General features: G+C 62.3%; 110 protein-coding genes and 1 tRNA gene (2 of these 111 running past the window's edge). 72 read left to right on the top strand and 39 right to left on the bottom strand.

What is annotated here, in order from left to right; translation table 11 throughout:
• A protein-coding gene (locus BMZ35_RS00835; RefSeq protein WP_093090058.1) for a TetR/AcrR family transcriptional regulator crosses the window boundary here: on the bottom strand, positions 1-242 show its 5' portion. 394 nt of this gene lie to the left of the window's left edge; only the first 242 of its 636 coding nucleotides appear in the window; the start codon lies at positions 240-242; its stop codon lies beyond the left edge, outside the window.
• A 134-nt stretch (positions 243-376) separates the two neighbouring features.
• Here BMZ35_RS00835 and BMZ35_RS00830 point away from each other — a divergent pair, with 134 nt between their 5' ends.
• The 9 genes from BMZ35_RS00830 to trxC all read left to right on the top strand — a co-directional run bounded on the left by BMZ35_RS00830 (position 377) and on the right by trxC (position 8,751).
• A complete protein-coding gene (locus BMZ35_RS00830; protein WP_093090057.1) occupies positions 377-1,627 on the top strand; it encodes a Zn-dependent hydrolase in 1,251 nt (416 codons plus the stop codon).
• A gap of 170 nt (positions 1,628-1,797) precedes the next feature.
• Positions 1,798-2,046 carry a hypothetical protein gene (locus tag BMZ35_RS00825; RefSeq protein WP_093090056.1) on the top strand — a complete coding sequence of 83 codons (249 nt, stop codon included), beginning with the start codon at positions 1,798-1,800 and terminating at the stop codon, positions 2,044-2,046.
• A gap of 21 nt (positions 2,047-2,067) precedes the next feature.
• Complete coding sequence (gene hydA, locus BMZ35_RS00820; protein ID WP_093090055.1) at positions 2,068-3,522, top strand: dihydropyrimidinase; 1,455 nt, start codon at positions 2,068-2,070, stop codon at positions 3,520-3,522.
• Between the two features lie 76 nt (positions 3,523-3,598).
• Positions 3,599-4,384, top strand: a complete 786-nt coding sequence (locus BMZ35_RS00815) for an ABC transporter ATP-binding protein (RefSeq protein WP_093090054.1) — start codon at positions 3,599-3,601, stop codon at positions 4,382-4,384.
• A complete protein-coding gene (locus tag BMZ35_RS00810) occupies positions 4,384-5,268 on the top strand; it encodes an ABC transporter permease (RefSeq protein WP_207502858.1) in 885 nt (294 codons plus the stop codon). Before BMZ35_RS00815 ends, BMZ35_RS00810 begins: the two co-directional genes overlap by 1 nt.
• Positions 5,268-6,107 carry an ABC transporter permease gene (locus BMZ35_RS00805; protein ID WP_093090053.1) on the top strand — a complete coding sequence of 280 codons (840 nt, stop codon included), beginning with the start codon at positions 5,268-5,270 and terminating at the stop codon, positions 6,105-6,107. The genes BMZ35_RS00810 and BMZ35_RS00805 overlap by 1 nt, the downstream gene beginning before the upstream one ends.
• Positions 6,108-6,147: 40 nt before the next feature.
• Positions 6,148-7,137, top strand: a complete 990-nt coding sequence (locus BMZ35_RS00800; RefSeq protein WP_093090052.1) for an ABC transporter substrate-binding protein — start codon at positions 6,148-6,150, stop codon at positions 7,135-7,137.
• A gap of 90 nt (positions 7,138-7,227) precedes the next feature.
• Positions 7,228-8,274: an AbrB family transcriptional regulator gene (locus tag BMZ35_RS00795; RefSeq protein WP_093090051.1), complete on the top strand. Its 1,047-nt coding sequence runs from the start codon at positions 7,228-7,230 to the stop codon at positions 8,272-8,274.
• A 45-nt stretch (positions 8,275-8,319) separates the two neighbouring features.
• Positions 8,320-8,751, top strand: a complete 432-nt coding sequence (trxC, locus tag BMZ35_RS00790) for a thioredoxin TrxC (protein WP_093090050.1) — start codon at positions 8,320-8,322, stop codon at positions 8,749-8,751.
• Positions 8,752-8,758: 7 nt separating this feature from the next.
• Here the strand turns inward: trxC and BMZ35_RS00785 are convergent, their stop codons facing one another.
• Complete coding sequence (locus BMZ35_RS00785; RefSeq protein WP_093090049.1) at positions 8,759-9,910, bottom strand: NAD(P)/FAD-dependent oxidoreductase; 1,152 nt, start codon at positions 9,908-9,910, stop codon at positions 8,759-8,761.
• Positions 9,911-9,999: 89 nt separating this feature from the next.
• Here BMZ35_RS00785 and BMZ35_RS00780 point away from each other — a divergent pair, with 89 nt between their 5' ends.
• Together BMZ35_RS00780 and BMZ35_RS00775 are read left to right on the top strand one after the other, a co-directional pair.
• Positions 10,000-10,407: an acyl-CoA thioesterase gene (locus BMZ35_RS00780; RefSeq protein ID WP_093090048.1), complete on the top strand. Its 408-nt coding sequence runs from the start codon at positions 10,000-10,002 to the stop codon at positions 10,405-10,407.
• Between the two features lie 130 nt (positions 10,408-10,537).
• Positions 10,538-10,882 carry a BrnA antitoxin family protein gene (locus BMZ35_RS00775; RefSeq protein WP_093090047.1) on the top strand — a complete coding sequence of 115 codons (345 nt, stop codon included), beginning with the start codon at positions 10,538-10,540 and terminating at the stop codon, positions 10,880-10,882.
• 26 nt (positions 10,883-10,908) lie between these two features.
• On the opposite strand, the gene BMZ35_RS00770 is transcribed toward BMZ35_RS00775, so the two are convergent.
• On the bottom strand, positions 10,909-11,124 hold the full coding sequence (locus tag BMZ35_RS00770) for a hypothetical protein (protein WP_093090046.1): 216 nt from the start codon (positions 11,122-11,124) through the stop codon (positions 10,909-10,911).
• Positions 11,125-11,371: 247 nt separating this feature from the next.
• Here BMZ35_RS00770 and BMZ35_RS00765 point away from each other — a divergent pair, with 247 nt between their 5' ends.
• From BMZ35_RS00765 to BMZ35_RS00715, 11 genes are all read left to right on the top strand, one after another.
• The gene (locus BMZ35_RS00765; protein WP_093090045.1) at positions 11,372-12,232 is read left to right on the top strand and encodes a fumarylacetoacetate hydrolase family protein; all 861 of its coding nucleotides are present in this window, start codon (positions 11,372-11,374) and stop codon (positions 12,230-12,232) included.
• A 147-nt stretch (positions 12,233-12,379) separates the two neighbouring features.
• Complete coding sequence (locus tag BMZ35_RS00760) at positions 12,380-13,144, top strand: SDR family NAD(P)-dependent oxidoreductase (RefSeq protein WP_093092433.1); 765 nt, start codon at positions 12,380-12,382, stop codon at positions 13,142-13,144.
• A 46-nt stretch (positions 13,145-13,190) separates the two neighbouring features.
• Positions 13,191-14,225 (top strand): dipeptidase, encoded by a 1,035-nt coding sequence (locus BMZ35_RS00755; protein WP_093090044.1) that lies wholly within the window; start codon positions 13,191-13,193, stop codon positions 14,223-14,225.
• A 172-nt stretch (positions 14,226-14,397) separates the two neighbouring features.
• A complete protein-coding gene (locus tag BMZ35_RS00750; protein ID WP_093090043.1) occupies positions 14,398-15,114 on the top strand; it encodes a GntR family transcriptional regulator in 717 nt (238 codons plus the stop codon).
• Positions 15,115-15,116: 2 nt separating this feature from the next.
• The gene (locus BMZ35_RS00745) at positions 15,117-16,034 is read left to right on the top strand and encodes a dihydrodipicolinate synthase family protein (protein WP_093092431.1); all 918 of its coding nucleotides are present in this window, start codon (positions 15,117-15,119) and stop codon (positions 16,032-16,034) included.
• Between the two features lie 3 nt (positions 16,035-16,037).
• Entirely contained in the window at positions 16,038-17,534 is a 1,497-nt protein-coding gene (locus tag BMZ35_RS00740; protein WP_093090042.1) for an aldehyde dehydrogenase, read from the top strand.
• Positions 17,531-18,871 (top strand): NAD(P)/FAD-dependent oxidoreductase, encoded by a 1,341-nt coding sequence (locus BMZ35_RS00735; RefSeq protein WP_093090041.1) that lies wholly within the window; start codon positions 17,531-17,533, stop codon positions 18,869-18,871. Before BMZ35_RS00740 ends, BMZ35_RS00735 begins: the two co-directional genes overlap by 4 nt.
• A 132-nt stretch (positions 18,872-19,003) precedes the next feature.
• Positions 19,004-20,128, top strand: coding sequence for an ABC transporter permease (locus BMZ35_RS00730; protein WP_093090040.1), 1,125 nt, complete (start codon positions 19,004-19,006; stop codon positions 20,126-20,128).
• Positions 20,128-20,946 carry an ABC transporter ATP-binding protein gene (locus tag BMZ35_RS00725; protein ID WP_093090039.1) on the top strand — a complete coding sequence of 273 codons (819 nt, stop codon included), beginning with the start codon at positions 20,128-20,130 and terminating at the stop codon, positions 20,944-20,946. The genes BMZ35_RS00730 and BMZ35_RS00725 overlap by 1 nt, the downstream gene beginning before the upstream one ends.
• A gap of 3 nt (positions 20,947-20,949) precedes the next feature.
• Positions 20,950-23,043, top strand: a complete 2,094-nt coding sequence (locus tag BMZ35_RS00720; protein WP_093090038.1) for an MCE family protein — start codon at positions 20,950-20,952, stop codon at positions 23,041-23,043.
• Positions 23,040-23,702: an ABC-type transport auxiliary lipoprotein family protein gene (locus tag BMZ35_RS00715; RefSeq protein ID WP_242654665.1), complete on the top strand. Its 663-nt coding sequence runs from the start codon at positions 23,040-23,042 to the stop codon at positions 23,700-23,702. Before BMZ35_RS00720 ends, BMZ35_RS00715 begins: the two co-directional genes overlap by 4 nt.
• A gap of 3 nt (positions 23,703-23,705) precedes the next feature.
• Here BMZ35_RS00715 and BMZ35_RS00710 read toward each other — a convergent pair whose 3' ends face one another.
• Positions 23,706-24,584, bottom strand: coding sequence for a LysR family transcriptional regulator (locus BMZ35_RS00710; protein WP_093090037.1), 879 nt, complete (start codon positions 24,582-24,584; stop codon positions 23,706-23,708).
• Between the two features lie 98 nt (positions 24,585-24,682).
• Here BMZ35_RS00710 and tmpA point away from each other — a divergent pair, with 98 nt between their 5' ends.
• Positions 24,683-25,828, top strand: coding sequence for a 2-trimethylaminoethylphosphonate dioxygenase (gene tmpA / locus BMZ35_RS00705; RefSeq protein ID WP_093090036.1), 1,146 nt, complete (start codon positions 24,683-24,685; stop codon positions 25,826-25,828).
• Positions 25,825-26,412 (top strand): (R)-1-hydroxy-2-trimethylaminoethylphosphonate oxygenase, encoded by a 588-nt coding sequence (gene tmpB, locus BMZ35_RS00700; RefSeq protein WP_093090035.1) that lies wholly within the window; start codon positions 25,825-25,827, stop codon positions 26,410-26,412. Before tmpA ends, tmpB begins: the two co-directional genes overlap by 4 nt.
• On the opposite strand, the gene BMZ35_RS00695 is transcribed toward tmpB, so the two are convergent.
• Genes BMZ35_RS00695 through BMZ35_RS00680 form a run of 4 tightly spaced genes read right to left on the bottom strand, consistent with a single transcriptional unit; the run spans position 26,409 to position 30,616 of the window.
• On the bottom strand, positions 26,409-27,761 hold the full coding sequence (locus tag BMZ35_RS00695; protein ID WP_093090034.1) for an NAD(P)/FAD-dependent oxidoreductase: 1,353 nt from the start codon (positions 27,759-27,761) through the stop codon (positions 26,409-26,411). The two genes, tmpB and BMZ35_RS00695, sit on opposite strands and share 4 nt — an antisense overlap.
• A complete protein-coding gene (locus BMZ35_RS00690) occupies positions 27,761-28,573 on the bottom strand; it encodes an ABC transporter permease (RefSeq protein WP_093090033.1) in 813 nt (270 codons plus the stop codon). The genes BMZ35_RS00695 and BMZ35_RS00690 overlap by 1 nt, the downstream gene beginning before the upstream one ends.
• A complete protein-coding gene (locus tag BMZ35_RS00685) occupies positions 28,570-29,466 on the bottom strand; it encodes an ABC transporter permease subunit (protein WP_093090032.1) in 897 nt (298 codons plus the stop codon). Before BMZ35_RS00685 ends, BMZ35_RS00690 begins: the two co-directional genes overlap by 4 nt.
• A gap of 10 nt (positions 29,467-29,476) precedes the next feature.
• A complete protein-coding gene (locus tag BMZ35_RS00680; RefSeq protein WP_093090031.1) occupies positions 29,477-30,616 on the bottom strand; it encodes an ABC transporter ATP-binding protein in 1,140 nt (379 codons plus the stop codon).
• Between the two features lie 614 nt (positions 30,617-31,230).
• Between BMZ35_RS00680 and BMZ35_RS00675 the strand changes: the two genes are divergently transcribed.
• Positions 31,231-31,307, top strand: a tRNA-Arg gene (locus BMZ35_RS00675).
• Between the two features lie 213 nt (positions 31,308-31,520).
• On the opposite strand, the gene BMZ35_RS00670 is transcribed toward BMZ35_RS00675, so the two are convergent.
• Both BMZ35_RS00670 and BMZ35_RS00665 read right to left on the bottom strand, forming a co-directional pair.
• Positions 31,521-32,186: a hypothetical protein gene (locus BMZ35_RS00670; protein WP_131814303.1), complete on the bottom strand. Its 666-nt coding sequence runs from the start codon at positions 32,184-32,186 to the stop codon at positions 31,521-31,523.
• A 259-nt stretch (positions 32,187-32,445) separates the two neighbouring features.
• Positions 32,446-33,228: a DeoR/GlpR family DNA-binding transcription regulator gene (locus tag BMZ35_RS00665; protein WP_093090029.1), complete on the bottom strand. Its 783-nt coding sequence runs from the start codon at positions 33,226-33,228 to the stop codon at positions 32,446-32,448.
• 143 nt (positions 33,229-33,371) lie between these two features.
• On the opposite strand from BMZ35_RS00665, the gene glpD reads away from it, so the two are divergent.
• From glpD to BMZ35_RS00630, 7 genes are all read left to right on the top strand, one after another.
• Positions 33,372-34,973: a glycerol-3-phosphate dehydrogenase gene (gene glpD / locus BMZ35_RS00660; protein ID WP_093090028.1), complete on the top strand. Its 1,602-nt coding sequence runs from the start codon at positions 33,372-33,374 to the stop codon at positions 34,971-34,973.
• A 153-nt stretch (positions 34,974-35,126) separates the two neighbouring features.
• Positions 35,127-37,343 carry an NADP-dependent isocitrate dehydrogenase gene (locus tag BMZ35_RS00655; RefSeq protein ID WP_093090027.1) on the top strand — a complete coding sequence of 739 codons (2,217 nt, stop codon included), beginning with the start codon at positions 35,127-35,129 and terminating at the stop codon, positions 37,341-37,343.
• Between the two features lie 140 nt (positions 37,344-37,483).
• Entirely contained in the window at positions 37,484-37,900 is a 417-nt protein-coding gene (locus BMZ35_RS00650) for an acyl-CoA thioesterase (RefSeq protein WP_093090026.1), read from the top strand.
• Positions 37,901-37,949: 49 nt separating this feature from the next.
• Positions 37,950-38,993: a pyridoxal-phosphate dependent enzyme gene (locus BMZ35_RS00645; RefSeq protein ID WP_093090025.1), complete on the top strand. Its 1,044-nt coding sequence runs from the start codon at positions 37,950-37,952 to the stop codon at positions 38,991-38,993.
• Positions 38,986-40,143 (top strand): M24 family metallopeptidase, encoded by a 1,158-nt coding sequence (locus tag BMZ35_RS00640; RefSeq protein ID WP_093090024.1) that lies wholly within the window; start codon positions 38,986-38,988, stop codon positions 40,141-40,143. Before BMZ35_RS00645 ends, BMZ35_RS00640 begins: the two co-directional genes overlap by 8 nt.
• Before the next feature lie 3 nt (positions 40,144-40,146).
• Positions 40,147-40,890 (top strand): maleate cis-trans isomerase family protein, encoded by a 744-nt coding sequence (locus tag BMZ35_RS00635; protein ID WP_093090023.1) that lies wholly within the window; start codon positions 40,147-40,149, stop codon positions 40,888-40,890.
• An 89-nt stretch (positions 40,891-40,979) separates the two neighbouring features.
• On the top strand, positions 40,980-41,930 hold the full coding sequence (locus tag BMZ35_RS00630; protein ID WP_093092427.1) for an NAD(P)-dependent oxidoreductase: 951 nt from the start codon (positions 40,980-40,982) through the stop codon (positions 41,928-41,930).
• Between the two features lie 38 nt (positions 41,931-41,968).
• On the opposite strand, the gene BMZ35_RS00625 is transcribed toward BMZ35_RS00630, so the two are convergent.
• The 3 genes from BMZ35_RS00625 to fsa form a co-directional block, all read right to left on the bottom strand.
• Positions 41,969-42,892, bottom strand: a complete 924-nt coding sequence (locus tag BMZ35_RS00625) for a tyrosine recombinase XerC (RefSeq protein ID WP_093090022.1) — start codon at positions 42,890-42,892, stop codon at positions 41,969-41,971.
• Positions 42,880-43,590, bottom strand: coding sequence for a DUF484 family protein (locus BMZ35_RS00620; protein WP_093092425.1), 711 nt, complete (start codon positions 43,588-43,590; stop codon positions 42,880-42,882). The genes BMZ35_RS00625 and BMZ35_RS00620 overlap by 13 nt, the downstream gene beginning before the upstream one ends.
• Before the next feature lie 238 nt (positions 43,591-43,828).
• Complete coding sequence (gene fsa / locus BMZ35_RS00615) at positions 43,829-44,482, bottom strand: fructose-6-phosphate aldolase (protein WP_093090021.1); 654 nt, start codon at positions 44,480-44,482, stop codon at positions 43,829-43,831.
• Positions 44,483-44,578: 96 nt separating this feature from the next.
• Between fsa and BMZ35_RS00610 the strand changes: the two genes are divergently transcribed.
• Entirely contained in the window at positions 44,579-46,813 is a 2,235-nt protein-coding gene (locus BMZ35_RS00610) for a primosomal protein N' (protein ID WP_093090020.1), read from the top strand.
• Positions 46,814-46,905: 92 nt separating this feature from the next.
• Here the strand turns inward: BMZ35_RS00610 and BMZ35_RS00605 are convergent, their stop codons facing one another.
• Positions 46,906-47,970, bottom strand: a complete 1,065-nt coding sequence (locus BMZ35_RS00605) for a YeeE/YedE family protein (protein ID WP_093090019.1) — start codon at positions 47,968-47,970, stop codon at positions 46,906-46,908.
• A gap of 128 nt (positions 47,971-48,098) precedes the next feature.
• Between BMZ35_RS00605 and BMZ35_RS00600 the strand changes: the two genes are divergently transcribed.
• From BMZ35_RS00600 to BMZ35_RS00585, 4 genes are all read left to right on the top strand, one after another.
• Positions 48,099-49,331, top strand: a complete 1,233-nt coding sequence (locus tag BMZ35_RS00600; protein ID WP_093090018.1) for an MFS transporter — start codon at positions 48,099-48,101, stop codon at positions 49,329-49,331.
• Positions 49,332-49,334: 3 nt separating this feature from the next.
• Entirely contained in the window at positions 49,335-50,666 is a 1,332-nt protein-coding gene (locus tag BMZ35_RS00595; protein WP_242654664.1) for an MATE family efflux transporter, read from the top strand.
• 58 nt (positions 50,667-50,724) lie between these two features.
• On the top strand, positions 50,725-51,594 hold the full coding sequence (locus BMZ35_RS00590; RefSeq protein ID WP_093090017.1) for a 50S ribosomal protein L11 methyltransferase: 870 nt from the start codon (positions 50,725-50,727) through the stop codon (positions 51,592-51,594).
• Between the two features lie 254 nt (positions 51,595-51,848).
• Complete coding sequence (locus tag BMZ35_RS00585; protein ID WP_093090016.1) at positions 51,849-52,193, top strand: hypothetical protein; 345 nt, start codon at positions 51,849-51,851, stop codon at positions 52,191-52,193.
• A 161-nt stretch (positions 52,194-52,354) separates the two neighbouring features.
• Here the strand turns inward: BMZ35_RS00585 and BMZ35_RS00580 are convergent, their stop codons facing one another.
• On the bottom strand, positions 52,355-52,543 hold the full coding sequence (locus BMZ35_RS00580) for a DUF1127 domain-containing protein (protein WP_093090015.1): 189 nt from the start codon (positions 52,541-52,543) through the stop codon (positions 52,355-52,357).
• A 333-nt stretch (positions 52,544-52,876) separates the two neighbouring features.
• On the opposite strand from BMZ35_RS00580, the gene ruvC reads away from it, so the two are divergent.
• From ruvC to folD, 22 genes are all read left to right on the top strand, one after another.
• Positions 52,877-53,383 carry a crossover junction endodeoxyribonuclease RuvC gene (ruvC, locus tag BMZ35_RS00575; protein WP_093090014.1) on the top strand — a complete coding sequence of 169 codons (507 nt, stop codon included), beginning with the start codon at positions 52,877-52,879 and terminating at the stop codon, positions 53,381-53,383.
• Positions 53,380-54,066: a Holliday junction branch migration protein RuvA gene (ruvA, locus tag BMZ35_RS00570; protein ID WP_093090013.1), complete on the top strand. Its 687-nt coding sequence runs from the start codon at positions 53,380-53,382 to the stop codon at positions 54,064-54,066. The genes ruvC and ruvA overlap by 4 nt, the downstream gene beginning before the upstream one ends.
• Before the next feature lie 3 nt (positions 54,067-54,069).
• Positions 54,070-55,095 carry a Holliday junction branch migration DNA helicase RuvB gene (gene ruvB / locus BMZ35_RS00565; RefSeq protein ID WP_093090012.1) on the top strand — a complete coding sequence of 342 codons (1,026 nt, stop codon included), beginning with the start codon at positions 54,070-54,072 and terminating at the stop codon, positions 55,093-55,095.
• 360 nt (positions 55,096-55,455) lie between these two features.
• Positions 55,456-56,094: a hypothetical protein gene (locus tag BMZ35_RS00560; protein ID WP_093090011.1), complete on the top strand. Its 639-nt coding sequence runs from the start codon at positions 55,456-55,458 to the stop codon at positions 56,092-56,094.
• A 100-nt stretch (positions 56,095-56,194) separates the two neighbouring features.
• On the top strand, positions 56,195-57,727 hold the full coding sequence (locus BMZ35_RS00555) for a glutamate synthase-related protein (RefSeq protein WP_093090010.1): 1,533 nt from the start codon (positions 56,195-56,197) through the stop codon (positions 57,725-57,727).
• Positions 57,728-57,789: 62 nt separating this feature from the next.
• The gene (gene ybgC / locus BMZ35_RS00550; protein ID WP_093090009.1) at positions 57,790-58,176 is read left to right on the top strand and encodes a tol-pal system-associated acyl-CoA thioesterase; all 387 of its coding nucleotides are present in this window, start codon (positions 57,790-57,792) and stop codon (positions 58,174-58,176) included.
• A gap of 228 nt (positions 58,177-58,404) precedes the next feature.
• Complete coding sequence (locus BMZ35_RS00545; protein ID WP_165609977.1) at positions 58,405-59,988, top strand: tannase/feruloyl esterase family alpha/beta hydrolase; 1,584 nt, start codon at positions 58,405-58,407, stop codon at positions 59,986-59,988.
• 244 nt (positions 59,989-60,232) lie between these two features.
• On the top strand, positions 60,233-61,951 hold the full coding sequence (locus BMZ35_RS00540; RefSeq protein WP_093090007.1) for an adenylate/guanylate cyclase domain-containing protein: 1,719 nt from the start codon (positions 60,233-60,235) through the stop codon (positions 61,949-61,951).
• 240 nt (positions 61,952-62,191) lie between these two features.
• The gene (tolQ, locus tag BMZ35_RS00535; RefSeq protein ID WP_093090006.1) at positions 62,192-62,866 is read left to right on the top strand and encodes a protein TolQ; all 675 of its coding nucleotides are present in this window, start codon (positions 62,192-62,194) and stop codon (positions 62,864-62,866) included.
• A gap of 3 nt (positions 62,867-62,869) precedes the next feature.
• Positions 62,870-63,346, top strand: coding sequence for a protein TolR (tolR, locus tag BMZ35_RS00530; RefSeq protein WP_093090005.1), 477 nt, complete (start codon positions 62,870-62,872; stop codon positions 63,344-63,346).
• Between the two features lie 10 nt (positions 63,347-63,356).
• Complete coding sequence (locus tag BMZ35_RS00525; RefSeq protein WP_093090004.1) at positions 63,357-64,430, top strand: hypothetical protein; 1,074 nt, start codon at positions 63,357-63,359, stop codon at positions 64,428-64,430.
• Positions 64,427-65,752 (top strand): Tol-Pal system beta propeller repeat protein TolB, encoded by a 1,326-nt coding sequence (gene tolB / locus BMZ35_RS00520; RefSeq protein WP_093090003.1) that lies wholly within the window; start codon positions 64,427-64,429, stop codon positions 65,750-65,752. The genes BMZ35_RS00525 and tolB overlap by 4 nt, the downstream gene beginning before the upstream one ends.
• A gap of 77 nt (positions 65,753-65,829) precedes the next feature.
• Positions 65,830-66,342 carry a peptidoglycan-associated lipoprotein Pal gene (pal, locus tag BMZ35_RS00515; protein ID WP_093090002.1) on the top strand — a complete coding sequence of 171 codons (513 nt, stop codon included), beginning with the start codon at positions 65,830-65,832 and terminating at the stop codon, positions 66,340-66,342.
• A gap of 6 nt (positions 66,343-66,348) precedes the next feature.
• Positions 66,349-67,191: a tol-pal system protein YbgF gene (gene ybgF / locus BMZ35_RS00510; RefSeq protein ID WP_093090001.1), complete on the top strand. Its 843-nt coding sequence runs from the start codon at positions 66,349-66,351 to the stop codon at positions 67,189-67,191.
• Complete coding sequence (tilS, locus tag BMZ35_RS00505; protein ID WP_242654663.1) at positions 67,182-68,396, top strand: tRNA lysidine(34) synthetase TilS; 1,215 nt, start codon at positions 67,182-67,184, stop codon at positions 68,394-68,396. Before ybgF ends, tilS begins: the two co-directional genes overlap by 10 nt.
• A 112-nt stretch (positions 68,397-68,508) precedes the next feature.
• Positions 68,509-70,425 (top strand): ATP-dependent zinc metalloprotease FtsH, encoded by a 1,917-nt coding sequence (gene ftsH, locus BMZ35_RS00500; RefSeq protein ID WP_093090000.1) that lies wholly within the window; start codon positions 68,509-68,511, stop codon positions 70,423-70,425.
• Between the two features lie 80 nt (positions 70,426-70,505).
• Complete coding sequence (locus BMZ35_RS00495; RefSeq protein ID WP_093089999.1) at positions 70,506-71,279, top strand: methyltransferase domain-containing protein; 774 nt, start codon at positions 70,506-70,508, stop codon at positions 71,277-71,279.
• 17 nt (positions 71,280-71,296) lie between these two features.
• Positions 71,297-71,896: an MOSC domain-containing protein gene (locus tag BMZ35_RS00490; protein ID WP_093089998.1), complete on the top strand. Its 600-nt coding sequence runs from the start codon at positions 71,297-71,299 to the stop codon at positions 71,894-71,896.
• Between the two features lie 162 nt (positions 71,897-72,058).
• Positions 72,059-73,735, top strand: coding sequence for a formate--tetrahydrofolate ligase (locus BMZ35_RS00485; protein ID WP_093089997.1), 1,677 nt, complete (start codon positions 72,059-72,061; stop codon positions 73,733-73,735).
• 63 nt (positions 73,736-73,798) lie between these two features.
• Positions 73,799-74,095: a chorismate mutase gene (locus BMZ35_RS00480; RefSeq protein ID WP_093089996.1), complete on the top strand. Its 297-nt coding sequence runs from the start codon at positions 73,799-73,801 to the stop codon at positions 74,093-74,095.
• A gap of 11 nt (positions 74,096-74,106) precedes the next feature.
• Complete coding sequence (locus BMZ35_RS00475) at positions 74,107-75,000, top strand: bifunctional 5,10-methylenetetrahydrofolate dehydrogenase/5,10-methenyltetrahydrofolate cyclohydrolase (protein ID WP_093089995.1); 894 nt, start codon at positions 74,107-74,109, stop codon at positions 74,998-75,000.
• 12 nt (positions 75,001-75,012) lie between these two features.
• Positions 75,013-75,915, top strand: coding sequence for a bifunctional methylenetetrahydrofolate dehydrogenase/methenyltetrahydrofolate cyclohydrolase FolD (gene folD / locus BMZ35_RS00470; RefSeq protein ID WP_093089994.1), 903 nt, complete (start codon positions 75,013-75,015; stop codon positions 75,913-75,915).
• 54 nt (positions 75,916-75,969) lie between these two features.
• Here folD and BMZ35_RS00465 read toward each other — a convergent pair whose 3' ends face one another.
• Complete coding sequence (locus BMZ35_RS00465; RefSeq protein WP_093092419.1) at positions 75,970-76,392, bottom strand: PaaI family thioesterase; 423 nt, start codon at positions 76,390-76,392, stop codon at positions 75,970-75,972.
• A 122-nt stretch (positions 76,393-76,514) separates the two neighbouring features.
• On the opposite strand from BMZ35_RS00465, the gene BMZ35_RS00460 reads away from it, so the two are divergent.
• Positions 76,515-77,279, top strand: coding sequence for a LytTR family DNA-binding domain-containing protein (locus tag BMZ35_RS00460; protein WP_093089993.1), 765 nt, complete (start codon positions 76,515-76,517; stop codon positions 77,277-77,279).
• Positions 77,280-77,303: 24 nt separating this feature from the next.
• Here the strand turns inward: BMZ35_RS00460 and pdeM are convergent, their stop codons facing one another.
• The 5 genes from pdeM to BMZ35_RS20715 form a co-directional block, all read right to left on the bottom strand.
• Positions 77,304-77,969 carry a ligase-associated DNA damage response endonuclease PdeM gene (gene pdeM / locus BMZ35_RS00455; RefSeq protein WP_093089992.1) on the bottom strand — a complete coding sequence of 222 codons (666 nt, stop codon included), beginning with the start codon at positions 77,967-77,969 and terminating at the stop codon, positions 77,304-77,306.
• Between the two features lie 116 nt (positions 77,970-78,085).
• Entirely contained in the window at positions 78,086-80,509 is a 2,424-nt protein-coding gene (locus tag BMZ35_RS00450; protein WP_242654662.1) for a ligase-associated DNA damage response DEXH box helicase, read from the bottom strand.
• A 6-nt stretch (positions 80,510-80,515) separates the two neighbouring features.
• Complete coding sequence (locus BMZ35_RS00445) at positions 80,516-80,806, bottom strand: ArsR/SmtB family transcription factor (protein ID WP_093092415.1); 291 nt, start codon at positions 80,804-80,806, stop codon at positions 80,516-80,518.
• Between the two features lie 110 nt (positions 80,807-80,916).
• Positions 80,917-81,339 carry an acyl-CoA thioesterase gene (locus tag BMZ35_RS00440; protein ID WP_093089991.1) on the bottom strand — a complete coding sequence of 141 codons (423 nt, stop codon included), beginning with the start codon at positions 81,337-81,339 and terminating at the stop codon, positions 80,917-80,919.
• Positions 81,340-81,450: 111 nt separating this feature from the next.
• Positions 81,451-81,675 (bottom strand): hypothetical protein, encoded by a 225-nt coding sequence (locus BMZ35_RS20715; protein ID WP_131814302.1) that lies wholly within the window; start codon positions 81,673-81,675, stop codon positions 81,451-81,453.
• 155 nt (positions 81,676-81,830) lie between these two features.
• On the opposite strand from BMZ35_RS20715, the gene BMZ35_RS00430 reads away from it, so the two are divergent.
• Entirely contained in the window at positions 81,831-82,547 is a 717-nt protein-coding gene (locus BMZ35_RS00430) for a winged helix-turn-helix transcriptional regulator (RefSeq protein ID WP_093089989.1), read from the top strand.
• A 13-nt stretch (positions 82,548-82,560) separates the two neighbouring features.
• Here the strand turns inward: BMZ35_RS00430 and BMZ35_RS00425 are convergent, their stop codons facing one another.
• Positions 82,561-83,793, bottom strand: coding sequence for a mandelate racemase/muconate lactonizing enzyme family protein (locus BMZ35_RS00425; RefSeq protein WP_093089988.1), 1,233 nt, complete (start codon positions 83,791-83,793; stop codon positions 82,561-82,563).
• A 150-nt stretch (positions 83,794-83,943) separates the two neighbouring features.
• On the opposite strand from BMZ35_RS00425, the gene BMZ35_RS00420 reads away from it, so the two are divergent.
• The 3 genes from BMZ35_RS00420 to BMZ35_RS00410 all read left to right on the top strand — a co-directional run bounded on the left by BMZ35_RS00420 (position 83,944) and on the right by BMZ35_RS00410 (position 87,905).
• Positions 83,944-85,389, top strand: coding sequence for a M20 family peptidase (locus BMZ35_RS00420; RefSeq protein WP_093089987.1), 1,446 nt, complete (start codon positions 83,944-83,946; stop codon positions 85,387-85,389).
• 141 nt (positions 85,390-85,530) lie between these two features.
• Complete coding sequence (locus tag BMZ35_RS00415) at positions 85,531-87,456, top strand: FAD-dependent monooxygenase (RefSeq protein ID WP_093089986.1); 1,926 nt, start codon at positions 85,531-85,533, stop codon at positions 87,454-87,456.
• A 56-nt stretch (positions 87,457-87,512) separates the two neighbouring features.
• Positions 87,513-87,905, top strand: coding sequence for a GFA family protein (locus tag BMZ35_RS00410; RefSeq protein WP_131814301.1), 393 nt, complete (start codon positions 87,513-87,515; stop codon positions 87,903-87,905).
• Positions 87,906-88,092: 187 nt separating this feature from the next.
• Here BMZ35_RS00410 and BMZ35_RS00405 read toward each other — a convergent pair whose 3' ends face one another.
• The 9 genes from BMZ35_RS00405 to BMZ35_RS00365 form a co-directional block, all read right to left on the bottom strand.
• Complete coding sequence (locus tag BMZ35_RS00405) at positions 88,093-89,175, bottom strand: Zn-dependent alcohol dehydrogenase (RefSeq protein WP_093089984.1); 1,083 nt, start codon at positions 89,173-89,175, stop codon at positions 88,093-88,095.
• 89 nt (positions 89,176-89,264) lie between these two features.
• The gene (locus tag BMZ35_RS00400) at positions 89,265-90,467 is read right to left on the bottom strand and encodes a TCR/Tet family MFS transporter (protein ID WP_093089983.1); all 1,203 of its coding nucleotides are present in this window, start codon (positions 90,465-90,467) and stop codon (positions 89,265-89,267) included.
• 186 nt (positions 90,468-90,653) lie between these two features.
• Positions 90,654-91,979: a lyase family protein gene (locus tag BMZ35_RS00395; protein WP_093089982.1), complete on the bottom strand. Its 1,326-nt coding sequence runs from the start codon at positions 91,977-91,979 to the stop codon at positions 90,654-90,656.
• Between the two features lie 3 nt (positions 91,980-91,982).
• Complete coding sequence (locus BMZ35_RS00390) at positions 91,983-92,693, bottom strand: alpha/beta fold hydrolase (protein ID WP_093089981.1); 711 nt, start codon at positions 92,691-92,693, stop codon at positions 91,983-91,985.
• Positions 92,686-93,474 (bottom strand): 3-oxoadipate enol-lactonase, encoded by a 789-nt coding sequence (pcaD, locus tag BMZ35_RS00385; RefSeq protein ID WP_093089980.1) that lies wholly within the window; start codon positions 93,472-93,474, stop codon positions 92,686-92,688. Before pcaD ends, BMZ35_RS00390 begins: the two co-directional genes overlap by 8 nt.
• Before the next feature lie 2 nt (positions 93,475-93,476).
• The gene (locus BMZ35_RS00380) at positions 93,477-94,670 is read right to left on the bottom strand and encodes an endonuclease/exonuclease/phosphatase family protein (protein WP_093089979.1); all 1,194 of its coding nucleotides are present in this window, start codon (positions 94,668-94,670) and stop codon (positions 93,477-93,479) included.
• Between the two features lie 178 nt (positions 94,671-94,848).
• Positions 94,849-95,823 carry a threonine ammonia-lyase gene (locus BMZ35_RS00375; protein ID WP_093089978.1) on the bottom strand — a complete coding sequence of 325 codons (975 nt, stop codon included), beginning with the start codon at positions 95,821-95,823 and terminating at the stop codon, positions 94,849-94,851.
• Positions 95,824-95,826: 3 nt separating this feature from the next.
• Positions 95,827-96,660, bottom strand: a complete 834-nt coding sequence (locus tag BMZ35_RS00370) for an alpha/beta fold hydrolase (protein WP_093089977.1) — start codon at positions 96,658-96,660, stop codon at positions 95,827-95,829.
• Complete coding sequence (locus tag BMZ35_RS00365; protein WP_093089976.1) at positions 96,660-97,346, bottom strand: haloacid dehalogenase type II; 687 nt, start codon at positions 97,344-97,346, stop codon at positions 96,660-96,662. The genes BMZ35_RS00370 and BMZ35_RS00365 overlap by 1 nt, the downstream gene beginning before the upstream one ends.
• A gap of 142 nt (positions 97,347-97,488) precedes the next feature.
• Between BMZ35_RS00365 and BMZ35_RS00360 the strand changes: the two genes are divergently transcribed.
• Both BMZ35_RS00360 and BMZ35_RS00355 read left to right on the top strand, forming a co-directional pair.
• Positions 97,489-97,917, top strand: a complete 429-nt coding sequence (locus BMZ35_RS00360; protein WP_093089975.1) for an FKBP-type peptidyl-prolyl cis-trans isomerase — start codon at positions 97,489-97,491, stop codon at positions 97,915-97,917.
• 98 nt (positions 97,918-98,015) lie between these two features.
• On the top strand, positions 98,016-99,071 hold the full coding sequence (locus tag BMZ35_RS00355; protein ID WP_093089974.1) for an NAD(P)H-dependent flavin oxidoreductase: 1,056 nt from the start codon (positions 98,016-98,018) through the stop codon (positions 99,069-99,071).
• 82 nt (positions 99,072-99,153) lie between these two features.
• Here the strand turns inward: BMZ35_RS00355 and BMZ35_RS00350 are convergent, their stop codons facing one another.
• The 4 genes from BMZ35_RS00350 to fabA all read right to left on the bottom strand — a co-directional run bounded on the left by BMZ35_RS00350 (position 99,154) and on the right by fabA (position 103,810).
• Positions 99,154-99,945 carry an enoyl-ACP reductase FabI gene (locus BMZ35_RS00350; protein ID WP_093089973.1) on the bottom strand — a complete coding sequence of 264 codons (792 nt, stop codon included), beginning with the start codon at positions 99,943-99,945 and terminating at the stop codon, positions 99,154-99,156.
• Positions 99,946-99,952: 7 nt separating this feature from the next.
• A complete protein-coding gene (fabB, locus tag BMZ35_RS00345) occupies positions 99,953-101,182 on the bottom strand; it encodes a beta-ketoacyl-ACP synthase I (RefSeq protein WP_093089972.1) in 1,230 nt (409 codons plus the stop codon).
• 292 nt (positions 101,183-101,474) lie between these two features.
• Complete coding sequence (locus BMZ35_RS00340; RefSeq protein WP_093089971.1) at positions 101,475-103,052, bottom strand: oleate hydratase; 1,578 nt, start codon at positions 103,050-103,052, stop codon at positions 101,475-101,477.
• 248 nt (positions 103,053-103,300) lie between these two features.
• Positions 103,301-103,810: a bifunctional 3-hydroxydecanoyl-ACP dehydratase/trans-2-decenoyl-ACP isomerase gene (gene fabA, locus BMZ35_RS00335; protein WP_093089970.1), complete on the bottom strand. Its 510-nt coding sequence runs from the start codon at positions 103,808-103,810 to the stop codon at positions 103,301-103,303.
• Between the two features lie 180 nt (positions 103,811-103,990).
• On the opposite strand from fabA, the gene irrA reads away from it, so the two are divergent.
• Positions 103,991-104,407 carry an iron response transcriptional regulator IrrA gene (gene irrA / locus BMZ35_RS00330; RefSeq protein WP_093089969.1) on the top strand — a complete coding sequence of 139 codons (417 nt, stop codon included), beginning with the start codon at positions 103,991-103,993 and terminating at the stop codon, positions 104,405-104,407.
• A gap of 84 nt (positions 104,408-104,491) precedes the next feature.
• On the top strand, positions 104,492-105,478 hold the full coding sequence (locus tag BMZ35_RS00325) for an NADPH:quinone reductase (RefSeq protein WP_093089968.1): 987 nt from the start codon (positions 104,492-104,494) through the stop codon (positions 105,476-105,478).
• A 26-nt stretch (positions 105,479-105,504) separates the two neighbouring features.
• On the opposite strand, the gene BMZ35_RS00320 is transcribed toward BMZ35_RS00325, so the two are convergent.
• Together BMZ35_RS00320 and BMZ35_RS00315 are read right to left on the bottom strand one after the other, a co-directional pair.
• Entirely contained in the window at positions 105,505-105,915 is a 411-nt protein-coding gene (locus BMZ35_RS00320; protein ID WP_093089967.1) for a GFA family protein, read from the bottom strand.
• A gap of 3 nt (positions 105,916-105,918) precedes the next feature.
• The gene (locus BMZ35_RS00315) at positions 105,919-106,788 is read right to left on the bottom strand and encodes a glycosyltransferase family 2 protein (protein ID WP_093089966.1); all 870 of its coding nucleotides are present in this window, start codon (positions 106,786-106,788) and stop codon (positions 105,919-105,921) included.
• Positions 106,789-106,898: 110 nt separating this feature from the next.
• Between BMZ35_RS00315 and miaB the strand changes: the two genes are divergently transcribed.
• From miaB to BMZ35_RS00295, 4 genes are all read left to right on the top strand, one after another.
• Entirely contained in the window at positions 106,899-108,224 is a 1,326-nt protein-coding gene (gene miaB, locus BMZ35_RS00310) for a tRNA (N6-isopentenyl adenosine(37)-C2)-methylthiotransferase MiaB (protein ID WP_093089965.1), read from the top strand.
• A gap of 291 nt (positions 108,225-108,515) precedes the next feature.
• Complete coding sequence (locus tag BMZ35_RS00305) at positions 108,516-109,031, top strand: OmpA family protein (RefSeq protein ID WP_093092413.1); 516 nt, start codon at positions 108,516-108,518, stop codon at positions 109,029-109,031.
• An 11-nt stretch (positions 109,032-109,042) separates the two neighbouring features.
• Entirely contained in the window at positions 109,043-109,339 is a 297-nt protein-coding gene (locus tag BMZ35_RS00300; RefSeq protein ID WP_093089964.1) for a hypothetical protein, read from the top strand.
• Positions 109,340-109,487: 148 nt separating this feature from the next.
• On the top strand, positions 109,488-110,510 hold the full coding sequence (locus tag BMZ35_RS00295) for a PhoH family protein (protein ID WP_165609976.1): 1,023 nt from the start codon (positions 109,488-109,490) through the stop codon (positions 110,508-110,510).
• A gap of 3 nt (positions 110,511-110,513) precedes the next feature.
• On the opposite strand, the gene BMZ35_RS00290 is transcribed toward BMZ35_RS00295, so the two are convergent.
• Both BMZ35_RS00290 and BMZ35_RS00285 read right to left on the bottom strand, forming a co-directional pair.
• Positions 110,514-111,158 carry a Fe2+-dependent dioxygenase gene (locus BMZ35_RS00290; RefSeq protein WP_093089962.1) on the bottom strand — a complete coding sequence of 215 codons (645 nt, stop codon included), beginning with the start codon at positions 111,156-111,158 and terminating at the stop codon, positions 110,514-110,516.
• Positions 111,158-111,281, bottom strand: partial view of a hypothetical protein gene (locus BMZ35_RS00285; protein ID WP_093089961.1) — the 3' portion only. Its footprint extends 704 nt past the window's final position; the window shows 124 of its 828 coding nt (coding positions 705-828); its start codon lies off the right edge, out of view; its stop codon occupies positions 111,158-111,160. Before BMZ35_RS00285 ends, BMZ35_RS00290 begins: the two co-directional genes overlap by 1 nt.

Raw genomic sequence — 111,281 nt, 5'->3', positions numbered from 1 at the left:
ATGTCCGCAGCCTGCAGCCAGATCTGGAAAATATTCTGCACCACCTGCCGATAAAGCGATTCCTTGGTGGGAAAATAGTAGTGCAAGTTGGCCTTTGGCAGGCCCGCCACATCGGCGATCAGCTGCATGGTGGCCCCGCCAAACCCCGCTTCGGCAAAGACTTTTTCGGCTGCTGACAAAATGAGCTTTTCGCTTTCCTGGCGGCGTTCTTTTTTGCTGCTGCTGCGTCGGGTGGGGGCCATGAAATATCCCTTGAGAATTTTCTTGACCGTTTGGTCAGGGTGTGGTGCTCTGAATTTGACCATACGGTCAGGAACCACGCGAACGCAAGAGGCCAGAAAAACCGGCCCGACGCGAGATAGCCAGGGAGACAGACATGGCGGCACCGGGAGAGAACCTGAAGGTAAACGCGGATCGGCTGTGGGACAGCCTGATGGAGATGGCCAAGATCGGCCCCGGTGTTGCGGGCGGCAACAATCGCCAGACCGTGACGGATGAAGATGGCGAGGGACGCGCGCTGTTCCAGAGCTGGTGCGAGGCGGTGGGCTGTACCATGGGGCTCGATACGATGGGCAACATGTTTGCCGAGTATCCGGGCACCGATCCCGACGCGCTTCCCGTTTACGTCGGCTCACATCTTGATACGCAGCCGACGGGTGGCAAGTATGACGGGGTGCTGGGGGTGCTGGGCGGTCTCGAAATCCTGCGCACGATGAAGGATCTGGGCATCAAGACCAAGCATCCGATTGTTGTCACCAACTGGACCAACGAGGAAGGCACACGGTTTGCGCCGGCGATGCTGGCCTCGGGTGTTTTTGCCGGGGTGCATACGGAAGAGTGGGCGTATGACCGCGAAGATGCGGAAGGCAAGAAATTCGGCGACGAGCTGAAGCGGATTGGCTGGCGTGGGGATGAGCCGGTGGGCGCACGTATGATGCATGCGATGTTCGAGTTGCATATCGAGCAGGGGCCCATTCTGGAAGCCGAGGAAAAGGATATTGGGGTTGTCACCCATGGTCAGGGGTTGAGCTGGACGCAGGTGACGATCGAGGGCAAGGACAGCCATACCGGATCGACGCCGATGCCGATGCGCAAGAACGCGGGTCTTGGCATGGCACGGGTGCTGGAGAAGGTGGATGAGATTGCGTGGAGCCATGCGCCGCATGCCGTGGGCGCGGCAGGGCATATCGATGTCTACCCGAACTCGCGCAACGTGATCCCCGGCAAGGTGGTGTTCACGGTGGATTTCCGTTCCCCCGAGCTTTCCGTGATCGAAGACATGGAAGCGCGGCTGCGGGTCGAGGGACAGAAGATTGCCGACGAGATGGGGCTTTCGATTTCCTTTGAGAAGGTGGGCGGGTTTGACCCGGTCAAATTCGATGAGGGCTGTGTGACGGCGGTGCGCTCGGCGGCAGAGCGTCTGGGCTATTCGCATATGGATATCATCTCGGGCGCGGGGCATGATGCCTGCTGGATCAATCAGGTCGCGCCAACGGCGATGGTGATGTGTCCGTGTGTGGATGGGTTGTCGCACAATGAGGCGGAAGAGATTTCCCGCGAATGGGCGGCCGCGGGCGCGGATGTGCTGATGCATGCGGTTCTGGAGACGGCCGAGATCGTGGAGTGAGGTGACGGACGGATTGGGGGCCAGCCCCCAAACCCCCGGAGTGTTTTTGGCAAAATGAAGGAAGGACCGCAGAAATCAGCCAGGCGAGCCACATAAAGGCGCTACTTGCGGCGGAGCTCAGGGATTACGATCCTGAATGCGCCGCGCGCGTTGTAGGCTGGGGGACACCGATGTCGCCCGAGTGGCATCGTGTGACCCTGGAAGATTTCCGTGCGGTGATGATCGAGCCCGAGGAAGTGGATGTGAAGTTTTCAGGGGGTGTGTCGATGATCTGCTGGGCGGTGACGCGCAGCAATGGCGATTACCGGGTGGTCTGGGTGCCGTCTGCCGAGACGTTTTCGCTGGTAACGGAAAGCAAATTCGGCCCCGTGGATATCGGGGTGCATGGCGACGCGATTGGTGTGTTCGGGTCGATCTAAAGAACAATAGGGAGTTAAGACATGTCGACGGTTATCAAGAATGGAACCATTGTGACGGCGGATCTGACCTACAAGGCGGATGTGCTGGTTGATGGGGGGGTGATCACCGAGATCGGGCCGGACCTCAAGGGGGACAAGGAGCTCGATGCGACCGGGTGTTACGTGATGCCGGGCGGGATTGATCCGCATGTGCATCTGGAGATGCCGTTCATGGGCACCTATTCCAGCGACGATTTCGAGAGCGGCACGCGCGCCGGGTTGGCCGGGGGGACAACGATGGTCGTCGATTTTTGTCTGCCGAACCAGGGTGAGAGCCTTTTGGATGCGATCAAGCGCTGGGACAACAAGTCGACCCGCGCGAATTGTGACTACTCGTTCCACATGGCGGTGACATGGTGGGGCGAGCAGGTGTTCAATGACATGAAGACCGTGATCGAGGATCGGGGCATCAACACGTTCAAGCATTTCCTTGCCTATAAGGGCGCGTTGATGGTCAACGATGACGAGCTCTTTGCCTCGTTCAATCGTCTGTCGGAACTGGGCGGCATCGCGATGGTGCATGCCGAGAATGGCGATGTGGTGGCGGAGATGACCGCCAAGCTCTTGGCCGAGGGCAATACCGGGCCGGAGGCGCATGCCTATTCGCGGCCCTCTCAGGTTGAGGGCGAAGCGACCAACCGGGCGATCATGATTGCCGACATGGCGGGCGTGCCTCTTTACGTGGTGCACACGTCCTGTGAAGAGGCGCATGAGGCGATCCGCCGGGCGCGGATGCAGGGCAAGCGGGTTTGGGGCGAGCCGCTGATCCAGCACCTGACGCTGGATGAGAGCGAGTATTTCCACCCCGATTGGGACCATGCCGCGCGGCGCGTGATGTCGCCGCCGTTCCGCAACAAGAAGCACCAGGACAGCCTGTGGGCCGGGTTGCAGTCAGGCTCGCTGTCGGTTGTGGCAACGGATCACTGCGCCTTTACCACCGAGCAGAAACGCTATGGCGTGGGCAATTTCTCGCAGATTCCGAACGGAACCGGTGGGCTTGAGGACCGGATGCCGATGCTGTGGACGCAGGGCGTGGCGACCGGGCGGCTGACGCCGAATGAGTTTGTGGCCGTGACCTCGACAAATATCGCGAAGATCCTGAATTGTTATCCCAAGAAGGGCGCGGTTCTGGTGGGGGCGGATGCGGACCTCGTGGTCTGGGATCCCGAGAAGGAAAAGACCATTTCGGCAGACAGCCAGCAGTCGGCGATCGACTACAACGTCTTTGAGGGTCACAAGGTCAAGGGGCTGCCGCGCTATACGCTGACCCGGGGACAGGTGGCTGTGAATGACGGGGCGATCCAGACGCAGGAAGGCCACGGCAAGTTCGTGGCGCGCGAAGCCAACACCACCGTGAACAAGGCGCTTTCGACTTGGAAAGAGCTGACTGCGCCGCGTCCTGTTGAGCGGACCGGCATTCCGGCGACCGGTGTTTGACGCAGAAGGCCGGGCACAGATGCGTGTCCGGCCAACCATCCGCCCCTGTGTGGCGGCGAGAAGAAACGAGACTTAAATGAGCGACACCACGGTAATCTCGGCAAAGAACCTGAGCCTGACATTTGAAACGAATGACGGGCCGGTTCACGCGCTCAAGGATGTGAATCTTGAGATCAACAAGGGCGATTTCGTCAGCTTTATCGGGCCGTCGGGCTGTGGGAAGACCACGTTCCTGCGGGTGATGGCGGATCTGGAACAGCCAACGGCGGGGGAGATCACCGTGAACGGGGTCAGTCCCGCCGAGGCGCGCAAGGCGCGGGCCTATGGGTATGTCTTCCAACATGCCGGGCTTTATCCGTGGCGCACGATTGGCGGTAATATCCGCCTGCCCTTGGAGATTATGGGCGTGAGCAAGGCCGAGCAGGAGCGGTCGGTAAAGGAAGTGCTTGACCTGGTGCACCTGGAGGGGTTCGAGAAGAAATTCCCATGGCAGTTGTCGGGCGGGATGCAGCAGCGGGCCAGTATCGCGCGGGCATTGGCGTTCCATGCCGATATCCTGTTGATGGACGAACCTTTCGGGGCGCTGGACGAGATCGTGCGGGATCACCTCAACGAGCAGGTGCTCGACCTTTGGGCGCGCACCAACAAGACCATCGGGTTCGTGACCCACTCGATCCCCGAGGCGGTGTATCTGTCGACCAAGATCGTGGTGATGAGCCCGCGTCCGGGACGGATCACGGATGTGATCGAAAGCACGCTGCCCAAGGAGCGGCCTTTGGATATCCGGGATTCCCCGGAATTCATCGAGATCGCGCACCGGGTGCGCGACGGGCTGCGGGCCGGACACGGGGATGATGTCTGATGGGCGCGCTGTGGTATCGCATCGGTCCGGTGATCACGGTAGTGATCGCGATTTTCGTGCTTTGGTATGCGGGATCGGTGGCGCTGAACTCTGCCTGGGCGTATGACAAGGCCAAGCGGGCCGGGGTCGAACTGACCACCTCGGAGTTGATTGCCGACACGCTCAGCCAGGAAAAACCCAAGCTGCCCGCGCCGCATCAGGTGGGGCGCGAAATCTGGAAGACCACCGGTGAAATGGTTGCCAAGGGGCGGGCGTTTTCCAAGCGGTCGCTGATCTATCATAGCTGGATCACGTTGAGTTCGACGCTTTTGGGGTTCGTGATGGGCACCGCGCTTGGCATCGCGCTGGCGGTGGGGATTGTCTATAACCGCACCATGGATATGAGCGTCATGCCGTGGGTGATTGCGAGCCAGACCATCCCGATCCTTGCGATTGCGCCGATGATCATCGTGGTGCTGAATGCGATTGGCATTTCGGGGCTTCTGCCCAAGGCGGTGATCTCGATGTATCTTTCGTTCTTCCCGGTCGTGGTGGGCATGGTGAAGGGGCTGCGCAGCCCCGGCAAGATGCAGCTTGACCAGATGAAGACGTGGAACGCGAGCGGCGGGCAGGAGTTCTGGAAACTGCGCCTGCCAAGTTCGATGCCGTTCCTCTTTACCTCGCTCAAGGTGGCGATGGCGGCCTCTCTGGTCGGGGCCATCGTGGGTGAATTGCCCACGGGCGCGGTGGCCGGTCTCGGCGCGCGCCTTCTGGCGGGGAGCTATTACGGGCAGACGATCCAGATCTGGAGCGCGCTGATCACGGCGGCTGCCCTGGCGGCCTGCCTCGTCGGGATCATCGGGATGATCCAGAAAGCGGTACTCAAGCGGATGGGGATGGCGTGATGGGCTGGTTGATTGCAGGGATCGGTATCTGGCTTGGCGGCTGGGCTTTGAATGTCTGGCTGGCCAATCGGCCGCGTACACGCGCAACGTCGCTGGCGGTTCCGATCATTTTTGGTGTCACGCTGATCCTGATCTGGGAATGCGTGGTGCGCGGGTTCGAGATCAACCCGGTTCTGTTGCCACCGCCTTCGGCGATCATCGCCCGCTTTGGCACGTCGCTGCCGACCCTTTGGGAGGACTTCGTGCAGACCGTGATCAAGGGGGCGATGTCGGGCTATATCATCGGTTGTGGCGGGGCGTTCCTGACCGCGATCGTGATCGACCGCTTCCCGTTTCTGCAGCGCGGGCTTTTGCCGGTGGGCAACTTTGTCGCCGCATTGCCGATCATTGGCATGGCGCCGATCCTCGTGATGTGGTTCGGTTTTGACTGGCAGTCCAAGGCCGCCGTGGTGGTTGTCATGGTGTTCTTCCCGATGCTGGTGAACACGGTGCAGGGGCTTCAGGCCACGGATGCAATGCAGCGCGACCTGATGCGGACCTATGCGTCGAGCTATTGGCAGACGCTGTTGAAGCTGCGCCTTCCGGCGGCGATGCCGTTCGTTTTCAACGGGCTTAAAATTTCGACAACGCTGGCGCTTATTGGTGCTATCGTGGCCGAGTTCTTTGGTTCGCCGATCAAGGGCATGGGGTTCCGCATTTCGACAGAGGTCGGGCGGCTGGCGCTTGATATGGTCTGGGCGGAGATTGTCGTTGCGGCGATTGTCGGGTCGGCATTTTATGGGGGCGTGGCGCTTTTGGAAAAGGCGGTGACGTTCTGGCATCCCTCACAACGGGGGTAAGAAAAACAAAAATGAAACGTTCAACAAGGAGAGAAAAACAATGAAGACACTGATGAAAACCATCAGCGCCGCAGCGCTTGGGCTTGCCGCCAGCATGGCGCAGGCGGCCGACGACGTGACCCTGCAGCTCAAATGGGTCACGCAGGCACAGTTCGCGGGCTACTACGTGGCGCTCGATAAGGGGTTCTACTCAGAAGAAGACCTCAACGTCACCATCAAGCCGGGTGGCCCGGATATCGCACCGGCGCAGGTGATCGCGGGCGGTGGTGCCGACGTGGTTCTGGACTGGATGCCGTCGGCGCTGGCCAGCCGTGAGAAGGGTCTGGCGCTGGTCAATATCGCGCAGCCGTTCAAGTCGTCGGGCATGATGCTGACCTGCCGCAAGGATGCGGGCGTGTCGTCGCCAGCCGATTTTGCAGGCAAGACGCTGGGCGTCTGGTTCTATGGCAACGAATATCCCTTCCTGAGCTGGATGAGCAAGCTGGGCCTCGCGACGGACGGTTCGGATGGCGGCGTGACCGTGCTCAAGCAGGGCTTCAACGTCGATCCGATCCTGCAGGGGCAGGCGGCTTGTGTGTCGACCATGACCTATAACGAATACTGGCAGATCATCGACGCGGGTCTGAGCCCGGATGACCTCGTGGTGTTCAAGTATGAGGATCAGGGCGTGGCGACGCTGGAAGACGGCATGTATGTGCTGGAGGACAACCTCAACGATCCGGCCTTTGTCGACAAGATGGTGCGGTTCGTGCGCGCTTCGATGAAGGGCTGGAAATACGCAGAGGCGAACCCGGATGAAGCTGCGATGATCGTTCTGGACAACGATGCATCGGGTGCGCAGACCGAGAAGCATCAGAAGCGCATGATGGGCGAAATCGCCAAGTTGACCGCCGGTTCGAATGGCGCGCTGGACCCGGCCGACTATGAGCGGACCGTGGACAGCCTGATGTCGGGCGGCTCGGACCCGGTCATCACCAAGAAACCGGAAGGCGCATGGACCCATGCGATCACGGACAAGGCGCTGAACTAAGGCGCTTTTGTTCAAGGTTTGAGCGGGCCGTGGGATTTATCCTTCGGCCCGTTTCTTTTGGATCAACGCGAAGTGTGATAGCGCGGAACCATGATACACTGGATCGAGTCCTCGCCTTTGGTACAGACCGCCGTAACCCTTGTAATCGGGGCGATGGGGGCTGTGCTGGCGCGCTGGCTGGGTCTGCCGCTTTACCAGATTACCGGGCCGGCGGTGATGGTTGGGCTGGTCGCGTTGAGCGGGGTACGGCTCCAGTTGGCGGTGCCGGTGCGGGACCTGGTGTTCCTGCTGGTGGGGGTCGGGATTGGCGCGGGGATGAACGCCGAAGCGCGCGAGGCCATGACGCGCTGGCCGCTGGCCATGCTGGCCCTTGGCGGGATGCTGGTGGCGATCATGGTGGTGTGTCAGCAGCTTCTGATGCGGGGGTTCGGGTTTGAGCGGCGCGCGGCGCTGTTGGCCTCGTCGCCGGGGCATCTGAGCTTCGTGATTGCGATGAGTGCCGAGATTGATGCAGACGTGATGCGGATTACGGTGATCCAGACGATCCGGGTGATGGCAATGACGCTGGCCGTTCCCTTTGCGCTGGCGCTGGCCGGGGCGGACTTGAACCGGAGCGTTCCGGTGCCGCAAGAGGTCATGGCGTGGGGTGCGCTGGCGATGTTGATGCTGGCGGGGGCCGGTTTGGGGCCAATCCTGAAACGGTTTCGTGTACCGGCGCATTACCTGATCGGGGGCATGGCGGTATCGGCACTGGCCCATCTGGTGGAGTGGACACCGGGGGCGGTGCATCCGACCCTGGCGTTGATCGGGTTTGGCGCGATTGGCACGCTGATCGGGACACGGTTCAGCGGGATCACGCTGAGAATGCTGGCAAAAACCGCTTTTGCCGGGTTGAGCGCGACGGTTGTGACCATGGGAATGGCGCTGGCGGTTTCGGTGCCGGTGGCATGGTATCTTGCGATGCCCGCAAGCCATGTGGTGGTAGCGTTTGCACCCGGCGGGTTGGAGACGATGATCGCTATGGGGGCCATCCTTGGGGCGGATGCCGGGTTCGTGGCGGCCTGCCATCTGGGGCGGTTGCTGATCCTGCCGATCCTCTTGCCTGTAATGTTGGGGCGGTCTTCACAATCGGTGTAAGGTCTCTATATATATTGAAATTGGAATGTAATTTGGAGAGTGGACATGAGTGGCAAGAAACTCACCTGTCTTGAATGCGGCCAGTTGAACCGTGTGCCGTTTGAAAAGCTGACGGCGGGGCCGAAATGCGGCACCTGTGGCGCGCAGCTTGTGGGGGGCAAGGTGGCCGAGGTGGACCTAGCGACGCTGGAGAAGGCGGCGCGCAATGATGATCTGCCCATTGTCGTGGATTTCTGGGCCCCGTGGTGCGGGCCGTGCCGCCAGATGGCGCCGCAATATCAGGCGGCGGCAGGTGAATTGGCCGGGCAGGTGCGTCTGGTCAAGCTGAACACCGAGGATCACCCGAATGCGGGCGCGAAGTACCGGATCAGGGGCATTCCTACCATGGCGGCCTTTGCGAATGGTAAAGAGCGGGCACGACAGTCGGGCGCGATGCCTTCACAGGCAATCGTGAATTGGGTGAAGGCGAATACCTGAGCGCTGGCTATCGCCGCAATGCGTTGAGCAGGTAGCGCGGCAGGCGCGTAACGACGCTGCGGGCGAGTTCGGGGTATTCGAGCTCGCCTGCGAGCAGCGCCATGTATTGCATGCGCACCGTGCCCGAGCGTCGGAAGGTGCTGACAAAGGCCTTTTGCCAGCGGGGCGCGAAGATGATGCGGCGCAGGCGACGGGCGATGCGCAGGTTGCGCAGCATGTCCCCGAGGGCTGTTTTGTAAAGGGTGAGTGCCGATTGTGGCGTTCCGGCAGAGAGCGCATCACAGGCGGCCTGCGCCGCCAGTTGGCCGCTTTTCATGGCAAAGGCGATGCCTTCGCCGGTGATCGGATCGACAAGCCCTGCGGCGTCTCCCGCCAAAAGAATATGGCCGCGGCCCGGATGTTCTCGGAAATCTCCGAACGGGAGGTAGTGGCCCTTGAACCGGGCTTGTTTCGGATCAATGCCAAGGGTTTCCAGATAGCCCGAGAAATGCGCCTTCATGTCCGGGTTCGGGGCGTGCAGACCTCCAACGCCAACGGTGGTTGAGCCTTGTTTCGGGAAGGACCAGCCATAACCCCATGTGGCAGCGGCAAAGTCGATGCGGAGCGGTTGGTCGGCGGGGTTTTGCGCGTCGGGCGGGACTTCGATTTCGAGGCCGAAGCCGATGGTATCCTTGTTGAAAGGGGTGCCGAAAAGGTGGCGGGCGACGATGGAATTGACCCCGTCGGCGCCGATCAGGACGGCGCCTGAAATCTGCGTGCCGTCGCGAAATGTCACTTTGTTGTCAGAGAGTTCTGCAATTGCGTGGCCGGAATAATCCGTGGCCCCTGCCGCGAGGGCGTGGGTGAAAAGCGTGTTGTCGAGATCCAGTCGCATGGTGAGATGCAGCGGCGGGATGTCATGCAGGACCGCCAGTTCGGTGCCGTCATGCCAAAAGGCGATGTCGCGGCGGGTGACGGCGCGCGATAGATCGAAATCCTGTCCGAAAATCTCATGGTAGTAGGCACGGCTGCGTTCGGTGAAAAGGCCGCCGCAGAGCTTGTTGCGGGGAAACCGGGCCTTGTCGACAAGCGCGACCGAGCGCCCCTGCCGGGCCGCCCATGTTGCCGCTGCGCTGCCCGCGGGGCCGGCGCCGATGACGATGATGTCGAATTTCTGCATGGCGTGCCTCATTGCCCCCCGTGCTTCTACCAGCTTTCGCCGGTCGTGCCAGAGGGTTAGGGTGGTGTGGCAGGAAAAAGGAACTGGACATGGCAGAAGAAATCCAACCCCAGAGCGAAGCGACGTTGCGCGTGGTGGCGATGCCCGCGGACGTGAACATCAACGGCGATATCTTCGGCGGCTGGGTGTTGAGCCAGATGGACATTGCCAGCGGCATCGTCGCGGCGCAGCGCGCGCGCGGGCGGGTGGCAACAATTGCCGTGGACGCGATGAAGTTCATTCGACCGGTCAAGGTGGGGGATGTGCTGTGCGTGTGGGCGTGGGTTGAGCGCGTCGGGCGCACCTCGATGGGAATCCGGATCGAAGCCTGGGCCAACAAGCCGCGCAAGGGCACGTCAGAAATGGTGACCGAGGCGGTTTTTACCTACGTGGCAATCGACGAGGATGGGCGTCCGCGCGAGGTTCCTGCCGAGGATGCGCCGTGGCCGAATGACTAGGTCGAGGGGCGAAAATTCGGGGGGGCAGTAACGCGTCGGTATCACGTCGGTATTGCGTCGGTGTCGCCGTTCGGTGGGCTAGGGGCGTGTTAAGCGCACGGTGGCAGGGTTTCGGCAAAGGAGACCTGCCATGCCCGAGACCCGCCGCCTGACCAAGACGCAACGCATCGCCCGGGACACGCTGACCCGTAATCTTGTGTATCTCAACTCGGAAATCTGGCTGTCGGCGTCGCTGCGCGAGGACATTCCCGATGCGTGGCACACGCTGGAACAGGATGTGGATGTTCAGGAGCCGAAGGAGAAGGTGACGCTCTATCTTGACAAGTCGGTGGCGCGGTTTTACCGGGCGATGGGCAAGGGATACCAGGAGCGGATCAATCGGTTGCTCGCCACATGGGCGCAGATGAAGATCGCTGATGAATTGCGGATCGATGAATTGATCCGGGCACGGTTCGACGACGACATGATCGGGTAATCAGGCCCCTTGGTCAGACCCTGTAATCAGGCCTTATGCCAGCCATATTCCTCGGCATCATGAGAGGGCGTGCGCAGGCCGGACAGCCCCCAGGTCAGTAGACCGGTCATCAGCGGGAAGCCAAGGGAGAAGGTCATGTAGGTCACCAAACCCTGCCAGAAGGTTGCGTCCTGGAACAGCATCTGGATCGTTGCGACAATGATGCCGATGAAGCTTCCAACAAAAATCAGGATCAGGGCCATACTGGTTTTCTCCCATTGAACAATGTGCAGCAGACCAGCCTATTGGGGCGGAAATGTGGCGCGGATGCGGCATTCGCACGAAGCGCCCCCTGCGCCGGTCGTTTGTTGGGCCTTTCACCTGCTGCGCGAGCGTGGTCATATGCGGTGAAGCCCATGTGTTCGTTGTGCGCCGGGATGGTGGTTTGCGCCAAAACCCGACGCCCCGCGGATCGTGCGAGGGCAGGGATCATGTCGAGGGGACACGCAGATGAAGTTGATGCGCTTTGGGGATCGTGACGGGGCCAAGACGCCTTGTTTGTTGGATGGGGAGGGGCGCGCGCGCGATGCGTCCGCGATCGTCGGGGATTTCGGGCCGCACCGCCTGACACCCGAAGTGATCGCGACGCTGAAGGCAACGGACCCTGAGAGCTTGCCGGTGGCGGATGTGGCGGGCAAGCGCATTGCGCCGCCGGTGGCGCAGCCGAAGAATATCTATTGCATCGGGCTGAACTATTCGGATCACGCGGCGGAAGCGGGGCTTCCTGTGCCGCAGGAGCCGATCCTGTTCAACAAATCCTCGGGCACTTATTGCGGGCCGAATGACGACATCCTTTACAGCCCGAAAATGAGCAAGCTCGACTGGGAGGTCGAACTGGGCATCGTGATCGGAAAAGAGGCGCTGAATATCCCGAAAGACGCAGCACTCGATCACATCCTGGGCTTTACCGTGGTCAATGACGTGTCCGAGCGCGCCTGGCAGCAGGAGCGGGGCGGGCAATGGGCCAAGGGCAAGAGTTTTCCGAATTTCTGCCCCACGGGGCCGGTTCTGGTCAGCGGGGACGAACTGGGCGATGGCGGGGCGCTGGACATGTGGCTGGAGGTGAACGGCAAGCGGATGCAGACCGGGAACACCGACAGGATGATTTTCGATTGCGCGACCATCGTCAGTTACCTGAGCGAGTTCATCCGGCTGGAGCCGGGCGACCTGATCTGCACGGGGACACCGCCGGGGGTGGGCATGGGGCAGAGCCCGCAGGTCTGGCTCAAGCCGGGGGATGTGCTGCGCCTTGGGGTCGAGGGGCTTGGGGAACAGTCGCAGCAGGTGGTCGCGCTTGGTGACGAGAGCTGAACGCCTGCCGCGAGGCCGGGGGCGCGGCCCCCGGACCCCCCGGAGTATTTCTGGCAAAATGAAGGATGGGGCGGTTTGCACTGCGGTTGCGCCGGGTTTGCAAGCGGCGCAACATGGGGCGGATTTGTTGCGGGACAGGAAGAGTTCATGACCGAGTTGCCAGAGACGCCTTCGTTTTCCCTTGCGGGTCAGAGCGCGTTTGTGACCGGTGCCTCGTCGGGGATCGGGCAGGGGTGTGCGGCCGCGCTGGCCGCTGCGGGGGCGCATGTGGTCTGCGTGGCGCGTGGGGCGAAGAAACTGGACGAAACGGTGGCCGCGATCCAGGCGCGGGGGCAGTCGGCAGAGGCGCTGGTGTTGGACATCTGCGACCTTGGCGCCTTGGCGCAGGTCTTTGAGGCCCGGGCCTTTGACGTGGTGGTCAATTCGGCGGGAACGGCGCGGCATTCCCCCGCGATCGAGACCGCGCCGGTGGATTTTGACGCGGTGATGGGGCTCAACCTGCGCGCGGCCTATTTCCTGTCGGCCGAAGCGGCGAAGGCGATGATGCGTGAAGGTACGCCGGGGTCGATCATCCATATCAGCAGCCAGATGGGACATGTCGGGGGCATCGATCGCGCGGTCTATTGCGCCAGCAAGCACGGGCTGGAAGGCATGGTGAAGGCCATGGCGATCGAATGGGGGCCGGAGTGCATCCGCATCAACACGATCTGTCCGACCTTCATCCGCACGCCGTTGGGGGCGCAGACGCTGGGAGACCCCGCGCGGCGCCGGTGGGTGGAAGACAAGATCAAGCTGGGGCGTGTGGGTGAGGTCGAGGATATCATGGGGGCGGTGGTCTATCTTGCATCGCAGGCTTCGGCGCTTGTCACGGGAACGTCGATGATGATCGACGGGGGATGGACGGCGGATTGACGGGGTGCCGGGTGGTCCGGCGGACGTAGGCAGGAAAGGGCAAGGGATGACGGTTCCGGTTTTTGACGGGCACAACGATGCAGTTCTGCGGCTTTGGAAAGGGGGGGCACAGGATCTGGCGGCGCGTTTTGCGCGGTCTGAGGCCGGGCATATCGACCTTGAAAAGGCGCGTCGGGGCGGGATGAAGGGCGGGTTCTTTGCGCTGTTTGCGCCGCCGGAGGGGGAATTCGTGATGCCCACGTTCGAGCCGCCCTATGATGAGCCGTTGCCCGGTCCGCTGGAGCAAAGCGCGGCGTTGAAGATGATCGTCGAGCAGGCGGCGGTGCTGGTGGTGCTGGAGCGCGCCGGGGCGCTGAAGATTTGCCGGAGCCGGGGCGAGATCGAGGCGGCCATGGCCGCCGGGCAGATGGCGGTGCTCATGCATCTTGAGGGGGCGGAACCGATTGATGCCGACCTGTTGGCGCTGGATGTGCTCTATGCGGCGGGGTTGCGATCCTTGGGGCCGGTCTGGTCGCGGCCCAACATCTTTGGGCACGGCGTGCCGTTCCGCTATCCGTCCGACCCCGATACGGGGCCGGGACTGAGTGAGGCGGGCAAGCGGCTGGTAGGGCGGTGCGCGGAACTGGGTATGATCGTGGACACAAGCCACCTGACGTTCAAGGGGTTCCTTGATGTCGGCGAGGCGGGGGTGCCGTTGGTGGCGACGCATTCCAATGCCCACACGGTCAGCCCCGGTGCGCGCAACCTGACCGATGATCAACTGCGCATGATCGGGCAAACCGGCGGCATGGCGGGGTTGAATTTCGGCACCATGTTTCTGCGCGCGGATGGGCGGATGCAGGCGGAAGGATGCATGGATGCGGCCTTGCGCCATCTCGATCACATGATTGCGCTGGCAGGTGAGGACCATGTTGGACTGGGGTCGGATTTCGACGGAGCGCCGATGCCGGCGGAGCTGGCCTCTGCCGGGGAATTGCCGGTGCTGGTCGGAGCGATGCGCGCACATGGGTATGGCGAGGCCCTGATCGCCGGGATCACGCATCAGAACTGGCTGAACTTTATCGGTCGCACGCTGGGCTAGAGGCGTTTCCAGACTGGTCAAATAGAGGCGTGTCGTTCTTGCGTGGATGGCATGACGCGAGTGGTTTTGCGTAAAAAAAAAATTGTGTACAAATTGTATGCGAATCGCGTACACAAATTGTACACATGGCGCGCAGAGGGTGCGCTGAGGCCACATAAAAAGGGGGGATGCCATGAAGGACGAGGCCAGACAGCGCCGGAATCGGCTTTACGACCATCTCAAGATGTCCATCCTCACATTGCGGATCGCGCCCGGCAGTGATCTTGACGAGGCGGAGTTGTCCGCGGCGTTTGGCCTGTCGCGCACGCCGCTGCGCGAGGTGTTCCGCGAGATGGCGGGCGAGGGATATCTTGACCTGCGCACCAATCGCGGCGCGCGGGTGAGCGAAATGTCCTATACCACCTTGCGGGATTTCTTCTTGGCGGCGCCGATGATCTATGGGGCAATCCTGAGGTTGGCGGCGCTTAACGCGACGGCGGCGCAGGTCGAGGCGCTCAAGGGCGCGCAAGACGATTTTCGGGCCGCGCTGCGCAGCGGCAGCGGTGCCGACCGGGCGCTGTCCAACAATCGGTTTCACGAGATCACGGGGGTGATGGCGGGGAACGTGTACCTGTTGCCGTCGTTCAACCGGCTGCTGATTGATCACGCGCGCATCTCGATGACCTTCTATCGGCCAGGGGACACCAAGATGGTTGAAAACGTGTCCGAGGCAAGCGCGCATCATGATGAGATCATTGCCGCGATCGAGGCACGGGACGCAGAGCGTGCGGCGGCGTTGGCCGAGGCACATTGGAACCTGTCGCGCGGCCATATCGAGATGTTCGTGATGCCGGACGCGTTGACCATGCCGCTGGGAACGCTTCCCGGACAGGCCGTAGCAGGGGGATGACCATGACACCGATCTTCAGATTTGACGGGATCTACACGCCCGTTGTGACACCCTATCTGCCGGATGGAAACGTGAACTGGGACGCCTTGGCCGAGGTGATTGCATTCCTGCTGGATCATGGGGTGCACGGAATGATCTCGGGCGGGTCGACCGGGGAAAACTATGCCCAGACCGTGTCGGAAAGGGTCGAGATTGCGCGTTTCACCAAGGCGCAGATCAAGGGCCGGGTGCCGCTTGTCGTGGGGACCGGGGCGATGTTGACCGATGACTCGATTGCGCTGGCGCAGGCGGCACGCGAGATGGAGGCGGAAGCGATCCTTTTGGCGAGCCCGCCCTATGCGGTGCCAACGGACCGGGAAAATGCGCTGAATGCACTGGCCATCGACAAGGCAGCCAATCTGCCGGTGATGCTTTACAACTATCCGCATCGCACTGGGACCATGATGGGTGAAGAGTTCCTTGACCGGGTCGGGCGCAGCCGGAATTTTTGTGGGATCAAGGAAAGTTCGGGCGATATCAACCGGGTGCACCTTTTGGCTCGGGACTATCCGCATATCCAGCTGGGCTGTGGCATGGACGATCAGGCGTTGGAGTTCTTTGCCTGGGGCGCGCCGTTCTGGGTTTGCGGCGGGTCGAACTTCCTGCCTGCCGAGCATGTGGCGCTGTACCGGGCCTGTGTGGTTGAAGGGGACTTTGCCAAGGGGCGGCGGATCATGTCGGCGATGATGCCGCTGATGCGGGTGCTCGAACAGGGGGGCAAGTTCATCCAGACGATCAAGCACGGGGTAACGATGAACGGCATCCCGGCGGGCGAGGTACGTGCTCCGCTCAAGGGGCTGAACAAGGATGACAAACGCGCGCTGGAACAGGTGGTGCGGGTGCTGAAACGCACGATTGCCGATATTCAGACGGAGGGCTGAGACATGGGATTGCTGACACGGGATGAATATGGCGCGATTGCCGCCAATCTGAATTTTCCGACCGGGGCCTTCATTGATGGGAGCTTTCGCCCCGCGCAGTCGGGGGCGGTGTTTGAAACGGTGAACCCGGCGACAGGTGATAAGCTTGCCGAAGTGGCTGCCTGTGGCGCGCAGGACGTTGATTTCGCGACTGAAAAGGCGCGGGACGCCTTTGAGGATGGGCGCTGGTCGCGGCTGCATCCGTCCGAGCGCAAGGAGGTGCTGATCCGGTTGGCCAAGCTGATCGCGCGCAATGCGCGCGAGCTGGCGGTAATGGAGAGTTTGGACAGTGGCAAGACGATCTTTGATTGCGAAACCGTTGATCTGCCCGAAACAATTCATTGTCTGAAATGGCATGCCGAGGCGATTGACAAGATCTATGATCAGGTGTCGCCCGCGTCCGACGATCACATCGCCATGATCCTGCGTGAGCCGATTGGCGTGGTGGGGCTGGTGCTGCCGTGGAACTTCCCCTTGCTTATGCTGGCGTGGAAGATTGGACCGGCGCTGGCGGCGGGGTGTTCGGTGGTGGTGAAACCGGCCGAGGAAACGTCGCTGACGGCGTTGCGGGTGGCGGAGCTGGCGATGGAGGCCGGAGTGCCGCGCGGGGTGTTGAACGTAGTGCCGGGAAGCGGCCCGGAAGTGGGGGAACCCATCGGACGGCACATGGATATCGACATGGTGTCCTTTACCGGGTCGACCGAAACCGGAAAGCGGTTCCTCTCTTATGCGGCGGAAAGCAACGCCAAGGAAGTGGTGCTTGAGATGGGCGGTAAGAACCCCGCCGTGGTGCTGGAAGATGCCGAGAACCTTGACCGGGTGGCGCAGCATGTCGTCAACGGGGCATTCTGGAACATGGGGGAGAATTGTTCGGCGTCGTCACGGCTGATCGTGCATCGGGACGCGAAAAGTGAGCTGCTGGCGCGGATCGAAAGCCATATGCGCCACTGGAACGTGGGTGATCCGCTGGACCCGGAAACGCGGGTCGGGGCCTTGGTGAGCCGCGCGCATTTTGACAAGGTGTCCGGGTATCTGGCCGATGCGAAGAACATTCTGATCGGGGGCAAGGCAGAGAACGGTTTCGTGGAAGCGACCGTCGTTGAGGTACCGGACAATGCGGCGCGGCTGGCGCGGGAAGAAATTTTCGGCCCGGTTCTGAGCGTGATCGAAGTGAGCGGGTTCGACGAGGCCATCGCGATGGCCAATGACACCGAATACGGGCTCTGCGCGTCGATCTTCACCGCGAATGTCAAACGGGCTATTCGCGGTGCGCGGGCGTTGCGGGCGGGAACGGTCACGGTGAACAGCTTTGGCGAGGGGGATATCAGCACACCCTTTGGCGGGTTCGGGCAATCCGGGTTCGGGGGGCGGGACAACGGGCTGCACGCCCATGATCAATACACCCGGCTCAAGACCCTTTGGATCGATCTTGCGGATGATGAAGACGAGGCCGTGTCGTGACAACAATCACCGCGCGCTGCCTGCCACGGCAGCGGGGGCAGGCGGCGTGGAATGCCATTCTGGGTGAGCAACCGCCGGGCAGGGTGCTGGAGGCAGATCGCACGGCGGATGTCGTGATCATCGGGGCCGGATTTGCCGGATTGTCGGCGGCGCGGCGTTTGCAGCAGTTGGAGCCGACAGCGCGGGTGGTGGTGCTGGAGGCCGGGCGGCTGGCCGAGGGGGCTGCAGGGCGCAACTCGGGGTTTATGATCGACCTGCCACATGATCTCAGCAGTGAGGACTATGCTGGGGCGGGGGATGACCGCGCGGTAATCGCGATGAATCGCAAGGCGCAGGCTTTCGCGCGCGAGGCCGTGCAAGACTATGAAATCAAGCCGGATTTCTTTGATCCGGTTGGCAAGGTCAATGGCGCCGCCGGAGCGGCGGCGCATGCGCATAATCAAAGCTATGCCCGCCACTTGGCGTCGCTTGGCGAGGCGCACGAGATGCTGGACGCCGCTCAGATGCGCGAGATGACAGGCAGTGCGCATTACTTGTCTGGGCTTTATACGCCGGGGACGGTGATGCTGCAGCCTGCCGGTTACATTCGGGGCATGGGCGCGGGGTTGGCGCGTGAGGGTGTTGATATTTATGAGGAAAGCCCGGCGCTCGGGTTTGACAGGGCAGGCGCGGGTTGGCGGGTGACAACGCCGGGAGGGACGGTGTCGGCTGGGCGGGTCATCCTGTCGGTGAACGGGCATCTGGAAAGTTTCGGATTTGCCCGCAACCGTTTGATGCAGCTCTTTCTTTTCGCGGTGATGACGCCGGAGCTGGACACGGAACAACTCGCCCGGCTTGGTGGGGCGCCGCGCTGGGGCATCACCCCGTCCGACCCGATGGGCACAACCATGCGCCGGATAGACACCGGGCAGGGCGGCAACCGGATCGTGACCCGGACATGCGCGGTGTTGCGCCCCGGAATGCAAAGTCGAGCTGGTGACATGCTCCGGGCGGCGCGTGTGATGCAGCGTAAATTTGACGAGCGATTTCCGCAGCTTGCGGGGATGAGCATGGAATATGCCTGGGCCGGGCACCTGTGCCTGAGCCTGAATGGCGTGGCGGTGATGCGCGAGGTTGACGACGGTCTGTTCGCGGCCTGCGTGCAGAACGGGCTGGGCACGGCGCGGGGAACGCTGACCGGGATCGCGGCGGCGGAGCTGGCCTGTGGGGTACGCTCTGAAATCACGGATCACTTCACCGCCGAAGCCGCGCCGAAAAAGCTGCCGCCGCAACCGTTTCGTCAGATCGGGGCCAACGCGGTGTTGCGCTGGCGGGAATGGAAGGCGCGCGCCGAATAGGGCGGTAGGGGCGTCGGTATCACGTCGGTATCGTGTCGGTATTTCGCGATGATGACAGGCTTTTTGGGCACGGCACGAAAAGAAGCTCAGTTTTTGATTGCAGTTCCCCCCCGGAATGACCTTGATTGAGGCATGTCTGCACCGACTCTTATTCTGGAAGGCTCCGATAACGGGTCCGTTTTGCGTTTGGCCGGGCGGTACCTGACGCATTCGTTGGGCACCGTTGAAAAGGCGTTTGCCGATGTGGATGCCGGTGGGCGGTTCCTTGAGATCGACATGTCCGGGGTGGAAGTGGTCGACACGGGCGGGGCGTGGTTGATTGTCGAGTTGATGGCGCGCCTTGAGGCCGACGGGCTGAAGGTGACGTTGATCAATGCCGCGCCGTCCCATCTTGCGCTGATCGAGACCGTCCGGGAGGCCATTCCCGAAGAGCCCGGCGAAGAGGAACCCGAGCGCGGTCTTTTGGCATGGCTGGAACGTGTCGGTCGAGAGGTCGAGCGGGGCAAGAAGGGGACATTGTCGATCCTGAGTTTCTTCGGCGAGACGCTGGCCGCGCTGGCGCGGGCGGTGGTGATGCCATGGAAGATGCGCTGGGCACCTCTGGTGAGCCAGATGGATGATGTCGGGTTCAAGGCGGTGCCTATCGTGGCGCTGATGGGGTTCCTGATCGGGATTGTTCTGGCCTTTCAGGGTGCGACGCAGCTTCAGCAATTTGGTGCCGAAGTGTTCGTGGTCGAGCTGATTTCCATCTCGATCCTGCGGGAGCTGGGAATCCTGCTGACCGCGATCATCGTGGCGGGCCGTTCTGGGTCGGCCTTTACTGCCTCGGTCGGGTCGATGAAGGTGCAGGAAGAGATCGACGCGATGCGGACGTTGGGGCTCAACCCGATTGACGTGCTGGTCTTGCCGCGGGTTCTGGCGCTGCTGATCATGCTGCCGATCCTTGGCTTTGTGGCCAATATGTCTGGGCTGTTTGGCGGGGCGTTGATGAGCTGGCTGAACCTTAATGTCAGCCCCGGCATGTTCGTCACGCGCCTGCAGGAGACCACGAGTATCTGGCATCTGGGCGTGGGCATGATCAAGGCGCCGTTCTTTGCGCTGGTGATCGGGGTGATTGCCTGTTGGCAGGCGTTCCAGGTGCGCGGATCGTCCACCAGTGTGGGCCAGCGCACCACCGCTTCGGTGGTGCAGTCGATTTTCATGGTGATCGCGCTGGACGCGCTGTTTTCCGTGTTCTTTGCGAAAATGGGGGTGTGATGGACGGGCAACCCCACCCCGCCGCCACGGACGCGGCCAGTGATCGGGAAGCGGTCATCAAGGTACGCGGTCTGCGTAACCAGTTCGGTCGGCAGGTGGTGCATGACGGGTTGGACCTTGATGTGTGGCGTGGTGAGGTGCTGGGCGTGGTTGGCGGATCGGGAACCGGGAAATCCGTGCTGCTGCGCACCATCGTCGGGCTGAACAAACCCGCCGCCGGGAGCATCGAGGTGCTGGGGGTCGATGTGCTCAATGCATCCGAGGCGGAACGCCAGAGCGTCGAACAACGCTGGGGCGTGGCGTTTCAGGACGGGGCGCTGTTTTCCTCGCTGACCGTGTTGCAGAACGTCATGGCGCCGATGCGCGAACATCTCAGGATGAGCCGTGGGTTGATGAAGGCATTGGGCGAGTTGAAGATCAGCCTTGCCGGGTTGCCCCCTCTGGCTTGCGGCAAGTTTCCTTCGGAGCTTTCTGGCGGGATGCGCAAGCGGGCGGCGCTTGCGCGGGCGCTGGCGCTGGATCCCGAGATCGTTTTTCTCGATGAGCCCACGGCAGGACTCGACCCGATTGGCGCGGCAGCGTATGACGAATTGATTGGAGAATTGCAGCGGTCGCTGGGCTTGACCGTGTTCATGGTGACCCATGACCTTGATAGCCTTTATGCGATTTGTGACCGGATCGCGGTGCTAGCCGAGAAACGGGTTCTTGTCGAAGGGCCGATTGAGACGATGACCTCGGTGGATAACGCCTGGGTTCAGGAATATTTCACCGGCCCGCGCGCCCGCGCGGCGCAGGAAAAGGGCTTGAGGGGAAAGTAGGCGATGGAAACACGCGCGAATTATATCCTGATCGGGCTTTTTACCGTAGTGGGAATCGTGGGAGCTTTCGGCTTTCTTCTGTGGTTGGCCAAGATCGACGTGGAACGCCAGATCACCCATTACAACGTGCTTTTCGAGAATGTGGCGGGCCTGAGCTCGGCAGGGGATGTGCGTTACAATGGTTTGCCCGTGGGGCAGGTGGTGCATCTTGAACTTGACGATGTGGACCCCAGCAAGGTGCGGGTGCGGATCGAGATCGACGCGCAGACCCCGGTGCGCACGGACACGGTGGCGCAATTGCAGTCGCAGGGTGTTACGGGTGTCAGCTATGTGGCCTTGTCGGGGGGGTCTCCCGATGCGGAGCGGCTGGCGCGCAACGGGGTGATTGTGGCAAAGCCAAGCCCGCTGCAATCTGTGCTGGAGGGCGCGCCGGAGCTGTTGGAAAAGGCGATTGCGCTTTTGGAGGACGTGCAGTCGGTGGTTAGTGCGGACAACCGGCAGGCGGTGACGGATACGCTGAGCAACCTGTCTTCGGCCTCGGCAAGGTTGGACAAGGCGTTGCAGGATTTCGAGGTTTTGTCCGGCGATCTGGGCGGTGCGGCCAAGGCAATCGCGGGCTTTACCGACCGCTTGGATACGTTGTCGGATACGGCCGAAGTCACGCTTAAAGAAGCGACCGAGACGCTGGTCGAGGTGCGCGGTGCGGTGGACAATGCCGGGTCAGCCTTCGGGACGGCAGATGCGTTGATGCAGGGCGAATTGAAGGAATTCATCGAACGTGGGGCCGAGGCAGCCCGGTCGCTCGATACGATCGTGACGACGCTTGAGCCTTCGGTGGTTTCGGCTGTGCAGGCGGCGCAGGGGCTTATCGAAGAGCGATTGCCCGAGCTGATGGGCCAGTTGCAGGACACGGCGGCGGTTCTGGAAGAGCAGGTCGCAACGGTGGGGGACGATGCCAGCCGTCTGATGGCCCGCTATGAAGAGGTGGGGGCAGAGGTGCAGGCGCGCGTGGCGCAGGCGGAAACAGCGATCACGGCGTTCGAAGCAGCTTCTACCGAGGCGGCGTCGACGCTTGAGTCGGTGCGCAAGACGTCTGACACGGCCGGGGCGGTGATCGAGGGCGATCTGAAACCGTTGGCCAATGAAGCGACCGAAACGCTCGCTTCGGCGCGGGTTCTGACCGAAGAGAAGCTACCCGGCCTGATAGATCAGACGCAATTGACGCTGAGCACCGTGGAGCGCGAAGCGGTGGCCCTGTCGCAGGATGGGCAGGCGATGTTGGAGCAGGCAACGGCGCGTCTTGCTGAGACGCGGGAGACCCTGGTCGTGTTCAAGGAGGCCTTGCTGGAATCCGAGGGCATGATGGTCTCGGTCAGGGAAACCTCGGACAGTGTTGGCGAACTGGTGCGCGGGGATGGCGCGGCGCTGGTGGCGGATGCGCGGGCGGTGGCCCAAGAGGCGCGTTCGGCGATCGAGGGGATCAATGCTGCCGTGCAGGACGACCTGCCGGGCATCTTGGCGGATGTGCGCACGGCGACGGAAACAGCGACCCGCGTGATCGGTACGGTGGAGACCAGCGTCGGAGAACTGACCGGCAAGCTTGACGGTTTGAGCGATGAAGCCAGCGCAGCACTTGAGGTGGCCACGGAGGCGTTCACCAATGCCAATGACACGCTGGCCTCGATCACGACGGCGATGGACACGGCGACGGGCACGTTGGACACCGCCGAGCAGACCTTTGCATCGGTGAATACCCTGATCGATGAGGATGTTGACGTGATCATTGCCGATATCCGCCGGGCGGTGGACGCGTTCACGACAACCGTCACCGGGGTGTCGAGCGATTTCGACAAGGTGTCGGATGAAATTCTTGCGGCCTCGGAATCGGCGTCTGGCCTGATGGCCACGGTCGAGGGAATCGTGGAAGAAAACCGGCGGCCCGTGTCCGACTTCCTGCGGGTTGGCATGCCGCAGTTCGTAAGGTTCATCGAGGAATCCCGGCTTCTTGTCGCGAACCTTGATCGGCTCGCAAATCGGGTCGAACGCGATCCCGCACGCTTCTTGTTGGGTACACAGAATTCGGAGTTCCGCCGATGACACGGGCAATTCTTATCATGGCAGTGACAGGCGCGCTGGGTCTTTCGGGCTGTGCCGGGATCGGCACGCTCAACCGCGCGGCGACGCCATCGGACCTTTATGCGCTGACGCCAAAAAGCACTTTTGATTCCAACCTGCCGCGCCTGCGTCAGCAGATCATTGTCGAAGAGCCCACGGCCACTGCGGCGGTGGACACAGACCAAGTGGCGGTGATGCCCAATCCTCTGCAGGTCCAGTACCTGCCCAGGGTGCGCTGGGTCGATCGCGCTCCATTGATCGTGCAGGCGTTGTTGATCGAGAGTTTCGAGAATAGCGGCAAGGTGGCGGCGGTTGGCCGTTCGACCGTGGGGCTGCGACCGGACTATTCGATCGTGACCGATATTCGCGAGTTCCAGGCGACCCTGCCAGATGAGACGGTTGAAGACAGTCGGTTGGTGGTGGACGTGCGGCTCAATATCAAGATCGTGGACAGCTACAGCGATCACATCATCGCGTCGAGCTCGTTTGGCAAGCAACGGGTCGCGGCGAGTGACGAGATGATCGACATTGCCACGGCCTTTGACGGGGCGTTGGGGTCGGCGATGCGGGAAGCGGTGGAATGGAGCATTCGCAAGATTCACACCCATGCCGCGAACAATCCGCGACCGGCCTTGCCATGAGTGTCAGGTCCCGCTGCGCAGCAGGTCGATGAAAGCATCGAGCCGGGCGCGGGCGCGGGTGCTGCGAAAGGCGGTGTCGGGCCAGCTGAGCCAATAGCCGAAGTCCGTATCGAGCGCGGGGGTGTCCCGGGCGACAAGCTGACCTGTGTCCAGCAACGGACGCGCCAAGGGGCGGGAGCCCAGCAGCAGCCCTGCGCCGTGGGCGGCGGCAGTCAGCCCGTGTTCCATACTGTCAACGCTGAGCCGGGCCACGGGGGGCAGGGGGATGTTGACCCGCCTTGCCCAGTCGCGCCAACCGGGGCGTTCACCACGGGTTTCGATCAGCGGCAGTTCCGTCAGGGCGGTGGCGGTGTGCGCGGGGGCGCAGACCGGCACGAGGGTTTCGGCGCAGATCAGCGCGGCGTCGCGCCCCGGCCAGAGACCGCGCCCGAAGCGCAGGTGCAACGGGGTTTTCTCGCGTGCGAAATCCGAGCGTTGGGGCACCGAGGTCGTGCTCAGGTGGATGTCTGAATGGGCGCTCAGGAAGGCGGGGGCGACAGGGAGGACCAGCGCGTTCAGGTGCGACCCGACCCCAGCGATGCGAAAGTCGCGCGGGGCTTGTCCGAAAAGGTTCTCGGTGCTCAGTTCCAGCGCCTGAAGAGCGTCTTCGACCAGCGGCAAATATGCCTCGCCGGCGTAGGTCAGAGAAACCCCGCGCGCCGAACGCAGGAATAGGTCGCGTCCCAGCCAGGTTTCAAGGTTGCGGATACGCTGGCTTACGGCGGCCTGGGTCAGGCCGAATTCGCGTGCTGCGGCGCTGAACCCGCCAAGCCGGGCGGCGGACTCGAAAATGCGCAGCCAGTCGAGTGGCGGGAGGCCGGGTTTGCGGGATGGGTTGGGCATTAGAAAAACTGGGTCTCAGAGGTATCTTGTCGTCACTGGAGTTATGTCCTGTCCTGCCGCACACTGACAATGGAAAATGCCAGCGACGGAGCGGACAGATGGTCGACAAGGTTGAAGTGGGCGCAGAGGGACGGTTTTTGACCGTCGGTTTTGCGGACGGGTCAGAGGCGCGGTTTCACGCGGTCTGGTTGCGGGACAATGCGTTGGACCCGGCAACGCGCGATCCGGGCAACGGGCAGCGGTTGATCACGCTGGGGGACATTCCCGCGGAGACGCGGATTGCGTCGGCCTCGGGGGCGGGCGGCGTTGTGACGGTGCGCTTTGCGCCGGAGGACAAGGAGGTCGCGTTTCCTGCTGAATGGCTGGCGCGGCATGTCTATGACCGGGCGCAAGGCCGTGCGCCGGGATGGTGCGAAGAAGGTGTTACGGTTTGGGACGGCTCGACTGGGCAGGCGTATCGTGCGCCCTTGTCGGATTTGCAGGGGCGCGGCGCGGTGCTGGCCGATTGGCTGGGTGCAGCACGGGCCACGGGTTGTGCGCTTTCGACGGACGGGCCGGTTGAGAGCGGGGCATTGCTTGAGGTGGTCAAGCTGTTCGGCTATGTGCGCGAGACCAATTATGGCACCTGGTTTGAGGTGCGCACCGAGGTGAATCCGACAAACCTTGCCTTTACCGGGCTGGGTTTGCAGGGGCATACGGACAACCCCTATCGCGACCCGGTGCCGAGCCTGCAACTGCTCTATTGTCTTGAGAATTCAGCAGAAGGCGGCGAGTCGATCCTTGTCGATGGGTTCAACGTGGCGCAGAAACTGCGCGACGAGATGCCGGAGGGGTTCGACCTTCTGAGCCGCTACTGTGCGCGGTTCGAATATGCCGGAAGCGCGGGCGTGTGTCTGCGCACACGGTTGCCGATGATCGAGTTGACGCCGGATGGGGCGCTGCGAACCGTGCGGTTCAACAACCGCTCGTCGGCGCCGATCGTGGATGTACCGTTTGAGGATATGGAGACCTATTATGCTGCCTATCGCCGGTTCGGCGAATTGGTGGATGATCCGGCCAACCAGATCACGTTCAAGATGGTACCGGGGGATTGCGTGTTGTTTGACAACCGCCGCCTGTTGCATGCGCGCACAGGCTATAGCGGGTCCGGGTCGCGCTGGTTGCAGGGGTGTTACGCGGATATGGACGGGTTGCTGTCGACCTGGGCGGCGCTGCAGGGCAGCCAGAAGGAGGCGGCGGAATGAGTACGGTGCAGGACGATCTGAACGCGGATACCATCGTGGACTTCATCGCCGGCATATTCGAGCGACGGGGGGGCGAAGAATACCTTGGCGAACCGGTAACGATGGCCGAGCACATGTTGCAGGGGGCGACGATTGCCGAGCAGAACGGGATGCCGGACGAGATTGTGGTGGGCGCGTTGCTGCATGACATCGGGCATTTCACCAGCGAGTTTGGCACGTTCACGATGGACGATACCGAGGATCGGTATCACGAAGATGCGGGCGCGGCGGTGCTGGAGCGGTTCTTTCCGCCGGTGATCACCGAATGCGTGCGCTGTCACGTGGCGGCCAAACGGTATTTGTGCGCGACCAAGCCGGAGTATTTCAAGCGCCTGTCCGAGGCATCGGTGCATTCGCTGAACCTGCAAGGCGGGCCGATGAGCCCGGAGGAGGTCGCAGCCTTTGAAAAGAACCCCTACCTGAAGGAAATCATCCAGGTGCGGTATCTGGACGAGGCGGGCAAACGCGACGACATGGAGGCGCCGGGTTTTGCCCATTTCGCGGACCGCGTTCAGAAGATGGTCGACCTGCACATGCGCGGCTAGGGCATCATGTCCTGAAGCGCGTACCAGCCATAGGCGGCGGGCAGGGCCAGTCGCCGCCAGCTTCCCAGCTCAAAGCGGCGCAGGGGCTCGCGCATCAGGCCGGGCGTGGCGGGGCCGGTGCCGGTGATCTGGGCCGCGAGAAGCCGGCCTGCATAGCTGCCCATGGCCACGCCATTGCCGTGGTAACACATCGCCCCCCATGCGTTGTTCATGCCGGGAATCGGGCCTGCGAAGGGTGTGAGGCTGCGGGAGAGTGCAACGAGGCCGGACCAGAAATGCTCCGTTTCCACGTTTTGCCACGCCGGAAAGAAACGGTCGAAGTCGCCGCGCGCGCGGCGTTCCGTGTCGGCATGCATGGCCGGTGTGGCGCGGTAGGCGGCGCGCAGTCCAAAGAGCATCCGGTTTTCCGGCAGCAGGCGAAAATAATGCAGCAGGTGGCGGCTGTCATAGGCCATCTGCCGTGTGGTCCAGCCTTGGGCTTTCAGTTCGTCGTCCGACATCGGGCGGGTGACGATGATCGAGCTTTGCACGGGTAGCACACGCCCGGCGAGCCATGGCGGCAGGTTTTCAGAAGAATATCCGTTGGTGGCGACGATCAGGTTTCGCGCGGTGACTTCGCCGGTCTCGGTCGAGAGGCGATGTGCGCCGGTGGGGCCGGTGTCGATGGCGTTGACCGCGCTTTGTCCAAAGATGCGCACGCCGGCGGCCATGGCGGCCCGCGCCAACCCGGTGACGTATTTCATCGGGTTGAGCGCAAAGCCGATGGGGACGGTCAGGGCGCCGTGGAATTCAGGGCTGTTGAAGCCGTGCTCGGGCAGGGCTTCGGCGGGCAGGTATTCTGCCTCGACCCCGAGCGTGTCGCGGATATGGGCGACCTCGCCCGCAAGCGCCTTGCCACGTCGGGGCGTGTGGGCGAGCAGGGTTTCCCCTTTGGAATGGGTGTCGGCGTCGATACCGTGGCGCTCCAGCAGGGCAGCAACATGATCGACGGAGTCGCGTTCGGCGGTGGCATAGGCCAGGGCGTCTTCGGCGCCGTGGCGTTTGACCAGCGTTTTTGCCTTGGCCTTGGCGCCGCCCAGACAGCAGAATCCACCATTGCGCCCCGAGGCGCCCCAGCCGGGTTGGTTTGCATCGAGCACGACCACGTCCTGTCCGGCCTCGGCCAGCGCCAGCGCCGCGTTGAGCCCGGTATACCCCGCGCCGATGATGACCGTGTCGCAGCGCACCGCCCCGTGAAGGGCGGCGCAATCCATGGCCGGAACGGTTGTCCGCCAGAAGCTGTTGGCGATGGGGGCGGGGCCATAAGCCATGTCTTCGTAAAGACGCGCGCCCTTCGAGGTATTCGTCATCAGTCGCCTGCCATCTTCTCTTCCATCTGGCGGCGTTTCACCGCGCGTTTTGTGACCAGCGAGGCCGAGATCGTGCCCACCGCGACAATCAGGATCAGGATGGTCGAGAGCGCGTTGATCTCGGGGCTGACGCCGAGGCGCACGGATGAGAAGATTTTGATCGGCAGGGTTGTCGAGCTGGGCCCGGCCACGAAGGAGGCGATCACGAGGTCATCGAGTGACAGGGTCAGCGCCAGCAGCCAGCCCGAGATTACCGCAGGTGCAATAATCGGCAGGGTGACGAGGCGGAAGGCTTCGAAGGCCGAACAGCCGAGATCAAGCGCGGCCTCTTCCAGTGACTTGTCGAAGCTGACAAGGCGGGAGCTGACCACGACCGAGACGTAACACATCGAGAAGGTCGCGTGGGCGAGCACGATGGTGATCATGCCGCGATCCAGACCAATCGAGATGAAGAGCAGCAGGAGCGACAGACCGGTGATGACTTCGGGCATCACCAGGGGTGCATAGATCATGCCAGAAAACAGCGTGCGCCCGAAGAACCGGCCGCCGCGCACCAGCACGTAGGCCGCCATCGTGCCCAGAACGGTCGCGATGGTCGAAGACGCGACGCCGACCTTGAGCGTCACGAGAGCCGCGTCAAGGAACGCCTGGTTCTGCAGCAGTTCGCCGTACCACTTGGTCGAGAACCCGGCCCAGACGGTGACAAGGCGGCTTTCGTTGAAGCTGTAGATGATCAGGATGACCATCGGCAGGTAAAGGAAGGCAAAGCCCAGCGTCAGCGAGGTGGTGTTGAACCATGTCAGACGTCTCATTGTTCCGCCTCCATCATTTTCTGCTGGTTGCGCTGGTACATCACGATCGGGATGATCAGGATCAGAAGGAGCACGACAGCCACGGCGCTGGCGACGGGCCAGTCGCGGTTGGCGAAGAATTCCTCGTAGAGCACTTTACCGATCATCAGGGTCCGCGAGCCGCCCAAAAGCGAGGGGATCACGAATTCACCCAAGGCGGGGATGAAGACGAGGAAACAGCCCGCAATCACACCCGGTTTGGCCAGTGGCAGGGTGACAAGCCAGAAAGACGAGGTGCGTGAGCAACCAAGGTCAACGGCGGCCTCGTTCAAGGAGGGGTCGAGCTTTTCCAGCGTGGCGTAGATCGGCAGGATCATGAACGGGCAGTAGGTGTAGATGATACCTATATAGACCGCCCAGTTGGTGTTGAGGATGATCAGCGGATCGGAAATGATGCCGATCCCCATCAGGAACTGGTTGAGAAAACCCTCTTGAGACAGGATGCCCATCCATGCGTAGACGCGGATCAGGAAGCTGGTCCAGAAGGGCAGGATGACCAGCATCATCAGCGTGGGGCGCCATTCGTCCGGCGCGTTGGCCATGCCATAGGCAATGGGGAAGCTGACCAGCAGGGTCAGAGCGGTGGCAAAGACGGCAATCTTGAGGCTGGAGAGGTAGGCTTTCCAATAAAGATCGTCCTCGGTCAGGAAGACGTAGTTTTCAAAGTCCAGCGCGGACAGGAACGCCTTGAACCCGGCCCAGCCTTCGGTGAGGTCGAGCGTGGGCGTGTAAGGCGGGATCGAGATCGCGTAGTCCGACAGCGAAATTTTGAACACGATGCCGAAGGGCACGAGGAACAGGATAAAAAGCCAGAGATACGGGACCGATATCAGTGAGAAGCGGCGGAAATTCATGTCAGCCCCCTCACTTGTCCAGCACGATGCCGGCGGTCTCGGTCCAGCTTAGCCAGACGTCGTCTTCCCAGGTCAGTTCGCGACGCGACAGGCGGCGATTATTGGCGGTCTGTGCCTTGACGCGGGTACCATTGGCCAAAAGCACGCTGTAGGTCGAAAGGTTTCCGAGATAGGCGATGTCTTCGATCTTGCCCTGAATCGCGTTGGTGCGATCGGTGGGTTTTTCCTTGGAAATGGTGACTTTCTCGGGGCGGATGGCAAAGGTGCAGCGGGCTTCGACGTCCGGCGCATGCGGGCATTCGGCCACCAGAGGCGGCTGACCTTCGGCCCAGTGCAGGATGGTTTTGCCATCGCCGCGCGGGCTGGCGTTGCCCTCGATCAGGTTTACGTCACCAATGAAGTCGGCCACGTAGACCGAGTTCGGGGTCTCGTAGATGCGCGCCGGGGTGTCGACCTGAATCAGAAGGCCTTCGTCCATCACGGCGATGCGGGACGCGACGGTCATGGCCTCTTCCTGATCGTGGGTCACGATCACGAAGGTGGTGCCGGTCTTTTCCTGAATGTCCATCAGTTCGAACTGCGTATCCTGACGCAGTTTCTTGTCGAGCGCGCCGAGCGGTTCGTCGAGCAGGAGAAGCTTGGGCGCCTTGGCCAGTGAACGGGCCAGCGCCACGCGCTGACGCTGGCCGCCGGAAATCTGGTGCGGCTTGCGGCGGGCGAACTTGTCGAGGCGGACCAACTTGACCATTTCCTCGACGCGGGCCTCGATCTGGTCCTTGGGCAGCTTGTCGCGGCGCAGACCAAAGGCGATGTTGTCCCAGACCGAGAGGTGCGGGAACAGCGCATAGCTCTGGAACATCATGTTCACGGCGCGCTTGTTGGGGGGGACATTGGCCATGTCCTGACCGTCGATCAGGATCTTGCCCATGGTCGGCGTCTCGAACCCGCCCAGCATCCGCATCAGCGTGGTCTTGCCGCAGCCTGATGGGCCCAGAAGGGCAAAGAATTCACGTTCGTAGATGTCGATGCTGATGTTGTCGATGGCGGTGAAATCGCCAAACTTCTTTGTGACATTCTGAAAGGAGATCAGCGGCTTGGCCTTGGCATCCTCCCAGGGTGCGAAAGCGGCGGTGGGCGCCGGTTGGTTCATGTCATTCCCTCCGTGTCGGTGCGTCCGGCATCGTGCTGTCCGGTATCGCGATGTTTCTGGCTGCGCGCGGTCGGGACCGTGGCTCCCTTGCCCATGATATTGGTCAAATCATGGTTCCGGGTGCAAAGGCATTTTCCCCAAACCGGCCATAGTCCAGGATCGCGCATATCCGTCGCGGCGCGGGTGCCTGAAAATGGGACAGTCATTGAGGCGTCGACCCCTCGAGCAGTTCGTGTTCAGCCTATTTGATCAAAAAATTGATTCGATGCAATCGGTGGATTGCCCTTCATGGCTCCTAAGGGGGGCAGAACGGGGTATGAATGTCGCTGAAGTGTCCGGGCGCGAGGGGGCGGCCAGTAACCTTACCCATTGCTTTTGTTTGATTAATCATCGGGCCGGGGAATCTTCTAGGAAGTTGTGGAGGGGAGTGTGAGAATTCGCAGGGGAGTGCCAATTTTTTGATCAAAATGTGAGTCGGGACCCGTATATGTGCCTGCGGAGAGATGTTTTTTGTCGATATGGCCGCGCTTCGGAGCCAGCAAGGGCCGGGATCGCGTGAATCTTTTGTGCGGGTCTTTTCCCGGAAAAGGAATTGGGCTAGGGGAAGAACAAGCGGTCCCTTAGCTCAACTGGATAGAGCAGCTGACTTCTAATCAGCAGGTTGAGGGTTCGAGTCCTTCAGGGATCGCCATGATCAATAATGTGATGTTTGTTTAGTTGCTTGTTTGGAGTTTTGACAACTTGGTCCGAGAAGTTGTCAACTTTTATGCCAAAAGTGATCCGATTTCATAGCGATGTTTGGCTTCGGTCTTGAGCGGCAGTTGGGGAGTCTGGGAGGTTGCTTGTTCAACCAAAACGGCCCCGCTTAGGGTTTCGTCTTGTTTTCTTCTTGGCCTCTTTTTATTTACCGAAGTTTTGTTTCCAGCCATCCTAGGCAATGTTCTGCGAAGAATAAGGCTTTTTCCTCCTCCGCGTGACCTGTGATGGGGACAGGCCACAACCCCGATTGATTGGTAAATTCGATGAGTTTGATGTGCCTATCCTTCACTTGGAAACGCCTGACTTTTCCTCCAGAATAAAACATCTCCCCATCGCGAGTTTCGAAGCTTTCCTTCTCTACAACCCTCTGTTTCCCATCTTTGAGGATTGTGATCTTTCCTTGAACATCGAGCGTCGAGTTGTCTCCCAGTCGAGCCAAAGGAATCTGATCTACGGAGATGTGATGTGTGGGTTCCGGAGTGGTTCGCTTCTCGTCGAAATTATGCCTTTGCGCCGCCGCAAGTTGTTTCATCCATCGAAGGACGCTGTCCTCTCGCTGTTCTTTGTTCAGGGATCCGTTGATGGCGCTCATTGCATTTATGCTGCTTGCTCGCTTTAGGGCTTTAAACGCGTTTTCGTACCGGTAGCAGAAAGCTTCCCAAGCCCGAGCAAGAGTTTCGCCATCGTTGGAGCTTTTTAGGACGGCGACTTCTGCTGCTGCTCGATCAATCTCAGTTCGTGCGTTCTTAAGCGCCTGTACGGGGTCATATTTCGCCTTAGTTGGTACTGGCTTAAGTTTGGGTTCTTTCACGAAAACTCCCCCGATGCGAAACGTTTGGCGGTGCAGCTTGCTTTGAGGCTTTTGTGGCACATTCATGGACCTATAACAAACACAAGAGTTTTGCTGCCGTTAACAAATCATTGAATTCTTGAAGGCAAATCATGATGTTAAGGGGTTGTTTCGCCAACCTTTTGAATGCGTTTTGCTAGATGCACCAGAGAAGCGCTGGTTTTCCCACATTAGATAATCGCTTTAACAAACTTAAGTCGGTGACGTCGGTTCGCTAAAGCTAAGGAAGGTCTTGGGTTGCTTCAGGGATCGCCACGACCACGTCGAGATTTTCAGGGATGTCGGAGGAGGGGCCGGTGGGCACGGGTTGATCCGTGAACAGGCGGTCGACCATGTCGAGCGTGGTGATCTGAACCGGCGCGTGCCGCTGGAACTTGGAGTGATCCGCCAGCAGCCATGCGCTGCGACTTTGGGCGAGGGCCGTCTGGCTGACGATCACCTCGTTCATGTCGAAGTCATAGGCACCAAGATCATCCGAAATGGCCGAACAGCCAAGCACGGCGATGTCAAAGCGGAAGCTGCGGAGCATCTGCGCGGCGACCGGTCCGGTGAGGCCGCCGTCTTCGGGGCGCGGGCGGCCGCCGGTCAGAAGAACCTCGCATTCGGGGGTGGCGGACAGGATGTCGGCAACATTGAGGTTGTTGGTCGCGACAAGAAGCCCGTCATGGCCGCGCAGCGCGCGGGCCAGCGCCTCGGTGCTGGTTCCGATATTGAGGAAAAGGGCAGAGCCATCGGGAATGCGGGCGGCCGCGGCGCGGGCCATGGCGTCTTTGGCGGCGGCGTTGACCTGCCGCCGTTCCTCGTAACGGATGTTGCGCACACCCGAGGGAAGCACCGCGCCGCCATGCACGCGTTCCAGCCGCCCGGCATTGGCCAGATTGGTCAAATCGCGGCGGATGGTCTGGACCGTGACATTCATCCGCATAGCCAGGTCTTCGACCATCACGCTGCCCGAGTCGCGGGCGATGTCGAGGATTTCGCGTTCACGCAGGCTCAGGGACATGTTCGTTTGCTTTCGTATTTTTGCGTGTTTTGCCATTTTCGCTGCACGATTACAAGTTGATAGGATGCGATACGTCGTTTTTAGGTTGAAATTGCCGGCAAAACGGCGTTTTTGGGGTTCGTAAATGTTCGGAAGTGATCGTTATGGATTCGCAATCACCCTCTGAGGTCGATCTTTTCATCATCGGCGGCGGCATCAACGGCTGCGGCATCGCGCGGGATGCGGCGGGGCGGGGGCTGTCTGTGGAACTGGTCGAGATGAACGATCTGGCTTCTGCGACGTCTTCGGCCTCGACCAAGCTGTTTCACGGCGGGTTGCGGTACCTGGAGTATTTCGAGGTCCGGCTTGTGCGCGAGGCGTTGCACGAACGTGAAGTGTTGCTTCAAGCGATGCCGCATATCAGCTGGCCGATGCGATTTGTTTTACCCTATCACAAGGACATGCGGTTTGACGGGCAGACGCCCGCGTCGCGCCTGTTGGGCACGGTGATGCCGTGGCTCAGGGGGCGGCGTCCGGCCTGGATGATCCGGTTGGGACTGTTTCTTTATGACCGCCTTGGCGGGAGGAAAATCTTGCCGGGGACGCGGTCGGTGGATCTGCGCAGCGACGCGACTGGCGCAGTTTTGCAGGGGCGGTTTGCCAAGGCGTTCGAGTATTCGGATTGCTGGGTCGAGGACAGCCGGTTGGTGGTGCTGAACGCACGGGACGCCGAAGCGCGGGGCGCGCGGATCAGGACTCGCACGCGGGCTGTGGCGGCAGAGTGCCGCGATGGGCTGTGGCATGTGGAAAGCGAAGACACGGAGACCGGCGTGCGCTCGGTCACACGGGCGCGGGCGCTGGTGAATGCAGGCGGTCCCTGGGTGGCGGACGTGATCAAGGGTGTTGTCGGGCAGAACAGCCGCGAAGGTGTGCGGCTGGTCCGGGGCAGTCATATCGTGACCCGGCGGCTGTTTGATCACGACAAATGCTATTTCTTTCAGGGCGGGGATGGTCGGATCGTGTTTGCCATTCCCTATGAACAGGATTTCACGCTGATCGGAACCACGGATGTGGATCACCCAGCGCCGGACGTATCCCCGGAATGCAGTGATGAAGAGGCGCAGTATCTTTGCGATTTTGTGTCGGACTATTTCGAGAAAGCGGTGACGCTGGAGGATGTGGTCTGGCGCTATTCCGGAGTGCGTCCCCTGTTTGATGACGGGGCCGGATCGGCGTCGGCGGCAACACGGGATTATGTGCTCAAGCTCGAAAACCCCGGCGCGCCGGTGCTGAATGTGTTCGGTGGCAAGATCACGACCTACCGGCGGCTAGCGGAATCGGCGCTGGCCAAGCTTGGGCCGGAGTTGGGGGTGACCAGGGGCGACTGGACGGCGGGTGTGCCTTTGCCGGGGGGGGATTTCCCGGTGGACGGCGTGTGTGCGCTGATTGATGCGTTGCGCGCGGACTATCCGTTTCTGAATGCGGCTTGGGCGGGGCGTCTGGTGCGGGCCTATGGCCGTGAGGCGCGCGAGATGTTGGGGACAGCCATATGTCGCGAGGATCTCGGGCAAGACTTTGGCGCGACCCTGACGGAGCGCGAAGTGGAATGGCTCATGACGCGCGAATATGCGCGCAGTGCAGAGGACGTTGTCTGGCGGCGCAGCAAGCTGGGTCTGCGCCTGTCCGGGGCGCAGATTGCAGAGCTTGAGGCATGGATGCGCGGGGCGCGTCAAATTGCTCGGGACAAGGGCGCCGCAGAGAATTGATATTTTGACCATTGTCCTCTAAAGGGGGCGGGACCATCGCGCCCGCCTGCCAGTGGGCCCGCATGGGCGCAAGATTTATGGAGCCGGGCGATCCCGCCCCCAAACCTCGAGTCGCAAGACATCCCTGACGCACGAAAAAAGGTTGTGAGAAAGATGGCAGATAACAAGACCGCAGACATATTGTATACCATTGTAGACGAAGCGCCCGAACTGGCCTCGGCGTCGTTTCTGCCGATCATCCGCAAGTTCGTTTCGGCAGCTGGAATAACCGTGGGCACCCCGGATATTTCGCTGGCGGGCCGCATCATCGCGACCTTTCCGGAGGACCTGACCGACGCACAGCGTCAAAATGATGATCTGGCCATGCTGGGTGAACTGGTGAAGACGCCGTCGGCCAATGTCATCAAGCTTCCCAACATCTCGGCTTCGGTGCCGCAGCTGACCGCGGCCATCGCGGAACTTCAGGCGCAGGGTTATGACATCCCGAACTATCCGGAAGACCCGCAGACCGACGAAGAAAAGGCAATCCGCGCCCGCTATGACGGGATCAAGGGCTCTGCTGTGAACCCGGTTCTGCGCGAAGGTAACTCGGACCGTCGCGCAGCCAAGGCCGTCAAGAACTATGCCCAGAACAACCCGCACTCGATGGGTGCATGGGAGTCGTCCTCGAAAACCAAAGTGTCGTCCATGCCGGGCAACGACTTTTACGCCAACGAAGCATCGGCCACCATCAGAGCCGATCAGGCTGGTGACGCCAAGATTGAATTTGTTGCCAAAGACGGTTCGGTCACGGTTCTCAAAGATGGCTGGCCGCTGGAAGAGGGCACCGTTGCAGACGCGACCTTCATGAGCGCCAAGGCGCTGGGTGCGTTCCTTGCCGACGCCATTGAAGACACCAAGGCTGACGGCACCATGTTCTCGCTGCACATGAAAGCGACCATGATGAAGGTCAGCGACCCAATCATCTTTGGTCACGCGGTCAAGGCATGGCTGGGCCCGGTCTGGGACAAGCATGGCGAGGCGATTGTCGCCGCCGGTGGTTCGCCCAACTCGGGGCTGGGGGCGGTTCTGGCTGCGATTGACACGCTGGAGAATGCCGACGCCATCAAGGGCGAGATTGCCGCGCTGGAACGTCCATCCATGTACATGGTGGACAGCGACAAGGGCATCACCAACCTGCACGTGCCCTCGGACGTGATCATCGACGCCTCGATGCCTGCCGTGATCCGCGCAGGCGGCAAAGGTTGGGACGAGACCGGCGCCAAGGGCGACACCAACTGTGTGATCCCCGACCGCTGCTATTCGACCGTCTATGACGAGACCATCAACTTCTTCAAAGCCAATGGCGCGCTGGACGTGACCACTGCGGGGTCGGTGTCGAATGTCGGCCTGATGGCACAGAAGGCTGAGGAATACGGCTCGCACCCGACCACGTTCGAAGCCCCTGCAGACGGTGCGATCCGCATCGTTCTGGCCAATGGCGAGACGCTGCACAGCCATGACGTCGAGGCCGGTGACATCTGGCGGTCCTGCACCGTGAAAAAGGCGCCGATCGAGAACTGGATTGAGCTGGCAATGGACCGTCAGCGTCTGACCGGATCGGAAGCCATCTTCTGGCTGGACGAAAACCGTGCCCACGACGCCGAGCTGATCAAGTACGTCAAGCCGGTTCTGGAAGCCAAAGGCGTGGCCGACAAGTTCATGATCATGGCGCCGCGCGAAGCGACCCGTCAGTCGCTTGAAACCATCACAGCGGGCAAGGACAGCATCGCCATCACCGGCAACGTGCTGCGTGACTACCTGACCGACCTGTTCCCGATCCTGGAACTGGGCACTTCGGCCAAGATGCTGTCGATCGTCAGCCTGATGAATGGCGGCGGCCTGTTTGAAACCGGTGCCGGTGGATCGGCTCCGAAACACGTGCAGCAGCTGGTGGAACAGAACCACCTGCGCTGGGACTCGATGGGTGAGTTCTGTGCGCTGGGTGAATCGCTGAACTTCCTGGCCGACTCGAAAGACAATGCCAAGGCGGGTGTTCTGGGCCGTGCCGCAGAGGCCGCGACTCAAGGTATCCTCGACCACAACCGCAGCCCGAGCCGCAAGGTGGGTGAGCCGGACAACCGTGACAGCCACTACTGGTTTGCACGCTACTGGGCCGAGGCGCTGGCCGCGCAGGGCGATGATGCCGATCTGGCCGCCGAGTTTGCCCCGATTGCCAAGGCTCTGGCCGAGGGTGAAGCCGCGATCACCGCGGAGCTGGCGGCAGCGCAGGGTCCGGCAGCAGATATCGGCGGGTATTTCCGTCCGTCGGTTGAACTGAAAGCCGCCGTGATGCGCCCGAGTGCAACGCTGAACGCGATCATCGGCTGAGCCCTTTCGGGTTCCTGAGACAGGCGCCTGTCCCCGAAAGGGGGCGGGCGTTTTTCTGTTGAAGGGCATGGGACCGGCAATGGCTGGACAATCTTCCCGCGCGCTCTAGGATCGCCCTGACATTGCCGGTAGGAGTGCGTATGGACCCGACCCACACCACCACCCGAGACATCGTTTTCGGCGATTGCGACCCGGCGGGCATCGTCTATTACCCCAATATCTATGCGTGGATTGACGGCACGTTTCACCACTATCTCTTGCAGTTCGGTGGGCACCAAGTGGTTTGTGAGGCCGTGGGTTCCGTCGGGTTCGGACTTTTCGAGACCCGGGCGCGTTATGAGCGGGCGCTGCGGATTGGGGATCGTCTAAGCATTGAAATGCGGATTGTCGAATGGGCGCGCAAGACGGTGACAGTTGCGTATCGCGGCGTTGTGGACGGACATGTCGCCTTTGAGGGCACCGAGATACGCGGGTTCTTCGAGATGCGCGACGGGCGGATGCGTGCGGGCGAGATGACGCCACTGAAGACGTTTCTGGAACGGGAAGCGGCATCATAGCGTCGCTTTCGGCGTTTCCCGGTGCGCCGGTCCCGTGCAAGGGTGGGGCATGACCAAGATGCTTGCCAACCCGTTTCGGGGTGCCGGTCTTCCCGGCGCTGATCTTTTTCCCAACACCGATGCCGAGGCCGTGGCCGCGTTGCTTGCCCTGTGCCCAGCCCATGCGGAAACACCGCTGATCGCTGCGCCCGAACTGGCGGCGCGGGCCGGGATTGCGGCGCTCTGGCTCAAGGATGAGCGGGGCCGGATGGGGCTGGGCAGTTTCAAGGCGCTGGGGGCGGCTTATGCCATTGCCCATGACGCGGCCGAAGGCGCGGGGCCGTGGGAGACGCGTTTGACGGGGCAGACGTATGCCACAGCGAGCGCGGGAAACCACGGCATGTCCGTGGCCGCCGGGGCGCGGATGTTCGGCGCGCGGGCGGTGGTGTACCTGGCCGAGACGGTGCCGGAAGCCTTTGCCGAGCGGCTGCGCGCGATGGGGGCCGAGGTGGTGCGCGCGGGCGACGATTACGAGGCCAGCATGGAGGCGGCCAAGCGCGATGCCGAGGCGAATGGCTGGGCGCTTTTGTCGGACAGTTCGTGGCCGGGATACTGGCAGCCGGCCTATCGCGTCATGGAAGGCTATCTTCAGATGGCCGCCGAGGCAGCGCGGCAGGTGCCAGAGGCGCCGACGCATATCCTTTTGCAAGCCGGGGTTGGCGGGCTGGCGGCGGCGGTCGCGACCCATGCGCGGCAGGTTTGGGGCGACGGGCCGGTGATCGTGGTTGTGGAGCCGGAGGCGGCGCCCGCATTGATCGAAAGTATCCGCGCGGGGGCTTTGATCGACACCGCGGGGCCTGTGTCGAACATGGGGCGGCTGGATTGCAAGACGCCGTCGATGGTGGCGTTGAACGGGTTGGCGCGGGATGCGGATCAGTTCGTGACCATCACCGAAGACGAGGCCGAAGCGGGCACCGAGGTGCTCGGTGCGGCGGGATATGCCACCACACCTTCGGGTGGGGCCGGGGTGGCGGCGCTCTTGGCTGGGGTCGATGGCATCGGGCCGGATGCGCGGGTGTTGTGTTTCCTGAGTGAAGGCCCCGAGGATGGCTGAGCGCGGTTTTCCTCCGTCCGAATTTCGCACCCGCGTTACAGCGTTGCAGGCGCGGATGGGAGTTGCCGGGATTGATGCCTTGCTGCTCACCACTGCGGCGGATGTGTTCTATGTCACCGGTTTCCTGACGCGGTTCTGGGAAAGCCCGGCCCGACCGTGGTTTGTTCTGGTTCCTGTGAATGGCGATCCGGTGGCGGTGATCCCGTCGATCGGGTCGGAGTTGATGGGGCAGAGCTGGGTGTCGGATATCCGCACTTGGGACGCGCCGATGCCGGGCGATGACGGGGTCAGCCTGTTGGTGGCGACCTTGGCCGAAATGGTGCCGCAAGCGGGGCGGATCGGTGTGCCAATGGGGCTTGAAACACAGGTGCGTATGCCGCTGGGCGACTATCTGACCGTTGCGGACCGGCTTGCGCCACGTGCGTTCGTGGACGCGACCGACGTGGTACAACGGGTGCGCGAGATCAAGTCCGAAGCCGAGATTTCAAAGATCCGCGCTGCCTGTCGCGTAGCGGATGCCTGTTTTGCGCGGGTGCCGGAGTATGCCGGGCCGGGCGCGCGGCTTGACCAAGTGTTCCGCGATTTCCAGCGCGTCTTGCTGGAAGAGGGTGCTGACTGGGTGAGCTATACCGCCGGGGGCGCGGGGCAAGGCGGGTATGGCGATGTCATTTCGCCAGCAGGGCCGCAGGTTCTGGTGGACGGCGATGTGCTGATGCTGGACACGGGCGCAGTGCTGGACGGGTACTTCTGTGACTTTGATCGGAACTATGCGATCGGATCTGTGGGAGATGAGGTGGCGCGCGCCCAAGCTGCGCTGTTCAAGGCGACCGAAGTGGCCATGGCGGCGATGCGCCCGGGCATGGTGGCGTCGGACGTGCACCAAATTCTGTGCGACAGCCTGCGCCAGAGCGGTGCAACTCCGGGCGGCGGGCGTCTGGGGCATGGGCTTGGGATCACGTTGACGGAATGGCCGTCCTTTACGCCGCATGACCAGACGGAACTGCGCGCAGGGATGGTGCTGACGCTTGAGCCGGGGGTGGAGATCGCGCCGGGGCGGATCCTCGTGCATGAAGAGAATATCGTTTTGCGGGAGCGGGGCGTTGAATTGCTGTCGGCGCGCGCGCCTGAGCAACTCCCGGTTTTGAGGTGATCCATGGCGCATTTTCCTTTTGAACTGACAGGGTCCATTGGCGCGCGAACGCTGGGGCTGATCGTGTTGCAGCAGGATGAAACGCTGGAGCAGGACTTTCGCCGCCTGTTTGGCGCGCAGGATGTGGCGGTTTATGTCAGCCGCGTGCCCAGTGGCGAGGATGTTACCCCCGATACACTTGCCGCGATGGAGGCGACATTGCCCGCTGCGGCGCAGCTGTTGCCACCTGCCGCGCCGTTTGACGTGGTGGGCTATGGCTGTACCTCGGGCACAACCATGATCGGCGCTGAGAAGGTCGCCGAGCTTGTCTGTCGCGGGGTGGGTGAAGTGGCCGTAAGCGATCCCCTGACGGCGGCGCTGGCGGCGTGCAGTACATTGGGGCTGCGCTCAATCGGCATGGTCACGCCCTATATCGACAGCGTCTCGGTGCCGGTGCGCCGAGCATTTGAAGCGGCAGGTATCGCGGTTCCGCGCACGGTCTCTTTTGGCGAGGCCGGTGAGGCACGGGTGGCACGGATTGATCCGGCCTCTATTCGGGCTGCGGCGCTGGAAGTGGGGACGAGCGACGATGTGGACGGGGTTTTCCTTTCCTGCACCAATCTGCGCACGCTGGATGTGATTGCAGAGGTTGAGGAAGCGCTGGGCAAGCCGGTGCTGAGCAGCAATCAGGCCCTGGCCTGGCACATGGCGCGGCTGTCCGGGGCCCCGGTGGCCGATGACGCGCCCGGGAAAATCTTCGCCATCTGACCCGCTTTTTGCGGGCCTGTGTCGCGGATGGGCATGACAGGGCGCAAACGCCGCATGCACCTTGCCCGAAACGGCAGGGAGACATGGCCATGAAAGTCGGATTTATCGGTCTGGGGAACGTGGGCGGCAAGCTAAGCGGCAGCCTTTTGCGCAACGGTGTGGACCTGATGGTGTTTGACCTCAACCCCGAGCTTGTCGCGGCCAAGGTCGCCGCCGGGGCCGAGGCAGCGGAAAACGCAGCCGAGATGATGCGCCGCTGTGATGCGGTGATCACCTGTCTGCCATCGCCTGCGGCATCGGATGCGGTGATGCAGGAGATGTTGCCCGAGGTGGGGCCGGGCAAGATCTGGATGGAGATGTCGACTACGGATGAAGCCGAAGCCAAACGGCTTGGGGCTCTGGTGATCGCGCGGGGCGGCGCGGCGGTGGATTGCCCGGTTTCGGGAGGGTGCCACCGGGCCGATACCGGAAATATCTCGATCTTCGCGGGCTGTGACCGGCCCACGTTCGACCGCATCCTGCCGTTGTTGACCACGATGGGGCGGCGTATCCTACACACCGGCGAGCTTGGATCTGCCTCGGTTCTGAAGGTGGTGACCAACTATCTCGCCACTGCGCACCTGATTGCCAATGCCGAGGCGCTGGTGGTGTCCAAGGCGGCGGGCATGGACCTTAACGTGGCGTTTGAGGCGATCCGGATCAGCTCGGGCAATTCGTTCAGTCATGAAACCGAAAGCCAGGTGATCCTGAACGGATCGCGCGATATTTCCTTTACGATGGACCTTGTGAAAAAGGACATTGGCCTGTTTCAGGCGGTGGCGGACCGTGCCGGTGTTCCCGTCGAGTTGAACCCGAAGATGATCGAAATCTTTGACGATGGGATCGCGCGCTATGGTGAGCGGGAATTGAGCCCGAACATTATCAAGCGGCTGGAAGAGGCCACTGGGCTGGACATCCGCGCGCCGGGTTTCCCACCGGAAATGACGGATGATGAGCCCGAAGAACCGGGGTATGAGGTGATCCCGCAGGGGCGTGCCTAAGTGATTTGAGGGAGCGCAAGCGCGGGGCTGGTGCCGGATCACGCCTTGGGGTGGGTGCGGTTGTAGATTTCCATAAGCCGCGTGCTGTCCACCTCGGTGTAGGTCTGGGTGGTGGACAGCGACGCGTGGCCCAGCAATTCCTGGATCGCGCGCAGATCACCCCCGGCTGACAGGAGGTGAGTGGCAAAGCTGTGCCGCATCGCGTGCGGCGTGGCCGAGGCGGGCAAGCCAAGTTGCAGACGGGTCTGCTCCATCACTTTCTGCACCTGGCGCGGATTGAGCGCACCACCGCGCGCGCCGCGAAACAAGGGGCTGTCCGGTTCCTGCGGATAGGGACAGAGGCGCAGATAGGTGTCAACGGCGTCGCGCGCGGCGTCCAGAACCGGAACCAGCCGTTCCTTGCCGCCCTTGCCACGAATCCGCAAGGTCGGCGCAAGCGGCGCGTCCTTGCCGGTGAGGCCCAGCGCCTCGGAAATGCGCAAGCCACAGCCATAAAGCAGGGTCATGACGGCCGTATCGCGGGCACCGATCCAGTCCTTTTGCGATTGCAGTTCAACCGTGTCCAGAACGGCGCGGGCGGCGTCTTCGGGCAGGGGGCGGGGCAGTTTGCGCTGATACTTGGGGGCGCGGGCCGACAGGACCGCAGTTGGATCGAAGACTTCGTGTTCGGCCAGCCACCGGTAAAAGCTTTTGACGGCAGAGAGCTTGCGCGACAGGGAGCGTGCGCCAAGCCCGGTGCCGCGCGCATGGGCCATCCACGCGCGCATATCTGAGACCGAGACCGCGGTCAGTGGGGCGATCCCCTGGGGGCCGCCTTTGTGTCGGGTCATGAACACGAGATAGTCGAGAAGATCGCTGCGATAGGCTTTGAGCGTATTCTCGGATGCGCCGGACAGGGCCGCACGCTGTGCGAGGAAATCGTCAAGGGCGCTTGTGGCTGCCGGGCTGATCACGACAGCCAGCGGCGCATGGCACGCTCGAACACACCGGCGAAAAACGCCAACAGATCGGTGCCCTGCTGCGGAGTGAAATGATGCGGGTCTTCGGCACCCATGACCAGAAGGCCGGGCAGGCGGCCCGCGCCGAAATCAAGCTTGAGACAGGCTTCGGATCGAATCCAGTCAGCGCTTTCGCCATAGATGTTTTCCGCGCCGGTCTGGATCTGGCGCAATGTGACCTGTCGCAGTGGGACATTGCGTCCACCAGTCAGGTAGTCGTCGATGAAGCCAGGTTCCGCCACCGCGAGCACGTCGCCGAGGCTTTGAATGGCGCTGTCCTCGGACGTGTCTTCCTTGGTTTCCAGAACAAGCCGGATCGCGTCAACCCGCAGGATATTCGCAACTTCGCCTCCAAGATCGTGCAGAAAGGATTCGAACTCTACCGGGTCAAGCATGCGCAGGATCGCCCTGTGCACCTGGTTGGTACCAGCCAGGTTTTCATAGGCTGCGGCGATGACGGAACGATGTGTGTCTTCCAGCCGGTCAAGCCGCGCTTCGAGCCGTTCCATGGCGATACCGCGCAGGTCGACAATATTGCCACCCATGGTCTTTTCATTGGCGGCGATCAGCGCGCGCATCAGGTCGCGATCTTCGAGAATCACGTCGGGTTGCGAAATGATCTTCTCGCGCAAGCTGTCGTCGATCTTGAGAGTACTGCTCATGGTGATGCCGTTTCTGGTCGTTGGCGCGACCATAGCAGAGGCCCCGCACGAATGCCGCAATTTTTTTTGTTGGAGTTTAGAGAAAATGGGGCGCTGCCCCTGTTGAGCCTGTCGGCCCAATTCACCCCGTGGTATTTCGAACCATTGAGAAAGGGCAGGTGCGTCTTCTCAATGGTGTGAAATACCCCCGGGGGGAGGCGCAGCTTGCTGCGGTGGGGGCAGCGCCCCCTTGCCGGCTTTACAGAATCTTGATGCCTGCGGCTTTGATATCCGCGAGGAAGGCGTCGAGTCCCTTGTCGGTCAGCGGGTGGTTGACCATGGCCTTGATCACGGCGGGGGGCGCGGTCATCACGTCGGCCCCGATCAGGGCGCATTGGGTGACGTGGTTCACTGTGCGGATCGAGGCGGCGAGGATCTGGGTTTCATAGCCGTAGTTGTCATAGACCTGACGGATGTCCGCGATCAGGTCCGTGCCATCAAGGTTGATGTCATCGAGACGTCCGAGGAAGGGTGAGATGAAGGTTGCGCCCGCCTTGGCGGCCAAAAGCGCCTGATTGGCGGAGAAGCAGAGCGTCACGTTGACCATGTGGCCATCGTCGGTCAGCGTCTTGCAGGCCTTGAGCCCGTCCCATGTCAGCGGCACTTTGACAGCGATGTTTTCGGCGATCTCGACCAGCTTGCGCCCCTCAGCGATCATCTCGTCAGCGTCCGTGGCGGTGACTTCGGCCGACACCGGGCCGTCAACGAGATCGCAGATTTCTTTGGTCACTTCGAGAATGTCGCGGCCGGACTTCTTGATCAGCGAGGGGTTGGTGGTCACACCGTCGACCATGCCAAGGGCATTCAGTTCGGCAATGGCGTCGATCTCGGCGGTATCAACAAAGAATTTCATGGCGCGTGTCCTTTCTTTGGGTTGGACTTGGGTTGGCTTGCCTTTACCTGATAGATGTTCCTGCGGGAACCCCGAATTCCGCCGGGTCGCAGGTGAATGTTAGCGGAAACATGGTCAGGAAAAGAAGGCAGCGGTGTGCAGGGGCCAGAGTTTTTTGATGAAGGTGAACTGGTGGCGGTACTGACGACACAGCCGCTGGACCGATTCCTTGACTACAAAGCGCCCGAGGGTGGTTGCGTCGAAGGGGCCTTTGTCGAGGTGCCGCTGGGGCCGCGTCGGGTTCTGGGCGTGGTTTGGGGCAAAGGTGAAGGCGGTTTCGATATCAACCGCATCCGGCCCGTGAACCGGGTTCTTGATGTCGCACCAATGGGCGACGACATGAAAGCCTTTCTGACGCGTGCGGCCGACTACACGCTGACGCCGCTGCATGCGATGCTTCGGCTGGCCACGCGCGCGCCGGGGCTGAGCGACCCACCGTCGATGCGCAAGGTCTATCGGCTGGACGAAGGGGAACCGGATCGCCAGACGGATGCGCGGCGTCGGGTCCTGGAAACCTTGCACGAATATGGCGGGCTGGCCTTTACCATGGGCGAGTTGAGCGAGATGGCCGGAGTCACGAACTCGGTGATCAAGGGGCTCGTCAAGCAGGGTGTCGTGCGCGAGGAAGACACGCCACGGGATTTGCCGTTTCCCCGGCTGGATCCGGACTATGGCGGCAAGGCTTTGACCGAGGAACAGGCGGTAGGGGCGCAAGCCTTGAAGGCCGGTGTGCGGTCGGGGCGTTATGGCACGACGCTGCTTCGGGGGGTGACGGGGTCGGGCAAGACCGAGGTGTATCTTGAAGCCGTGGCCGAGTGTCTGCGCATGGGGCGGCAGGCATTGGTGCTGTTGCCTGAGATCGCGTTGACGGCAGAGTTCCTGACGCGGGTCGAGGCGCGGTTTGGCGCGCGCCCGGCGGAGTGGCATTCCGGCGTGACCATGACCGAGCGCCGCCGAACATGGAAGATGGTCGGGCAGGGGGACGCACAGCTTGTGGTGGGCGCGCGATCAGCCCTGTTCCTGCCCTATCGGGACCTCGGGCTGATCGTGGTCGATGAGGAGCATGACACGTCTTACAAACAAGAAGACGGTGTCCTTTACAACGCGCGGGACATGGCCGTACTGCGCGCATCCTTGTGTGACGCGCGGGTGGTGTTGGCCTCGGCCACACCGTCGCTGGAAAGCTGGGCCAATGCGGAGGCCGGGAAATATGACCGGCTGGAGCTGACCGCGCGCTATGGCGCGGCGGTGTTGCCCGAGATGCGCGCGATTGACATGCGGGTCGAGGATTTGCCGCGCGACCGCTGGATTTCCCCGACGCTCAAGGCGGCGGTGGACCGGCGCATTCTGGCTGGCGAGCAGAGCCTGTTGTTCATCAACCGGCGTGGCTATGCGCCGGTGACGATCTGTCGGGCCTGTGGGCATCAGGTGGGCTGTGATCATTGTGATGCGCGCATGGTGGAGCATCGCTTTCTCAAGCGGCTGGTCTGTCATCAATGCGGCGAGACCAAGCCGATGCCGGAGGCCTGTCCGTCCTGTGAGGTCGAAGGCAAGCTGGCGCCGGTTGGTCCCGGTGTGGAGCGGCTGGCGGAAGAGGCGGGCAAGCTCTGGCCCGAGGCGCGGTTGGCGGTGTTGTCGTCGGACCTGTTCGGATCGGCACGTGCGCTCAAGGAAGGGATCGAGACCATTGCCGCGGGTGGGGCCGATATCATCATCGGCACGCAGCTGGTGGCCAAGGGACATAATTTCCCGCTACTGACGCTGGTCGGGGTGATTGACGCCGATCTGGGGTTGCAGGGGTCGGATCTGCGCGCCGCCGAGCGGACGTTTCAGTTGATGCGGCAGGTGGCGGGGCGCGCGGGGCGGGCCGAGAAGCCGGGGGTCGCGATGTTGCAGAGCTATCAACCCGAGCATCCTGTGATCCGGGCCATCCTGGCCGGGGATGAACTGGGGTTCTGGAAGGCCGAAGCGGGTGAACGGCGTCATGCCGGGGTGCCGCCCTATGGACGGATGGCGGGGATCATCCTTTCAGGGGGCGATGTCAGCCAGGTGTTTGATCTGGGCAATGCGCTGGCACGCAATGCCGGGATGCTCCGGGCGATCGGGGCCGAGGTCTATGGGCCCGCACCTGCGCCGATTGCACGGGTGCGCGGGCGGCATCGGGTACGTCTGCTGGTCAAGGCGGACAAGGGCGCGCCGTTGCAGGCGGCGCTGGCCGAGTGGGTTGGGCAGTTCCGGCTCAAGGGCGATTTGCGGCTGGCAGTGGATATTGATCCGCAGAGTTTTTACTGAACTTTGAGCGGAAGGGGGCGTTGCCCCCTCTTGAGCCTGACGGCTCAATTCACCCCCAGAGGTATTTTTGGCAAAATGAAGCCTGAGGTGGATCAGGCTGTGGCCGTGGCGCCGCCGCGCTGGTCGACGAGGAAGTCCGTAGCGATGGCACCGAGCCACATCGCAAAGAGCGCAACCCAAGCGGTGCCCGCAAAGATCGAGCCTCCCGTAACACCCGCGCCGATCGCGCAGCCGCCCGCAAGCATCGCGCCAAAGCCCATCAGCACGGCCCCGGTCATGGCGCGGCGCATGTTGGCTTCGCCTTCGAACCCTTGGAACTTGAACTCGCCTGCAAGCGATGCGGCGAGGAACGAGCCGATCACCACGCCCGGCACAAGCCCGACGTCGAATTCCAGAACCGCATTGCGATCCAGAAAGAACATCAGTGTGTGGGCGGACGGACCTGAGAAGGTGGCGCTTTCGATCTGGACAGGTTCAAAGGCGACCTGCGCGAGCCCGTAGGTGAGCACCCACCCGACGGCAACGGCAAATCCGACACCGGATGCAAATATCAGGCGGGAGGCGCCGATCCGGTTGCGCCGGGCAATGATCAGCGCCAGCACGGCCATGATCGCCCCGAAGATCAGGCCCGACAGGTCGGGCAGGCCAAAGGCGGCGATGAGGTCGACATTGCGGCCTTCGGAGGTGATCCAGAGGCTGGCAAGGCGGTCACGCAGGGGCGAGAGCAGCCCGGCAAGGCTCATCTGGGCGACAACGGCAAAGATCAGACCGGAGATCACGGAGCGCAGGTTGCCGGTTGCGGCCAGCACGAGAAGGCGCCCGGAGCAGCCGCGCGCCAGCACCATGCCGACGCCAAACAGCAAACCGCCAATGATGGCGCCCGACCAGCTTCCGGGGACGGCCATCATGCGGGCGTCGGCCGAATGCATCAACCCCAAGGCTTGGGCGCCCTGCACCCAGACAATAGCGGTGGAGATGGTCAGCAGCCAGACCGCGACCTTGTCGCCCAGTTCGCCGCGCGCAAACTCCACCGTGGCAGCGCGCAAGCAGAAACGGGATCGCTGCGCCGCGATCCCGAAAACCAGACCCGTGATCAGGCCAAGCACCGCCGCCGTCGGGGCTTCGCCGATGCTTTCGACAAGAGTCAGGATATCCATGCCGCCACCTATAAAAAAATGCGAATGCGTGGATATATGCGCGGGGAATCACTTTTGTGCATTGATTCAGATCAGACCTGCGGGTTTTTGCACTCGCCAAGCTGTCGCAACAGGCGTATTCGGACCACATGTTAAACAAAATCACCCTTGATGAGGCGGCGCATCTGCCGGTTTGGCGGCGTCCCGTGACACTTTTGTTCCTGATGGCGCTGGCGATGCCAATTGCCTTCAACACCTGGTCGGCGCTGCTGAACAACTTCGTTGTCGAAGTGGCTGGGTTTGACGGGGCGGATATCGGCCTTTTGCACACGGTTCGCGAGATTCCGGGCTTTTTCGCCGTTGGTGTGATCGCGATCCTGATGGTGATGCGTGAGCAGGTGCTGGGGATGGTGTCGCTGTTCCTTCTTGGAGTGGCGACGGCGGTGACAGCATGGTTTCCGTCGCTTGCGGGTATCCTGACGATCACAATGCTCAGTTCGATCGGCTTTCACTACTATGAGACGGTGAACCAGTCGTTGCAGTTGCAATGGCTGGACAAGGCGCGCGCGCCCAAGGTGCTGGGCTGGTTGTTGGCCGCGGGGTCTGCAGCGACGCTGGTGGCCTATGGGCTGATCGTGTTGACGTGGAAGCGGTATGAGCTGGAATACAACACGGTTTACCTGCTGGGTGGTGGGGTCACTGCGGTGATCGCGGTCTATTGCTTCGTTGCTTTTCCGCAATTCGAAGCCCGCACCCCGCAGGTGCGCAAGATGGTTCTTAAGAAACGCTATTGGCTGTATTACGCGATGCAGTTCATGGCGGGCGCACGGCGACAGATTTTTGTCGTCTTTGCCGGGTTCATGATGGTCGAACGCTTTGGGTTCGACGTGCATGAGATCACGGGGCTGTACCTGATCAACCTCGTGATCAACATGGTTGCGGCGCCTATGTTCGGCGGCGCGGTTGCACGGTTTGGCGAGCGGAGGACACTGATCTTCGAATACGCCGGGCTGGTGATCGTGTTCCTGGCCTATGGCGGTATTTATTTCTTTGGCTGGGGCGTTGTGCTGGCGGCCATACTTTACGTGGTCGACCACATGCTGTTCGCACTGGCGCTGGCGCTGAAGACGTATTTCCAGAAGATCGCCGACCCCGAAGATATCGCGCCCACGGCGGCCGTGGCCTTTACCATCAACCATATCGCGGCGGTGTTCCTTCCGGTGCTGTTGGGGCTTTTGTGGCTGGCGTCCCCCGGGGCGGTGTTTGCGCTGGCGGCGGCGATGGCGGCGGTGTCGCTGGCCTTGGCCACGCTGATCCCGCGCCACCCGGAAAAAGGCAATGAAACGTGCCTTGTGCGCTATGCGCCGAGCCCGGCGGAATAAGCCATGCAGCGGCGCGGGCGGTTTCTGGACGGGTCGACCATGGGTCACGTGGTTCGCATGACCCTGACCGGGGCGGTGGGGATCACCTTTGTCTTCCTGGTCGACCTGGCAAACCTTTTGTGGATTGCACGGATCGGAGACCAGAAGCTCGTCGCCGCCATTGGCTATGCCTTCGCGATCCAGTTTTTCGCGGTGTCGATCGGTATTGGCTTGATGATTGCCGGGACCGCGCTGATCTCGCGCCGGATCGGGATGGGGGATTTTGAGCGGGCGCGGCACGAGGCGACAAGTGCAATGGTGTTGACCATTGCGGTGCAAACTTTCGTGGCGCTTCTGTTTGTGTCGCTGCGCAAGCCGATGCTGGCGCTTGTGGGGGCGGAAGGCGAGACGCTGGCGCTGGCGGCGCGTTACATCCTTATTTCCATGCCGTCGCTGATCGTGATGGCAATCGGCCTTGCCGGACAAGCCTGTCTCAGGGCCGAAGGGGACGGGCGGCGCTCGATGTTTGTCACGCTCACCTCCGGTGCGGTGGCGATGGTGATTGATCCGTTCCTGATCCTCGGGCTTGGCCTTGGGCTGGATGGGGCTGCGATGGGGGTGGTGCTGTCGCGCTTTGTGATGGCGGGCATGGCGATGCGTTTTGCGATTGGCGTGCACAACCTTTATGCCCGCCCCGCGATCTGGGCGATCCGGCGCTGTGTGGGTCCGTTTGCCAAGGTTGCTGTCCCTGCAATCCTGACCCAGATGGCTACGCCATTTGGCAACTACTTGTTGACCGGGGTCATTGCCGGGTTCGGAGACAATGCCGTGGCGGCCTGGGCTGTGGTGAACCGGCTGATGGTGGTGGCCTTTGGGGGGATCTTCTCACTCTCTGGCGCGGTTGGCGGCATCTTTGGGCAGAATTACGGGGCTGGCCTCTATGATCGGCTGCGCATGACCTTCCGCGACGCGCTGGTGTTTTGCGCGGGCTATACGCTTTTGGCATGGGCCTTGCTGGCCGCGACGGCGCAGCTTGTGGTGCAGGGCTTTGGCTTGGTCGGTGAAGGTGTTTTGGTCTATGAGGCCTTTGCCTATGTCGGGGCCGGGGCGTTCATCTTTACGGGCGCCTTATTCGTGTCGAACGCCACCTTCAACAACACCGACAAACCAGCGCGCTCGACCATGCTCAACTGGCTGCGGGACGGTGTCCTGATCCTACCGGTGGCGTGGTGGGCGGCTTCGGTCTTTGAGGCGCCGGGCGTGGTTTATGCCCAATCCGGTGTAGGTGCGGCGGTGGGTCTTTTGGGGGCGATCTGGAGCTGGCACTACCTGCGTGGGATCGGGCGGCCTGTTTAAAGCGTTGACCTTGCCTGTCGGGCGCACTAGGCCGCTCAGAACCCTTTAGGAGACCGTCATGCCCACATTCACCGCCCTGACCACCCTTGTTGGAAAAGCCCAAGCCGATCAGCTGGGCGAGGCGATGGAACGCCTGAACCCCGAGCCCACTGGCGTTGGGGTCTTTGAAATCGAGGACGGCTCGGGGCTTTGGGAAGTTGGTGGGTATTTCATCGAAAGTCCGGACGAGGCCGGTCTCGCGGTGCTTGCAGCCGCGTTTGGGGCCAAGCCTTTCGTGGTCAGCGAGTTGCCGGAAACCGACTGGGTCGCCAAGGTCAAACGGGAGCTGGCGCCGGTCGAGGCAGGTCGGTTTTTCGTATATGGCAGCCATGACGCAGACAAGGTGCCCGAGGGCAGCGAACCGCTTCTGATCGAGGCGGCCATGGCCTTTGGCACCGGTCATCACGGCACCACGCTGGGATGTCTCAAGGCGTTGGACCGATTGGCGAACGAAGGTTTCGTGGGGCAGAACGTGGCCGATATCGGCTGTGGCACGGCGGTGCTGGCGATGGGGGCCGCGCGCATCTGGCCCAATCCGGTGTTGGCCAGCGACATCGACGAGGTCGCGGTCGAGGTGGCCGTGGCGAATGCCAAGGCCAACGGGCTTGAGGGGCGGGTCATCTGCCTTGAGGCGGCAGGGTTTGGGCATCCGGACCTTGCGGTCAAGGCTCCTTATGACCTTGTGTTCGCCAATATTCTCAAAGCGCCCCTGGTGGATCTGGCTCCGGACATGGGGGGAAATATCGTGGCCGGTGGCCATGCGATCCTCTCGGGCATCCTGAACGAACAGGCGGACGAGGTGGTCGCGGCCTATGACGCAGCCGGGTTCGATGTTCATACCCGCGAAGAGATCGGGGAATGGACGACGCTGACGCTGACCCGGCGGTGAAACCCTGAGCGATCCAGATAGAATCGGGCGGCCTTGGTGCCGCCCATTTTTTGCGTAGCACCGCGCTAATGTTTCTGAAAATCAGACAGTTATAGATTGTTTGGGTGAACTGTTTCCGGTTGGCAGGGTGAATTTTGGCGTTTTCGCCCCATTTGTCTTGAAACCGCCGCAATTGGACTGCGACGCCACATTTTTGCCACATTTGAAGGCCATTTTGGCCATGTTTGGTGGGGGCCAAACACGAGTAAGTTGCCATGAGTGAATCACACGCAGAGTTTCACGAGCGTCTGGCCAACATCTATCGCAATGAGGCCAAGGGACGCCGTTCCCGCAAGCGGGTTGCCATTAATCGCGACGGTTATGTGATCGTGCGCGGCGCCGGGCGTCGGCGCGGCATTCCATGGACCGGTCTGATGATGGTTGTCGTCGCCTTCTTTGGGATAAAGGGCGCGATCATGGCCCAGTATGGCCCCGATTTTTACACGCAGCATGTGGCGCGTCTGGATGGCGGTTCGGTTGTCGAACAGGCCGCCGCGTGGACCATGCGCGCCGATCCGGTGTCGCGTTGGGTTGCGGTCCAGATCAAGACATTCAAATAACGCTGACCCTCCAATTCAGCTCAGTGCAAAGGCTCCGCATCTCTCTCTGCGGAGCCTTTGTCGTTCGCCTGCCCAAAAGGCACAAAAAAACCGTGGCCCGGACGAGGCCACGGTTTTCTGATCGGATCGACCGACCTCTGCGCCCGGCAGGGGCGCGCAGGTCAGATCAGGGTGTCGATATCACCGCGCGACAGACCGATGTCTTCGAGTTCGCGGTCGGTCAGCTGGTGCAGGGTGTTGCGCGTCACGCGGGTTGCGTTCCATGCGGAGAACGCGGAAACGGCGTTGACGAGGGTCTGACCAATACGGCCAGCAAAACCGGGGGTGTAGACGTTGTCATAAGTGGCCATATCAATCTTCCTTCTGTTGTGTGGTGAACGATGGTCCGTTGATGATGAGCGGCAAATATGGACGTTCTGCACAACAAACAAGCAGCAAAAACATCATAGGTGCCATGCAATTTCTGCATTGGTCGCATCCGGTCGAAAACCCTGTAAAACAAGGGCGAAAACGACGCCTTAAGTGTCGTTTTCAGGCGTCATTCCGCGTCGCTCCAAGGCCGGTGTCGCGCGCGGGTGCGCAAGTGTCGCAAAATCGCCTCGGCGTATTCCGCTTGGTGTTTGTTCTTGTTTCGTGCTACTGCTTCAAAAAAGCAACAAATTGCAGGCGGCAGGGGCGACAACATGCGTGTTTTGGGAATTGACCCCGGGTTGAGGAACATGGGCTGGGGTGTCATCGAGGCAGATGGCAGCCGACTCAGCCATGTCGCCAACGGAATTTGCCATTCGGTCGGGACAGATTTGGCGGCGCGGCTGCTGTCTTTGCATGAGCAACTGACCGATGTGGTGGCGCGGTTTCAGCCTGATCAGGCGGCGATTGAACAGACCTTCGTGAACAAGGACGGGGCTGGAACGCTCAAGCTGGGTCAGGCGCGGGGCATCGCGCTTTTGGTGCCGGCGCAGGCCGGGCTGGAGATCGGGGAATATGCGCCCAACAAGGTCAAGAAGACGGTTGTGGGTGTGGGACATGCCGAGAAGCAACAGGTCGAGCATATGGTGAAGCTGCAATTGCCCGGTGTGGTGATCAAGGGAGCGGATGCCGCCGACGCGCTGGCGATTGCCATTTGCCATGCGCATCACGCGCGGGCCGGGGCGGGCTATGCCGCCGCTTTGAAGAGGGCCAGCGCATGATTGGGAAACTGACGGGGCGTGTGGAATACCGGGCGGCAGACCACGTGCTGATCGACGTGCGGGGCGTGGGCTATGTGGTCTATTGCTCGGAGCGGACATTGGCGGCGTTGCCGGGGATTGGCGAGGCGGTGTCGCTTTATACCGATTTGCTGGTCCGGGAAGATTTGCTGCAATTATTTGGGTTTACGTCCCTTCAGGAGAAGGAATGGCATCGCCTGCTGATGAGCGTGCAGGGCATTGGCGCCAAGGCGTCGATGGCGATCCTGGGCGCTTTGGGCGCGGATGGGGTGAGCCGGGCCATTTCTCTCGGAGATGTGACCGCGATCAAGGCAGCCAAGGGGGTGGGCCCCAAGACGGCACAGCGGGTGGTGATCGAGTTGAAGGATAAGGCGCCGGAGGTGATGGCGCTGGGTGGGACGTTGGGACAGGCCCTGGAGGGGGCGCCGGCGTCAGAGGGTGCGCTTGTTGAGGAGGACCGCGCGCCGGCGGTTGTGAAGCCTGCGCCCGTTGTGAAAGGCGGCGGCGCGGCGGTGCAGGCGGATGCGTTGTCGGCGTTGAGCAACCTAGGATATGGGCCGGGTGAGGCGGCTGGCGCGGTGGCGCAGGCGGCTGGCGAAGACCCGGACGCGGATGCGGCCGGATTGATCCGCGCCGCGCTTAAGTTGTTGGCACCGAAGGGATAAGTCATGGATCAGCCGGACCCGACATTGCGCCCTGATCCCCGGCCCGAGGATGCCGACCGCGCTTTGCGCCCGCAGGTGCTTGATGAGTTCATCGGGCAGGCCGAGGCGCGGGCGAACCTCAAGGTGTTCATCGAGAGCGCGCGGCGGCGGGGCGAGGCGATGGACCACACGCTGTTCCATGGGCCGCCCGGATTGGGCAAGACCACGCTGGCGCAGATCATGGCGCGTGAGCTGGGGGTGAGCTTTCGCATGACGAGCGGGCCGGTGCTGGCCAAGGCGGGGGACCTGGCGGCGATCTTGACCAATCTCGAAGCGCGGGATGTGCTTTTTATTGATGAAATTCATCGCCTTAACCCGGCCGTGGAAGAGGTTCTCTATCCGGCGATGGAGGATTTCGAGCTTGATCTGGTGATTGGCGAAGGGCCTGCGGCGCGGACCGTCAGAATCGAGCTGCAGCCCTTTACGCTGGTCGGGGCGACAACGCGGCTCGGGTTGCTCACGACGCCGCTGCGCGACAGGTTCGGCATTCCGACGCGGTTGCAGTTTTACACCGAGGATGAGCTCAATGAGATCGTCACCCGCAATGCCCGCAAGCTGGGGGTGCCTGCGGAGGATGCAGGGGCGCGGGAAATTGCGCGGCGGTCGCGCGGAACACCCCGGATTGCCGGGAGATTGCTGCGCCGGGTGGTGGATTTCGCGCTGGTCGAGGGGGATGGGCGGATCACAAAAACCCTTGCAGATGGGGCCCTTACGCGGCTTGGCGTGGATCATCTCGGGCTTGACGGGGCGGATCGGCGCTATCTGCGGTTCATTGCCGAAAACTATGGTGGCGGGCCGGTGGGGATCGATACGATCAGTGCCGCTCTGAGCGAGGCGCGGGATGCGATTGAAGAGGTGATCGAGCCGTTTCTCTTGCAGCAGGGGTTGGTGCAGCGCACGCCACGGGGGCGGATGCTGGCGCAGAAAGCCTGGGCACATCTGGGGTTGCAGGCGCCGAAACGGGGCGAGCAGGCACAGCTGTTTGACTAGGCCTCGGTCGGGGCGTTCTGAGTATTTTTGGCAAAATGAAGAGGTTAACGGCGCGTTGCGGTGGCGGGCGGCGTGGCTTGGCTTGTGTGGGGCGAATCGTGGGAAAATGTCTTGGTTAACAGGGGAATCGGCCTGCGGTTTTGCGTCGGTATCACGTCGGTATTGCGTCGGTCTGGAAGGCCGAATTGGGCCGGTTAAGGCGGCGGCCGGTGTCTTCAGTGGCGCGCGGGCCGGGTCATGTGTGAGTCGGGGTGAAAAATCGAGGCGGTTTTTCATGGGCCTGTCCGGGGCAGCCGGGTCTTGCCTCTTGGAGCGTGGGCAGGCATGAAGCGCCCGGTTGGATTTTCAGGAGAGAAGCCGATGCCGCGTCTGATGCCGGAAGAGATCGAAGCGCTGTTCACCCGCAATGATGGCAGCTATGGGTTTGCCCGCTGGGGTCGCCCGATCGCGCCGATCGTGTTCGGGGTGCAGGACGAGACGCTGGGCATCGTCAAGGGCGCGATCGAGGCGGTTGTGACGCTGGCCGGGCATCAGATGGCCGAGACCGACCCGGAGTTGGGCGCGAACCTGATGGTATTCTTTTTCCGCGAATGGGACGAGCTTTTGGATGTGCCGGACCTTGGGCGGCTGATCCCGGAGCTTGCGCCTTTGGTGGGGCGGCTCAAGGACGCGGATGCGACCCAGTACCGGGCGTTCCGGTTTGATGACCAGGGTGGGATTCAGGCGGCATTCGTGTTCCTGCGTATGAATGAGGCGATGTCCGAAATTCCGGCCGAAAGCCTTGCGCTTGCGCAGGCGGTGCAGGTGATCCTGCTCTGGGGGGATCGGGCCTTTGCCGAGCGTTCGCCGCTGGCGGTGTTGCCGGAAAGCGGCGCGACGGTGCTGCGCCCGGAGATCGCCGGCGTGATTGCTGCCGGGTATGACCGGATGATGCCGGTGGCGGCGCAGGATGCGAGCCATGCCTTGCGCTTGTTTGCGCGGCTTCAGGGCGACGACTGATCACTTTCGCGCCAGCGCGCAGGCGTTGTGCGGGGATAAGGCTTTGATCGCGTGAGGCATCGTGGTCTCGTGAGTGCATCATGCATTCGGGGAGGATCTCATGAACGACGTGCCCATCATTGCCGCCAAGACACCCACCAAGGTCGATCTGGAGAAGGGCAAGGATTATCATTGGTGCCGCTGCGGGCGGTCCAAGAACCAGCCTTTTTGTGACGGCAGCCATCGCGGCACCGATATCACCCCGTTGAAATTCACCGCTGAGAACGATGGGGCCGCGACCCTGTGCCAGTGCAAGGGCACGGCCAACGCGCCGTTTTGCGACGGGACGCATGCGCGGTTGGGAGACGCCGAGGTGGGCGACCCGGCACCCAAACCGTCCTCGGACGTGCCGCAGGCAGAGCCGACCCCGGAAGAGCCGACCGTGGCGCGCATTCATGCGCTGGCGCGGGACGGGCTGAGCAAGCTGGGGCACCACGGCGAGATGGGCGCGATGGGCGTGCCACGCAATGATCTGCCGCATTGGGACGATATCCAGATCCTGCCCGCGCAGATGGCGCGCAAGCCGCTGTTGGATGAGGCCGCGGTGGCGACGCAGGTGGTGATCGGGCCGCGTGCAAAGAAGCCTTTGGTGTTGGATATTCCGCTGTTCGTTTCGGACATGAGTTTTGGGGCGCTTTCGGAAGAGGCCAAGACCGCTCTGGCACGTGGCGCGGAGATGGCCGGGACCGGAATCTGTTCGGGTGAAGGGGGCATGCTGCCCGAGGAGCAGGCGGAGAATTCGCGGTACTTCTATGAACTGGCCTCGGCACGGTTTGGCTGGGATATCGACCTTGTGGAGAAGGTGCAGGCGTTTCATTTCAAAGGCGGGCAAGGGGCCAAGACCGGGACCGGGGGGCATTTGCCGGGCGAGAAGGTGCAGGGCAAGATCGCGCAAGTGCGCGGGCTGGAGCCGGGGCAGGCGGCGATTTCGCCAAGTACCTTCCCGGATTTGCAAGGCCCCGAAGATTTTGCACGGATCGCGGATCAGGTGCGCGAACGCTCGGGCGGCATTCCGATCGGGTTCAAGCTGTCGGCCAATCATATCGAGGATGACATCGATTTCGCGCTGGCCGCGGGGGCCGATTACATCATTCTGGATGGTCGGGGCGGAGGCACGGGCGCGGCGCCTTTGATTTTCCGTGACCATATCTCGGTGCCGACCATTCCGGCGCTGGCGCGGGCGCGGCGGCATCTGGACGCGAGGGCGGGGCGCGAGGTGACATTGGTGATCACCGGCGGGCTGCGAGTGGCCGAAGATTTCGTGAAGGCGATGGCGCTGGGGGCGGATGCGATTGCGGTGAGCAATGCGGCGATGCAGGCCGTGGGCTGTATCGCGGCGCGGATGTGCAACTCGAACAATTGCCCGGTGGGGATTGCCACGCAAAAGCCGGAGCTGCGCAAGCTGTTGGATGTGCAGGGTGGGGCCGAGAAACTGGCGCGCTATTTCGGGGCCAGTGTCGAGTTGATGCAGGTGCTCGCGCGGGCCTGTGGGCATGACAGCCTGTCGGATTTCCGGCGCGAGGACATCACCACGTGGAAGAAGGAGATGGCCGAGCTGAGCGGCGTGCGCTTTGCCGGGGTGGGGTTGGGATAGCGGTTGAAAAGCCCGTGCGGCTTGCCTAGCAATGGGGCAGCCGCACCGGGGAGCCAAATGCGATGACCTACACACTGCCGATCCGCGTCTATTACGAGGACACCGATATGGGGGGGATCGTGTATTACGCGAACTACCTCAAGTTCATTGAACGCGGGCGCAGCGAATGGGTGCGCGAGATCGGGCTTGATCAGCACGAGATGAAGGCGGAAGGGATCGTCTTTGCTGTGCGCCGGGTAGAAGCGGATTATCTCGGGTCGGCCAAGCTTGATGATGAGCTTATCGTGGTGACAGAGGTGGCCAACGTGACGGCGGCGCGGCTGGTGATGGAGCAATGGGTGAAACGGGGCGAAGAGGTGCTGTTTCACGCCATGGTGACGGCGGTGTGCATGAACGAGGCCGGGCAGCCGGTGCGGCTTCCGGCGAAGGTGCGTCAGCTGATGCATTGAGGGCGCGGGGCATGTGTTGCGTGTGGTCGAGAGGGCGAAAGCCGGTGTTCGGACGTGCCAAGCGATACCTGCAACGAAGTGCTCGGATGTCGGGGCAACCTTGTTGATGAATATTGGGCCATGAGTCATCCTAGGCGGAAATGCCGGAACGGACGTGAAACCTCCTGAACTTGCGACAAGTGCTTTCGCATGTTCCTATGGACCGGACCCAGAACTCCGGAGGCTGCGATGACGCGCGCCAAACAACTCCTTGCCAAAACGACCGGTTTCGCCCTCGTGGGCACTTTACTGACATCAGGATCCGGCGCCGCCGAGTGCAGCGTCGACACCATTCCAATTGTTCCCGACATGCGGATCGTAAGCGCGGAGGCGTCGTCAAGCCCGGCCGCGCATTGCCGTGTCGTTGGCGAAATCGGCACCGAAATCGGATTTGAGTTGCTGCTCCCCGACGCGTGGAACGGGAAATTCGTCATGGGCGGAGGCGGAGGGTTCTCCGGTGATTTCAATAACGCCGTCTTGGGTCTGGCGAACATCCTTGAGGACGGATGGGCGACAGTAACAACAGACACAGGCCACAAGGGTAACAACATCGTGGCAACCTGGGCGCTTAACAACCTCGAACGGCAGGTCAATTTCGGATTTCTGGCGGTGCACAGAACTGCGGTCGTCTCAAAGGCGATCATCACCGCATATTATGGGGCGGAGATCCAGCGTAACCTCTTCTTTGGCTGTTCTCGAGGTGGTGGGCAGGCCATGATGCTCGCACAGCGCTCTCCCGACCTGTTCGAGGGGATCTATGCAGGTGCTCCGGCATACTCCTGGACGAAGGAAATGGCCGGTCGGTGGACCTATGACGCCATGAACATGTACCCGGATCCGAACCAGATTTCCTTGCCAGTGATCGACGCGGATGCGCAGGCTCTCATTGGAAAGGCGATCATGGCGCGATGCAACGCGATTGACGGGCTTGAGGACGGGATTCTGAATGATCCGCGACAATGCGATTTTGAGGTTTCAAGCCTGCAATGCGGCGCAGGCGAAACAAATCAATGTCTCAGCGAAGAGCAAGTTCGTGTGGCAGAGGATCTCTACCGCGAGGTGGAGTTCGGGGGCACTTCCTGGCCCGGTATGCCCATGGGCGTGGAATTGCCCGGCAACCCGCTGGGATGGTCGACCTGGAATACGGGAGGCTATGTGGAAGGCGCTGCTCTGGATTTCCATCCGGGTGACGGGGACGAGGAGGGTGTTGCGTACGAAGCCCCACCGATCCCGAACGCGACCTGGGGCTTTTCTTCACAATTGATGAAGAACTTTTTCTACAGTGATCCTGATTGGACCTACGCGGGGTATGATTTTTCGGATTTTGCGCACCACGCCGCGCGCGTTGGTCCTACGCTTGATGCGGACAATCCTGACCTCTCCGCGTTCAGGGCCAACGGCGGCAAGCTGATCCTCGACAACGGTTGGATGGATGGATCTTTGTCGCCTTACGGAACCATAGATTATTACGAGAAGGTGCTGGAGATGGACCCGAGTGCCCGTGACGACGTGCGCTTGTTTGTGCGCCCGGGGGTCACCCACTGCCGGTTTGGGCCGGGACCGGACGGCACAGATTATGTCGCAGCGCTCGTAGCATGGTTGGATACAGGCGTGGCCCCCAATCAACTCGCCGCGCCTTATGTGCATCCGGTGACACGCGAGCCGACCGGACAGGGAGGGCGGATCATCTGCGCTCATCCCGCGGTGGTAACCTACGATGACGCTGGCGACCCGAACGACGCCGGTAGCTTCAGTTGCCAAGTTCCGCAGTGAAAGGTTTGAGCTGACAGTTGTGAGCAAGGCGGCCAACGTGACGGCGGTGTGCATGAACAAGGCCGGGCAGCCAGTGCGGCTTCCGGCGAAGGTGCGCCAGCTTATGCATTAAGGGCGCGGGGGCGTTCAGCGAGGATGAACTATCGGTTTTTCTTGTATCTGTGCCCGCCGTTTTCGCAATCATAACAAGTCTATGTTTTGATCTTTTACGTTGCTAAGCTGTCTCCTGAAGTGGAGCCACGAAATGGAAGGCCGTCTTGTGACAATCCTCGCGCTGGACGTTGTTGGATACGCGCGGCTGATGCACCGGAATGAAGAGGCAACACTCGTCAACCTGAGCGCATGCCGCGGCATGGTGGACCATCACATCAGCGAACGTGGCGGCCGGATTTTCGGAAGCGCGGGGGACAGCGTCATCGCCGAGTTTGACAGCCCGGTTCAAGCCGTGCGCTGCGCCGTGGCGATCCAGACGCAAATGTCGGATCCGGACAGGACGCCTTCGCAAGACCCGGAGTTCCTGTTTCGCTGTGGTATCAACCTTGGTGACGTGATCCGGGAGGTGAACAACCTTTTTGGCGAAGGCGTGAATGTCGCGGCGAGGCTGGAAGCCATCGCGGAGCCGGGCGGGCTGTGTATTTCGCAATCGGTGTTCGAGCATATCGAGGGCAGGGTCGAGGCCGATTTCGTTAACTTCGGTCCCATGAACCTCAAGAATATCGGCAAGCCGGTCACGGTGTACGGATGGCTTTCCGACAGGGCGGAGCAGCGCGTCGAAAATCCTCTACAGGACAAGCCGGTAGTTGCCGTGCTTGAGTTTGAAACCCTTGGGGCCGTGGGACAGTCTTTTCTTGCCGAGGGGCTCTCGGAAGAGATTATTACGACCTTGTCCAAGGTCCCTGGACTGTGTGTCGTGTCGCGCCATTCCTCGGCGGCCTATGCGGCGCGCGATGTCGACATTCGACGAATTGGAATGGAACTCGGGGCAAGCCATATTCTTGAAGGTAGCATTCGAGAGGTCGGAAACCGGGTGCGCATCAGCACTCAGTTGCTCGATGCGACAAGTCGGCAGCATGTCTGGACGGACCGGTACGACCGGGAGCTCGAAGATATCTTTGACCTGCAGGATGACATTTCACTTAGTATTGCCAAGGCGCTTCACGGGGAAATCCTGGAAGGCGAGATGGCGTTCGAGCGGGGTTCGGGGACTCGGGATCTGCGAGCATGGGAGTTGCAGGTTCGGGCGAATGAAGCAATGCGAAGCATCACGCGGGAGACCAGCGCGGCAGCGCGGATCATGGCGCAAAAGGCCCTGATTATTGATCCCGATTACGCGTCTGCGATGACCACGCTGGCCCTGACGCATGGACTTGATGCGCGACACGGGTTCAGCCCGTCACGAGCGCGTTCGCTGACTTTGATGCGGGAATGGGCGGAACAGGCGCTTAGTATTGATGACAGGAGCGCCGAAGCCCATGGCGTACTGGGGTTTGCCGACAATATCGAAGGTAAGAATACGAGTGCGCAAAACCACTTTCAACGCGCGCTGGAGATAAACCCCAGCCATGCAGAGGTCACGATACGGCTGGCCCTGTCGCAGATATTTAACGGTGAAGAGGCCCAAGCCGTCCGAACCGCCGAAAGGGCGATGCGGCTGTGCCCAAAGCATCCGCCGTATTACTTTGGCGTTTACGGTTTTGCCCTGCGGTCGGTGGGGCGGTACGAGGAGGCCATATCGGCGTTTCGCAAGTATGGCGCAAAGGTCGAGGGGTTCGGATTGATCGACCTTGTCATCGTTTACATGCAGATCGGAAACGAGGCGGCGGCGCGCGAACACGCGGCGCTTTTGCTGAGGTATCGCCCGAATTTTACCGTGCGTGAGTGGGCCAAGACGCAGCTTTACAGCGTCAAGAACGGCGGGAACGCAGATATCGAGGCGTTGCTGAAAGCGGGATTGCCGGAATGAAATCTCTTTTTGGCGCAATTGCAGGGCGTAAGTGGAAAGATCGCGAATTGAGCGGAAACCGGCGGTGTGCGTCATTTGATGCATTGAGAGCGCGGCGTTACACGCGCTTGGTGCACGGCGAGTAAAGCCATGCGCGGTTTTCCGCGTCTGACGTCAATTTGATGGCTTTCCCCGTTTAACTGCGCTAGTTTTGCTGCAAAACAAGGCCCGATAACGGGACCGCAATAAAGAGCAGGCAGAATGGAAGCAGCAGTCGACTTTTCCATGTGGGCGCTTTTCGCGCGCGCAACGCTGACCGTGAAACTGGTGATGGTGCTGTTGATCGCGGCGTCGTTCTGGTCGTGGTCGGTGATCATCCAGAAAACCATCCTTTACCGCGCCGCGCGGCGCGAGGCGAAGCGGTTTGATCGGGCATTCTGGTCCGGGGAGCCGCTGGACCAGCTTTTCGAAGAGCTGGGGCCGGAGCCGCGGGGGCGTTCGGAGCGGATATTTGCCGCCGGAATGGTTGAGTGGCAGCGCAGCCACCGGCAGGACGGGGGGCTGATTGCCAATGCGACAAGCCGGATCGACCGGAGTATGGACGTGGCGATCGTGAAAGAGGCCGAAGTGCTGCAGAAGGGATTGCCGGTCCTTGCCACGGTCGGGTCGACCGCGCCGTTTGTCGGGCTGTTCGGCACGGTCTGGGGCATCATGAACGCCTTTATCGAGATTGCGGCACAGCAGAACACCAACCTTGCGGTCGTCGCGCCCGGCATTGCCGAGGCGCTTCTGGCGACGGGGCTGGGTCTTTTGGCGGCCATTCCGGCGGTAATTTTCTACAACAAGCTGAGTTCCGACAGTGATCGGATCATTGCCGGGTACGAAGCTTTTGCCGACGAGTTCGCCACCATCCTCAGCCGCCAGTTGGACGCCTGAGCCATGGGCGCGGGGGTCATGCAACCGGGGGGCGGGGGCGGCAAGCGGCGGCGACGCACGCGGCGGCGCAGTGCGCCGATGTCCGAGATCAACGTCACGCCTTTTGTCGATGTCATGCTGGTGTTGCTGATCATCTTCATGGTGGCCGCGCCGTTGCTGACGGTGGGTGTGCCGGTGGAGCTGCCCAAGACGGCGGCCAATCCGCTGCCCGGAGAACAGGAAGAACCGCTGACAGTGACGATTGCCGAGGACCTGAGCATCACCATCCAGACCTCGCGCGTGTCACCCGAGGAACTGGTGCCCAAGCTGCGTGCCATTGCGGAAGAACGGGCGTCGGATCGGGTGTATCTGCGCGCGGACGGGAAGATTCCCTATGAAGCGGTGGTGCAGGTGATGGGCGCGCTCAATGCGGGCGGGTTCAGCGATATCGGTCTGGTGACGGATATCGGGGGGCCGTCGCTGGGCGGTCCTGAGAACTGAGGCGCGCGCGTTGCATGTCGGGCATTACATATCGGGCGCGGCGCATGCCGGGCTGATCGGGTGGGTCCTTTTGGGCGGGGCGTTCCGTTCAGAGCCGCCGCCCATGGAGGTGACAGGCGTGTCGGTGATCACATCCGAAGAGTTTGACGCGGTGATGCGCGCGCAGGAGGCGCCCCGCCCCGAAACGGAGGTGGCCGTGCCGGTCATTCCCGAGGCCGAGGTGGAGACACCGGACATGACCTCGGAGCCGGACGCGCCCGTGGATGTGCCCGTCCCGCGCGAGGCCGAGGCCGGGGGGCCGGATGGCGCACCGGAGCTGAGCGAGATCGCCCCGCCCGAACCGCAGGATGTGACGGATGAGGCGCCGGTGCTGGAAACGCCCGAGGTGGAAACGGCGGTGGTTGTGCCGGAACGCTCGGTGCGCCCTGTGCCGCGTCCCGCGCCGCGTGTCGCCCCCGAGCCGGTCGCCCAGCCCAAGCCGGACACGACCATTGCGGACGAGTTGCAGGAAGCCACCAAGCCCGATGAAAGCGGCCAGGTCGCCGAGGAGCCGAAGGAGGAAACCGCCCCGGAGGCGGCGACAACCGAGATCGTGACCGAACCCAAGGAAGCCGAACAGGCCAGCGCGGCACCGAGCCGGTCCCTGCGTCCCCGCACCCGCCCGGCGGCGCGCCCCGATCCCGGACAGGGAACGGATGCCGCTGTTGCCGCCGCCTTGGCCGAGGCCGCGAGCGAAACCGCCCCGGCGGCGCGCGCGCCCTCGGGGCCGCCGCTTACGCAGGGCGAAAAGGACGGGCTGCGCGTGGCGGTGCAGGATTGCTGGGTCGTGGACGTGGGATCGCGCGCGGCGGATGTCACGGTGACGGTGGGCTTCTCGCTTGACCAGAACGGCAAGGTGTCGGGCGACATTCGCCTGATCAGTGCGGCCGGGGGGGACGAGGCAGCGACGCGCACGGCGTTCCAATCGGCGCGGCGTGCGGTTTTGCGGTGCCAGAAAAACGGCTATGATCTGCCGACGGAAAAATATGACCATTGGCGCGACGTCGAAATTACTTTTAATCCGGAGAAAATGAGGCGCAAATGACCAGATTCTTCGTAAGCCTTCTGTTGGGGCTGTTGATACTTGGCCCGGTGGCCCCGGTGGCCGAGGCCCAGAACGGACCGCTTCGGATCGAGATCACCGAGGGCGTGATTGAACCTTTGCCTTATGCGGTGCCCGATTTCGTGGCCGAAACGCCCGGGTCGAACCAGATTTCCAAGGATATCAGCCGGGTGATCGCCGAGGACCTGAGCGGCACCGGATTGTTCCGGGAAATCCCGGCCAAGGCGCATATTTCCACGATCACCCATTTTGGCAGCCCGGTTCAGTTTGCCGACTGGAAGGCGATCAACGCGCAGGCGTTGATTACGGGCGGCGTGAGCGTGAGCGGCAACCAGCTTGAGGTGAAATTCCGGGTCTGGGACGTGTTCGCCGGGCAGGAGCTTGGCAATGGCTTGCGCTTCAAGGGAACGACGGATGGCTGGCGGCGCATGGCGCATAAGGTGGCGGACGCGGTCTATAGCCGGATCACCGGTGAGGGCGGCTATTTTGACAGTCGCGTGGTGTTCGTGAGCGAGACCGGCCCGAAGAATGACCGCAAGAAGCGGCTGGCGGTCATGGATTACGACGGGGCCAACCTGCAATACCTGACCGACAGCAGCGCGATTGTTCTGGCGCCGCGCTTTTCGCCCAAGGGCGACCGGGTGCTTTATACGAGCTATGAAACCGGGTTTCCGCAGGTCTACGTGATGGATGTGGGGTCGGTACGCCAGAAGGTGCTGTCCAATGACAGCGGCACGATGAGCTTTGCGCCGCGCTTTTCGCCCGATGGCAAAAGCGTGGTGATGTCCGTGACCGAAGGCGGCAATACCGACCTTTACAAGATGGATATCGCCAGCGGCAAACGCCAGCGGCTGACCAATAGTCCGTCGATCGAGACCGCGCCCTCCTATAGCCCGGACGGTTCCAAGATCGTGTTTGAGAGCGACCGCTCGGGCACGCAGCAGCTTTACGTGATGAGCGCCAATGGCGGCGAGGCGACGCGGATCAGTTTCGGACAGGGGCGGTACGGCACGCCGGTGTGGTCGCCGCGCGGCGATCTCATTGCGTTCACCAAGCAGAACAAGGGCCGTTTCCATATCGGGGTGATGCGCACGGATGGCAGCGAGGAGCGTCTGCTCACGGCGTCGTTCCTGGATGAGGGGCCGACATGGGCACCCAACGGGCGGGTGATCATGTTCACCCGCGAAACGCGCGGGGCCGGGGGTGTTGCGGCGCTTTATTCGGTGGATGTTTCGGGGCGCAACCTGAAGCCTGTAAAACTCAACGGCGGGGGATCGGATCCGAGCTGGTCCCCGCTCCAGTAGCGGCAATATTTCAAAGGCAGGGGCGATGTGATAAGACATCGCCAAAGACCAAGGGAAACGAGGCGAGGCATAGAGTTATGAGCATTTTCAACAAGGCGGCCCTTGTGGCCATGGGCCTGACATTGGCAGCCTGTTCGAACAACGACATGTTCGGCGGCGAGGATCAGTACAACAGCGGCAACAGTGGCGCGACCGCAGAGGCGGGCAGCGTGGACGATCCCACGTCGATCGCGCATTTCCAGCAGGTCGTGGGCGACCGGGTGCTGTTCGAGGTGGACCAGTCGACGCTTTCCGAGCAGGGGCGGCTGACGGTGCTGTCGCAGGCCAACTGGTTGATGGCAAACCCGGAATACACGGCGGTGATCGAAGGTCACGCCGATGAGCAGGGTACGCGCGAATACAACCTTGCGCTGGGCGCGCGGCGCGCCAGTGCTGTGCGCGAGCTGATGGTGGCGCAGGGCGTTGCGGGCAACCGGCTGCGCACGGTGAGCTATGGCAAGGAACGTCCGATCGAAATCTGTTCCGAGGAAAGCTGTTATGCCCAGAACCGTCGCGCGGTGACGGTGCTGGCTGCAGGGCTGACGGGGTAAGGGATCATGCGGGGGCAGGTATTTGCGAGCGTTCTTGCCGTGGCCGTGGCAATGGTGCCGGTGGCGGGGCTGAGCCAGTCGCGGGACGAGACTTTGGCGGATATCCGCCAGCAGCTGAGCGTGCTTTATGTCGATATCCAGCGGCTCAAGCGCGAGTTGTCGACGACCGGGTCGCCGGGCACGGCGACGGTCGGCGGATCGGCGTTGGAGCGGCTGGACTCGATCGAGGCGCGGCTGCAGGACCTGACCGGCAAGACCGAACAGCTTGAATACCGGGTGCAGCGAATCGTGGAAGACGGGACCAACCGGATCGGGGATCTCGAATTCCGGCTGGTCGAGCTGGAAGGCGGAGACGTGAGCGCGCTGGGCGAGACCTCGACCCTTGGCGGGGATACCGGAACGGCGCCGAGCTTTGGCAGCGGGACCAACGACATCGGGTCCGGCGATGGTACGGCGACGGAGCTGGCCGTGGGCGAGAGCACGGATTTCGGGCGCGCCAAGCTGGCGCTGGAAAATGGCGATTACCGTGCGGCTGTGGACCAGTTTACCGCCTTTGTCGACACCTATCCCGGCAGCCCGCTGGAAGCCGAAGCGCATCTGCGCCGGGGGCAGGCGCATGAGGGGTTGGGTGAAAACACCCGCGCGGCGCGCGCTTTCCTTGAAGCCTATAGCGGGGCGCCGCAGGGCGATGTCGCGGCAGAGGCGCTCTATCATCTGGGTCGCTCGCTGGGCCGGTTGGATCAGACCAACGAAGCCTGCGTGACATTGAACGAGGTCAGGGTGCGTTATCCCGGATCGGGAGAAGTGCCCAAGGCACAGGCCGAGATGGCCCGGTTGCAGTGCCCGTAACGCTGCAGGACCGGCTGGCGAAAGGGCTGGCCGGGGTTTTTCCAGAAAATGAGCGGCCCCGGATCGGGGTCGCGGTATCGGGCGGCGGCGACAGCATGGCGTTGTTGGATCTGTTGCGCGTGGCGGGGACCGAGCTGGCCGTGGTGAGCGTGAACCACGGATTGCGCGCCGAGGCGGCGGAGGAGATAGCGCTCGTGGCGGAGTATTGCGCCCGGTTCGGGATTGGTCATGAGGTGCTGGCCTGGGGCTGGGACGGGCGCGGCAGCGTGCAGACCGCGGCGCGGGACGGGCGGCGGGCGCTGATCAGCGATTGGGCAAAGCGGCGCGGGATCGGGCATGTGGCGCTGGGCCATACGGCGGATGATCAGGCGGAAACGGTGCTGATGCGGCTGGGGCGCGGGTCGGGCGTGGACGGGCTGGCGGCGATGGCGCCGATTCTGGCGCGGGACGGGATTGTCTGGCTCCGGCCCTTGCTGGACGTGCGGCGCGCAGAATTGCGTGACCATCTGCGGCAGGCGGGGCTGGTCTGGGCGGATGATCCGAGCAATGAAGACCCGGCCTATGACCGGATCAAGGCGCGGCGGGCGCTTGAGGTGCTGGCCCCCCTGGGAGTGAGCGTGGAACGGCTGACCCGCACGGCGGAGCATATGGCTCGGGCACGGGCAGCGCTGGACTATGCCGAGCGGCAGTTGGTGGCGGAGGCAGTGACCTTTGATGCCGGGGATGTGGTGATTGCGCTGGCGGCGTTCGATGCGGCCCCCGAGGAATTGCGCACGCGGGTCGTCGCGCGGGCGCTGAACTGGGTGTCGGGGCAGGTTTACAAACCGCGTTTTGATGCGCTGCAAGTCGCACTGGCGTCCGATAAAACGACGGCCCTGCATGGCTGTCTTGTGATCCGCAAGGCGCAAACGCTGCGTATCACTCGCGAATGGGCGGCGGTGGCCGGCGTTCGATGTGATATAACTGCCGCGTGGGACGGGCGGTGGCGTCTGGACGGACCGGGGCAGGCGGGGCTTGAAATTGCCGCGCTGGGCGAGGCGGGCATTGCAGAATGCCCGGACTGGCGCACCACCGGGCGCCCGCGTGTTTCGGTGCTGGCAAGCCCTGCGGTCTGGCTGGGCGCGCGGCTTGTGGCGGCGCCTCTGGCGGGACGGGCGGAGGGCTGGACAGCACGGATCAGGGCCGGGCGGGCGGATTTCTTCTGATCTCGCCCCGCCGGATGGCAATTATCGCATTGAACATGGTCGTGTGATGTCTATTTAACTGTGACGCGCGCTGTGTTAGGCACGGCGTCGGTCTAACCTTGGGAGATTTGCCTTGGGCAACGCACGCAATATTGCATTCTGGGTCGTTCTTTTTCTGTTGATTCTGGCCCTGTTCAATCTGTTTAGCGGCGACAGCGCGTCGTTGCAGAGCCGTGAGAACAGCTATTCCGACTTTGTCGCGGCCGTGGATAGCGATCAGGTGTCGAGCGTGACCTTGGATGGCGAAAAAGTGCGCTATACCACCAAGGACGGGTCGAATTATGTGGCGATCAAGCCGACGGACGCCGAAGTCACCACGCTTTTGATCGAAAACAACATTCCGGTGCGGGCCGAAAGCCAGGAACAGAGCGGGTTTCAGGCGTTCCTGATTTCACTGTTGCCGTTCCTTCTGTTGATCGGGGTGTGGATCTATTTCATGAACCGCATGCAGGGCGGCGGCAAGGGCGGCGCGATGGGCTTTGGCAAGTCCAAGGCCAAGATGCTGACCGAGAAACATGGTCGTGTGACCTTTGACGACGTGGCCGGTATCGACGAAGCCAAGGAAGAGCTTGAAGAGATCGTCGAATTCCTGCGCAACCCGCAGAAATTCTCGCGCCTTGGCGGCAAGATTCCCAAGGGTGCGCTGCTGGTGGGCCCTCCGGGTACCGGTAAGACGCTTTTGGCGCGCGCGATTGCGGGCGAGGCGGGTGTGCCGTTCTTCACCATTTCCGGGTCCGACTTTGTGGAAATGTTCGTCGGTGTGGGTGCCTCTCGGGTGCGCGACATGTTCGAGCAGGCCAAGAAGAATGCGCCCTGTATCGTCTTTATCGACGAGATCGACGCCGTGGGGCGCCATCGTGGCGCGGGCTATGGCGGCGGTAACGACGAACGCGAACAGACACTCAACCAGCTTCTGGTCGAGATGGACGGGTTCGAGGCCAATGAAGGCGTCATCATTTTGGCCGCGACCAACCGGAAAGACGTTCTGGACCCCGCATTGCTGCGTCCGGGCCGTTTTGACCGTCAGGTCACGGTGGGCAACCCCGATATCAAGGGCCGCGAAAAAATTCTGGGCGTGCATGCCCGCAAGACCCCGCTGGGGCCGGATGTGGACCTGCGTATCATTGCGCGTGGTACGCCGGGTTTCTCGGGCGCGGACCTTGCCAACCTTGTGAACGAGGCCGCGCTGATGGCGGCGCGCGTGGGGCGGCGGTTCGTGACCATGGAAGATTTCGAGAACGCCAAGGACAAGGTGATGATGGGCTCCGAGCGCCGCTCGATGGTGCTCACGCAGGACCAGAAGGAAAAGACCGCCTATCACGAGGCCGGCCACGCGGTTGTCGGGCTGTCGCTGCCGCTGTGCGATCCTGTCTACAAGGCGACCATCATTCCGCGCGGTGGCGCGCTGGGCATGGTTGTGTCTCTGCCCGAGATGGATCGGCTGAACTATCACCGGGATGAATGCGAGGAAAAGCTTGCCATGACCATGGCCGGCAAGGCCGCCGAGGTGATCAAGTATGGCGAAGACCACGTGTCGAACGGCCCGGCCGGTGACATCATGCAGGCGAGCCAGCTGGCGCGCGCGATGGTGATGCGCTGGGGCATGTCGGACAAGGTCGGCAACATCGACTATGCCGAAGCCCATGAGGGCTATAGCGGTAACACTGCCGGGTTCTCGGTATCGGCCCATACCAAGGAGCTGATCGAGGAAGAGGTAAAGCGCTTTATCCAGCAGGGTTATGACCGCGCTCTGGAAATCCTCAAGGACAAGCACGAGGAATGGGAGCGTCTTGCCAAGGGGCTGCTGGAATACGAGACCCTGACCGGGGACGAAATCAAGCGGGTGATGAATGGCGAGCCGCCGCATGCCGGGGATGATGATGACAGCCCGGATGAAGGCAGCGCCCCGAGCGTGACCGCGATCCCGAAAACCAAGCCGCGCAACAAGCCCAGCGGCGATGGCGGGATGGAGCCGGAACCGACGGCGTAAAGGTTTGAACAGGCCGGGGGAGACCCCGGCCTTTTACTTTGGCCGACGGGCACTTTCTCAGAACGAAAGGGTGGCGCGACATGAATGACTGGAACCCCGGTAAATACGAGACCTTTACGGATCAGCGGCTTCTGCCTGCGCTAGATCTTCTGGGGCGCACAGGGGCGGTGCCGGAGGGGGACGTGGTCGACCTTGGCTGTGGCAATGGCCCGGTGGGCGCGGCGCTGAAGGCGCGGTTTTCCGGACAGGCGCTCGTCGGGGTGGACAATTCCCCGGCGATGCTGGCGCGGGCCGGGGAGCGGGCGGTTTATGATCGGCTGATCGAGGCCGATATCGCCGGATGGGCGCCGGAGCGTCCTGCGGCGCTGATCTATTCCAACGCGGCGCTGCAATGGCTGGGGGATCACGACACGCTGCTGCCACGCCTTGCCGGTATGCTGGCCCAAAGCGGTGTGCTGGCGGTGCAGATGCCGTTTCAGAATGACGCGCCGTCTCATCGGGGCTGGGGTACGGCGTTTGGCGCGCTGTTCGGGGATCGGGTGGTGGCGCGGGGACCGCAGATCCTGACCCCGGAGGCCTATTTCGACCTGTTGGCGCCGCTGGGGGCGGTACAGGTCTGGGAGACACATTACCTGCAGCATCTGCCCGCCGCCGAAGGCGCCCATCCGGTGCGGCTGTTCACCGAAAGCACCTTTGCGCGCCCCTATCTTGAGGCGGTGGATGCAGAGGAGATGCAGGCGTTGATCGCGGCCTATGAAGCGGCTATGGCACAGGCGTATCCGCTGCGCGCGGACGGGTCGGTCCTGTTCGCGTTTCGCCGCCTGTTCTTTACCTTGCGCGCATCTGGCGCGTGACTGACCCGGAGCCTGTCATGCCTGCTTTGAAACCCTCGGAATTCTACGGAGAAATCGTCTGGCTGGGCCGGGTGGCGAATTCGGTCGAGGACCTGAGCGCAGTGCCGATCACGGAGATGCCGGTGGATTTTGGAGGCCCGGTGGGCGAGTTCCACGCCGGGATCACGCGCGAATCCTGCAGTCGGGTGTTGTCGCAGCATCCGCGCCACACCGAGATTGCCAATGTGCGCCAGCTTTCGGTGGTGTCGCAGGAAGAGCTGGACGTCATCGCTGCGGAAATCGGGCTAGACACACTGGACCCGGGCATGCTGGGCGCGAGCATGGTGGTGCGGGGCATTCCCGATTTCAGCCACGTGCCGCCGTCGTCGCGTTTGCAGGGCGACAATGGCACAACCATCGTGGTCGACATGGAAAACCGCCCCTGCGTTCTGCCCGGTCGGGTGATCGAGGCGGCCCATCCCGGCCATGGCAAAGCTTTCAAAGCGGCGGCAGTGGGCCGGCGCGGTGTGACGGCCTGGGTCGAGCGGGAAGGGGTGTTCCGCGTGGGGGACATTCTGCGCCTGCACATCCCGGATCAGCCCGTTTGGAGCCAGTTCGAGGCCGCCCGCGCCGATTGAACCATTTGCCGCCCAAGGGGCGCAATCGTTTCCAAAAAGAAACCTGTGCCCGTTCTGTCGCCGCAACGGGCGTGGGAAATGTCGGAAATGCTGCCTGAGTCGGCTTGGCGTGTCGCTATGGTTTTGGTCAGAACGACCAACAAGTCTGCGATAGGGACCGCCATGAGCTTCAAGACTGACATCGAAATTGCCCGCGAGGCAAAGAAACGCCCGATTCAGGAGATCGGTGCCAAGCTGGGAATCAGCAGCGACGACCTGCTGCCGTATGGCCATGACAAGGCCAAGGTGAGCCAGGAGTTCATCAACTCGGTTCAGGGCAACAAGAACGGCAAGCTGATCCTTGTGACCGCGATCAACCCGACCCCGGCGGGCGAAGGCAAGACCACCACCACCGTCGGCCTTGGCGACGGTCTGTGCGCGATTGGCAAGAAAGCGGCGATCTGTATCCGCGAAGCCTCGTTGGGGCCGAACTTTGGCATGAAGGGCGGGGCCGCCGGGGGCGGTTATGCCCAGATCGTGCCGATGGAAGAAATGAACCTGCATTTCACCGGCGATTTCCACGCGATCACGGCGGCGCATAACCTGCTGACCGCGATGATCGACAACCACATCTACTGGGGCAACGAGCTTGAGATCGACGAGCGCCGGATCACCTGGCGCCGTGTAATGGACATGAACGACCGGGCCCTGCGGGACACGGTTGTCGGCCTTGGTGGCGTGGCCAACGGTTTTGCCCGCCAGACCGGGTTCGACATCACCGTCGCCTCGGAAGTCATGGCGATCCTGTGCCTTGCGACCGACCTTGCCGACCTGCAGAAGCGCCTGGGCGACATGATCGTGGCCTATCGCCGCGACCGCACCCCGATCTATGCCCGCGACATCAAGGCGGATGGCGCGATGACCGTGTTGCTGCGCGATGCGATGCAGCCCAACCTTGTGCAGACGCTGGAAAACAACCCGGCCTTCGTGCATGGCGGCCCGTTCGCGAACATCGCGCATGGCTGTAACTCGGTGATTGCGACCTCCACCGCTTTGAAAATCGCGGATTACGTGGTGACGGAGGCCGGGTTCGGGGCCGACCTTGGCGCCGAGAAGTTCATGAACATCAAGTGCCGCAAGGCGGGACTCGCGCCCGACTGCGTGGTGCTGGTCGCGACGATCCGCGCGATGAAGATGAACGGCGGCGTGGCCAAGGCCGATCTGGGCCCGGAAAACGTGGACGCGGTGAACGACGGCTGCGCCAACCTGGGGCGCCATATCGGCAACCTCAAGCAGTTCGGCGTGCCGGTCGTGGTGGCGATCAACCACTTTGTCACCGACACCGACGCCGAGGTGCAGGCCGTCAAGGATTACGTTGCCAGCCAGGGCGCCGAAGCGATCCTGTGCCAGCACTGGGAGAAGGGGTCGGAAGGGACCAAGGAGCTTGCTACCCGCGTGGCCGAGATCGCCGATGCCGGCGTCAGCCAGTTCGCGCCGCTTTATAATGACGACATGTCCCTGTTCGACAAGATCGAGCGCGTCGCCACGGCCATCTACCGCGCTGACGAAGTGCTGGCGGACAAGAAAATCCGCGACCAGCTGCGCCAGTGGGAAGAGGCGGGATACGGGCATCTGCCGGTCTGCATGGCCAAGACGCAGTACTCGTTCTCGACCGATCCGAACCTGCGCGGTGCGCCCACGGGCCATTCCGTTCCGATCCGTGAAGTGCGGCTGAGCGCGGGGGCCGGGTTCGTGGTGGTGATCTGTGGTGAGATCATGACCATGCCGGGTCTGCCCCGCACTCCGGCGGCGGAAAACATCCGCATCAACGAGGAAGGCCTGGTCGAAGGTCTGTTCTGATCTGCGTTGCGGTTTGGCAAAAGGCAGGGTAGGGCATGCGCAGAAATTTCCGAGTGGAATGCGATGCTTGACCCTGCCGAATGCCCCGATATGCCCACGCTGCGCGAGCAGATCGATACGCTGGACCGGGAGTTGGTCCGGTTGCTGGCAAAACGCGCTGGCTATATCGACCGCGCGGTGGAGATCAAGACAGAGGCGGGGTTGCCCGCCTCTATTCCGGCCCGCATCGAGGATGTTGTGGCCAAGGTGAAAGCCACAGCCAGGGACGAGGGGCTGGACCCCGAGATCGTCGAGGCGATGTGGCGCAAACTGATAGACTGGTCGATCGCGCGGGAAGCGCAGAGCATCGATTTCGAATAGCGGAGCGGACCATGCGCGCAGTTGTGATTGACGGAAAAGCGGTTGCAGCGGAGCTGCGATCAGACGTCAGGGCCGAGGCGCAGAAGCTGAGCGAGCTGGGCTGGTCGCCCCGCCTGGTTTCGGTGAGCGTTGGTGACACGGCGGCGGCCGAGCTTTATGTGCGCAACCAGCAGAAACAGGCGGAAAGCGCCGGGGTGCAGTTCGAGGCGCGCAGCTATCCGGCGGAGACGTCGCTGGAACAGTTGATCGGGATTCTTCAGGGGCTGAACCATGACCCGCGTGTCAACGGGATCATCATCCAGCGCCCGTTGCCCGAACATATCCCGGTGAAGGCGCTGCAAAAGGCCGTACACCCGCTCAAGGATGTCGAGGGCATGCACCCCGCGTCGATCGGCAACATCGTCTATAATGACCTCGCACTGGGCCCCTGTACGGCGGTGGCGTCGGTGGAGATCCTGAAAACGCTGCCCCTGCAGATGGAAGGGCTGAACGTCACTGTGATTGGCCACTCCGAAATCGTGGGCAAACCGATTGCCTTCCTGATGATGGGCTTGGGCGCGACGGTGACGGTGTGCCACCACATGACGCGGTCGGTCGCCATGCATTCGCGCGCGGCGGACGCGGTCTTTGTTGCCGTGGGCAAGCCGGGCCTTGTGACCGGGGACATGATCAAGCCCGGCGCGGCGGTGATCGACATCGGCATCAACCGCGTCGAGACGCCGGACGGGCCGCGCACGGTGGGGGACGCGGATTTTGACAGTTGCGCCGAAGTGGCCGGATGGATCACGCCCGTACCGGGCGGGGTTGGCCCCGTGACCGTCGCAACCTTGATGAAAAACGCCGTGCTGGCGACGCGGATGCAAATGGACCATTACCGGGACAGCTATGCCCGGACGGATGTATAACGGGAGATCAAGATGACAGCGCAAGTGATTGACGGCAAGGCCTTTGCGGCCAAGGTGCGCGACAAGGTGGCCGGGCATGTGGCCCGTCTCAAGGAAGAAAACGGGATCACTCCGGGGCTGGCTGTGGTGCTGGTCGGCGAAGACCCCGCGAGCCAAGTCTATGTGCGCTCGAAAGGCAAACAGACCGTGGAAGTGGGCATGAACAGCTTTGAACACAAGCTGGCGGCGGACACGGCGGAGGCGGATCTTCTCAACCTGATCCAACAGCTTAACAATGACCCGCAAGTACATGGTATTCTTGTTCAACTTCCGCTTCCAGATCATCTGAATGAAGACCTTGTGATCAACTCGATTGCGCCCGAAAAAGATGTGGACGGGTTCCATATTTCCAATGTCGGCCTGCTAGGCACCGGGCAGAAAAGCATGGTGCCCTGCACGCCGCTGGGCTGCCTGATGATGCTGCGGGATCATCACGGCAGCCTGTCGGGCATGGATGCGGTTGTGATCGGGCGCTCGAACATCGTGGGCAAACCGATGGCGCAGCTTTTGCTGGGCGACAGCTGTACGGTCACGATCGCGCATTCGCGGACCAAGGACCTGGCGGATGTGGTGCGGCGCGCCGATATCGTGGTGGCTGCGGTGGGGCGCCCGGAAATGGTGCCCGGCGACTGGATCAAGGACGGCGCGACGGTGATCGACGTTGGCATCAACCGGATTGATGCGCCGGAAAAAGGCGAGGGCAAGACCCGGCTGGTGGGCGACGTGCATTACGAAAGCGCCGCCGCCGTGGCCGGGGCAATCACGCCGGTGCCCGGTGGGGTCGGTCCGATGACGATCGCCTGTCTGCTGGCCAACACGGTCACCGCTTGCTGCCGGGCAAACGGGCTGGCGGAACCGGAGGGTCTTACGGCCTGAGAACAGCGACTGAGCGTTTGAAGAATGGCAGGCGGATCGACGTATCCGCCTGTTTTATTTTGGAAAAACCGGAACCATGGTGCCGGTCATAAGCGCGATCTGTGTGGTCAGATCCCCGGAGATCGCATGTACCTCTGCCTGTACAATCACGAGGCGCCGTCCGGGTTTGACAACCTTGCCAGTGGCGCGCAACAGGTCGCCATGGGCCGGGGAGAGCAGGTGAATCTTCATCTCGCTGGTGAGCACTTCGGCCTCTGGTGGCATCACCGAAAGGGCAGCGTACCCGGCGGCCGAATCGCCCAGACCAAAGGTCAGGGCGGCGTGGCCGAACCCATGCTGTTGTGTACATTGTTCGAGAATGGGAGCCTCGATCTCGACCATGCCGTGTGCGAGACGGGTCAACCTCGCGCCGAAGGTCGTCATCATGGCCTGGTTTGCAAAGCTCTGCTCGACTTTTGCGGCAATTTCGCGCGACAGATCCAATTGTTTCCCCCTTGTTGCTGATCCGGGTTTGGGCGATCAGTGGCAGGAGAAGAGCATTTGCGGCCCGGGTCAAGAGGGTGTGGCCGCCCAAAGGGGGCCTGTCTCCAGGAAAGACATTGAAGAAATTTCTTGCAGTCGCGCGATTGACTTATCGCTCGATATTGAAGCCACAGGTTGTGGCAATCTGGCTTTTGCTTTGCGTCGCCGTTGTGGTCGCGAGCCCGTTTGGCACGTATTCCTACATGGATTTCGGGCAGCGGGTGATCTATTGGAGCGCGGTCGTCACCCTGTCGTTCCTGCTGGGATTTGGCGGGCGGGCGCTGGCCGTGTACCTGTGCCCGGCGCAAAGCGACATCACCCGGTTTGTCGTCGAGGGGATGTTTGCCACGCTGTTCATCTCGGTCGCGGTTTGGGGGCTGGGGCAGGTGCCCTTTTTCGGGCCCGAAGTGGGGGCGGTGCCCTTTTACCTGACCCTGTCTTATGTCGCCCTGGTGTCGGGGGCCGTGGTCACGATCCGGGCGTTTGTGATGATCGCAAGCGGGGCCAGATCCGCCGCCGTCGAACGAGTGCGTCCCCGGTTGGCGGACAGGCTGAATGGCGAGGCGGCGCCGTGGATTCTGCATCTTTCGGTCACGGATCATTCGGTGGATGTCACCACGGACAAGGGGCGCGAAAGGGTACGGATGCGCCTGACCGACGCGATCAAGGAAATGGAAGGCGTCGAGGGTTTCCGGGTGCACCGGTCGCATTGGGTGGCGCGCGATGCGATCCGGCGCTGCGAAATGCAACAGGGGCGATGTTTTCTTATTCTGGTGAATGACACGCGTGTGCCGGTGAGCCGCAATTATCGCCCGGTTCTCGATGAGGCCGGGATATTCTGAGCAGAGTCAGAGGGATGGCAGGTTTTATCCACGTGGCATGGGGACCATGCGCGGGGTCTGACCGGTGATGATGGCGCGAGCTTCGGGGCGCATGAGCGTGGCCAGTGCGGCGTCGGTGCTGCGAAGTCCGCCGGTATAGGTGCCAAAGGCCGGCAGGATCACGCGGTCTGCATCGAATAGGAACGCGGGACGCGAGATGGCGCGCAGGCGGGTTTGCACGCGGACCTTGGGATGGTAGTGGCCCGAGATTTCGCCGCTTTTGCCGGACTGGGCGATATGGCGGAAGGTGAGCGGCGGCAGGGGCAGTTCGGCGAGATGTGTGCCGCCAAGGGCAATTGGACCTGGATCGTGGTTGCCCTCGATCCAGACCCAGCGGCGCCCTGCCTGAAGACGGTTGATCCAGAGACGGTCTGCCTCGGAAAGGGTGCGGGCCGCTTCGAGATCGTCGAAACTGTCACCAAGACAGATCACGGTGCCCGCGTTGGTGCTGTTGAGATCGTTTTCCAACCGGATCAGGGTATCGCGGGTCTCGTACGGGGGGAGCTGCGCTCCGTCGCGTCGGGCCAGACGATCGGACTTTCCAAGGTGCAGATCGGACACCACGAGCAGGCGCCGCTCGGCCCACCAGAGCGCGCCGGAGCCGAGCGCGGTGAGGGTTGCCCCCGCCAGTGAAAACTCTACGCCGTTCATGGTGTGTTCCTAGACCGGGGTGAACATGCGCGCAAGAGGGTTCGTGCGACGCTTGTCTTATTCGAACATTTATTGCGAAAATATGCACCGTTTTGGTGCAAGATAGACCCTATGAATTACATTTGTGCGAGTCCGCTGTCCATCATGAGCGCCTCGGTCTCTTCTGCGAGCAGACGCTCTTCGGCGCTGCCGCTCTGGACCGGAACCTTGCCGACTTCGAGGAAAAGCGGCGCCGCAAACGGGGTGACATGGGGCGTGCGCACGAGATCGATCCGGGTTTCGACGCGGGTCAGGAGATCTTCGATGCGGGCGAAATCAACAAGGCCGCGCATCGCCTCTTGGCGGGTGATCTGCATCAGGAGGTGTTCGGGATCGTATTTCAGCAGCGTGTCATAGAGGATGTCGGAGGAAAACGTCGCCTGCCGCCCGGATTTGCGTTTGCCGGGCATGTTGCGTTCGATCAGCCCCGAGATCGTGGCCGCGCCGCGAAAGGTGCGTTTCATCAGGGCGTTACCGGCCAGCCAGCCATCCAACCCGTCGCGGAAAGCCTCAAGATCAAAGAGCGGGGTCGGGTCGGTGACGGCGTCCAGACCCCAGATCAGTGTAGCATAATCGGTCGAGACAAACCCCATCGGCGCCAGCCCGGTTTCCTCCATTCGCTTGGTCAAAAGCAGGCCAAGCGTCTGTTGCGCGTTGCGTCCGGCAAATCCATAGACGCAGAGGTTTTCGCGCCCATCGCGCGGGAAACTTTCGATCAGAAGCCGTCCCGGTTCCGGCAGACGGGACATGCGGTTCTGGAGGTGTATCCAGTCGGCCGTGTGGGCCGGAAGGTCGGGCCATTCGTGGCGTTGCAAGCTGCGCAGGATGCGTTGGGAGAGCTGGGTGGATGTTGCGAATTTTGTGCCTGAAAACACAGCGATACGGGGCTTTCTTGCAGCGTTGCGTGAAACCTCGACGGTCATTTCGCGGAGGCCTTCATAGCGTACGATCTGTCCGCCGATCAGGAAGGTGTCGCCCGCCGAGAGCGTGGCGGCAAAGCTTTCTTCGACCTCGCCAAGAGGCTTGCCGCCGCGGCTGCGTTTGAGGCGCACCTTGAGCGTATCGGTGTCCTGAATGGTGCCTGCATTCATGCGGATTTGCGCAGCGGCGCGGGGGTCGCGCAATTGCCATTGTCCATCGCTGCGCTGTTGCAGGCGTTGCCAGCGGTCATAGGCCCTGAGCGCGTAGCCGCCCGTGGCGCAGAAGTCGAGGCAGGCGTCGAACTCGGGCCTTGTCAGGTCGACATAAGGTCCTGCGCTTTGCATCTCTTCAAAGAGCGCGTCGGCTTCGAAAGGTCCGGCGGCGGCGGTCAGGAGGATGTGCTGGCACAGCACGTCGCGCGGGCCGGGGCCGCGCGGGTCTCCGTCAAGGTCATGATCACGCACGGCCTGAAGCGCGGCGACGCATTCGATGACTTCCCAGCGGTTGGCGGGCACCAAGAGCGCCTTGGAGGGCGCGTTGTACCGGTGGTTGGCGCGTCCGATACGCTGGACAAGGCGTTTGACGTTCTTGGGGGCGCCGACCTGGATCACAAGATCGACGTCGCCCCAGTCGATGCCCAGATCCAGAGAACCCGTGCAGACAATGGCGCGCAGATCGCCGCGCACCATGGCGGCTTCGACCTTTTGGCGCTGTTCGCGGTCGAGGCTGCCGTGGTGGATGCCGATGGGCAGGCCTTCGTCATTGGCAAGCCACAGATTATGAAAGAAAATTTCCGCCTGCGCGCGCGTGTTGTGGAAGATGAGCGTGGTCTTGTGGCGCTTGACCTGTTCGAGAACGGCGGGGATCGCATAGGCCGCACCGCCCCCCGACCAGGGCGGTTCCTCGTCGGTTTCAAGCATGGAGATGTCCGGGTCCGGGCCGGGATCGGCGGTCACGATCTGGCAGGGGTCGGGATGTCGGGCGAGAAGGCGGGCGATGTCGGCGGGGCGGTCGACGGTGGCCGAGAGGCCGACGCGGCGCAGGTCGGGGCAGAGGGTTTGAAGACGGGCGAGCGCGAGAAAGAGTTGATCGCCGCGCTTGCTTTCGGCAAGGGCATGTATTTCATCGACGATCACGCGCTTCAGGCCTTTGAAAATATGCGGCGCGTCCGGGTAGGACGTCAGCAAGGCAAGGCTTTCGGGCGTGGTCAGCAGGATATGTGGCGGATCGGCGCGCTGGCGTTTCTTGGCGGTGTTGGAGGTGTCGCCGGTGCGGTCTTCGATGCGGATGGGCAGGCCGATTTCATCCACCGGCGCGCGCAGATTGCGCTTGATGTCGGCGGCGAGCGCCTTGAGCGGAGAGACATAGAGCGTGTGCAGGCCGTCGTGGGGCGCGCGGGCCAGGTCGGCCAGCGTGGGCAGGAACCCGGCCATGGTCTTGCCGCCCCCGGTGGGCGCAATCAGCAGCGTGCAGGGATCATTCGCGCGCGCGAGCATGTCGCGCTGATGCGGGTGGGGCTGCCAGCCGCGCGTTTTAAACCAGTTTTCAAGCGGTTGGGGCAGGGCGCCCGCGACTGACACCGGGCCTTAATCCTCGGCAGGGCCACAGAACAGGCGGTAGAGCATACCGATCACCTCGGCCGTGTTCTGGTCCGCAAGGCTGTAATAGATGGTCTTGCCCTCGCGCCGGGTGGACACCAGCCCCTCTTCGCGCAGGCGGGCGAGCATTTGCGAAACGGCGGCTTGACGGATTTCAAGAAGGTTTTCCAATTCGCCCACGGATTTCTCGCCTGACCCGAGATGGCAAAGGATCATCAGGCGGCCCTCGTGGGCGAGCGTTTTCAGATACGCGGCGGCCGACGCGGCGCTGCGGGCCATTTCAGAGGGCGGAGCGGGGGGCGCTTGCATGTTCACGGGTGCGGTTCCTCGGGTTTTCACGCATTTTATAACATGGTGCGATTTCGAATGCGAGTTCGGTCGTGATTTGACTACGCGGTCTCCCGCCAAGCTTCCGCTTTTTTGATGACGTCTTCGGGAATTGGGCTGGCGCGTCGTGCGGCGAGATCCAGCATGACGCATTTGAAGATCGTCTCGAATGAAATGGCCTTGTCCTCGGCGCGGATCAGGCGGTGGCGAAACGTCATTGATTTGGTGCCGATTTCGAGGATGGCGGTTTCAAGAAAGATCGAGTCTCCCGCAGACAATTCGGCGCGAAAATCGCTGTCGGCGTGGACCACGGCAAAGGACAGGCGGCGGCCCGAACGCATGTCATTGGCGGTCAGGCCCATTTCCGACTGAATGGCAAAGACGCCATCGGAACAGGCCGCGAAATACCTGGAAACATTCATGTGGCCCAAAAAATCGCAGTCGGAGGGTTCGACGACCGAGCGGAAGGAAATCATAGCGGGCATGCGTATACTCCTTTTGGGGTGGAACAAGGCGAGTATGCCGCTGTTTGGGAAGTATTGGAACCGTTGGGCTTTTGGCCTTTTTCGGGGGAGAGGGAACGTGTTTGTTGTGGTTCAGAAGTCGCGCGGCGTGGCATACCAGAGCATGGACCCCGCGAGCGCGTCACGTGCCGCGCCCGGGGGGGAGGTGCGCGGGGCAAAGTCGGGATGTGATTTGGGCGCGCGCGAGCATTCGCGGGACTTGGAGGAGGCAGGCAAGTCCATGCGTCCGCGAATCCGGTAAAGGGTCAATAAACCGCGCAGGAGTGGCGGGGTCAACCGGGCGAAATTCAGTGGCATCGGGTATGTCCTCTGGATTGTTTCCTTTAGGACAAGTGTGCGTGACGAGCGCATCATGCGGCCAGTCGGCCAAAGAGAGCGGGTCGGTACACAAATGATACTGGACCCGGCGGTGGGCATCCCACTACCCTTGTCGCATAAGGGAGGGCGCGATCATGACCGCCAAACCATATGGGCTGATCTGCCCGATATCCAAAGCCTGCGAAGTTTTGCAGGCGCGTTGGACGCTTCCGATCCTTTGTGAGATTTGGGCCGGGGAAACCCGGTTCAATGATATTCGCCGTGCCTTGGGAGGTATCTCGCCGACCGTTTTGTCGCGTCGGTTGAGCGAGTTGGAGGCAGCAGGGATGGTGGAGAGGATCGAGGATCCGGCCAAGGGAAGCGTGGATTACCTGCGCACGCAAAAGGCCGTGGATTTGGAGCCTGCGCTCATCGCGCTGGCGCACTGGGCACAGGCCAACATCGAGGCGGACGTGGCGCTGTCTTATGAAGTGTCCACATTGATGTGGAAAATGCGCAAGATGGATGTGAGCAAGGTGCCTGCGCGTCGGATCGTGGTGCGGTTTCATTTCTCGGACGCGGACGAGGCGCACGAGGTCTATTGGCTGTTGTTGCGTCCCGGTTTTCCAGTGGAAGTGTGCGTGGACGTGCCGGGCTTCGAGGTGGATCTTTACGTGGAAACAACTACGGAGTCTTTTGGGGCTGTGATCATGGGACGGTCCACGCTGGCGCGTGAAGAAGAACTGGGACGGATGTACGTCAGTGGAGATGCGGCATTGAAGCGATCTTTGCCGGATTGGTTTCCCAAGTCGAAGCACAGCACCGCCGAAGGGATCGCGATGTTGCGCGCCCCGGGGGAAGGAGTGGCGTAGGTTTGACAGCGTGTCAGTCCGTCACCGGCGGCGCGCCTCCGGCGAAGTTGTTGCCGTGTTTGTAGTCACAGGGATCGTTCTGCATCTCAAGATGCAGCCCGTCGCCGGTGAAGGGGTGGGCGCGGGCGAGGTCTTCGTCGACCTCGATGCCAAGACCCGCGCCGGTGGGGGCGGCGATATAGCCGTCTTCAACCCGGAAGCTGTGTTTGATCAGGTTATAGTGGAAATCGGTCTCGATGCTTTCGACCAGCAAGCAGTTGGGAATCGACAGGCCGAGTTGGATATTGGCGGCCCATTCGATCGGCCCGGCATAGAGATGCGGGGCCATCTGGGCGTTATAGACTTCGGCCATGGCGGCGACCTTCTTCATTTCCCAGATGCCGCCCGCGCGCCCAAGCGCGGGTTGCAGGATCGTGGCCGCGCCCTGGCGCAGGATGGGGGCGAACTCAGCCTTGGTGGTGAGGCGTTCGCCGGTGGCCACGGGGATCGACACGGCGCGGGCAACCTTGGCCATTTCGGCCACGTTGTCAGGCGGGATGGGTTCTTCGAACCAGAGTGGGGAATAGGGTTCGAGCGCCTTTCCAAGGCGGATCGCGCCTGCGGTGGAGAATTGACCATGCGTGCCGAAGAGAAGGTCGGCGCGGTCGCCCACGGCCTCGCGGATAGCTTTGCAGAAGGCGACGGATTTGGTGATGTCGTTCATCGCGGGCATATGGCCGCCTCGCATGGTGTAGGGGCCTGCGGGGTCGAATTTCACTGCCGTATAGCCCTTGTCCACCATGGCCAGCGCGCATTCGGCGGCCAGTTCGGGCGAGGACCAGAAGGCGTTGATGTCGTGATGGGGCAGCGGGTAGAGGTAGGTATAGGCGCGCAGACGGTCATTCATCTGTCCGCCGATCAGCGCGTGCACTGGGCGGTCGCGGTCCTTGCCGAGGATGTCCCAACAGGCGATCTCGAGCCCGGAATACGCGCCCATGACGGTGAGGTCGGGGCGCTGGGTGAAGCCGGAGGAATAGCTTTTGCGGAAGAGTTTTTCAATGTTCTCAGGGTTTTCACCTTCGAAATACCGTTCGAACAGGTCGCGGATGACGTGGGTCATGGCGTCGGGGCCAATCGAAGAGGCGTAGCATTCGCCCCAGCCCGTGATCCCGGTATCCGTGGTGAGTTTCACCAGTATCCAGTAGCGCCCGCCCCAGCCGGGGGCGGGGGGGGCGGTGACGATGATGTCGAGGTCCGTGAGGCGCATGTTGATCTCCCTTTCCTGTCAGGCTGACGTGCGTTTTCTGAGCGTGCAAGGCGGAATGCGACAGGTGCATGTCGGGATAACGCCGGGTCATGGGTGACTTGCAGGAGGGCTTTGGGCAGATTGATCGGTAAGTGGGAGAGGGGATTGAACATGTTGAAACGGATTCTGGCCGGGATCTTGCTGGTTCTGGTGGTGTTGGCCGCGGTGATTGGCGTGAAGACGTTTCAGTACCGCCCCGAGGCGGTGGCCGAGGCGGAACCGTTCCGGTTCGAGGCCGATCTTGAGGGGGCGGTGCGGGCGCTGAGCCGGGCGGTGACGTTCGAGACCGTGTCCACGGATATGAGCCGCCCGGATTTTCGCGCGTTCCTTGCGTTTCTGGAGGCGGAGTATCCCAAGGTGCATGCCACGATGGAGCGGGTCGAGCTTGAGCCCGTGACCCCGCTTTACAAGTGGCAGGGGACGGACCCTTCGTTGGCGCCGGTGCTTTTGGCGGCGCATTATGACGTGGTGCCGGTGGCGCCGTTTTCGCTTAATCAATGGGAGCATCCGCCCTATGCGGGCGCGGTCGACAGCGAATTTGTCTGGGGGCGGGGTACGCTCGACAACAAGGGCGCGCTGATCGCGATCATGACCGTGGCGGAACAGCTGATCGCCGACGGGTTCACACCGAAACGCACGATTTACCTGAGCTTTGGCGGGGATGAGGAGACCGGCGGCAAGGGGGCCGAGGCGGTGGCGGCCCATCTGAAGGCACTGGGTGTGGAACTGGAATGGGCGTTGGATGAAGGGTCCTTCGTGCTCGACAAGGTGATCCCCGGGCTGGACGTGCCGGTGGCGAGCATCAACCTTGCGGAAAAGGGCTATGTGACGATGCAGCTTGTGGCCACGGGGGCGGGCGGGCATTCGTCGATGCCGCCGCGCGAAACGGCGGTGGGCAAGCTGGCCAAGGCGGTGGCGCGGTTGCAGGACAACCCCGTGCCCGGCGGGTTGACGGGTGTATCGGCCGAGTTCTTTGACGCGCTGGGGCGGCATTTCACCATCGAGAAACGCGCGATTTTTGCCAATCGCTGGCTGTTTGATCCGCTCTTGGAGGGGATTTTGTCCGGGTCGCCGTCGACGGATGCGATGCTGCGCACGACCACGGCGCCGACCATGCTGGAAGGGTCGCCCAAGGAAAACGTGCTGGCACAGCGCGCGGTGGCGACGATCAACTTTCGCATCCATCCGCGTGATAGCGTGGATGATATCGAAGCGCATGTGCGGTCTGCGATTGACGATCCGGAAATCGAGATCGTGGTGCAGCGGGAATTCGCTTCGCCCGCCTCGCCGGTGTCGGATTCCAGCGGGCCGGGATATGTAGATATCGAAGCCGCGATCCGGCAGGCATTTGGCCCGATCGCCTCGGTGCCGGGGCTGACCATCGCGGCGACGGATGCACGCCATTATGCCAAGGCGGCCAAGGCGGCCTATCGGATCAACCCGTTCCAGATCGAAGGGGATGACCTTGCGCGATTCCACGGTTTGAACGAGCGGCTTTCGATCGAGAATATCGAGAAAGGCATCAACTTCTACGCGGCATTGATCCTGAAGCAGTAAGCGAGGCAGATGCCAAGCTTTTGTTAAGTCGTGAGAAATCGACAAATAGTCGGTATGCTTATTAATTCTTGACAGGAGATAGTCAGTATAGCTATTAATTTGCGCGTCCCGCATGACCGGGGGCTGCAAGGAGGCGTTTGGATGCAATATTACGTTGATGGATTCCGTGGGGGAGACCCCGACCGCAAGACCGCCGCGCCGGGAGTGCGGGATCGCGACCCGTTTGCACCGCTGCCTGAAAAGGTCGACGTGCTGATTGCGGGGACCGGGCCGGCGGGGCTTTGCCTTGCCGCGCAGCTGGCGCAGTTTCCCGAGATCGAAACCATGATCGTTGAACGCGACCCGCGCAATATCACCAAGGGCAAAGCCGACGGGATCAACACGCGCACGATGGAGATGTTCCAGGCCTTTGGCTTTGCCGACACGGTCAAGCGCGAAAGCTACTGGGTGAACCAGACGGCGTTCTGGATGGCGGACCCCGAGAACCCGGCCCATATCAAGCGGATTGGGCGGGTGCAGGACGTGGCAGATGACAGCTCCGAGATGCCGCACATCCTGATCAACCAGGCGCGGCTTCACCAGCTGTTCCTGGACGTGATGGAAAACGCGCCGACGCGGCTGCAACCGGATTACAACTGGGCGGTCAGGGATCTGGTGGTGGACCCGGACGCCGAGGAATATCCGGTCACGGTGACGCTTGAGGATACGGGCGTGGACTGGGGTCAGACCCGGACCGTGCGCGCCAATTACGTGGTGGGCTGCGACGGGGCGCGGTCGAACGTGCGCAAGGCCATTGGCGGAGAGCTGCATGGGGATGCGGCGCACCAGGCCTGGGGGGTGATGGACATCCTTGCGAACACGGATTTCCCCGATGTGCGCCAGAAATGCCTGATCAGTTCGGCCAGCGAGGGCAATATCCTGATCCTGCCGCGCGAAGGGGGATACCTGTTCCGCATGTATGTGGAGCTGGACAAGCTGAGCGCAAACGAGCGCGTGGCGGACCGAAAGTTCACCCGCGAAGACATGATCGCCGCCGCCAATCGCATCATGGCGCCCTATTCGATCGACGTGAAAGAGGTGGTCTGGTGGTCGATCTATGAAATCGGGCACCGCCTGACGGACCGGTTTGACGACGTGGCGCCGGGCGAGGACCGCAATCCGCGCGTGTTCACCGCCGGAGACGCCTGTCATACCCACAGCCCCAAGGCCGGGCAGGGCATGAATGTGTCGATGCAGGACACGTTCAACCTTGGCTGGAAACTGGCGCATGTGTTCCAGGGGCGGGCGGATGCGCGGCTGCTGCGCAGCTATTCGGCGGAGCGCTGGCTTGAGGCCAAGCGGCTTGTCGATACGGATCACGAATGGGCGCGGATCATGTCGGCACCGCCGGGCCAATCGGCGCTTGATGCGGGGGACGAGCCGCGTTTCGTGCAGGCGTTCAAGGAAAACCTTGAGTTCACAGGGGGGCTGGCCGTGAAATATGACCCGTCCGAGTTGATCGGGGAACCAACCCATCAGGCGTTCGCGACAGGGCAGGAAATTGGCCGCCGCTTCCATTCGGCGCCGGTCGTGCGGGTGGCGGATGCGATGCAGATGCAGCTTGGCCATGTGGCCGAAGCCGATGGGCGCTGGCGGCTTTTTGCCTTTGCTGGTGCTGGCGATGACGGGCAGGCCGGGGGCGCAATCGCGCGGCTTGCGAAGTGGCTTGAGACCGACGCAGCGTCGCCCGTGCGGCGCCACACCCGCGCCAACGAGGATATCGACGCGGTGATCGACCTGCGCGCGGTGTTCCAGCAGACATTCGACGCCTTGTCCTATGAGGGCATGCCGTCGCTGCTGAAACCCTGCAAGGGCAGGCTTGGTCTGCAGGACCACGAAAAGGTCTTTTGTGTCGATCACAAGGGGCTGGGCGATATCTTTGACATGCGCGGGATCGACCGGGATCAGGGCTGCATGGTGGTGGTGCGCCCCGATCAATATGTCGCGCATGTCCTGCCGCTTGATGGCTATGACGCGCTGAGTGCGTTCTTTGCCGGGTTCCTGCTGCCAGTGGGCCAGGCGGGGTGATCAAGCGCGCGGGCGTGGGTGCTGACAAGATCAACGTCGCGCCTTATTGTCGTGGAATGACCCAGAAAACCTTTTCAGAGCGGATCACCGGGCAGTGCAAATGCGGGGGCGTGCGATACGAGGGCACGCGCGCGGATGCGCCCGCGTTTCGCTGTTATTGTCGGGATTGCCAGCAACTGACGGGAACAGGGCATTCCGAAATGGTGCCGCTGGTGCGTGACACGTTCTCGGTCACCGGCGACATGCGCGAATTCGAGATGCAGGGGGGATCCGGTGGGGCGACATGGAGCGGGTTTTGCCCGGATTGCGGATCGCCCATCCTGCGGCGCAGCGCACGGATGAGCGATCGACTTTACGTTCATGCGGGGTCGCTGGACCGGCCAGAGGAGTACCGGCCGGAAAAGGTGATCTACCCGGATGCGGCCCAACCCTGGGACCAGCCGGATTAGAACACCCTGCTGGTGCCTTGGAATTGCCCGGATTAAAGCTGCGGTTTCGCAGCGCCGGGCAGCGCCCGACCGCCCCATGGGCGGGCGCTTTTGGCGACGTTGTTGCCAAGCGACACGGGAGCAGCGGGTTGAAAGATAAAGTGCTGCGTTCATAGGGTCGTGCGCCCACCCGCGGTCGGGCGCTGCCCTAGAACATGATGACGTTGCGCTTGGCCGAGCCGGTCTTGGTGTCGGCAATGGCCTCGTTGATCTGATCCAGAGACCAGCGGCCCGAGATCAGTTCGTCGAGTTTCAGGCGGCCCTGTTCATAGAGATCAACCATCCACGGGATGTCACGCTGGATCACCACGTCGCCCATCTTGGAGCCGATCATACCCTGGCCGACGGCGGCGAGGATCACGGGTTCATAAGATGATTTTGCGCCGGAATGGGGCATGCCGACCATGATCACCTTGCCGCCCCGGCCGAGATAGCGGGGGGCGTCGTCATAGGCGGGGATGGCGCCGACGGTGACAATCACCGCATCGGCGCCCTTGCCCATGGCGCGCATGGCGCGGATCCACGGCTTTTTGTCGGTGGCGAGGATGCCGTCTGTCGCGCCGAACTCCTTGGCAATGGCGAGTTTTTCCTCGGACATGTCCACGGCGACGATGCGCCGTGCCCCTGCGATGCGCGCGCCCTGAATGGCGTTGAGACCCACGCCACCGGCGCCGATCACCACCACGTCCTGCCCTGCGCGGATCTGGGCCGCGTTGACCACGGCGCCGACGCCGGTGATCACGCCGCAGGCTACCAATGCGGCGGCGTCCTTGGGCATGTCGGGGTTGATCTTGACCACCTGGCGGTGGCTGACCACGACTTTTTCGGCAAAGGCGCCACAGGCCATGGCCTGATGCAGGGCGCCGCCATCGGCGGTTTTGAGCGGGTGGCTGTCGCCATCCACCGGGGTTTCGCAGATCGTGGGCTGACCCCCGGCGCAGGCCGGGCAGGAGCCGCAGGCGCGGATCAGGGTGACGATGACCGAGTCCCCAACGGCAAGCCCGGTGACGCCCGGACCGACCGCGCTGATGCGCCCGGCAGCCTCGTGGCCGTAGACGGCGGGAAGTGTGCCGCCCCATGCGCCATCGGCAAAGGAAATGTCGGAATGGCAGATCGCCACGGCATCAAGCGTGACTTCGATTTCACCCAGAGACGGGTCGGCCAGCTGGATGTCTTCGATCACCAGCGGTTGGCCGAATTCATGGCAGACGGCAGCCTTGATAGTTTGCATGGGGCACTCCCTCTCATTCCCTGCGTCCAGAGTTGGCGGGTGGCGACTCAAAGGCTAGCCAAAAAAGACGCCTGGTGTCGTTTTTGACGTCACGTAGCGCGGCGCGAGCGCAGAAAGACGGCAATGGCGCAGATCATCAGGACCGCGGAGACAAGGAAGGGCGCGCCGGGCAGGTAAACCGGGGCGTCGGGGCCAGAGAAATGCGCGAAGGTCTGGGTCATGACGAGGGGGGCAAGGATATGCGCCAGCGAGGTTAGCGAGGCGAGCACGCCCTGCAATTCGCCCTGAGAATCATCGGCGACGCGGCGTGACAGGATGGCCTGCAGCGCGGGCAGGCCAAGCGCGCCAAGGGCAAAGACCGGGATGGCGGCGAGGAGCAGCAGGCCGGATGCGACAAAGCCGAGAAAGACAAAGCTTGCCAGTTCGATCGCGAGGCCGATGGTCACGGTCCAGCGATTGCCGACCCAGCGGATGGACGGGCCGATGGCAAACCCCTGAACCAGCGCGAAGGCCAGCCCGTAGGCGGCCAGCGAGAAACCGATCATGCCCGGCGACCAGCCAAAGCGCTCGGTGGTGAAATAGGGCCAGACCGCCGGGTAGACCGCTGAGGCGACCTGATAAAGGAAGAAGACCCAGAGAAGCTTGCCCACCGAGGGCAGTTTCCCCAGCGCCGCAAGCGAGCCAAGCGGGTTGGCGCGGCGCCATGTAAAGGCGCGGCGGGTAGCGTCGGTCACGGTTTCGCGCAGCACCATCCAGCCCAGAAGCGCATTGGCGCCGGCGAGGATCGCGGCGCCCCAGAAAGGCGCGCGGGTGCCGAACTCGGCCAGAACGCCGCCCAGCACGGGGCCCAGGACAAAGCCGATGCCGAAACCGGCACCAACGATGCCGAAGGCACGCGCTTTTTCGTGGGGTTTAGAGATGTCGGCCATGTAGGCCAGCGCGGTGGCATGGGTGGCGGCGGTGATTCCAGCGACGATGCGGCCCAGAACGAGAAGCCAGATCGACCCGGCCAGCGCCATGACCACGTAATCGGCAGACATCACCGCAAGTGAGACCAGCAGGACAGGACGGCGCCCGAAACGGTCCGACAGGCTGCCCAGAAGCGGGCCGCAGAGGAACTGCATCACGGCGAAAACGGTCGCAAGAATGCCGCCCCAGATCGCCGCCTCGGCCAGATCACCGCCCGTTATCTCGCGGATCAGGTCGGGCATGACCGGCAGGATCAGCCCGATGCCCATGGCGTCGATCACCACGGTGACAAGAATGACAAGGACGGGCAGGCGGGCGAACATCGGGACTCCGGCAAAAAGCTCGCAGAGAGGGGCACGAAATCAGGGGCGGGTCAACGGTGGAAAACCGGAAAAGACCCTCATGCCGTTGCGGTACCTGACAAGGAGGCATTCGAGTATTTGGGGCAAGATGAAGAGCGGGGTGCGCTTCTTTTTCTCAATGGTTCCAAATACCCATGTCACGTGGATTCAAAGCGCGGCGACGTTGCGGGCAAAGATGCGGGCGAGCATGGGGGCTTGTCCCATCTGGGTGTCAGCATGAAGCAAGGTCATGTCGACCTGCGGAAAATCGCGGGAGACGAGGGTTTGCAGAGGGGTTTGCGTTTCGCCCGCTTCGCGGCAGAGCGCCTTGGTGGCGGCCTGCGCGTCGGGGCGGGGCATCTGTGTGGCCAGCGCAAAAGAAAGCGCCTCGGCATGGATCAGGCCGAGCGGGTTATCTGCCGTGGAAGTTATCACATCCGTGTTCGGTGACAGGCTTTCGCTGGTGTTGCGGGCAATGGTGAGGGCGGAGGCAGCGCCAAGGCAGAGCTGGGGCAGGGAGAGCCATTCGGCGAACCATGCCGCGCCGTCGCGTTGATGGGTTTGCAGGGCGCCGCCCTGAAGCGTGGCCATGAGGCTGGCGGATTGGCGCGCCAGCGCCACGAGGGCCGAGGGGGCCACCGGGTTCTGTTTCTGGGGCATGGTCGAGGACGCCCCGGCAGGGCCGAGCGACACCTCGGCAATGCCGCTTTGGGTAAGGCTGAGTAGATCGGCGCCAAGCTTGCCAAGGGCGGTGTTGATCCGCGCAAGCCACGTGGCAATGCGCAGCACCGGCGTGCGGTCGACGTGCCAGCTGCGCCCCGGGTCAGTGAGGTTGAGCGTTTTGGCCAGCGCGGCGCGGGTTTCATCGGCTTTGGGGCCAAGCGCGCCCGACGTGCCAGCTGCGCCCGAGAGCGATATCCAGAGGGACCCGGCGCGCAGGGCGGGCAATTCGCCGAGCAGTTCCAGAAGTGGCGCGCCCCATTCGGCGGCCTGTGCGCCAAAGCTGGTCACGGTGGCGTGCTGGCCCCATGTGCGTGCGGCCATCGGGGTGTCTGCATGGGTGTCGGCCAGTTGCCCCAGCGTGGTCAGGATTGCTTTGAGGTCGGCCTCGGCCAGTGTCAGCAACTGACGCAGGCGCAGCATCAGGCCCGTGTCGATGATGTCCTGGGACGTCGCGCCCCAGTGGATGTACTGGCTGTGTTCGGGGGCTTCCATCGCCTTGCGGAAGGCGGCGACCAGCCCCGGCACGCTGACGCCGTTTTGTCCGGTTTCGTCGGCCAGCCCGGCCGGGTCGATCTGCACTTCCATGGCGCTGCGCTGAATGAAGAAGGCGCTGTCCTGGGGGATTACCCCCAGTTCGCCCTGTACCTTGGCCAGCATGCCCTCGACCAGCAGCATGGCGCGCACTTCGGCGCTGTCTGAGAAAAGGCGGCCTGCTTCGCCAGTGGGGAAAAGGCGCGCAAACATCGGGCTGTCAAAGACGGAACCGGCCATGAATTATCCTCGTATGATCTGGTCAATGAGGGCGGCGAGGCCCTTGGGGTCGGCAAAGAAGGGCGAGTGGCTGGTCCGCATTTCAAAGACGTCCTCGGGCGGCCAGCTTTCGGTCATCGTGACCTGGAATTCCGGCGGGATGGTGCGGTCATCCATGCAGCGGATATAGCTTTTGCACACCGTGGCGTGGCCCGCGCCAAGGGTGATCGGGGTCTCCTGGGGCAGGATCGCCTGTGGACAGAGGCGCATGTTGGCGAATTCGGTCGTGCCGTCAGGACAGTCGTGATAGAACACCGCGCCTGTCTGGGTCGGGTCGATGGAGAAGCTTTTTCCGTCAGGGGCTCGCATGACAGCGTGCATCAGCGGTTGGCGGGGCGCGGCGCGGCGCATGTCGGCCAGCGAATAGCCGTCCCACGGGGCATAGGCGCAGAGATAGATCAGGCGGGCGATGCGCCCCGGTGCGAGGTCGGCGGCACGGCTGATCGGGAAGCCGCCCCAGCTGTGGCCGACAACTATGGTGTCCTCCCCCAAGGCATCGACAACCGCTTGGGCGCAAGCGTCGAGGGTGACGTCGCCCACAGGCGTGGGATCAGCGCCGTGGCTGGGCATGTCGATGCTGCGGGCAGTGTGTCCGAGCGCTTCGAGTTCGGGTTCAAGGTCGCGCCAGCACCATGCGCCGTGACAGGAGCCGTGCACGAGAAGGATGTCAGACATGGCCGGTCTCCTTGAGGAAATCGGTAAGCAGGGCGGCGTAGGCTTGGGGTTTTTCGACGCAAGGCAGGTGCCCGGCGCGACGGATCAATTCAAAGCGCGAGCCGGGGATCAGGTCGACGGTTTCGCGTACCAGATCTGGGGGTGTGCCGCCGTCTTCGGAGCCTGCAATGCCCAGCGTGGGTAGGCGCAGGCCGGAAGTGGGCGTGTAGAAATCGGTGCCCTTGATGGCGGCGGCGCAGCCGGTGAAACCCTCGAGGGGCGTGCGTTCGAACATGTTGCGCCAGAGGGATAACTCTGGGCGGGTGAGGTAATCGCGGGAGAACCAGCGTTCCATGGTGCCCTGGGCCAGCGCCGCGACTCCGTTTTCGCGGGCTGTGGCGATGCGTTCATCCCAGAGGTCGCGGGTTCCGATCTTGGCCCCGGTGTTCGAGAGCACCAGCGCGCGCACGAGGTCGAGCCGTTTGACCGCCAAACCTTGCGCGATCATGCCGCCGATCGACAGGCCTACGACCATGGCGTCTTTCACGTCGAGCAGTTCGAGCAATTGTTCGGCGTCCCGCACCAGAGTGCCCATGGCATAGGGCGCGGGCGGGCAATCGGAAAGCCCGTGGCCACGCTTGTCATAGCGGATGATGCGCAGGCCCGGCGGCAGATGGGGCAGGATCGGATCCCAGAGCCGGAAATCGGTGCCGAGCGAATTGATGAACAGGAGCGGCGCGCCCGATGGGTCGCCGTCGATGCGATAGTGCAGGCGGGTGCCGTCGAGGTCGGCAATCTGCATGGTCACTCTCCCAGTTTTATATGCGCCATGATTTGTCCGTGGTCGCTGGCCAGTTTGTTATAGGGGGCCTCTGCGTGGCTGCCATCGGTCAGGTGGTCGTTGAATACGCTGAAATACTCCATCTCGCCAAGGCGCTTGTCGTTCTCGGGGTGGAAATGGCGGGACAAATATATTTGGTCGATGCTTTCATAGACACCGGCAAAGGCCGAAGTATAGACCATGTCGCGCATGGATCTCTGAACGAAGAGCTGTTCGGCGCTTGTCAGGCGCGTTGCTTTGACGGCACCGGTGATCTGGGTGTTTTCCTCTTTGGAGTAGCGGTCGTCGCGGTCGCGGGCGTCGTGGCGCAGCATCCATGCGTAGTTGCGGAACGGGACTTCGCCCGAGATGATTTCACTGCTGACCGCGTGTTCGCCATCGTTGAAATCGCCCAGCACCATAACCGGGCGTCCCTTTTGCAACTCGGCCACGATGGCGCGGCGCAGCACCCAGGCTTCGGCCATGCGACGCACGGCGGCGCGCAAGGCCCCCATGGCGCGGCCCACGGGATCATAGCGGGTGAGATCGGCCTCTGGGGCATAGTCAGCCCCGGCGGGTTTGAGATATTCGCCCAGCTTGGATTTCAGGTGGCAGTTGAAGACGGTGATCGTGGTGTTGCCCACGGGGATACGCGCCTTCTGGATCGGGCGGGAGAGGCGGGTCATGCGGTAGAACCCCGCGTCCTCGCCGGTCAATTCGCGGAACGGGATGTCGAGCGGTTCGGGCAGGTCCTGAATGATTTCGGGCGGTTCGGCAAAGCCAAAGCGCGACAGGATCGCTAAACCGGGGCGGCGCTGACCGGGGAGGCCGGTGTCGTTGGCGTTGGGGGCAAAGGCGAGGGTGGCGTCAGTGTAGGGATCATAGCCCAGTTTGCGAAAGATCGCCTTTTTCCGGTAGCTCTTGGATTTTGACGGCAACACCGCATCGTTGGAGGCGATGCCGACGCGGTCGGCTTCGGCAATCACATCGCGCAGCGACTCTTCTTCGAAGATTTCCTGAAAGCCGATGATGTCGGCGTTCATCGAGAAAATCTGGTTGGCGGTCCAGTCTTCTTTCCAGGCGTATTCTTCGGGGGTGTAGGTCTGGAACTCGTAATATTCGCGGTCGGGGCCGATCAGGTTCTTGACGTTGAAAGAGGCGATTGTGAAGCGGGTCATTTTAGTCCTCCTCTGAGGGCTTGATGCCCCGGATCGCTTGCGATCCGGATCGCGCCCGACCCCGCCCCCAAGGGCGGGCGCGATTTGATTGGCTTGTTTCGGTGGCTGGATGGCATGGCCGATTTAGCCACCGTGTCATGGTTTAGAGAGGCGCCCACCCTCGGGGTCGGGCGCGATCCTAGTCGTATTTCGTGATCGTGTCGGCAAAGAGATCGGCGTCGACATTGCCGCCCGTACAAACCGCGATCACCGCGTCGCCTTCGATCTTGTCTGCATGGAACAGCGCAGCGGCCAGCGCCACGGCGCCGCCGGGTTCAACAACGATCTTGAGGCGTTTGAAGGCGAGAGCCACGGCGCGGAGCGCTTCTTCCTCGGTCACGACAAGGCCGGGGCCGCAGAGGCGGGACATGATCGGGAAGGTGATCTCGCCCGGCGAAGGCGTGATGATGGCGTCACACAGGCTGCCCGATTGGCGGTTGTTGGTTTCGATCCCGCCCGAGATCAGCGAGCGGGCCACGTCGTCAAAGCCTTCGGGTTCCACAGGCCGTGCGCGCAGGCCGGGCGCATCCGCTTCCAGAGCCATCGCGATGCCGGAGGTCAGCCCGCCGCCGCCGCAGCAGATCAGAACGTCGCCCGTCTCGACCCCTTCGGCGCGGGCCTGTTCGGCAATCTCAAGCCCGGTGGTGCCCTGTCCGGCGATCACTTGCGGTTCGTCATAAGGGCGGATCAGGGTGAGGCCCCGTTCGCTGGAAATCCTGTCACCCACCGCCTCGCGGCTTTCGCCGCCGGGACGGTCGTAGAGCACGACCTCGGCCCCCAGCGCGCGGGTGTTGTCGATTTTGAGCTGGGGTGCGTCATTGGGCATGATGATCACCGCGGGCGCACCGTGCTGGGCGGCAGCGAGGGCCACGCCCTGGGCATGATTGCCCGAGGAAAAGGCGATCACGCCGCGTTTGCGGGTCTCGGGATCAAGCGCAGAGACCGCCGACCAGCCGCCGCGAAACTTGAACGAGCCGGTATGTTGCAGGCATTCCGGTTTGACCAGAACGCGCCGTCCGGCGATTTCGTCAAGGAAGGGAGACGAGAGCAGGGGCGTGCGCCGTGCGTGGCCCTCAAGCCGCTGGGCGGCGGCGCGGATCATGTCGATATTCATCTCTCAGGCTTTCAGGTCGTTGACCCAGTCGCGCAAAAGCGCCACCGCGTCTGGTTCGTCAAGGAAGGGCACATGGCCGCGATCGAGGATGGTCGCGGCGCGCAGGGGCAGACGGTTTTGCATCTCGGCCAGGGTGGACGCGCTCATGATGTCGGAGTTGGCGCCGCGAATGGCCGCCAGCGGCAGGCCGCGCAGGGCGTCATAGAGAGGCCAGAGATCGGGCGCTTCGGCGCTGGGATCAAAGGCGGCGAGCGTGGCATCGCGCAGTTTCGGATCGTAGTTGATCCTGAGGCCATCCCCGGTGGCGATGAAATGCTTTTCCACCTCTTCGCGCCAGCGCGATTGCGGCACGTTCGCGAACCCGGCCATGCGGCTGCCAATTGCGGCTTCGGCCTCGGAATGGGTTTTCCAGACCGGGTTGCGGCCCACGAAATCGAGCACCACAGCCAGCCCATCAACCTCGATCACCGGGCCGACATCGTTGAAACAGACACCGGTGAGGCGGTCGCGCGCCATCACGGCCAGTGTCAGCGCGATCAGCCCGCCGCGCGACGTGCCAAGGATGGCGGCTTGATTGATCCCGAGGTGATCGAGCAATTCCAGTGCGTCCTGCGCTTCGCGCGGCACGTTGTAGGTTGAGAAATCCTCGGCCCAGTCCGACTGGCCGCGCCCGCGATAATCCATGCGGATCACGCGCGCGTCGGAGAGGGCGGGCATGGCATAGTCAAAGTCGCTGCTGTTGCGGGTCAGGCCGGAGAGGCAGAGCACAACCGGGCCATCGCCGCCGGTGTCATCATAATAAAGCGAGAGGCCGTCAGAGCTGGTGAATTGAGGCATTAGCGGTTGGTCTCCTCGGGGATGCCGGTGAGGTCGGTCAGCACGATTTGGGGCGTCCAGGGAAGGCGGTCGATGGGCTCGCCCGCGCGGTTGACCCAGGCGGTGGTAAAGCCAAAGCCTGTGGCGCAGGCGGCATCCCAGCCGTTGGAGCTCACAAAGAGCACGTTGTCTGGCGCACAGTTGAAGCGTTTCAACACAAGCTCATAGACGGAGGCGGCGGGTTTGAAGATGCCGACATCCTCAACGCTCAGCACGTCGTCCAGCAGCGCGCCGATCCCGGCAGAGTCGACCGCGCCGTTGAGCATCGAGGGCGAGCCGTTGGACAGGATCGCGGTGTTCATGCCCTGTGCCTTCAAGTCGGCCAGCATCTGGGGCACTTCGGGATAGGCGGACAGTTCCCAGTAAAGCTGCAACAGGCGTTCGCGCAGCTCGGGGTCGCCTTCAAGCCCGCTGGCCTCGAGCGCCCAATCAAGGCCGTTCTGTGTGACCTCCCAGAAATCGGTATGGGCATCGGCGACGGCGCGCAGCCAGGTGTATTGCAACTGTTTCAGCCGCCAGTCCTGCGCAACGCGCGGCCAGTGTTCGGCAAAAATCTCGCGCCCCGGCTCGGCGGCGGCCTCGCGGGCGGCGGCGGCCACGTCGAAAAGCGTGCCATAGGCATCGAAGATACAGGTGGTGATGGGCATGGTGTCCTCCCTCGCTCGGACCCGAGCTTGGCAGGATTTGGAGCGCGGGAAAAGGGGCGTTTGTCATTCCGGCGTGGTGCCGCTAGATTGCGACCCTCAAGCCGATCACCGGATCGGAAAACGCTGAGAGATTGGACATTTCATGACAGCCGCAAAATCGGGCGATACGGTCCGTATTCACTACACTGGCACGCTGAGCGACGGGTCGGTTTTCGACAGTTCCGAGGGCCGCGACCCGCTGGAATTCACGCTGGGCTCCGGTCAAGTGATCCCCGGCTTTGACGCGGCCGTGGATGGTATGGCTGTGGGTGACAAGAAGACCACCGAAATCCCCTGTGATCAGGCCTATGGCCCACGCCACGAAGGCGCCATTCAGGACGTGCCGCGCGCCGACATCCCGGCGGAAATCCCGCTGGAAGTAGGTCTGCAATTGCAGATGCAGGCCCCCACGGGGCAGGTCGTGCCGGTGACGGTGGCCGCGATCACCGAAGAAACCGTGACGCTGGACGCCAACCACATGCTGGCGGGCAAGGATCTGACCTTTGCGATCGAACTGGTCTCGATCAACTAAAACCTTCCGGTCAATGAAACTTGCAAAGGCCCGCCATTAACTGGCGGGCTTTTCTTTTTGGGTCAGGGTGTTAGCTTGCGCCTGATCAGGAGGATGACATGGACATCATTGCGCAACTGGGCCTGCGTTGGCCGATCTTTCAGGCGCCCATGGCGGGCGTGTCGACCCCGGCCATGGCTGCCGCCGTCAGCAACGCGGGGGGATTGGGGGCATTGGGCCTCGGGGCTGCAGGAGTAGACGCGGCGCGGGCCATGATCCGCGAAACACGGGGGCTGACCGCCCGCCCGTTCAACGCCAATTTCTTTTGCCACGACCCGGCCCGGCGCGATGCTGGAAGCGAGGCGGCGTGGTTGCAGGCGCTGGCACCGGAGTTTGCCCGTTTCGGGGCAAGCCCACCGGACCGTCTTCATGAAATCTACACCTCTTTCGTGGCGGACCCGGCGATGTACGACATGGTGCTCGACGAGAAACCGGGGGTGGTGAGCCTGCATTTTGGGCTGCCCGATCCCGCGTGGATCAAGGGCCTGAAGGAAGCGGGCAATCTCGTGCTGGCCTCTGCCACGTCCCTTGACGAGGCCCACGCTGCCGAGCGGGCCGGGGTGGACGCGGTGGTCGCGCAGGGGATCGAAGCCGGGGGGCATCGCGGCATGTTTGACCCCGACGCACCGGATGAGGCGCTGACAACCGATGCGCTGGTCACGCGACTCGTGGCGGGGATTGGCCTGCCGGTGATCGCTGCCGGGGGTCTGATGACGGGCGCTGATGTGGCGCGCGTGATGGGGCTTGGCGCGGTGGCGGCACAATTGGGTACGGCCTTCCTCGACTGCACGGAATCGGCGGCCGATGCCGGGTATCGCGCGGCGCTGCGCGCACTGCACAGCCAGCCGCCCGTGCTCACCAAGGCGATTTCAGGTCGGCCTGCGCGCTGTCTGCAAAACCGCTTTACAGAATGGGGGGCAGGGCGGGACGGCGTGCCGGATTACCCGGTCACCTATGATGCGGGCAAGGCGCTGCATGGCGTTGCCAAGGCGCAGGGCGAACACGGCTATGGGGCGCATTGGGCCGGAACAGGCGTGGCCCGGACCCGGCACGGGGAGGCCGCTGCAATCCTTGCGGACATCGCCACGGAATGGCGCGCCGCGGGGCAGGGCTGAGCCCTTTTTATCTTTCTTTTTCCAAAAATACCCCGGGGGAGTCGCCGCATCGCGGCGGCGGGGGCAGCGCCCCCTTCCAGCCTCAGAGGTTTTCGGGCTGCGGCATGCCGAGCACGTGATACCCGCCATCGACGCGGATGATCTCGCCCGACGTACAGACACCGGCATCGGATGCGAGGTAGACCGCGGTTCCGCCGATCGCTTCGAGCGTCGCGTTGGCGCGCAGGGGGGCGTTCTGGTCGGTGTGCTTATAAGTCTTGCGCGCACCGCCGATCACCGCGCCGGCGAGGGTTTTCATCGGACCCGGCGAGATGGCGTTGACGCGGATACCGTCGGGGCCAAGATCATTGGCCAGATAACGCGTCGCGCTTTCCAAAGCGGCCTTGGCAACACCCATGACGTTGTAGAACGGGGTGACGCGGTTCGAACCCGAATAGGTCAGGGTCAGGATCGTGCCGCCGTTTTCCTGCATCATCGGATGCGCGCGGCGCGCCACTTCGATCAGCGAATAACAGGAGATATCAAGCGAGTTCTTGAAGTTTTCGCGCGAGGTATCGACAAAACGCCCCGTGAGCTCGTTCTTGTCGGAATAGGCGATCGCGTGCACGACAAAGTCGATGGTTGGCCATTTCGCGGCCAGTTGCTCAAACGCGGCATCCAGCGAGGCGTCGTCGGTTACGTCGACATCGACAAGGAAATCGCTGTCGAGGCTTGCGGCCAGAGGTTCGACCCGTTTGCCAAAGGCTTCGCCCTGGTAGGTGAAGGCCAGTTCGGCCCCGGCTTCGTGCATGGCCTTGGCAATGCCCCAGGCAATCGAGCGTTCGTTGGCGACGCCCATGATCAGGCCACGTTTGCCCTTCATTGAAATGGTCATGGTGCGCTTATCCCTTGTATTTCGACAGGAGCATCGAGCCGTTGGTCCCACCAAAGCCGAAGCTGTTGGTCATCACCGTGTCCAGACCTGCATTCTCGACCAGTTCGGTTGCGATCTCGTCCGGGTTGATGGCCGGATCCAGTGTTTCCACGTTGATTGACGGCGTGATGAAATCGCCATCGAGCATCAGGAGACAGAAGATCGCTTCGAGCGCGCCCGCGGCGCCCTGTGCGTGGCCGGTCATGGATTTGGTCGAGGAGATCGGCGGTGTGTTGCCCTCTCCAAAGACGCGGCGCACGGCTTCGACCTCGCCCACGTCGCCAACCGGGGTCGAGGTGCCGTGGGCATTGATGTAGCTGACGGTGCGCCCCTCGGGCAGGCTGGCCGTGGCCAGCCGCATGGCGCGTTCGCCGCCTTCGCCGGAGGGTGCGACCATGTCATGCCCGTCCGAGGTTGCGGCGAAGCCGGTCACTTCGGCATAGATCTTGGCGCCGCGTGCCAGCGCATGATCGAGATCTTCCAGCACCACGATGCCGCCGCCGCCCGAAATCACGAACCCGTCGCGGGTTTCGTCAAAGGCACGCGAGGCTTTTTCGGGCGTGTCGTTGTATTTCGAGGACATGGCGCCCATCGCGTCAAAGAGGCACGAGAGGGTCCAGTCGAGCTCTTCACCGCCCCCGGCGAACATCACGTCCTGTTTGCCCATCATGATCTGTTCGGCGGCATTGCCGATGCAGTGCAGCGAGGTCGAGCAGGCGGATGTGATGGAATAGTTGATGCCCTTGATCTTGAAGGCGGTCGCGAGGTTGGCCGAGATCGTGGACGACATGCATTTCGGCACGGCAAACGGGCCGATGCGCTTGGTCGCGCCGGATTTCAGCACGGTCTGGTGCGCGGTCAGCATGGCGCTGGTCGACGGGCCGCCCGAGCCTGCGACAAGGCCGGTGCGTTCGTTGACGATCTGGTCCTCGGTGAGGCCCGCATCGGCAATCGCCTGTTGCATGGCGATATGGGCATAGGCCGCACCATCGCCCATGAAACGCAGCGCGCGCTTGTCGATATGTTCCTTGGGATCGATCTTGAGGGTCCCGGCGATCTGGCTGCGGAACCCGTGCTCGGCCATGTCCGGGCTGGCCACGATGCCGGATTTACCGGCCTTGAGCGAGGCGGTGACCTCTTCGGCGTTGTTTCCGATGGACGAGACAATGCCCAGTCCGGTGACGACGACACGACGCATACGTGCACTCCCTTAGCTGTTGTTGCCTTACTAGGGGTTGGGGGGCAGGGGTGCAAGGAGGGTTGGGAGGATGTGGGTTTGAAACCTCAGAGAAAGCATGGTCGTGCAAATGTCAGCTTTGCGGGACAGGGCTGCCGTTCGTATCTAAGCTTGAAAGCGGTAGTTTGGCCTCTCACAAGCCGTTCGCAGTGTCCCGCCAATGCTGCAGAAGAAAAGAATGAGGTCACTCAAGTACAGTGCAGCATTTCTTCTCAAGACAACGGTTGTGGTGTGTGGCAATTACCCAAGTTGATCACATCCCCAAGAGCACGCGGGCGGCTCGGGCCAGCACCATCGGGTTGAGGTCAGTGCGTGCCACGGGCGGCGGCGGGTCCACCCTCCCTGTTAAGCTCGACACGGCAGCGCGCGCGGAGCGCACAGAATACTCCACTGTGAAAACGCAATCCCGTGGCAGCTCGCAATATTGCCCGATCACCGCGAAGTTCCGGGCGCCAATCGGGCGCACATCGGGACGATCCCCTGGGCGGCGCGGCATGAACTGGCTGGTAATGAACGGCATCCGACAGGGCAGTACGCGCGCGCCATTGAACCATGCCTTTTGCGCTTTGTTCAGCTTCAAATGACAGGAGAGCTCGGAGATGATCTCGTCACCCGTGGCCTCCCACATGGGTTTGTGCACGAAATCGCCAGAACGTTCACCCCGCAGCCCATAGCCCCAGAACGTGTAAGTGCCATGTTTCTGACCGCGGAAGTGGGGCTGGTGAAAGAGCACGATGGAAAGGGTCCAGGCAGACTCGGCAAAGGTGACAAGTCCTCCGGTTCCGGTCCGGTTGCTGGTGAAATCCTCCATGAACTCGAAGAAATCCGGACCATCCAGGGTGGCGGTGAAGGAGTGCCATGCGGTCTTGCCGGTGTTGCTGCAGAACGCCTCGGGATGGCCAAAGCCTTTATGTTGCGCCGCGAGCTTGCGCCAAAGCGCCCAGGCGCCGCCCTCTCGATCCTCCAAGGATGGTGCGCGGTTATTTGAACCCATGACAGACGCATCAGTCATGGAGCCGAGAGTCAGATAGACGCGATCGGATTTGGTTATCGGTGCTGTAGTGTCATCTGCAAACTCCAGAGCGGTGACGCGGCGGTCCTGCCTTGCACCCTCAATCCTCACATCGACGACCTGCGCGCCGGTGGTGATATGAACGCCCCTGTCTTGCAGCCAGGTCACAATCGGTGCGATCAGTGAGTCGTACTGATTGTACCGAGTACGCAGGATCCCTGCGATCCGGGTGAAGCCGGGAAACAGGTGGATGAACCGGCGCAGGTAGCGCCGCATCTCGCTTAGCGCGTGCCAAGGCTGAAACGAGAACATGGTGGACCACATCAGCCAGAAATTGCTTTCAAAGAAGGGTGGCTTGAACCAGTCGTCGATTCTCTGGGAACCCAGGCTGCGTTCCGAATGCAAGATCAAACGATTGATATCGATGATGTCACGGGCTTCGAGCGTAAGGTCGTAGCGATCCGCAGCCGGTTTTCCGTCACGCACAAGGCGGCAGTTGGAGGATCCTGTCACCATGCCATTGAAAGCCAAGATGTCCTCGGCGACGGAGATGTTGGGGTCGTCCACTGAAGGAATGGTGTCCAGAAGGTCAAAGGTGCAAACGAAATGCTCTTCGAACATCCGACCGCCGCGAATCAGGTATCCATCCGCAGCGTTACCACACCCGTCGAGAGACCCGCCGGTTACGTCGAGCTGTTCATAAATTCGGACTCTTTCGCCTTCGACACCCGCGTCCCGGACAAGGAATACGGCCGCTGCCAACCCGGCAATACCGCCGCCCACAATATGGTGCACTACTTGTGGTGCGTCGGCAGGCATGGCGTATGGCCCTTTCGTTGTGGACAATGCTCTTATGGCACAGGGCCCGTGGCATGGCGTTGTCCCAGATCAAGGCAGGGCGCCTTGAAGCGAGCAGGCGCAGCGAACGTCCCTTATCCGGAACTTAGTTCCCTTTCGCGTGTGATGCAGCATCCGCAACAGATGGGCTAGAAGCCACCATTCGCCGCATTAGCAAAACAAAAAAGAGGCCCAAAGGCCTCTTTTGTAGCTGTTTATCCGGCGATGCCTCAGCTCTCGGAAAGCGCCACTTTCATGTCTTTCACTTCGTAGATCACTTCGCCATCCGCTTCGACGATGCCGTCGGCGACACCCATGGTCAGGCGGCGGGTTTGCACGGCCTTGGTGAAGTCCACGTAATAGGTCAGCATCTTTCGGTCCGGGCGCACCATGCCCTTGAGCTTCACCTCACCCACACCCAGCGCATAGCCGCGCCCCTGCCAGCCGCGCCAGCCGAGGTTGAAGCCGGTGAGCTGCCACAACCCGTCAAGGCCCAGACAGCCGGGCATGATCGGGTTGCCAGGGAAGTGGCAGTCGAAGAACCAGAGATCGGGGTTGATGTCGAATTCGGCAACCACGTGGCCTTTGCCATGTTTGCCACCGTCGCCCGAAATCTCGGTGATGCGGTCCATCATCAGCATCGGCGGAGCCGGGAGCTGTGCATTGCCGGGGCCGAACAACTCGCCGCGCGCGCATTGCAGCAGGCCTTCTTTATCAAAGCTCGTGGGGTAGTCGGCCATTCGGATGGTCCCTCTTGATAGTCTCTATAGTCTGTAGTCCGTTCTGCCCCCTCTAACACCGTGCCAAGCTGTCCTGCAAGGCGCCTGTGGAGGCACAGATTGGTCTTGCAACTCATTTTCAATTGAAAAACGGGGGGCAGGCGGGTTATATGACCTGTTAAGAAACGGAAAGCGCACGCCATGAACACGCAGGCAATCGACAACGGAACCAGGTGGCTCGCAGGCGCGGGCCTGCGCCCGACGCGCCAGCGCGTGGCGTTGGCGGCGTTGCTGGTCGGTGACGGGCAGGATCGTCATGTGACTGCAGAGAGCCTGTTTTCGCTGGTGCGCCACTCCGGGGAAAGCGTTTCCCTTGCAACGGTTTACAATACGCTGCGTGCATTTTGTGATGCCGGGCTGATGCAGGAGATCACGGTGGACGGGGCCAAGAGCTATTTCGACACCAATACCGGGGATCATCCGCATTTCTACTGGGAAGATGAGCGTGAGCTGACCGATGCGCCGGCGGATCAGCTTCAGATTGCGCGCCTCCCCGACGCGCCCGAAGGGGCCGAGATCGCCAAGATCGACGTCGTGATCCGCCTGCGCAGGACCTGAGAGCATAAGCATCCCGTTGCACCCTGCCTGACCCTGTGACAGCATGGCGCAGGAATGACACAAGGGGATTTCAGGGGGATTTCCATGAAAGCTGTGACCTGGCGCGCCTTTGGCGCGGCGCGTGATGTATTGCGGATCGAAGAGCTGGAGGCTCCGGCACCGGGGCCGGGCGAGGTTCTTGTGCGGGTTGCCTTTTCCGGTGTGAACCCCTCGGACGTCAAGGCGCGCGGCGGGGCGCGGCCCGGTGTAACCAAGCCGCCATTCGAAGTGATCGTACCGCATTCGGACGGGGCAGGTGTGATCGAGGCCGTGGGCGAAGGGGTCGACCGGGCTCGCGTGGGCGAGGCGGTCTGGATCTGGAATGGGCAGTGGCAGCGCCCTTTCGGCACCTGTGCGGAATATGTTTGTCTTCCCGAAGCACAAGCCTTGAGGCTGCCCGAAGGGGTATCACTGGAAACCGGGGCTGTGCTGGGCATTCCGGGGCTGACGGCGTGCCACTGTGTGTTTGGTGGCGGCGATATCGGTGGCAAGACGGTGCTGGTCTCGGGCGGTGGCGGTGCGGTTGGCTTTCTCGCGGTGCAGCTGGCCAAGTGGGGCGGCGCGCGGGTGATCGCCACGTGCGGCGCGCGCGACATGGACCGCGTGCGGGATGCCGGTGCGGACGTGGTTTTGCCTTACAACAGCGCGACCCTAGCGGCGGATATCCTGAGCGCGACAGAGGGTGGCGGAGTCGACCTTGCGGTGGAGGTCGAGTTCGGCGTGAACGCGGCGTTGCTGGCCGAAGTGATGGTGGCCAACGGACGGGTGGCGATCTATGGATCGGCCAAGGACATGGCGCCGGAACTGCCGTTTGGGCCGATGCTGTTCAAGGCGCTGACGCTTGATATCGTGCTGATCTACATCCTGCCGGTCGGCCCCCGTGACGCGGCGATCCGGCGCCTGCATGCCGCGCTGGGCGATGGGTCGCTGCACCTGCCCGAGCCGCATGTCTTTGCGCCGGAACAGGCGGCTCAGGCCCATGAAATGGTCGAAGCCGGTGGGCGCGTCGGCGCGGTATTGGTCGCCTTCTGAGCCGGAGCGCAGAATTCGCGGCTTGATCAGGGCGTTTCCGAACGCCTTGATGCGTCGTCATGCAAGATGCGGCTGCCATAGATGGGGCGCAAGGGCACCGTTGACGGGTCAAACCCTGGCAGACAGCGGGTGTTGATGGCCCATCCATCAAAGGGCTGTACACCCTCTGCCTGTTCCTGTCGGGTAGGTGCGGAGGGGCGGCGAAAGGGCAGGATGCCACAGCGGGGACAGAAGTAATCTTTGGCGGTGCGGCTGCCCCATTCGTACTGCGACAGCTCGGACAGGGGAGTCAGCAGTGTGAGCGCCGCATCCGGCACCCGGTAGATCAGTGCGCCGCGCTGGTGGCAGATGGAACAATCACAGACGCGCACATGGTCAATGTCGGCCTCGACCCGGAAGCGGACAAAACCGCAATGGCAAGCACCGTCATAAATCATAGATCAGAACCACTGTCCCGGTTCCATCAGCCCAAGGTCGAGCAACTGCCGGGAATGCCATTCGAACGGCACCGAGTTGTGCCACTTGAACTGTTGGATCTCGAACTGGCTGCCCGGATTGGACTTGAGCGCTTTGGCCGTGCGGAACGAACAGACCGCGGCGGTGATGTTGTTGTGCCAGGGGCAGGCGTAGGTGTTGTACTCTTCGTCATCGAAAGTGAAGTCATCGCGCAGATGCAGCCCCTCCTTGGCGCGGAAGATCGAGATGCGGTCGATCTTGCGGCGGTTGGCGGGGATATGTTCCTCGAACCGCCAGCGCAGGCCGCCGAAGAAATCCAGCTGGCGTTCCTTGGGGTGGTTGTGGTTGTCCGGGTCGGGCCGGGCCAGCGCGTAATAGCCTGTGCGGTCCATCTGGGCATTTTCGAGCGAGACCGCGTGCGGTGCTGCCTCGAGATCGGGGGCATAGAGATCGACCACATAGGACAGCATCGCGTCGCGGCGTTCCTCGGTATGAAAGGTCAGCATCTCGCCAATGGTGCGGGTTTCGCAGAACGGGTAGAACAGGTATTCGGCGTTGAAGCAGTAATAGAGCCATAGACCGGGCGCGGCGGCGTTAACTGCGTTTACGGCGTCGCGCATGGCCGCGCCACGCGGGGAGTCCATCGTGACGCGGGGGCAGGTTTCGGCCAGGTCTTCTGCAAGATCGAAGGCCGTGGGCATGAAGGCGATGACCTTGGCGAACCCAAGGTCGAGATGGTGGCGCAGGGTGCTGTCGATCTCGACGTCATCCTCGACGAAGATCAGCGCCACCGGCCCCTTGGCGAGGTGCACTTTGCCAGTGCGGAGGAACTGTGAAACGGAATCGTACTGCATGCCCGGCCTCGCCGTTATTTTGCGTCAGATTCGGTTAATTCGGGGTGCATTGCAAGCCACCCCGGTTTTGCTGTAGGGAAGCGCCCTGAAACCGCGACAGGACCGGATCCATGGCCGATACGAAAAAGCTCTATATCAAGACCTATGGCTGTCAGATGAATGTCTATGACAGCGAGCGTATGGCCGAGGCCATGGGCGGGGCGGGGTATGAAACGACCGAGAGCCCGGATGACGCCGACATGATCCTGCTCAACACCTGCCACATCCGGGAAAAGGCGGCCGAGAAGGTCTATTCGGAACTGGGCCGGTTCAAGGGGCTGAAAGCGGAAAAGCCGGACCTGAAAATCGGGGTTGCGGGCTGTGTTGCGCAGGCCGAGGGCGAAGAGATCATGCGCCGTCAGCCCATGGTCGACCTGGTGGTGGGGCCGCAGGCCTATCACCGTCTGCCTGAGATGGAAGCCAAGACGCAGGGCGGCGAGAAGGCGCTGGATACGGATTTCCCCGAAGAGGACAAATTCGAACGCCTGAAGAGCCGCCCCAAAGCCAAGCGTGGCCCGACCGCGTTCCTGACCGTGCAGGAGGGCTGTGACAAGTTCTGTGCCTTCTGCGTGGTGCCCTATACACGCGGTGCCGAAGTCAGTCGCCCGGTGGATCGCATCCTGACCGAGGCGCGTGACCTGGTTGAGCGCGGTGTGCGCGAAATCACCCTTCTGGGACAGAACGTGAATGCCTATCACGGGGCCGGACCCAAGGGGGACATGACGCTGGCAGGGTTGATCTGGGAGTTGGACAAGGTGGACGGGCTGGAACGGATCCGGTTCACCACGAGCCATCCCAACGACATGATGGACGACCTGATCGAGGCGCATGGAACTTGCGGAAAACTGATGCCTTACCTGCACTTGCCGGTGCAATCTGGCAGCAACAAGATTCTCAAGCGGATGAACCGAAGCCATGATCGCGACAGCTATCTGCGGCTGGTCGAGCGCATCCGCGCGGCACGCCCCGATATCTTGCTCTCGGGCGATTTCATCGTCGGGTTCCCTGAGGAAACCGAGGCGGATTTCCAGGACACGATGGATTTGATTGAAGAGGTGAAATACGGGCAGGCGTTCAGCTTCAAGTACTCGGCGCGCCCGGGCACCCCGGCGGCAGAGCGCCCGTTGGTGGATGATGCCGAAGCCTCGGACCGCCTGTATCGCTTGCAAGCTCTGATCACCCGGCAGCAGCGCGCCATTCAGGACAGCATGGTGGGGCGCGAGGTCAGCGTGCTCTTTGAACGCCCCGGACGGCTGGCCGGGCAGATGGTGGGCAAGTCCGAGTATCTGCACGCGGTGCATGTGGCCGATTGCGACGCCAGAACCGGTGATCTGGCCCGCGTGAGAATCGTGGAAAGCGGTGCGAATTCGCTGGCGGGTATTCTGGTCGATCATTGACACCGGGACGGAAACAATCCGTTGATCCGCGAGGAATTGGCCAAATCGCCATCGGAGCTATGCCCAATTTGCGCCATATTTTCGCCATTTTTTCAATCCGCCTCTACCAGATGTTGTGAATAGTCCTTCACATGAGGACCATTTTCGCTAAGCTTCTGGCATTGGTGAAGGTCTTGATTTCGAAAACGATTCACGGGATCGGCTTTCGGGGGATATTGAAAGGAACACGCTGTGGCGGATAACAGAAGAAAAACGTTCCGGACCGCATTGGGAGCGATCGCCGCCGTCTGCATGGCAATTGTGGCAATCCCTCAGCCGGTCGCGGCACAGAACCAGCGCACCGTGCTGGGGCAGGAATACGTACCGACAGTCTGGGTCGATCCGGACGGGTGCGAACACTGGGTCATGGATGATGGTGCAGAGGGGTACATGACCCCGCACGTGAACCGCCAGGGCATTCCGGTCTGCCGCCGGGGTAATGTCTGTGGCGTGATGAACTCGGACCAGTTCTTTGCGACCGACAAGTATTACATCAACGGCGCCAACCGCCAGCGTCTGAGCGAGTTCTTCAAAACCGCAACAGCCTCGGCGTTCATCATTGCCGGTCACACCGACAGCCGCGCAAGCGACGAATACAACATGCGCCTGAGCTATAACCGTGCCAACGCGGTGGCCAAGGTGGCGCGCGAGTCCGGGGCGCGTGTTGTCGATGTACGCGGATATGGCGAACGCATGCCGCGCGCGACCAACCGCACGGCGTCGGGCATGGCCCAGAACCGCCGTGTCGAAATCATCTGTCTGCGCTGAGGAGAAACGACATGAAACTGATCAAGGGTGTTCTCCTTCTTTCGCTGGCTGCCGGGGTTGCCGCCTGTGACAACAAGGTCGACAAGACCGTGGACCGGGGCTGGGACAGCAAGCATCTGAGCCAGCTCAAGGCCGGGATCTGGGTTGACCCGAACGGCTGTGACCACTGGATCATCGACGACGGGTTCGAAGGCTATCTGTCGCAGCGGCTGGATCCCTATGGCAAGCCGGTCTGTTCCGGTGCTGCCCCTCCGGGTGTGGCGACCGGGCCGTTCAAGAAGGGTTCGCCGGTCAAGGACCAGATCTGATCCGCACCGCATGATTTTTGGGACCGCGTACCTTTGGTGCGCGGTCTTTTTCCTGCGGTCATGGAAAATTCATCGCCGGGCGCTTGCGTGCGCCCCCGCATCTTGGCACGATCAGGGTAAAGCGACTCTATCGTGTCAGGAGACTTGATTGGCCATTGGCGCAATGACCCCACCGCCCGCATCCGAACAGCCCGCCGAAACGCTGGTTGAGTTCCCGGATAACCGTTTGCTGATAGACCTTTGCGGGGAATACGATCGCAATCTTGCAGATATAGAACAGAAGGTCGGGGTGCAGATTCTGCGCCGGGGCAACCAGCTGGCGATTCATGGCGAGGACCCGGCCCGCGCTGAGGCGGCCGAGATTCTGACAGCGCTTTACGAGCGGCTTGAGACCGGAAAATCGGTGGAAAGCGGCGATATCGACCGGGAAATCCGCATGGGTGGATCGGAACAGGGCACTGGCACCCGTGACGGCGATCAGCTTGAGATGTTCAAGGGCGGATCGGTCGAGATCAAGACCCGCAAGAAGCTGGTCGAGCCGCGCACAGATGCGCAGCGCGCCTATGTCATGTCGCTGTTCAACAACGAACTGGCCTTTGGCATCGGCCCGGCAGGCACCGGCAAGACCTATCTGGCGGTGGCCGTGGGTGTGTCGATGTTCATCCAGGGGCATGTGGACCGGATCATCCTGAGCCGTCCGGCGGTCGAGGCGGGGGAGAAGCTGGGCTATCTGCCGGGGGACATGAAGGACAAGGTCGATCCCTACATGCAGCCGCTTTATGACGCGCTGAATGATTTCCTGCCGGGCAAGCAGCTGGCCAAGTTGATCGAGGAAAAGAAGATCGAGATCGCGCCGCTGGCCTTCATGCGGGGGCGGACCCTGTCGAATGCCTTCGTGGTGCTGGACGAGGCGCAGAACGCCACCACGATGCAGATGAAGATGTTCCTGACCCGGCTGGGTGAGGGCAGCCGCATGGTGATCACCGGCGACCGCAGCCAGATCGACCTGCCGCGCGGGGTGCCATCGGGATTGCGCGATGCCGAGAGCCTTTTGAAGGGGATCAAGGGCATCAGCTTCAACTATTTCACCGCCGAGGACGTGGTGCGGCACCCGCTGGTGGCGGCGATTATCAAGGCCTATGACAAGGCCGACGCCGCCAAGCAGGGATAACGCCTAGCCCGCCCACATGCGGATCAGGTTGCTGCGGGATTTCGACAGGAGTTGCTGCTGGGCCGGATCGTCCGTGGTGTTGATCGCGCGCCAGAGATCAAACAGGATTTCGCGCTGGGCCGGGTCGCGGACCCAGCTTGTCACCCAGCCAATCACCACGATCCGCGCGCCGCGCGTGACCGGGTTGACCCGGTGCAGCGTGTTGGACGGGTAGACGATGGCCTCGCCCCTGTCGAGCTTGAACTGGCGGTCCTCGATCCGGTCGCCAATGACCAGTTCACCGCCGTCATAGGTGTCGGGGTCGGACAGGAACAGGGTAAAGGACACGTCTGCCCGTTGCCCCGCAATCAGGGCGTTGTCGACGTGATCACCATATTGACCTCCCCCGGATGTGCGGCTGACGATCAGGCGCGCAAACTGGCGGGGATAGGCGACGGCCTGAAACCCGGGATGGGAGAGCAGCGTGGCCTGAATCTTTTCCGTCACGGCACGGGTCTCGGGGACATTGGCCGCCTGTTCATTGTCTTTGACCGCGCGGGCGACGGACCCGGCGGTGCGGGCGCCGTCTTCGAAAGGCAGTTGCGCCGCAGCGGCAGAGAGAACCTCTGCCGCTGACGGCGTCAGCAGATCGCTCAGCACGATGGGCATCAGTCCTGCCTCAACGCGATGATCTCGATCCAGCCGGTGGCGACGGTCAGTTGTGACGGATCGGTGCTGGCCTTGTCGGTCAGAAGGCCGGGATAAAGCGCTTCGGCCCCGTCAAGCTGGTCC

The organism is Shimia aestuarii, assembly GCF_900114635.1.
GTDB classification, from domain to species: Bacteria; Pseudomonadota; Alphaproteobacteria; order Rhodobacterales; family Rhodobacteraceae; genus Shimia; species Shimia aestuarii.
The sequence above is the reverse complement of the archived record's forward strand: the minus strand, read 5'-3'. Positions and strand labels throughout refer to the sequence as shown.

What these genes read in the sequence shown, in the direction of transcription:
- BMZ35_RS00785 (WP_093090049.1), bottom strand. Translation starts at nt 9,910, where the DNA reads ATGCAGAAATTCGACATCATCGTCATCGGCGCCGGCCCCGCGGGCAGC.
- BMZ35_RS00555 (WP_093090010.1), top strand. Translation starts at nt 56,195, where the DNA reads ATGAACGACGTGCCCATCATTGCCGCCAAGACACCCACCAAGGTCGAT.
- BMZ35_RS00750 (WP_093090043.1), top strand. Translation starts at nt 14,398, where the DNA reads ATGAAGGACGAGGCCAGACAGCGCCGGAATCGGCTTTACGACCATCTC.
- BMZ35_RS00720 (WP_093090038.1), top strand. Translation starts at nt 20,950, where the DNA reads ATGGAAACACGCGCGAATTATATCCTGATCGGGCTTTTTACCGTAGTG.
- BMZ35_RS00755 (WP_093090044.1), top strand. Translation starts at nt 13,191, where the DNA reads ATGACGGTTCCGGTTTTTGACGGGCACAACGATGCAGTTCTGCGGCTT.
- tmpB (WP_093090035.1), top strand. Translation starts at nt 25,825, where the DNA reads ATGAGTACGGTGCAGGACGATCTGAACGCGGATACCATCGTGGACTTC.
- BMZ35_RS00650 (WP_093090026.1), top strand. Translation starts at nt 37,484, where the DNA reads ATGGACCCGACCCACACCACCACCCGAGACATCGTTTTCGGCGATTGC.
- BMZ35_RS00405 (WP_093089984.1), bottom strand. Translation starts at nt 89,175, where the DNA reads ATGCAAACTATCAAGGCTGCCGTCTGCCATGAATTCGGCCAACCGCTG.
- BMZ35_RS00390 (WP_093089981.1), bottom strand. Translation starts at nt 92,693, where the DNA reads ATGTCTGACATCCTTCTCGTGCACGGCTCCTGTCACGGCGCATGGTGC.
- BMZ35_RS00480 (WP_093089996.1), top strand. Translation starts at nt 73,799, where the DNA reads ATGCTTGACCCTGCCGAATGCCCCGATATGCCCACGCTGCGCGAGCAG.
- BMZ35_RS00495 (WP_093089999.1), top strand. Translation starts at nt 70,506, where the DNA reads ATGAATGACTGGAACCCCGGTAAATACGAGACCTTTACGGATCAGCGG.
- BMZ35_RS00640 (WP_093090024.1), top strand. Translation starts at nt 38,986, where the DNA reads ATGGCTGAGCGCGGTTTTCCTCCGTCCGAATTTCGCACCCGCGTTACA.
- BMZ35_RS00380 (WP_093089979.1), bottom strand. Translation starts at nt 94,670, where the DNA reads ATGACCCGCTTCACAATCGCCTCTTTCAACGTCAAGAACCTGATCGGC.
- BMZ35_RS00795 (WP_093090051.1), top strand. Translation starts at nt 7,228, where the DNA reads ATGATACACTGGATCGAGTCCTCGCCTTTGGTACAGACCGCCGTAACC.
- fabA (WP_093089970.1), bottom strand. Translation starts at nt 103,810, where the DNA reads ATGGCCGACTACCCCACGAGCTTTGATAAAGAAGGCCTGCTGCAATGC.
- BMZ35_RS00810 (WP_207502858.1), top strand. Translation starts at nt 4,384, where the DNA reads ATGGGCGCGCTGTGGTATCGCATCGGTCCGGTGATCACGGTAGTGATC.
- BMZ35_RS00475 (WP_093089995.1), top strand. Translation starts at nt 74,107, where the DNA reads ATGCGCGCAGTTGTGATTGACGGAAAAGCGGTTGCAGCGGAGCTGCGA.
- BMZ35_RS00610 (WP_093090020.1), top strand. Translation starts at nt 44,579, where the DNA reads ATGTTAGCGGAAACATGGTCAGGAAAAGAAGGCAGCGGTGTGCAGGGG.
- BMZ35_RS00765 (WP_093090045.1), top strand. Translation starts at nt 11,372, where the DNA reads ATGAAGTTGATGCGCTTTGGGGATCGTGACGGGGCCAAGACGCCTTGT.
- BMZ35_RS00490 (WP_093089998.1), top strand. Translation starts at nt 71,297, where the DNA reads ATGCCTGCTTTGAAACCCTCGGAATTCTACGGAGAAATCGTCTGGCTG.
- tolQ (WP_093090006.1), top strand. Translation starts at nt 62,192, where the DNA reads ATGGAAGCAGCAGTCGACTTTTCCATGTGGGCGCTTTTCGCGCGCGCA.
- BMZ35_RS00350 (WP_093089973.1), bottom strand. Translation starts at nt 99,945, where the DNA reads ATGACCATTTCAATGAAGGGCAAACGTGGCCTGATCATGGGCGTCGCC.
- BMZ35_RS00290 (WP_093089962.1), bottom strand. Translation starts at nt 111,158, where the DNA reads ATGCCCATCGTGCTGAGCGATCTGCTGACGCCGTCAGCGGCAGAGGTT.
- ruvC (WP_093090014.1), top strand. Translation starts at nt 52,877, where the DNA reads ATGCGTGTTTTGGGAATTGACCCCGGGTTGAGGAACATGGGCTGGGGT.
- tolB (WP_093090003.1), top strand. Translation starts at nt 64,427, where the DNA reads ATGACCAGATTCTTCGTAAGCCTTCTGTTGGGGCTGTTGATACTTGGC.
- BMZ35_RS00365 (WP_093089976.1), bottom strand. Translation starts at nt 97,346, where the DNA reads ATGCCCATCACCACCTGTATCTTCGATGCCTATGGCACGCTTTTCGAC.
- irrA (WP_093089969.1), top strand. Translation starts at nt 103,991, where the DNA reads ATGAACACGCAGGCAATCGACAACGGAACCAGGTGGCTCGCAGGCGCG.
- hydA (WP_093090055.1), top strand. Translation starts at nt 2,068, where the DNA reads ATGTCGACGGTTATCAAGAATGGAACCATTGTGACGGCGGATCTGACC.
- pcaD (WP_093089980.1), bottom strand. Translation starts at nt 93,474, where the DNA reads ATGCAGATTGCCGACCTCGACGGCACCCGCCTGCACTATCGCATCGAC.
- BMZ35_RS00620 (WP_093092425.1), bottom strand. Translation starts at nt 43,590, where the DNA reads ATGAGCAGTACTCTCAAGATCGACGACAGCTTGCGCGAGAAGATCATT.
- BMZ35_RS00770 (WP_093090046.1), bottom strand. Translation starts at nt 11,124, where the DNA reads ATGGCCCTGATCCTGATTTTTGTTGGAAGCTTCATCGGCATCATTGTC.
- BMZ35_RS00815 (WP_093090054.1), top strand. Translation starts at nt 3,599, where the DNA reads ATGAGCGACACCACGGTAATCTCGGCAAAGAACCTGAGCCTGACATTT.
- BMZ35_RS00595 (WP_242654664.1), top strand. Translation starts at nt 49,335, where the DNA reads ATGCAGCGGCGCGGGCGGTTTCTGGACGGGTCGACCATGGGTCACGTG.
- BMZ35_RS00585 (WP_093090016.1), top strand. Translation starts at nt 51,849, where the DNA reads ATGAGTGAATCACACGCAGAGTTTCACGAGCGTCTGGCCAACATCTAT.
- pal (WP_093090002.1), top strand. Translation starts at nt 65,830, where the DNA reads ATGAGCATTTTCAACAAGGCGGCCCTTGTGGCCATGGGCCTGACATTG.
- fabB (WP_093089972.1), bottom strand. Translation starts at nt 101,182, where the DNA reads ATGCGTCGTGTCGTCGTCACCGGACTGGGCATTGTCTCGTCCATCGGA.
- BMZ35_RS00370 (WP_093089977.1), bottom strand. Translation starts at nt 96,660, where the DNA reads ATGCCTCAATTCACCAGCTCTGACGGCCTCTCGCTTTATTATGATGAC.
- BMZ35_RS00600 (WP_093090018.1), top strand. Translation starts at nt 48,099, where the DNA reads ATGTTAAACAAAATCACCCTTGATGAGGCGGCGCATCTGCCGGTTTGG.
- BMZ35_RS00710 (WP_093090037.1), bottom strand. Translation starts at nt 24,584, where the DNA reads ATGCCCAACCCATCCCGCAAACCCGGCCTCCCGCCACTCGACTGGCTG.
- BMZ35_RS00395 (WP_093089982.1), bottom strand. Translation starts at nt 91,979, where the DNA reads ATGGCCGGTTCCGTCTTTGACAGCCCGATGTTTGCGCGCCTTTTCCCC.
- BMZ35_RS00590 (WP_093090017.1), top strand. Translation starts at nt 50,725, where the DNA reads ATGCCCACATTCACCGCCCTGACCACCCTTGTTGGAAAAGCCCAAGCC.
- BMZ35_RS00315 (WP_093089966.1), bottom strand. Translation starts at nt 106,788, where the DNA reads ATGCAGTACGATTCCGTTTCACAGTTCCTCCGCACTGGCAAAGTGCAC.
- BMZ35_RS20715 (WP_131814302.1), bottom strand. Translation starts at nt 81,675, where the DNA reads ATGCCACTGAATTTCGCCCGGTTGACCCCGCCACTCCTGCGCGGTTTA.
- BMZ35_RS00825 (WP_093090056.1), top strand. Translation starts at nt 1,798, where the DNA reads ATGTCGCCCGAGTGGCATCGTGTGACCCTGGAAGATTTCCGTGCGGTG.
- BMZ35_RS00445 (WP_093092415.1), bottom strand. Translation starts at nt 80,806, where the DNA reads ATGGCCCGCAGCGCCGCGTCGGCCGCCGCGTATCTGAAAACGCTCGCC.
- BMZ35_RS00420 (WP_093089987.1), top strand. Translation starts at nt 83,944, where the DNA reads ATGTTGAAACGGATTCTGGCCGGGATCTTGCTGGTTCTGGTGGTGTTG.
- pdeM (WP_093089992.1), bottom strand. Translation starts at nt 77,969, where the DNA reads ATGAACGGCGTAGAGTTTTCACTGGCGGGGGCAACCCTCACCGCGCTC.
- ruvB (WP_093090012.1), top strand. Translation starts at nt 54,070, where the DNA reads ATGGATCAGCCGGACCCGACATTGCGCCCTGATCCCCGGCCCGAGGAT.
- BMZ35_RS00730 (WP_093090040.1), top strand. Translation starts at nt 19,004, where the DNA reads ATGTCTGCACCGACTCTTATTCTGGAAGGCTCCGATAACGGGTCCGTT.
- BMZ35_RS00545 (WP_165609977.1), top strand. Translation starts at nt 58,405, where the DNA reads ATGACGCGCGCCAAACAACTCCTTGCCAAAACGACCGGTTTCGCCCTC.
- BMZ35_RS00580 (WP_093090015.1), bottom strand. Translation starts at nt 52,543, where the DNA reads ATGGCCACTTATGACAACGTCTACACCCCCGGTTTTGCTGGCCGTATT.
- miaB (WP_093089965.1), top strand. Translation starts at nt 106,899, where the DNA reads ATGGCCGATACGAAAAAGCTCTATATCAAGACCTATGGCTGTCAGATG.
- BMZ35_RS00560 (WP_093090011.1), top strand. Translation starts at nt 55,456, where the DNA reads ATGCCGCGTCTGATGCCGGAAGAGATCGAAGCGCTGTTCACCCGCAAT.
- BMZ35_RS00305 (WP_093092413.1), top strand. Translation starts at nt 108,516, where the DNA reads ATGGCAATTGTGGCAATCCCTCAGCCGGTCGCGGCACAGAACCAGCGC.
- BMZ35_RS00665 (WP_093090029.1), bottom strand. Translation starts at nt 33,228, where the DNA reads ATGTCCCTGAGCCTGCGTGAACGCGAAATCCTCGACATCGCCCGCGAC.
- BMZ35_RS00355 (WP_093089974.1), top strand. Translation starts at nt 98,016, where the DNA reads ATGGACATCATTGCGCAACTGGGCCTGCGTTGGCCGATCTTTCAGGCG.
- BMZ35_RS00300 (WP_093089964.1), top strand. Translation starts at nt 109,043, where the DNA reads ATGAAACTGATCAAGGGTGTTCTCCTTCTTTCGCTGGCTGCCGGGGTT.
- BMZ35_RS00745 (WP_093092431.1), top strand. Translation starts at nt 15,117, where the DNA reads ATGACACCGATCTTCAGATTTGACGGGATCTACACGCCCGTTGTGACA.
- BMZ35_RS00635 (WP_093090023.1), top strand. Translation starts at nt 40,147, where the DNA reads ATGGCGCATTTTCCTTTTGAACTGACAGGGTCCATTGGCGCGCGAACG.
- trxC (WP_093090050.1), top strand. Translation starts at nt 8,320, where the DNA reads ATGAGTGGCAAGAAACTCACCTGTCTTGAATGCGGCCAGTTGAACCGT.
- BMZ35_RS00430 (WP_093089989.1), top strand. Translation starts at nt 81,831, where the DNA reads ATGACCGCCAAACCATATGGGCTGATCTGCCCGATATCCAAAGCCTGC.
- BMZ35_RS00800 (WP_093090052.1), top strand. Translation starts at nt 6,148, where the DNA reads ATGAAGACACTGATGAAAACCATCAGCGCCGCAGCGCTTGGGCTTGCC.
- BMZ35_RS00645 (WP_093090025.1), top strand. Translation starts at nt 37,950, where the DNA reads ATGACCAAGATGCTTGCCAACCCGTTTCGGGGTGCCGGTCTTCCCGGC.
- BMZ35_RS00425 (WP_093089988.1), bottom strand. Translation starts at nt 83,793, where the DNA reads ATGCGCCTCACGGACCTCGACATCATCGTCACCGCCCCCCCCGCCCCC.
- BMZ35_RS00740 (WP_093090042.1), top strand. Translation starts at nt 16,038, where the DNA reads ATGGGATTGCTGACACGGGATGAATATGGCGCGATTGCCGCCAATCTG.
- BMZ35_RS00715 (WP_242654665.1), top strand. Translation starts at nt 23,040, where the DNA reads ATGACACGGGCAATTCTTATCATGGCAGTGACAGGCGCGCTGGGTCTT.
- glpD (WP_093090028.1), top strand. Translation starts at nt 33,372, where the DNA reads ATGGATTCGCAATCACCCTCTGAGGTCGATCTTTTCATCATCGGCGGC.
- BMZ35_RS00325 (WP_093089968.1), top strand. Translation starts at nt 104,492, where the DNA reads ATGAAAGCTGTGACCTGGCGCGCCTTTGGCGCGGCGCGTGATGTATTG.
- BMZ35_RS00340 (WP_093089971.1), bottom strand. Translation starts at nt 103,052, where the DNA reads ATGCCTGCCGACGCACCACAAGTAGTGCACCATATTGTGGGCGGCGGT.
- BMZ35_RS00415 (WP_093089986.1), top strand. Translation starts at nt 85,531, where the DNA reads ATGCAATATTACGTTGATGGATTCCGTGGGGGAGACCCCGACCGCAAG.
- fsa (WP_093090021.1), bottom strand. Translation starts at nt 44,482, where the DNA reads ATGAAATTCTTTGTTGATACCGCCGAGATCGACGCCATTGCCGAACTG.
- BMZ35_RS00605 (WP_093090019.1), bottom strand. Translation starts at nt 47,970, where the DNA reads ATGGATATCCTGACTCTTGTCGAAAGCATCGGCGAAGCCCCGACGGCG.
- BMZ35_RS00655 (WP_093090027.1), top strand. Translation starts at nt 35,127, where the DNA reads ATGGCAGATAACAAGACCGCAGACATATTGTATACCATTGTAGACGAA.
- BMZ35_RS00695 (WP_093090034.1), bottom strand. Translation starts at nt 27,761, where the DNA reads ATGACGAATACCTCGAAGGGCGCGCGTCTTTACGAAGACATGGCTTAT.
- BMZ35_RS00375 (WP_093089978.1), bottom strand. Translation starts at nt 95,823, where the DNA reads ATGAATATCGACATGATCCGCGCCGCCGCCCAGCGGCTTGAGGGCCAC.
- BMZ35_RS00485 (WP_093089997.1), top strand. Translation starts at nt 72,059, where the DNA reads ATGAGCTTCAAGACTGACATCGAAATTGCCCGCGAGGCAAAGAAACGC.
- BMZ35_RS00320 (WP_093089967.1), bottom strand. Translation starts at nt 105,915, where the DNA reads ATGATTTATGACGGTGCTTGCCATTGCGGTTTTGTCCGCTTCCGGGTC.
- BMZ35_RS00685 (WP_093090032.1), bottom strand. Translation starts at nt 29,466, where the DNA reads ATGAATTTCCGCCGCTTCTCACTGATATCGGTCCCGTATCTCTGGCTT.
- ybgF (WP_093090001.1), top strand. Translation starts at nt 66,349, where the DNA reads ATGCGGGGGCAGGTATTTGCGAGCGTTCTTGCCGTGGCCGTGGCAATG.
- BMZ35_RS00410 (WP_131814301.1), top strand. Translation starts at nt 87,513, where the DNA reads ATGACCCAGAAAACCTTTTCAGAGCGGATCACCGGGCAGTGCAAATGC.
- BMZ35_RS00630 (WP_093092427.1), top strand. Translation starts at nt 40,980, where the DNA reads ATGAAAGTCGGATTTATCGGTCTGGGGAACGTGGGCGGCAAGCTAAGC.
- BMZ35_RS00725 (WP_093090039.1), top strand. Translation starts at nt 20,128, where the DNA reads ATGGACGGGCAACCCCACCCCGCCGCCACGGACGCGGCCAGTGATCGG.
- tmpA (WP_093090036.1), top strand. Translation starts at nt 24,683, where the DNA reads ATGGTCGACAAGGTTGAAGTGGGCGCAGAGGGACGGTTTTTGACCGTC.
- tolR (WP_093090005.1), top strand. Translation starts at nt 62,870, where the DNA reads ATGGGCGCGGGGGTCATGCAACCGGGGGGCGGGGGCGGCAAGCGGCGG.
- ybgC (WP_093090009.1), top strand. Translation starts at nt 57,790, where the DNA reads ATGACCTACACACTGCCGATCCGCGTCTATTACGAGGACACCGATATG.
- BMZ35_RS00760 (WP_093092433.1), top strand. Translation starts at nt 12,380, where the DNA reads ATGACCGAGTTGCCAGAGACGCCTTCGTTTTCCCTTGCGGGTCAGAGC.
- ruvA (WP_093090013.1), top strand. Translation starts at nt 53,380, where the DNA reads ATGATTGGGAAACTGACGGGGCGTGTGGAATACCGGGCGGCAGACCAC.
- BMZ35_RS00540 (WP_093090007.1), top strand. Translation starts at nt 60,233, where the DNA reads ATGGAAGGCCGTCTTGTGACAATCCTCGCGCTGGACGTTGTTGGATAC.
- BMZ35_RS00680 (WP_093090031.1), bottom strand. Translation starts at nt 30,616, where the DNA reads ATGAACCAACCGGCGCCCACCGCCGCTTTCGCACCCTGGGAGGATGCC.
- BMZ35_RS00440 (WP_093089991.1), bottom strand. Translation starts at nt 81,339, where the DNA reads ATGCCCGCTATGATTTCCTTCCGCTCGGTCGTCGAACCCTCCGACTGC.
- BMZ35_RS00775 (WP_093090047.1), top strand. Translation starts at nt 10,538, where the DNA reads ATGCCCGAGACCCGCCGCCTGACCAAGACGCAACGCATCGCCCGGGAC.
- BMZ35_RS00780 (WP_093090048.1), top strand. Translation starts at nt 10,000, where the DNA reads ATGGCAGAAGAAATCCAACCCCAGAGCGAAGCGACGTTGCGCGTGGTG.
- BMZ35_RS00360 (WP_093089975.1), top strand. Translation starts at nt 97,489, where the DNA reads ATGACAGCCGCAAAATCGGGCGATACGGTCCGTATTCACTACACTGGC.
- BMZ35_RS00690 (WP_093090033.1), bottom strand. Translation starts at nt 28,573, where the DNA reads ATGAGACGTCTGACATGGTTCAACACCACCTCGCTGACGCTGGGCTTT.
- folD (WP_093089994.1), top strand. Translation starts at nt 75,013, where the DNA reads ATGACAGCGCAAGTGATTGACGGCAAGGCCTTTGCGGCCAAGGTGCGC.
- BMZ35_RS00400 (WP_093089983.1), bottom strand. Translation starts at nt 90,467, where the DNA reads ATGTTCGCCCGCCTGCCCGTCCTTGTCATTCTTGTCACCGTGGTGATC.
- BMZ35_RS00805 (WP_093090053.1), top strand. Translation starts at nt 5,268, where the DNA reads ATGGGCTGGTTGATTGCAGGGATCGGTATCTGGCTTGGCGGCTGGGCT.
- BMZ35_RS00830 (WP_093090057.1), top strand. Translation starts at nt 377, where the DNA reads ATGGCGGCACCGGGAGAGAACCTGAAGGTAAACGCGGATCGGCTGTGG.